The 115343-nt window shown below is 61.8% G+C and carries 103 protein-coding genes and 4 pseudogenes (2 of these 107 only partly in view); 50 read left to right on the forward strand and 57 right to left on the reverse strand.

Going from position 1 to position 115343, the window contains the following annotated elements; translation table 11 throughout:
- Positions 1-199: the end of a M24 family metallopeptidase gene (locus NMA58_RS31675; protein WP_434715179.1), read on the forward strand. 944 nt of this gene lie to the left of the window's left edge; only the last 199 of its 1143 coding nucleotides appear in the window; its start codon lies off the left edge, out of view; the stop codon is at positions 197-199.
- A gap of 34 nt (positions 200-233) precedes the next feature.
- Here NMA58_RS31675 and NMA58_RS31680 read toward each other — a convergent pair whose 3' ends face one another.
- Positions 234-1571: an alpha-L-fucosidase gene (locus NMA58_RS31680; RefSeq protein WP_434715180.1), complete on the reverse strand. Its 1338-nt coding sequence runs from the start codon at positions 1569-1571 to the stop codon at positions 234-236.
- An 86-nt stretch (positions 1572-1657) separates the two neighbouring features.
- Positions 1658-2665, reverse strand: a complete 1008-nt coding sequence (locus NMA58_RS31685) for a LacI family DNA-binding transcriptional regulator (RefSeq protein ID WP_434715181.1) — start codon at positions 2663-2665, stop codon at positions 1658-1660.
- A 186-nt stretch (positions 2666-2851) separates the two neighbouring features.
- On the opposite strand from NMA58_RS31685, the gene NMA58_RS31690 reads away from it, so the two are divergent.
- The 12 genes from NMA58_RS31690 (at position 2852) to NMA58_RS31745 (ending at position 17729) form a co-directional block, all read left to right on the forward strand.
- Complete coding sequence (locus tag NMA58_RS31690; RefSeq protein ID WP_434715182.1) at positions 2852-4777, forward strand: ABC transporter substrate-binding protein; 1926 nt, start codon at positions 2852-2854, stop codon at positions 4775-4777.
- A 103-nt stretch (positions 4778-4880) separates the two neighbouring features.
- Entirely contained in the window at positions 4881-5867 is a 987-nt protein-coding gene (locus NMA58_RS31695; protein ID WP_183699805.1) for an ABC transporter permease, read from the forward strand.
- 13 nt (positions 5868-5880) lie between these two features.
- On the forward strand, positions 5881-7014 hold the full coding sequence (locus NMA58_RS31700; protein ID WP_434715183.1) for an ABC transporter permease: 1134 nt from the start codon (positions 5881-5883) through the stop codon (positions 7012-7014).
- Positions 7004-8053, forward strand: a complete 1050-nt coding sequence (locus tag NMA58_RS31705; RefSeq protein WP_434715184.1) for an ABC transporter ATP-binding protein — start codon at positions 7004-7006, stop codon at positions 8051-8053. Before NMA58_RS31700 ends, NMA58_RS31705 begins: the two co-directional genes overlap by 11 nt.
- Positions 8053-9111, forward strand: coding sequence for an ABC transporter ATP-binding protein (locus tag NMA58_RS31710; protein WP_434715185.1), 1059 nt, complete (start codon positions 8053-8055; stop codon positions 9109-9111). The genes NMA58_RS31705 and NMA58_RS31710 overlap by 1 nt, the downstream gene beginning before the upstream one ends.
- Complete coding sequence (locus NMA58_RS31715) at positions 9111-9944, forward strand: 5-deoxy-glucuronate isomerase (protein WP_434715186.1); 834 nt, start codon at positions 9111-9113, stop codon at positions 9942-9944. Before NMA58_RS31710 ends, NMA58_RS31715 begins: the two co-directional genes overlap by 1 nt.
- Positions 9945-9987: 43 nt before the next feature.
- On the forward strand, positions 9988-11847 hold the full coding sequence (locus NMA58_RS31720; protein WP_434715187.1) for a GH39 family glycosyl hydrolase: 1860 nt from the start codon (positions 9988-9990) through the stop codon (positions 11845-11847).
- A 7-nt stretch (positions 11848-11854) separates the two neighbouring features.
- Entirely contained in the window at positions 11855-12685 is an 831-nt protein-coding gene (locus NMA58_RS31725; RefSeq protein WP_434715188.1) for a sugar phosphate isomerase/epimerase family protein, read from the forward strand.
- On the forward strand, positions 12678-13694 hold the full coding sequence (locus NMA58_RS31730; RefSeq protein WP_434715189.1) for a hydroxyacid dehydrogenase: 1017 nt from the start codon (positions 12678-12680) through the stop codon (positions 13692-13694). Before NMA58_RS31725 ends, NMA58_RS31730 begins: the two co-directional genes overlap by 8 nt.
- Position 13695: 1 nt before the next feature.
- Positions 13696-15111 carry a mandelate racemase gene (locus tag NMA58_RS31735; protein ID WP_434715190.1) on the forward strand — a complete coding sequence of 472 codons (1416 nt, stop codon included), beginning with the start codon at positions 13696-13698 and terminating at the stop codon, positions 15109-15111.
- 145 nt (positions 15112-15256) lie between these two features.
- Positions 15257-16999 (forward strand): L-arabinonate dehydratase, encoded by a 1743-nt coding sequence (gene araD / locus NMA58_RS31740; RefSeq protein ID WP_434715191.1) that lies wholly within the window; start codon positions 15257-15259, stop codon positions 16997-16999.
- Positions 17000-17009: 10 nt separating this feature from the next.
- Positions 17010-17729 carry a ribonuclease activity regulator RraA gene (locus tag NMA58_RS31745; RefSeq protein ID WP_434715192.1) on the forward strand — a complete coding sequence of 240 codons (720 nt, stop codon included), beginning with the start codon at positions 17010-17012 and terminating at the stop codon, positions 17727-17729.
- An 18-nt stretch (positions 17730-17747) separates the two neighbouring features.
- Here the strand turns inward: NMA58_RS31745 and NMA58_RS31750 are convergent, their stop codons facing one another.
- A complete protein-coding gene (locus NMA58_RS31750; protein WP_434715193.1) occupies positions 17748-18278 on the reverse strand; it encodes a c-type cytochrome in 531 nt (176 codons plus the stop codon).
- A gap of 154 nt (positions 18279-18432) precedes the next feature.
- Here NMA58_RS31750 and NMA58_RS31755 point away from each other — a divergent pair, with 154 nt between their 5' ends.
- A complete protein-coding gene (locus tag NMA58_RS31755) occupies positions 18433-18597 on the forward strand; it encodes a hypothetical protein (protein WP_434715194.1) in 165 nt (54 codons plus the stop codon).
- 137 nt (positions 18598-18734) lie between these two features.
- Here NMA58_RS31755 and NMA58_RS31760 read toward each other — a convergent pair whose 3' ends face one another.
- Positions 18735-21887, reverse strand: a complete 3153-nt coding sequence (locus tag NMA58_RS31760; protein ID WP_434715195.1) for an efflux RND transporter permease subunit — start codon at positions 21885-21887, stop codon at positions 18735-18737.
- Positions 21887-22960 carry an efflux RND transporter periplasmic adaptor subunit gene (locus NMA58_RS31765; protein WP_434715196.1) on the reverse strand — a complete coding sequence of 358 codons (1074 nt, stop codon included), beginning with the start codon at positions 22958-22960 and terminating at the stop codon, positions 21887-21889. Before NMA58_RS31765 ends, NMA58_RS31760 begins: the two co-directional genes overlap by 1 nt.
- Positions 22961-23190: 230 nt before the next feature.
- Here NMA58_RS31765 and NMA58_RS31770 point away from each other — a divergent pair, with 230 nt between their 5' ends.
- The 3 genes from NMA58_RS31770 (at position 23191) to NMA58_RS31780 (ending at position 26692) form a co-directional block, all read left to right on the forward strand.
- Positions 23191-23877: a response regulator gene (locus tag NMA58_RS31770; RefSeq protein WP_434715197.1), complete on the forward strand. Its 687-nt coding sequence runs from the start codon at positions 23191-23193 to the stop codon at positions 23875-23877.
- 2 nt (positions 23878-23879) lie between these two features.
- Positions 23880-25139, forward strand: a complete 1260-nt coding sequence (locus NMA58_RS31775; protein ID WP_434715198.1) for a HAMP domain-containing sensor histidine kinase — start codon at positions 23880-23882, stop codon at positions 25137-25139.
- Between the two features lie 101 nt (positions 25140-25240).
- On the forward strand, positions 25241-26692 hold the full coding sequence (locus NMA58_RS31780; RefSeq protein WP_430960122.1) for an efflux transporter outer membrane subunit: 1452 nt from the start codon (positions 25241-25243) through the stop codon (positions 26690-26692).
- A 17-nt stretch (positions 26693-26709) separates the two neighbouring features.
- Here the strand turns inward: NMA58_RS31780 and NMA58_RS31785 are convergent, their stop codons facing one another.
- The 6 genes from NMA58_RS31785 to NMA58_RS31810 form a co-directional block, all read right to left on the reverse strand.
- Positions 26710-27546, reverse strand: coding sequence for an HpcH/HpaI aldolase/citrate lyase family protein (locus tag NMA58_RS31785; protein ID WP_434715199.1), 837 nt, complete (start codon positions 27544-27546; stop codon positions 26710-26712).
- Positions 27543-27995 (reverse strand): MaoC family dehydratase, encoded by a 453-nt coding sequence (locus NMA58_RS31790; protein ID WP_434715200.1) that lies wholly within the window; start codon positions 27993-27995, stop codon positions 27543-27545. Before NMA58_RS31790 ends, NMA58_RS31785 begins: the two co-directional genes overlap by 4 nt.
- Positions 27995-29860 carry an acetyl/propionyl/methylcrotonyl-CoA carboxylase subunit alpha gene (locus NMA58_RS31795; RefSeq protein ID WP_434715201.1) on the reverse strand — a complete coding sequence of 622 codons (1866 nt, stop codon included), beginning with the start codon at positions 29858-29860 and terminating at the stop codon, positions 27995-27997. Before NMA58_RS31795 ends, NMA58_RS31790 begins: the two co-directional genes overlap by 1 nt.
- 8 nt (positions 29861-29868) lie before the next feature.
- Complete coding sequence (locus NMA58_RS31800) at positions 29869-31479, reverse strand: carboxyl transferase domain-containing protein (protein WP_434715202.1); 1611 nt, start codon at positions 31477-31479, stop codon at positions 29869-29871.
- Entirely contained in the window at positions 31476-32621 is a 1146-nt protein-coding gene (locus tag NMA58_RS31805; RefSeq protein WP_434715203.1) for an isovaleryl-CoA dehydrogenase, read from the reverse strand. The genes NMA58_RS31800 and NMA58_RS31805 overlap by 4 nt, the downstream gene beginning before the upstream one ends.
- 143 nt (positions 32622-32764) lie before the next feature.
- On the reverse strand, positions 32765-33841 hold the full coding sequence (locus tag NMA58_RS31810; RefSeq protein ID WP_434715204.1) for an AraC family transcriptional regulator: 1077 nt from the start codon (positions 33839-33841) through the stop codon (positions 32765-32767).
- A gap of 83 nt (positions 33842-33924) precedes the next feature.
- Between NMA58_RS31810 and NMA58_RS31815 the strand changes: the two genes are divergently transcribed.
- From NMA58_RS31815 to NMA58_RS31860, 10 genes and pseudogenes are all read left to right on the forward strand, one after another.
- A complete protein-coding gene (locus NMA58_RS31815; RefSeq protein ID WP_434715205.1) occupies positions 33925-34692 on the forward strand; it encodes an SDR family NAD(P)-dependent oxidoreductase in 768 nt (255 codons plus the stop codon).
- Between the two features lie 23 nt (positions 34693-34715).
- Entirely contained in the window at positions 34716-35903 is a 1188-nt protein-coding gene (locus NMA58_RS31820) for an acetyl-CoA C-acyltransferase (RefSeq protein WP_434715206.1), read from the forward strand.
- 19 nt (positions 35904-35922) lie between these two features.
- Positions 35923-37050, forward strand: a complete 1128-nt coding sequence (locus tag NMA58_RS31825; RefSeq protein ID WP_434715207.1) for an acyl-CoA dehydrogenase family protein — start codon at positions 35923-35925, stop codon at positions 37048-37050.
- 60 nt (positions 37051-37110) lie between these two features.
- Positions 37111-38343: a 3-methyl-2-oxobutanoate dehydrogenase (2-methylpropanoyl-transferring) subunit alpha gene (locus tag NMA58_RS31830; protein ID WP_434715208.1), complete on the forward strand. Its 1233-nt coding sequence runs from the start codon at positions 37111-37113 to the stop codon at positions 38341-38343.
- Position 38344: 1 nt separating this feature from the next.
- Positions 38345-39358 (forward strand): alpha-ketoacid dehydrogenase subunit beta, encoded by a 1014-nt coding sequence (locus NMA58_RS31835; RefSeq protein WP_097599001.1) that lies wholly within the window; start codon positions 38345-38347, stop codon positions 39356-39358.
- A 3-nt stretch (positions 39359-39361) separates the two neighbouring features.
- A complete protein-coding gene (locus NMA58_RS31840; protein WP_434715209.1) occupies positions 39362-40606 on the forward strand; it encodes a dihydrolipoamide acetyltransferase family protein in 1245 nt (414 codons plus the stop codon).
- A 3-nt stretch (positions 40607-40609) separates the two neighbouring features.
- Entirely contained in the window at positions 40610-42007 is a 1398-nt protein-coding gene (lpdA, locus tag NMA58_RS31845) for a dihydrolipoyl dehydrogenase (RefSeq protein ID WP_434715210.1), read from the forward strand.
- Positions 42008-42298: 291 nt separating this feature from the next.
- Positions 42299-42553 carry a type II toxin-antitoxin system ParD family antitoxin gene (locus NMA58_RS31850; protein WP_097598998.1) on the forward strand — a complete coding sequence of 85 codons (255 nt, stop codon included), beginning with the start codon at positions 42299-42301 and terminating at the stop codon, positions 42551-42553.
- Positions 42553-42846: a type II toxin-antitoxin system RelE/ParE family toxin gene (locus tag NMA58_RS31855; protein ID WP_434715211.1), complete on the forward strand. Its 294-nt coding sequence runs from the start codon at positions 42553-42555 to the stop codon at positions 42844-42846. The genes NMA58_RS31850 and NMA58_RS31855 overlap by 1 nt, the downstream gene beginning before the upstream one ends.
- Positions 42847-43119: 273 nt before the next feature.
- Positions 43120-43290 (forward strand): annotated as a pseudogene (locus NMA58_RS31860) (helix-turn-helix domain-containing protein); the annotation flags it as partial.
- Between the two features lie 187 nt (positions 43291-43477).
- Here NMA58_RS31860 and NMA58_RS31865 read toward each other — a convergent pair.
- A complete protein-coding gene (locus NMA58_RS31865; RefSeq protein WP_221127297.1) occupies positions 43478-44239 on the reverse strand; it encodes a slipin family protein in 762 nt (253 codons plus the stop codon).
- Between the two features lie 29 nt (positions 44240-44268).
- Positions 44269-45672: an NfeD family protein gene (locus NMA58_RS31870; RefSeq protein WP_434715212.1), complete on the reverse strand. Its 1404-nt coding sequence runs from the start codon at positions 45670-45672 to the stop codon at positions 44269-44271.
- A 503-nt stretch (positions 45673-46175) separates the two neighbouring features.
- Between NMA58_RS31870 and NMA58_RS31875 the strand changes: the two genes are divergently transcribed.
- A complete protein-coding gene (locus NMA58_RS31875) occupies positions 46176-48449 on the forward strand; it encodes a sensor domain-containing phosphodiesterase (RefSeq protein ID WP_434715213.1) in 2274 nt (757 codons plus the stop codon).
- Positions 48450-48507: 58 nt separating this feature from the next.
- Here NMA58_RS31875 and NMA58_RS31880 read toward each other — a convergent pair.
- Positions 48508-48666 (reverse strand): annotated as a pseudogene (locus NMA58_RS31880) (dipeptide/oligopeptide/nickel ABC transporter ATP-binding protein); the annotation flags it as partial.
- The gene (locus NMA58_RS31885) at positions 48665-49957 is read right to left on the reverse strand and encodes a mechanosensitive ion channel family protein (protein ID WP_434715214.1); all 1293 of its coding nucleotides are present in this window, start codon (positions 49955-49957) and stop codon (positions 48665-48667) included. The gene NMA58_RS31885 and the pseudogene NMA58_RS31880, both read right to left, overlap by 2 nt.
- Positions 49958-50141: 184 nt before the next feature.
- On the opposite strand from NMA58_RS31885, the gene NMA58_RS31890 reads away from it, so the two are divergent.
- Positions 50142-50672 (forward strand): NUDIX hydrolase, encoded by a 531-nt coding sequence (locus NMA58_RS31890; RefSeq protein ID WP_434715215.1) that lies wholly within the window; start codon positions 50142-50144, stop codon positions 50670-50672.
- A 94-nt stretch (positions 50673-50766) separates the two neighbouring features.
- Here the strand turns inward: NMA58_RS31890 and NMA58_RS31895 are convergent, their stop codons facing one another.
- The 10 genes and pseudogenes from NMA58_RS31895 to NMA58_RS31940 all read right to left on the reverse strand — a co-directional run bounded on the left by NMA58_RS31895 (position 50767) and on the right by NMA58_RS31940 (position 60247).
- Positions 50767-51678 (reverse strand): ABC transporter permease, encoded by a 912-nt coding sequence (locus tag NMA58_RS31895; protein ID WP_434715216.1) that lies wholly within the window; start codon positions 51676-51678, stop codon positions 50767-50769.
- Positions 51675-52775, reverse strand: a complete 1101-nt coding sequence (locus NMA58_RS31900; protein ID WP_434715217.1) for an ABC transporter permease — start codon at positions 52773-52775, stop codon at positions 51675-51677. Before NMA58_RS31900 ends, NMA58_RS31895 begins: the two co-directional genes overlap by 4 nt.
- Positions 52772-54292 (reverse strand): ABC transporter ATP-binding protein, encoded by a 1521-nt coding sequence (locus NMA58_RS31905; protein WP_434715218.1) that lies wholly within the window; start codon positions 54290-54292, stop codon positions 52772-52774. Before NMA58_RS31905 ends, NMA58_RS31900 begins: the two co-directional genes overlap by 4 nt.
- A 3-nt stretch (positions 54293-54295) precedes the next feature.
- Complete coding sequence (locus NMA58_RS31910) at positions 54296-55396, reverse strand: BMP family ABC transporter substrate-binding protein (protein WP_434715219.1); 1101 nt, start codon at positions 55394-55396, stop codon at positions 54296-54298.
- Between the two features lie 21 nt (positions 55397-55417).
- Entirely contained in the window at positions 55418-56797 is a 1380-nt protein-coding gene (locus NMA58_RS31915) for an amidohydrolase (protein ID WP_434715220.1), read from the reverse strand.
- Position 56798: 1 nt separating this feature from the next.
- Positions 56799-57458, reverse strand: coding sequence for a glutathione S-transferase family protein (locus tag NMA58_RS31920; protein ID WP_434715221.1), 660 nt, complete (start codon positions 57456-57458; stop codon positions 56799-56801).
- A complete protein-coding gene (locus NMA58_RS31925; RefSeq protein ID WP_434715222.1) occupies positions 57455-58303 on the reverse strand; it encodes an aromatic ring-hydroxylating dioxygenase subunit alpha in 849 nt (282 codons plus the stop codon). Before NMA58_RS31925 ends, NMA58_RS31920 begins: the two co-directional genes overlap by 4 nt.
- Positions 58300-58941: a Rieske 2Fe-2S domain-containing protein gene (locus NMA58_RS31930; RefSeq protein WP_434715223.1), complete on the reverse strand. Its 642-nt coding sequence runs from the start codon at positions 58939-58941 to the stop codon at positions 58300-58302. Before NMA58_RS31930 ends, NMA58_RS31925 begins: the two co-directional genes overlap by 4 nt.
- Positions 58942-59072: 131 nt before the next feature.
- On the reverse strand, positions 59073-59504 hold the full coding sequence (locus NMA58_RS31935) for an acylphosphatase (protein ID WP_434715224.1): 432 nt from the start codon (positions 59502-59504) through the stop codon (positions 59073-59075).
- 178 nt (positions 59505-59682) lie between these two features.
- Positions 59683-60247: pseudogene (locus NMA58_RS31940) on the reverse strand (threonine transporter RhtB).
- A gap of 129 nt (positions 60248-60376) precedes the next feature.
- On the opposite strand from NMA58_RS31940, the gene NMA58_RS31945 reads away from it, so the two are divergent.
- A complete protein-coding gene (locus NMA58_RS31945; RefSeq protein ID WP_434715225.1) occupies positions 60377-60580 on the forward strand; it encodes a hypothetical protein in 204 nt (67 codons plus the stop codon).
- A gap of 47 nt (positions 60581-60627) precedes the next feature.
- Here the strand turns inward: NMA58_RS31945 and NMA58_RS31950 are convergent, their stop codons facing one another.
- From NMA58_RS31950 to ccoN, 16 genes and pseudogenes are all read right to left on the reverse strand, one after another.
- Positions 60628-62490 (reverse strand): ABC transporter transmembrane domain-containing protein, encoded by a 1863-nt coding sequence (locus NMA58_RS31950; protein ID WP_434715226.1) that lies wholly within the window; start codon positions 62488-62490, stop codon positions 60628-60630.
- Positions 62491-62570: 80 nt separating this feature from the next.
- Positions 62571-63785 carry a 5-aminolevulinate synthase gene (gene hemA / locus NMA58_RS31955; RefSeq protein ID WP_434715227.1) on the reverse strand — a complete coding sequence of 405 codons (1215 nt, stop codon included), beginning with the start codon at positions 63783-63785 and terminating at the stop codon, positions 62571-62573.
- Positions 63786-63936: 151 nt separating this feature from the next.
- Positions 63937-64885, reverse strand: a protein-coding gene (locus NMA58_RS31960; protein ID WP_434710177.1) for an IS630-like element ISRel6 family transposase whose coding sequence is annotated in 2 segments (ribosomal slippage) — positions 63937-64548 and positions 64550-64885 — 948 coding nt in all. Because the reading frame shifts where the segments join, the coding sequence is not laid out codon by codon here.
- 223 nt (positions 64886-65108) lie between these two features.
- Positions 65109-65786 carry a CBS domain-containing protein gene (locus NMA58_RS31965; RefSeq protein WP_434715228.1) on the reverse strand — a complete coding sequence of 226 codons (678 nt, stop codon included), beginning with the start codon at positions 65784-65786 and terminating at the stop codon, positions 65109-65111.
- A gap of 186 nt (positions 65787-65972) precedes the next feature.
- A pseudogene (locus NMA58_RS31970) lies at positions 65973-66127 on the reverse strand (heme lyase CcmF/NrfE family subunit); the annotation flags it as partial.
- A complete protein-coding gene (gene ccmE / locus NMA58_RS31975; protein WP_434715229.1) occupies positions 66117-66623 on the reverse strand; it encodes a cytochrome c maturation protein CcmE in 507 nt (168 codons plus the stop codon). The pseudogene NMA58_RS31970 and the gene ccmE, both read right to left, overlap by 11 nt.
- Positions 66624-66701: 78 nt before the next feature.
- Positions 66702-67367 carry a Crp/Fnr family transcriptional regulator gene (locus NMA58_RS31980; protein ID WP_434715230.1) on the reverse strand — a complete coding sequence of 222 codons (666 nt, stop codon included), beginning with the start codon at positions 67365-67367 and terminating at the stop codon, positions 66702-66704.
- Between the two features lie 32 nt (positions 67368-67399).
- Positions 67400-67558 carry a cbb3-type cytochrome oxidase assembly protein CcoS gene (gene ccoS / locus NMA58_RS31985; protein ID WP_434715231.1) on the reverse strand — a complete coding sequence of 53 codons (159 nt, stop codon included), beginning with the start codon at positions 67556-67558 and terminating at the stop codon, positions 67400-67402.
- Positions 67555-69837 carry a cation-translocating P-type ATPase gene (locus NMA58_RS31990; protein ID WP_434715232.1) on the reverse strand — a complete coding sequence of 761 codons (2283 nt, stop codon included), beginning with the start codon at positions 69835-69837 and terminating at the stop codon, positions 67555-67557. Before NMA58_RS31990 ends, ccoS begins: the two co-directional genes overlap by 4 nt.
- Positions 69834-70319, reverse strand: a complete 486-nt coding sequence (locus NMA58_RS31995) for a FixH family protein (protein WP_434715233.1) — start codon at positions 70317-70319, stop codon at positions 69834-69836. Before NMA58_RS31995 ends, NMA58_RS31990 begins: the two co-directional genes overlap by 4 nt.
- Positions 70316-71878 carry a cytochrome c oxidase accessory protein CcoG gene (ccoG, locus tag NMA58_RS32000; RefSeq protein WP_434715234.1) on the reverse strand — a complete coding sequence of 521 codons (1563 nt, stop codon included), beginning with the start codon at positions 71876-71878 and terminating at the stop codon, positions 70316-70318. The genes NMA58_RS31995 and ccoG overlap by 4 nt, the downstream gene beginning before the upstream one ends.
- Before the next feature lie 171 nt (positions 71879-72049).
- Positions 72050-72235, reverse strand: a complete 186-nt coding sequence (locus NMA58_RS32005) for a hypothetical protein (RefSeq protein ID WP_434715235.1) — start codon at positions 72233-72235, stop codon at positions 72050-72052.
- 10 nt (positions 72236-72245) lie between these two features.
- On the reverse strand, positions 72246-73109 hold the full coding sequence (gene ccoP / locus NMA58_RS32010; protein ID WP_434715236.1) for a cytochrome-c oxidase, cbb3-type subunit III: 864 nt from the start codon (positions 73107-73109) through the stop codon (positions 72246-72248).
- Between the two features lies 1 nt (position 73110).
- A complete protein-coding gene (locus NMA58_RS32015; protein WP_430960973.1) occupies positions 73111-73263 on the reverse strand; it encodes a cbb3-type cytochrome c oxidase subunit 3 in 153 nt (50 codons plus the stop codon).
- A gap of 8 nt (positions 73264-73271) precedes the next feature.
- The gene (gene ccoO, locus NMA58_RS32020; protein ID WP_434715237.1) at positions 73272-74006 is read right to left on the reverse strand and encodes a cytochrome-c oxidase, cbb3-type subunit II; all 735 of its coding nucleotides are present in this window, start codon (positions 74004-74006) and stop codon (positions 73272-73274) included.
- 8 nt (positions 74007-74014) lie between these two features.
- On the reverse strand, positions 74015-75637 hold the full coding sequence (ccoN, locus tag NMA58_RS32025) for a cytochrome-c oxidase, cbb3-type subunit I (protein ID WP_434715238.1): 1623 nt from the start codon (positions 75635-75637) through the stop codon (positions 74015-74017).
- 237 nt (positions 75638-75874) lie between these two features.
- On the opposite strand from ccoN, the gene NMA58_RS32030 reads away from it, so the two are divergent.
- The 3 genes from NMA58_RS32030 to NMA58_RS32040 all read left to right on the forward strand — a co-directional run bounded on the left by NMA58_RS32030 (position 75875) and on the right by NMA58_RS32040 (position 79152).
- Positions 75875-76606, forward strand: coding sequence for a Crp/Fnr family transcriptional regulator (locus NMA58_RS32030; protein WP_434715239.1), 732 nt, complete (start codon positions 75875-75877; stop codon positions 76604-76606).
- A gap of 26 nt (positions 76607-76632) precedes the next feature.
- Positions 76633-78558, forward strand: a complete 1926-nt coding sequence (locus NMA58_RS32035) for a PAS domain S-box protein (RefSeq protein WP_434715240.1) — start codon at positions 76633-76635, stop codon at positions 78556-78558.
- Positions 78559-78708: 150 nt separating this feature from the next.
- The gene (locus NMA58_RS32040) at positions 78709-79152 is read left to right on the forward strand and encodes a pseudoazurin (protein WP_434715241.1); all 444 of its coding nucleotides are present in this window, start codon (positions 78709-78711) and stop codon (positions 79150-79152) included.
- 135 nt (positions 79153-79287) lie between these two features.
- Here NMA58_RS32040 and hemN read toward each other — a convergent pair whose 3' ends face one another.
- Positions 79288-80640: an oxygen-independent coproporphyrinogen III oxidase gene (hemN, locus tag NMA58_RS32045; RefSeq protein ID WP_434715242.1), complete on the reverse strand. Its 1353-nt coding sequence runs from the start codon at positions 80638-80640 to the stop codon at positions 79288-79290.
- 732 nt (positions 80641-81372) lie between these two features.
- Here hemN and NMA58_RS32050 point away from each other — a divergent pair.
- On the forward strand, positions 81373-82098 hold the full coding sequence (locus tag NMA58_RS32050) for a response regulator (protein ID WP_430960569.1): 726 nt from the start codon (positions 81373-81375) through the stop codon (positions 82096-82098).
- A 58-nt stretch (positions 82099-82156) separates the two neighbouring features.
- Here NMA58_RS32050 and NMA58_RS32055 read toward each other — a convergent pair whose 3' ends face one another.
- The 6 genes from NMA58_RS32055 to NMA58_RS32080 all read right to left on the reverse strand — a co-directional run bounded on the left by NMA58_RS32055 (position 82157) and on the right by NMA58_RS32080 (position 88476).
- Positions 82157-83083, reverse strand: a complete 927-nt coding sequence (locus NMA58_RS32055) for a ribokinase (RefSeq protein WP_434715032.1) — start codon at positions 83081-83083, stop codon at positions 82157-82159.
- A complete protein-coding gene (locus tag NMA58_RS32060) occupies positions 83080-83541 on the reverse strand; it encodes an RbsD/FucU family protein (RefSeq protein WP_011427726.1) in 462 nt (153 codons plus the stop codon). The genes NMA58_RS32055 and NMA58_RS32060 overlap by 4 nt, the downstream gene beginning before the upstream one ends.
- Before the next feature lie 124 nt (positions 83542-83665).
- On the reverse strand, positions 83666-84715 hold the full coding sequence (locus NMA58_RS32065) for a LacI family DNA-binding transcriptional regulator (protein ID WP_430960571.1): 1050 nt from the start codon (positions 84713-84715) through the stop codon (positions 83666-83668).
- A gap of 17 nt (positions 84716-84732) precedes the next feature.
- Complete coding sequence (locus NMA58_RS32070; protein ID WP_183700060.1) at positions 84733-85644, reverse strand: carbohydrate ABC transporter permease; 912 nt, start codon at positions 85642-85644, stop codon at positions 84733-84735.
- Positions 85644-86762 carry a carbohydrate ABC transporter permease gene (locus NMA58_RS32075; protein WP_434715034.1) on the reverse strand — a complete coding sequence of 373 codons (1119 nt, stop codon included), beginning with the start codon at positions 86760-86762 and terminating at the stop codon, positions 85644-85646. The genes NMA58_RS32070 and NMA58_RS32075 overlap by 1 nt, the downstream gene beginning before the upstream one ends.
- 73 nt (positions 86763-86835) lie before the next feature.
- Entirely contained in the window at positions 86836-88476 is a 1641-nt protein-coding gene (locus tag NMA58_RS32080; protein WP_434715036.1) for an extracellular solute-binding protein, read from the reverse strand.
- Positions 88477-88815: 339 nt separating this feature from the next.
- Here NMA58_RS32080 and NMA58_RS32085 point away from each other — a divergent pair, with 339 nt between their 5' ends.
- Positions 88816-89883 (forward strand): ABC transporter ATP-binding protein, encoded by a 1068-nt coding sequence (locus NMA58_RS32085; protein WP_434715038.1) that lies wholly within the window; start codon positions 88816-88818, stop codon positions 89881-89883.
- A 102-nt stretch (positions 89884-89985) separates the two neighbouring features.
- Here NMA58_RS32085 and NMA58_RS32090 read toward each other — a convergent pair whose 3' ends face one another.
- Positions 89986-90810 carry a universal stress protein gene (locus NMA58_RS32090; protein ID WP_434715039.1) on the reverse strand — a complete coding sequence of 275 codons (825 nt, stop codon included), beginning with the start codon at positions 90808-90810 and terminating at the stop codon, positions 89986-89988.
- Between the two features lie 233 nt (positions 90811-91043).
- Between NMA58_RS32090 and NMA58_RS32095 the strand changes: the two genes are divergently transcribed.
- Entirely contained in the window at positions 91044-91382 is a 339-nt protein-coding gene (locus tag NMA58_RS32095; RefSeq protein ID WP_434715041.1) for a TraR/DksA family transcriptional regulator, read from the forward strand.
- Positions 91383-91587: 205 nt separating this feature from the next.
- Complete coding sequence (locus NMA58_RS32100) at positions 91588-92043, forward strand: pyridoxamine 5'-phosphate oxidase family protein (protein ID WP_430960576.1); 456 nt, start codon at positions 91588-91590, stop codon at positions 92041-92043.
- An 83-nt stretch (positions 92044-92126) separates the two neighbouring features.
- Here the strand turns inward: NMA58_RS32100 and NMA58_RS32105 are convergent, their stop codons facing one another.
- Positions 92127-92960 (reverse strand): universal stress protein, encoded by an 834-nt coding sequence (locus tag NMA58_RS32105; RefSeq protein WP_430960577.1) that lies wholly within the window; start codon positions 92958-92960, stop codon positions 92127-92129.
- Positions 92961-93149: 189 nt separating this feature from the next.
- Between NMA58_RS32105 and NMA58_RS32110 the strand changes: the two genes are divergently transcribed.
- Entirely contained in the window at positions 93150-93449 is a 300-nt protein-coding gene (locus NMA58_RS32110) for a hypothetical protein (protein WP_430960578.1), read from the forward strand.
- 11 nt (positions 93450-93460) lie between these two features.
- On the opposite strand, the gene NMA58_RS32115 is transcribed toward NMA58_RS32110, so the two are convergent.
- Positions 93461-93832, reverse strand: a complete 372-nt coding sequence (locus NMA58_RS32115) for a hypothetical protein (RefSeq protein WP_430960579.1) — start codon at positions 93830-93832, stop codon at positions 93461-93463.
- 234 nt (positions 93833-94066) lie between these two features.
- Here NMA58_RS32115 and NMA58_RS32120 point away from each other — a divergent pair, with 234 nt between their 5' ends.
- Positions 94067-95323 (forward strand): MgtC/SapB family protein, encoded by a 1257-nt coding sequence (locus tag NMA58_RS32120; protein WP_434715043.1) that lies wholly within the window; start codon positions 94067-94069, stop codon positions 95321-95323.
- Between the two features lie 110 nt (positions 95324-95433).
- Here NMA58_RS32120 and NMA58_RS32125 read toward each other — a convergent pair whose 3' ends face one another.
- The 3 genes from NMA58_RS32125 to NMA58_RS32135 all read right to left on the reverse strand — a co-directional run bounded on the left by NMA58_RS32125 (position 95434) and on the right by NMA58_RS32135 (position 98856).
- Positions 95434-95688 (reverse strand): hypothetical protein, encoded by a 255-nt coding sequence (locus tag NMA58_RS32125; protein ID WP_430960581.1) that lies wholly within the window; start codon positions 95686-95688, stop codon positions 95434-95436.
- 138 nt (positions 95689-95826) lie between these two features.
- Complete coding sequence (locus NMA58_RS32130; RefSeq protein WP_430960582.1) at positions 95827-96411, reverse strand: cysteine hydrolase family protein; 585 nt, start codon at positions 96409-96411, stop codon at positions 95827-95829.
- Between the two features lie 75 nt (positions 96412-96486).
- Positions 96487-98856: a putative bifunctional diguanylate cyclase/phosphodiesterase gene (locus NMA58_RS32135; RefSeq protein WP_434715046.1), complete on the reverse strand. Its 2370-nt coding sequence runs from the start codon at positions 98854-98856 to the stop codon at positions 96487-96489.
- 118 nt (positions 98857-98974) lie between these two features.
- Between NMA58_RS32135 and NMA58_RS32140 the strand changes: the two genes are divergently transcribed.
- A complete protein-coding gene (locus NMA58_RS32140) occupies positions 98975-99781 on the forward strand; it encodes a transporter substrate-binding domain-containing protein (RefSeq protein ID WP_434715048.1) in 807 nt (268 codons plus the stop codon).
- Between the two features lie 80 nt (positions 99782-99861).
- On the opposite strand, the gene fdhA is transcribed toward NMA58_RS32140, so the two are convergent.
- Entirely contained in the window at positions 99862-101052 is a 1191-nt protein-coding gene (gene fdhA, locus NMA58_RS32145) for a formaldehyde dehydrogenase, glutathione-independent (protein ID WP_020922845.1), read from the reverse strand.
- 719 nt (positions 101053-101771) lie between these two features.
- Here fdhA and NMA58_RS32150 point away from each other — a divergent pair.
- On the forward strand, positions 101772-102206 hold the full coding sequence (locus NMA58_RS32150; RefSeq protein WP_434715050.1) for a hypothetical protein: 435 nt from the start codon (positions 101772-101774) through the stop codon (positions 102204-102206).
- A 154-nt stretch (positions 102207-102360) separates the two neighbouring features.
- Here NMA58_RS32150 and NMA58_RS32155 read toward each other — a convergent pair whose 3' ends face one another.
- Complete coding sequence (locus NMA58_RS32155) at positions 102361-103257, reverse strand: DMT family transporter (RefSeq protein ID WP_434715052.1); 897 nt, start codon at positions 103255-103257, stop codon at positions 102361-102363.
- Positions 103258-103367: 110 nt separating this feature from the next.
- Between NMA58_RS32155 and NMA58_RS32160 the strand changes: the two genes are divergently transcribed.
- Complete coding sequence (locus tag NMA58_RS32160; RefSeq protein ID WP_434715054.1) at positions 103368-104243, forward strand: LysR substrate-binding domain-containing protein; 876 nt, start codon at positions 103368-103370, stop codon at positions 104241-104243.
- Here NMA58_RS32160 and NMA58_RS32165 read toward each other — a convergent pair.
- On the reverse strand, positions 104218-105216 hold the full coding sequence (locus tag NMA58_RS32165; RefSeq protein ID WP_434715055.1) for a GlxA family transcriptional regulator: 999 nt from the start codon (positions 105214-105216) through the stop codon (positions 104218-104220). The two genes, NMA58_RS32160 and NMA58_RS32165, sit on opposite strands and share 26 nt — an antisense overlap.
- Positions 105217-105313: 97 nt before the next feature.
- Between NMA58_RS32165 and NMA58_RS32170 the strand changes: the two genes are divergently transcribed.
- The 8 genes from NMA58_RS32170 to NMA58_RS32205 all read left to right on the forward strand — a co-directional run.
- The gene (locus NMA58_RS32170) at positions 105314-106216 is read left to right on the forward strand and encodes a 3-keto-5-aminohexanoate cleavage protein (RefSeq protein ID WP_085780692.1); all 903 of its coding nucleotides are present in this window, start codon (positions 105314-105316) and stop codon (positions 106214-106216) included.
- Positions 106217-106223: 7 nt separating this feature from the next.
- Positions 106224-107714 carry a carnitine 3-dehydrogenase gene (locus tag NMA58_RS32175; protein WP_434715057.1) on the forward strand — a complete coding sequence of 497 codons (1491 nt, stop codon included), beginning with the start codon at positions 106224-106226 and terminating at the stop codon, positions 107712-107714.
- 10 nt (positions 107715-107724) lie between these two features.
- A complete protein-coding gene (locus NMA58_RS32180) occupies positions 107725-108885 on the forward strand; it encodes an acyl-CoA dehydrogenase family protein (protein WP_434715058.1) in 1161 nt (386 codons plus the stop codon).
- Positions 108886-108889: 4 nt separating this feature from the next.
- Positions 108890-110944, forward strand: coding sequence for an acetate--CoA ligase family protein (locus NMA58_RS32185; protein ID WP_434715060.1), 2055 nt, complete (start codon positions 108890-108892; stop codon positions 110942-110944).
- A gap of 7 nt (positions 110945-110951) precedes the next feature.
- A complete protein-coding gene (locus NMA58_RS32190; protein ID WP_097599134.1) occupies positions 110952-111734 on the forward strand; it encodes a carnitinyl-CoA dehydratase in 783 nt (260 codons plus the stop codon).
- Positions 111735-111849: 115 nt separating this feature from the next.
- Positions 111850-113439, forward strand: coding sequence for an ABC transporter substrate-binding protein (locus tag NMA58_RS32195; protein WP_085780697.1), 1590 nt, complete (start codon positions 111850-111852; stop codon positions 113437-113439).
- A gap of 95 nt (positions 113440-113534) precedes the next feature.
- Positions 113535-114542 (forward strand): ABC transporter permease, encoded by a 1008-nt coding sequence (locus NMA58_RS32200; protein ID WP_184460015.1) that lies wholly within the window; start codon positions 113535-113537, stop codon positions 114540-114542.
- Positions 114539-115343 carry the 5' portion of an ABC transporter permease gene (locus NMA58_RS32205; RefSeq protein WP_085780699.1) on the forward strand. Its footprint extends 23 nt past the window's final position, so the window shows 805 of its 828 coding nt (coding positions 1-805); the start codon lies at positions 114539-114541; the stop codon falls past the right edge of the window. Before NMA58_RS32200 ends, NMA58_RS32205 begins: the two co-directional genes overlap by 4 nt.

The raw sequence follows: 115343 nt of genomic DNA on the forward strand, positions 1-115343 counted from the left end.
GCTCGAGATCCACGAGGAGCCTTATATCGTTCGCGGCAACGACACCCCGCTTGCGGCCGGCATGTGTTTTTCCAACGAACCGATGATCGTCTTTCCTGGACAATTCGGGATCCGGCTGGAAGACCATATCTATATGACAGCCGAGGGACCGCGCTGGTTCACCGCGCCGGCGAGGGGACCGACCGAACCGTTCTCCTGAGCGGGCGCATCCCGCCCGCTCAGGCAGATGCATCTTAGTCCTGAAGGCCGGCGGCACTCCCCGCCTTGAGCTTGACCTCGATGACCGGGACGGTGACCTTGGGGCGGCGTACCGGCAGGACGAAGGTCAGTTCATCCTCGGCGACGGGAAACTGGGTGTTTGCCCATAGCGTATTGGCCGACGGGCGCAGCCAGGTCACCTCGCTGGCATCATGCAGGAATTGCGCATATTCGACCTTGCCGGCCAGCGCATCGAAATGCAGATGCCTATAGGGCCAGTTGAACAGGTGGATATAGAGGCGATCGCCGTTCTGAGTCAGGCGGCAATCGGGCGGTGCGGTGAAATCGGACTGGGTGCAGCCGACGATGCTGCGCTCGTGCAGCGCCATCCACTCCTCATAGGCAGCAAGGGCGGCAAGCGCGCGGTGGTCGAGCGTGCCGCGAGCCGTCGGCCCGACATTCATCAGCAGATTGCCGCCGATGGCGACGGTGCCGACCAGCATCTGCACCAGCTGCTCCGTGCTTTTCCAGGTGTCCTCGTCACGGTGATAGCCCCAGGAGCCGCTGAGCGTCTGGCAGGCTTCCCAGACGACGCGCCGGCCGTCGCGTTTCGGCCAGGCGCGCGGCATATATTGCTCCGGCGTGACGATGTCGGGCTGCAGGCCGGCGAGATCGAGCCGGTTGTTGATGATGATATCGGGGGCAAGCTCGCGCACCAGCCGCACGAGTTTTTCGCTTTCCCAGTCCCGATGACCCTTGCCGACCAGCTCTCCGAGCTTCCACTGCGGATAGCTGAAATCGAACCACATGATGTCGATCCGTCCGAACTCGGTCAGCAACTCGCGCACCTGCTCTCGCATGAAAGCGGCATAACGCAGCATATCCCGGCCTTCATTAATCTTCGTCGCATCGGGATGATTGCGCTGCGGGTGACGCGGATCGACCGTAAAGTCGGGATGGTGCCAGTCAATCAGCGAATAATAGAAGCCGATTCTTAAACCCTCCGCGCGGAAGGCGTCGACGAAGGGGCGCAGCAGATCCTTTCCATAAGGGGTGTTAGTCACCTTGAAGTCGGTGGCCTTGGTGTCCCAGAGGCAGAAGCCTTCATGGTGCTTGGTGGTCAGCACGACGTATTTCATGCCCGCGGCCTTGGCGCGTCTTGCCCATTCGCGCGGGTCGTAGAGGTCGGGATCGAAGTGATCAAAATATTTCTGATAGTCGGCGTCGTTCAGTTCTTCACGGCTTTTGACCCACTCATGGCGTGCCGGCAAGGCATAGAGCCCCCAATGCACGAACATGCCGAACCGGTCGTGAACGAACCAGGCCTTCTTCTCCTCGGGCAGGGCCAGTGATTGCAGGCTGTCGGCATCCATGGATATTCCTCCTGTTCAGACTTTAAGAGCTGGAAACATGGTGTCCTCCGAAACCCCTAATCGTTTGGCATTATGTCGGGCGGCGTTCAGGTCGTTTCGCGGATGATGAGTTCGGGCACGATGACGATGCCGTGCTGCCGGTTCTTGGTGGCAATGCGGCTGAGCAGCAGCCGCACGGCTTCTTCTCCCATTTCCCGTTTCTGCACCCTGAGCGTGGTGAGCGCCGGTGACAGCAATTCGGCCGTTGGTATATCGTCGAAACCGATCAGGGCGATCTGCTCGGGGATCGAAATGCCGGCCGCCCGGCAGGCCTTCATGGCGCCGATCGCATTGAGATCGTTGTAGCAGACGAGGGCATCGATGCCGGGCGCTTCCGCCAGCAATTGCGCGGCCGCGGTTTGCCCGCTCGCGGCTGTCGGATCGCAATAGACGATGCCGTGCGCTTTCAGCCCGTGGACGGCTAGCGTCTTGCGGATGCCGACGAGGCGGCTCTTGCCGCCGAAGGAGCTGCGCGGCCCTGCGATGATCGCAATCCTACGGCGACCGCGCTCGACCAGATGATCGATGGCGCGCGACGCTCCGGTTTCGTAGTCCGTGACGATCGTTCCCGCCACTTCGGGCGGTGCTTCGCGGTTGATGAGCACCGCCGCGCGATGGTGCGCGAGCGCCTTGTGCAGGGCGGCATCCGGCAGGCGCGCGCTGCAGACGATGATGCCGTCGACCCGATGGCGCAGCAGCGCCTCGATGAGTTCGCCTTCGCGTTTGCTGTTCTCGACGACGTTGGACAGAAGCAGGTTATAGCCGGCGGCACTCGCCGCGTCCTCGGCTCCTCTGATGACCTCGGGAAAGAACGGATTGGTGATGTCGGGGACGAGAAGGCCGATGGTTTTCGAGCGGTCGGATCGCAACCCGCGTGCGAAGGGATTGGGTCGATAGTTGAGTTCATTCGCCGCCAGAAGAATGCGCTGGGTCGTTTCGGCGCTGGCGCCGCCCTGATCGTTGAGCACGCGCGACACCGTCATCGGCGATACGCCTGCAGCGCGCGCGACATCGGCGATGGTTATCTTGGATTTCGGCTCTTTGGTGCGGCTCAACGGGGTAGTCTCTTGGGGACGGAATTTGCGATAACGATAACTAACATAATTTCCCGGAAAACCAAGGCTATCCCAGTTAAGTATGCGTATTCAGAATCTCTTTGACAAGCTGGAACGGTAACGTTAACGTCCGAGCTGGAGGAAATACGTTAACGATAACCTAGAGACGATCATTGGGAGGAGACTATGCAACACGTCAGAATTCTACGACGGCAGGTCGTCTCGACCGTTGCCGCTGCGATCCTCATTGGTTCCGGTTGGGCGGGTGCTGCCTTCGGTTTTCAGGAAGCGCCGGAACTCAAGGCGCTCGTCGATGCCGGCAAGCTGCCGCCGCTCGAACAGCGGCTGCCCAAGGAGCCGCTGGTGCTCACCCCACTTGAATCGGTCGGGACCTATGGCGGCACCTGGCGCACGGCCACTTTCGGCGGCGGCGACAGCGAGATCGAGCGTTCGATCGGCTATACAAGACTGGTTCGCTGGAACCCGGAATGGACCGAGGTGATCCCCGACATCGCCAAGAGCGTCGAAGTCAATGCTGACGCGACCGAGTATACGTTCACCCTGCGGCAAGGCACGCGTTGGTCGGACGGCGAGCCCTTTACCGCCGACGATCTGGTCTGGTGGAACGAGAATGTGCTGCGCAACACCAAGATCACGCCCGCCGCGCCCGACTGGCTGACCGCCGGCGGTGAGCCAGTCAAGGTCGAGAAGATCGGCGACGACAAGGTCGTCTTCAAATTCGCCGCGCCGAACGGCCTGTTCCTGATGAACATGGCGACAGTGCGCGGTTCCGATATCCTGGCTGCCGCACCGGCGCACTACCTCAAGCAGTTCCACAAGGATTTCAATCCGGACGGCGTCGATGCCCTGGTGAAGGCGGCGGGTGCAACCGACTGGGTCCAGCTCTTCAACAACAAAATCGGCTTTCCCGGCCGCTGGCGCGATCTCGGCCGGCCGACGCTCGACGCCTGGGTGTTGACTGCGCCCTATAACGGCACGACGCAGGTCGTCGCCGAACGCAATCCCTACTATGCCAAAGTGGATACCGCGGGAAACCAGCTGCCTTACTTCGATCGCGTCACCATCGACGTGATGCAGGATACCCAGGCGATCATCCTGAAGGCGATCAGCGGTGAAATCGACATGCAGAACCGCTTCATCGAGACGACAGACGCCCGCACGGTGATCGTGCAGAACCAGCAGAAGGGCGGCTACGGACTGTTCATCGCTCGGCCTGCCTGGTCGAACGCGCTGCTGATCACGCTCAACCAGACCCATAAGAATCCGGCCTTGCGCGCTGTCTTCTCCAACAAGGATTTCCGCATCGGCCTCAGCCACGCCATCAACCGCGAGGAGCTCAACCAGCTGATCTATGCGGGGCAGGCCAAGCCCTATCAGGCCGCACCCCGCGAAGGCACTGCGCTCTATGACGAGAAGATGGCGACACAATATCTCGAATATAATGTCGACCTCGCCAATCAATATCTCGACAAGGCCGGCCTCACCAAAAAAGATGCCGAAGGCTTTCGCCTCGGCCAGGACGGCAAGCGGATCACCTTCGCCATCGACGCCTTGACCGGAAGCCCGATCCAGGTCGATGCCCTCGAGATGATCCAGCGCTACTGGCGGGCCGTCGGCATCGACATGCAGCCGCGCCCGGCCGAGCGGTCACTGATCTTCTCGCGCCTGCAGAACAACGACAATGACGGCCTGGGATGGGTTGGCGGCGGCGGTTACGACTTCCTCGGCCTGCTCGATCCGAAATGGTATTTCCCGCACGAATATGAATCGAGCTTCGCGACGGCCTGGGGCCTCTATTATCAAAACCCCAAGGATCCGAACGCTGAGGAACCGAGCGCTGCCGCCAAGAAGCAGATGGATCTCTACCGGCAGGTGCAGGAAGCCCCGACGCTCGAAAAGCAGCTCGCCGCCATGAAAGAACTGCTGGCGATCACCCGTGACGAGTTCTACGTCATCGGCACGAACCTGGAGCCGGACCGTGTCGGCATCGTCAAGACCAACATGCACAACGTTCCGAAGGTCATCCCCAGCACCTCGTTCTACATGACGCCGGGACCGGCCAAGCCGGAGACCTTCTACTACCAGCAATAAGACACATGATCGGCCGGAATGGCGTCTGCGGGCGCCATTCCGCCACCAGCCCAGTCCCAATCATCCAGTCCGATCGGCTATCGCCGGTCGAGGGAGCTTGAACATGGCCGGCTTCATCATCAGACGTCTGCTTTACATGATTCCGATGATGTTCGCGATCTCGGTCGTGACCTTCATCATCATTCAGCTGCCGCCGGGCGACTTCCTGACGGCGATGACCGCGCGTCTGGCCTCGCAGAACGAAACCATCGATCCCAGCGTCATCGCTGGCCTGCGCGAACGCTATGGCCTCGATCAGCCGTGGGCGGTTCAATACTGGAAATGGATCAGCGGCATCCTGCTGCGCGGGGATTTCGGCCAGTCCCTCGATTGGAACAAGCCGGTCAGCGAACTGATCTGGGCGCGGATGGGCTTAACGATGGTCGTCTCGGTCACCACGCTGCTCTTCGTCTGGGCGGTGGCCTTTCCGATCGGCATATATTCAGCCGTGCGGCAATATTCGCTCGGCGACTATTTCGCCACCTTCTTCGGCTTCCTTGGGCTTGCCATTCCGAACTTCCTGCTGGCGCTCGTGCTGATGTTCGTCTCGGCGCAGTATTTCGGCCAAAGTGTCGGCGGATTGTTTTCGCCCGCCCATATCAACGCGGCCTGGAGCTGGGCCAAGCTCGGCGATCTCGTTTCGCATATGTGGATCCCGGTCGTCGTCCTCGGCACGGGCGCCACGGCCGCCTTGATCCGCATCATGCGCGCCAATCTCCTGGACGAGCTCAACAAGCCCTATGTCGACATGGCCCGCGCCCGGGGGCTGAGCGAAATCCGATTGTTGTTGAAATATCCGGTGCGGGTGGCGCTCAACCCGTTCGTCTCCACAGTCGGCTGGGTGCTGCCGCACCTCGTCTCGGGTTCGGTGGTGGTCTCCATCGTGCTCAGCCTGCCGATAACCGGGCCGCTCCTGCTCAACGCGCTTTTCGCCCAGGACATGTATCTGGCGGGCACTTTTATCCTCTTGATGAGCATGCTGACGCTGATCGGAACGCTGATCTCCGACCTGCTGCTTGCCTGGCTCGATCCGCGTATCCGCAACGGCTGAGGGGAGATAAACAATGACCGATCAAGCCATCGCGCTATCACCCGAACCAATTCGCAATTCCGATGCGGTCGCCGGCCAATGGAAACTCATCTGGCGGCGCTTCTGCCGCCATCGGCTGGCGCTCGTGGCGGGCGTCGTGATCTTGCTGATTTACCTGGTCGCGCTGTTTGCCGAGGTTCTGGCGCCGGTTTCCTCGCAGACTTACGATTCCCGCTACACCTATGCGCCGCCTCAGCAGCTGAGATTCGCCGGCTACGACACGGCGGGGAGATTTCACCCGCTCTATGTCAACGGCTACTCGATGAAGGTCGACCCGATCGCGCTCAGCCGCACCTATGTGCCCGATCCGGCTGTCGTCATTCCCGTGGGCTTCTTCGTCAAAGGCGAACCTTACCGGCTCTGGGGCTTATTCGATCTCGACCGGCACCTGATCGGCCCGGTCGAGGCAGGCAAGCCATTCTACCTGTTCGGCGCCGACCGGCTCGGCCGCGACGTCTTCAGCCGCACGGTGCACGGCACTCGGATTTCGATGTCCGTCGGTCTGATCGGGGTGGCGATCAGCCTCATCCTCGGCATCATTCTCGGCGGTATCTCGGGACTCTATGGCGGTTGGGTCGATGATGTGATCCAGCGCTCTATCGAACTCATCAACTCCATTCCGACCATCCCGCTATGGATGGGGCTTGCGGCTGCCGTTCCGATCAGCGCCGATCCGATCCTGGTCTATCTCTGGATCACGGTCATCCTGTCGCTGATCGGCTGGACCGACCTGGCCCGTGTGGTGCGCGGGCGCTTCCTGTCGCTGAAGACGGAAGACTTCGTCATCGCCGCGCATCTCGACGGCTGTTCGCGGATGCGCATCATCTGGCGGCACATGGTTCCTTCCTTCATGAGCCACATCATCGCCTCGGTCACGCTCGCCATTCCGACGATGATCCTCGCAGAAACCGCGCTCTCCTTCCTCGGCATCGGGCTGCGCCCTCCGGTGGTGAGCTGGGGCGTGCTGCTGCAGGAGGCGCAGAATATTCTCGCCGTCTCGAGCGCACCCTGGCTGTTTCTTCCCGGCACCGCGGTGATCGTCACCGTGCTCGCCCTCAATTTTCTTGGTGACGGATTACGCGATGCTGCAGATCCCTATGAATACTGATCCCAATTTTGCCGCCGTCGGCGGCCGGCATGGGCACCGCGACCCGCTGATCGAGGTCGACGATCTCAGGACTCATTTCTTCGGCGGAGCGGGTACGGTGAGGGCGGTCGACGGCGTGTCCTTCAGCATTCCGCGCGGCAAGACGGTCTGCGTCGTCGGCGAATCCGGCTCGGGCAAGAGCATTACCGGCCGCTCGATCCTCAACCAAGTTCCGCGCGGCGGGCGGATCGTCTCGGGCGCGATCCGCTATCGGCCCGAACCGGCGGCACCCGCCATCGATCTGGCGGCGCTCGATCCGCGCGGCGCCGACATGCGGGCGATCCGCGGCGCCCAGATCGGCCTGATCAGCCAGGAGCCGATGGCAGCACTTTCGCCCGTCCATACGATCGGCAACCAGATGGTCGAAGTGATCCGCCTGCATCTGAAGATGGGCCGCAAGGAGGCGCGTGAACATGCGATCGAAACATTGGCCCTGGTGGGCATCCCCCGTCCAGCCGAACGGATGGAAAGCTATGCCTTTCAGTTCTCCGGCGGCATGCGCCAGCGGGTCTGCATCGCGCTTGCGCTCGCCTGCCGCCCGAAACTGCTGATAGCCGACGAGCCGACCACGGCGCTCGATGTGACCACCCAGGCGAATATCCTCGATCTGCTCGCCTCGCTGCAGGCCGAATTCGGGCTGTCGGTGCTGTTCGTCACCCATGATCTCGGCGTGGTGGCCGAGATCGCAGACGAGGTCGTCGTCATGTATCTCGGCCGGGTCGTCGAGGCGGGCGATGTCGACACGATCTTCCACGCGCCTGCTCATCCCTACACCAACGCCCTGCTGCAATCGGTGCCGCGCATGCACGGGCAACCGAGCGAACGGCTGGCGACCATCGAAGGCATGGTGCCCTCGCGTTTCCACAGGCCCGAAGGCTGCAGCTTTCATCCCCGATGCAAGCAGGCGAGGGCGGGCCTCTGCGACCGGGAGGATCCCCAATCCGTCGTCATCGGCGAAGGGCACGTCGCGAGCTGTCTGCTTCATGAGGGAGGACGATGATGGCCGATCCCATGACGCAACCACGTCCGCTGCTCGAACTCAACGATCTCAGAATGCATTTCCCCATCCGCAAGGGTGCGTTCCGGCGGGTGGTCAGGCATGTCAAGGCGGTCGACGGCGTCTCGCTTCGCGTCGAAGACGGCGAGACGCTCGGCATCGTCGGCGAATCCGGCTGCGGCAAGTCGACGCTTGCCCGCACCGTCCTGCGCATCTATCGGCCCACAAGCGGAGAAATCCGCTATCGCGACCGCAGCGGCGGCACGGTGGATCTCGCCACCTTGTCCGGTCCCGCCCTCGACGAAGTCCATCGCGACCTTCGCATCGTCTTTCAGGATCCGCAATCCTCGCTCAATCCGCGCCTTCCCGTCATCGACATCATCGGCGAGGTGCTTAGCGTGAACGGCATCGCCAAGGGCCGGGAACTCGAACACCGGGTTGCCGATCTGATGCAGAGCGTCGGCCTGCGGCCCGAATATATGCGCCGCTATCCCCATGCTTTCTCCGGCGGCGAACGCCAGCGCATCGGCATTGCCCGGGCGCTGGCATCCAATCCGCGTCTGGTGATCGCCGACGAGGCCGTCTCGGCGCTCGACGTCAGCGTGCAGGCGCAAACCATCAATCTCCTGCAGGACCTGCAGGAACAGTTCGGTCTCACCTATCTCTTCGTCGCCCACGACCTCTCGGTCGTCCGGCATATCTCCGACAATATCGCCGTCATGTATGTCGGCCGGGTCGTCGAAAAGGCGCCGACCGAGCAGATCTTTTCGCGTCCGCTCCATCCCTATACCGAAGCGCTGCTCTCGGCCGTGCCCATTGCCGATCCGAGGATGCGCCGTCACGGCCGGCGCATCCGGCTGGCGGGCGAGGTCGCCGACCCTGCGCATCCGCCGCCCGGCTGCGCATTTCATCCGCGCTGCCGCTACGCCACCGAACTTTGCAGGCAGGAGGTGCCGGGCTTACGGACCGTCACTGCCGATGGACATGCGGTGGCCTGCCATCATGCCGAATCCCTGACCCTCAATCCTTTCGCCGACCGTACCGTTCCGGAGTTCAATTGATGCCCGAATTCATTCCACGCTCCGAGCAGCGTCCCATTGTGGATACCTCCTCCAGGACGCTCGATCTCATTTACTTCGACCTCGTCACGCTTCCGGCCGACGGCCGGGACACGCGGCGGCTGCTCTTGCACGAAAGCCTCTACGTCGTGCTGTCGGGGCAGGTGGATATCGAAGTGGATGACATCCGCTTCGAAGCTGTGGGCCGGCGAGCCGATATCTGGGGAGGCGATGCGGATTCGGTCTACGCGCCCGTCGACGCCAATGTCCGGATATCGGCCCGTGGCGGCCCGGCGGAAATCGCCATTGCCGGCGGTCTATGCGACACGCGCTACGCCCCGTTCCGGGTCACTCCCGAGGAGGTCGACGCGGTCAATGTCGGTTCGCCCGACACGCATAGCCAGCGGCGGATCGTCCATCTGCTCGGCCAACGCCAGAACGGCCGCTGCGGCAATCTGCTGGTGAGCGAACTCTATGCCGGCGAGGGCTGCTGGTCGGGCTATCCCCCTCACAAGCACGATACGGAAGACGGCGACGCCGAGACCCTACATGAGGAGCTCTATCACTATCGTTTCCAGCCCGAGACGGGCTTCGGCAGCCAGATCACCTATGACGATGATGGTCCGGTCAAGATCCTCATGACCCGCCACGGCGACACCTTCCTGCTCGATCGCGGCTACCACCCGACCGTCACCTCGCCCGGTCATCGCGGCTATATCTTCACCATCCTTGTCGGCAAGCACCGCCGCGGGCTGATCCAGCGCTTCGACCCCGCCCATCAGCATCTGACCAAGACCATCCCTGGCATCGATGCGATGCGCGACAAGTTCAAATAACCCGCCTTGGGCTGCCAGCCTTTCCCTCCAAGGAGAACGATCCATGCGTGAACGTACGCGAATAAGCGTTGATGCCGGCGAAGCGGTGCGCCCCTTCAACCGGTTCTGGCGCGGCACCGGCTTTTCGCCGGCCGAACTGCTGCTTGAACCCGAGATGCGCCAGATGCTCGCCTATATCGGTGGACTGCCGAACGAGGGCATCCGGTACCTGCGTGTGCACTATCTATACAATCTGCTGCGCTCGACCGCCGCCGGTTATGACTGGTCCCTGCTCGACCGCGCGCTCGACGTGATGATCGAACACCGCCTGAAACCGTTCTTCGAGCTGATGGGCAATCCGTCGGGCCTCTTCACCGATTATGAGGACATGGATCAGGTCAAGCGCTGGCGCGATCTCGTGACGGCGACGGCCGACCGCTATGCCACGCGTTACGGCATGGACGAACTGCGCAGCTGGTATTTCGAAACGACGAACGAGGCCGACTCCGGCTGGTGGACCTACGGGATCAAGGGCTACACCAATTACTACGATGCTTGTGTCGCCGGGCTCGATGCCGTCGATCCCGGCCTTCCCATGGGCGGGCCGGGCACTGCCCGCACGCTCTCGCCGATTTTTCGCGCCTTGATGGCCCATTGCGACAGCGGCACGAGCTGCCTGACCGGCGAGGGGCCGCCGCGCCTCGACTACATCTCGATCCACGAAAAGGGCGTCAACGGCAGCAAGGACGACCTGACCCCGAAAACCAACGCCATTGTCGACCGCACGCTTCTCGTCGTCGATTATCTCAAGGAGCATCATCCGCGGCTTGCCGGCCTGCCGATCGTCAACGACGAATGCGATCCGCAACTCGGCTGGAGCGATCATCACAGCTGGCACGGCAAGGCTTATTACGCCGGCATCATCGCCCGCATCATCGAGCAGCATGACCGGCGTATCATCGCCCCGAAGGCAGCGAATTTCACCTTCCTCAGCAATGACCATGCCTTTATCGGCGGGTGGAGCCAGCGCACGATCTTTGCCTATTTCGGCCCGCGCAATTTCACCAAGGCGCAATGGGAGCATAAGACCGATCTCGAGACGCTGGTCACGGACGTCGAGCGCGCGCCGCCCTTCGACCTCGTCAAGAAGCCCGGTCTCACATCGATGGAATTGCTGGCTACGCTCGGCGATACCCTCTGCAAGGTGACCGCCGAACCGCCGCTGACCCCCGATGCGGACGGCCTGGCAATCCTGCCGACACGGCTGCCGGGCGGCGGTGTTTCCGTCAGCCTCATCCACAGCGTCGACGCCATCAACCGTTCGGGGCGAACCGCCGTCCGCCTGGAGGTCAGCGGGCTGGTTCCCGGCCGTCATGCGCTGTGTCTGCTGCGCATCGACGAGGAGTTCACCAATCCAATGGAGGTCTGGGAGGCCCAGCGTGATGAAAGCAACCCACGCGGGCCTTTCGAGCCGGTCGGCGCGCCGCCTCAGCCTGATGAAACGCAGTTTGCCGCACTGCGCCACGCCCAGGAGCCGGCCTTGCTGCACCCGATCAGCATCGTCGATTGCGACGAGGGCGGCGTCAGCGTCGATCTCGACGTGCCCTTACCGTCGCTCACGCAGGTGCTTGTCGTTCCCGACAGCAGTAAGCCCCCCGTGGCCCCCAGCGGTCTCGTCGTCGAACGTTATCTTGGTCTCGGTGGCCGGGAACGGCGCATGCTGTTCTGGGCCGCCGGCGATACGAGCCCTGCCATCTTCTATGATGTCCTGGTCAGCAGGGATGGCGAGACATTCGAAAAAGCCAGTTCCGTACCGCTGATCTCGACGGCATTCCTGCACATGTCGCCGCCAGGCGGTGCGCGTTACGCGGTCTGCGCCCGCGATGCATTCGGCCGCCGTAGCGAACTTTGTGTTTCCCGCTGATTTGACCATGGATATCGCCTATTTCACCAAAACCCTGGAGGGGCTGCCGCTCGAAGAGGCGGCGGAGATCACCGCCGGTCTCGGCTTCGACTGTGCCGACCTCCTCATCCGCGACGGCCATGCCGTTTCCCCCGACCAGCCGGAGCAGGTCGTCGGGGCTGTGAAACTCTTTGCCGCGGCCGGCCTGCGCACGCCGATGGCGACGATCGATTCCACGCGGCCCGACGATGCTACGTCCCGGCTTCTCGGGCATTGCGGCGAGGCCGGAATCGGGCAGATCAGGCTGGGTTTCTGGCGCTATGACCCCTCTCGACGCTGGAGAGTGCAGATCGACGAGGCGCGGCGCGATCTCGACGGTTTTGAGCACCTGGGCGCACGCTTCGGCATCAAGCTGACCATCCAGCTTCACGGCGGAACGCTGCACAGCTCAGGCGCGCTGGCATTGCAGTTGCTCACCGGGCGCGATCCCGGGAGGATCGGTGTCTACCCCGACCCAGCCAATCAGATCGTTCGAGAGGGAAGCGAAGACTGGCGTCTGACCCTCGACATACTCGCCCTGTGGTTCTGCTGCATGGGTGTGAAGAATGGCGGCTGGTTTCCCGGTGTCCATGGCGCCGACGGTCAGCGTGCATGGCATTCGGATTGGCAGGGGCTCGACGAGGGCATGGTGCGCTGGAACGAGATCATCCCCCATCTGGTCGCCACCGGATTTGCCGGCGTGCTCTCGGTGCATTCCCAATACCGAGTCCCCCGGCAACAGGCGCTGGATAAGGTTCGCGCCGATCTTGCCTATCTCAGGCGCCTGGTCGCCGCAGCGAAAGAGCAGAGCCATGCATGAACAGAGTTCCGTCATTGCCGTCCTTTTGACCGAAAAGACCCGCCGCATGATGCTGGACGATGCGGCGGCGGCCCAGTTGAATGCCCTCGGCGAGGTTCGCTGGCCGACCGGCGCTACGATTGACGCTGCCGATGCCGATCGGCTGCTGCAAGGCGTCACGGCCTGCCTGACCGGATGGGGCACGCCACCCTTCGATGCCGCCACGCGCCAGCGCCATCCGCAACTTGCCCTCGTCGCACATTCGGCCGGCAGCGTGCGTACGCTCGTTCCGTCCCGCCTGTTCGACGAGGGTCTTCGCGTCAGCCATGCCGCCTCGAAAATTGCCACCTCGGTTGCCGAGTTCGTCGTCGCCGAGGCGTTGCTCGCCATGCGCGGCATTCACCGGCTGCATGATCAATTGCGCGGCGGCGGCGAATGGCTCGACGTCCGCGCCGCCGTGCCGCAAAGATTACTTGGCGCCCGAACGGTCGGCATCGTCGGCGCCGGATATGTCGGCCGGGCGGTCATGCGCCTGCTCGTGCCATTCGGCTGCCGCGTGCTGGTCGTCGATCCCTATTTGGATGAGAGGGAGGCCGCAGCACTCGGCGTCGTCAGCGTCGGATTGGACGATGCGCTCACGGAGAGCGACGTAATTTCCCTGCATGCCCCCGTCCTGCCCGAAACCCGCCGCATGATCGGCGCCCGCGAACTGGCTTTGCTGCGCCCCGGCACATTGTTCATCAACACCGCGCGCGCAGAACTGGTCGATGATACCGCACTGCTCGCCGAAATCCGCTCCGGTCGCATCGAGGCGGCTCTCGATGTCTTCGACAACGAACCGCTGCCGCCGGACAGCCCCTTCCGCGACCCTGTGCTTTCCAATGTCACCATTTCGCCGCATGCCGCCGGCCACACCGAGGAGGCACATTTCGCTCAAGGACAGGCGATGGTGGACGAGATCGGCCGGCTGCTGCGCGGCGAACCGCTCCATCACGAAGTGTCGCGGGCCATGCTCGACAGGATGGCATGACATGGACAGAAGCATCGGAGCTTCCCTAACGGCGCCGCGCATCAGAATTGTCGAGATCGACGCCTTCGAGCGCGACATCAGCCTGCGTCTGCCGTTCCGTTTCGGTGCGGCGACCCTTAAAAAGGCGCCGCAGGCCTTTCTCAGGGTGCGCGTGGAGGATGAGAGGGGAAAGACGGCCGTCGGCGCTGCCGCCGAAATGATGGTGCCGAAATGGTTCGACAAAAACCCGGCGCTGACGCCGGCGCAGAATGTCGATCAGTTGCGCGGTTCGATCCGTGTTGCGGCCGCTGCCTCGCTCGAAGCGTCCGCGCCGGAGACATTGTTTGCCGCCGCCCGTCTGAACGATATGGAGACGGTGCGGCGCCTGCCCGTAAACCCGTTGGCGGCCGGCTTCGGTCCTTCGCTGATCGCCCGCGCCGCGCTGGATGCCTATTGCCGCCTTGCCGGCATTTCCTTCTTCGATGCGGTGCGCGGCAATCTTGTCGGCATCGGCGGCCCGATGCTGCCAGGCGATATCGGCGCGGATGCCGCCTCCGCCGCGCTCGCCGGTCTTCGTGCTGGCCGCTCGATCTCGGCGCGGCATACGATCGGGCTTGTCGACCCGATCACCGATGGCGATATCGTCGATCCGGTTGGCGACGGCCTGCCGCAAAGCCTCGAGGCCGTGATAGCGCGCTATGGCAACCGCTGGTTCAAGATCAAGCTGTCGGGCGCGGTCGACGCCGATATCGACCGCCTGGCGCGCATTGCCGCCGTCTTGGACCGCCTGCCCGATTATCGGGTGACGGTCGACGGCAACGAACAGTTCGGTGCGGCCGAGCAGTTCGCCGCCTTGCTGGCGCGGACGGATTCAATACCGGAACTGGCGAGGCTGCGTGCGGCCATCGCCTTTGTCGAACAGCCGTTCTCGCGGGAGATCACGATGGATACCCCTCTGGGGGATCTGGCGGCGCGATTGCCCTTCCTGATCGATGAGAGCGACGATGGCGACGATGCCTTCGCCCGCGCCCGGGCGCTCGGCTATACCGGCGTCTCCTCGAAAACCTGCAAGGGCATTTACCGCTCGCTCATGAAGGAGATCCGCATCAAGGCGGGTAGCGTGCCGGGGCTGTTCCTTTCGGGCGAGGATCTGACCTGCCAGGCCGGGCTTGCCGTGCAGCAGGATCTGGCACTGGCCTCGCTGCTCGGCCTCTCCCATGTCGAGCGCAACGGCCATCACTACGTTGCCGGCATGCAGGGCGCGACACCGGTGGAGAAGGCGCTCTTCGCCGCGGCCCACCCGGATCTCTACGAGCACGGCGCCGACGGCCCGCTTCTGTCGATCCGCGACGGCCGGATCGACATCGGTTCGCTGGATGCGGTCGGCTATGCCAGCGGCGCCTTGCCGGATTTCGAGGCGATGAGGCCGCTGTCATGACATCCGCCGAGGTTCAGCAGCCGGCGTACCTCGGCCGGCCGCCGGGCAGGCTTGAGGAATTGACGGGTGCCTGTATCTTTCTGGCCTCGAAGGCTTCGAGGCACATCAATGGTCACGGACTTTACGCAGACGGAGGCATGTCGGCATGTCGTTGAAAATCAGTAAGGCGCCGGGGGAATTGCGGTCAGCCCGCTGGTTCGCATCCGAGGACCTGCGCGGCTTCGGCCATCGTTCGCGTCTGATGCAGATGGGTTATGATGCCGGCGACTGGGCCGGCAAGCCGCTGATCGGCATCCTGTCCACCTGGTCGGACCTCAATCCCTGCCACGCCCATTTCAAGCATCGCGTCGAAGACGTGAAACGTGGCGTGCTGCAGGCGGGCGGCTTTCCGGTGGAGATGCCGGCGCTGGCGCTGTCGGAAAACTTCATGAAGCCCACGACCATGCTTTACCGCAACCTCCTGGCGATGGAGACCGAAGAGCAGATCCGCGCCCATCCTGTCGATGGCGTGGTGCTGATGGGAGGATGCGACAAGACCACGCCTGGGCTCATCATGGGGGCGCTTAGCGCGGGCGTGCCGATGATCTACCTGCCGGCGGGTCCGATGCTGCGGGGCCATTATGCAGGCCAGCAGCTCGGTTCCGGTTCGGACGCCTGGAAATACTGGGATGAGCGGCGCGCGGGAACGATATCGGACAAGCAATGGGCCGGCATCGAAGCCGGAATCGCGCGTTCCTACGGCCATTGCATGACAATGGGCACCGCTTCGACGATGACCGCGATTGCCGATGCGATGGGGCTGACGCTGACGGGGGTCTCTTCCATTCCCGCGCCCGATGCCAATCATATCCGCATGTCGGCCCAGACCGGCCGGCGGATCGTCGAGATGGTCTGGGAAGATCTGACGCCTGACCGGGTCGTCACCCCGGCGGCCATTCGCAATGCCGCGACGGTCGCCATGGCGACGGGCTGTTCGACCAATGCCGTCATCCACCTCCTGGCCATGGCGCGCAGGGGCGGGGTCGCGCTGACACTCGACGATCTCGACGCACTTGGCCGCGTCACCCCGGTCGTCGCCAATGTCCGTCCGTCCGGCAAGACCTATCTGATGGAGGATTTCTACTATGCCGGCGGTCTTCTGGCGCTGATGTCGCAGATCCGCGAGCGGCTCGATCTCGACGCATTGACGGTTTCGGGGGAAACGCTGGGGGCGGCGCTGGCCGATGCGAAGATCTATAATGACGACGTGATCCGGCCGCTTTCCAACCCGATCTATCCGGAGGGCTCGCTTGCCGTGCTCAAGGGAAATCTGGCGCCCGATGGCGCGGTGATCAAGCCGGTGGCCTGCGACCCGCGCTTCCACGTCCATCAGGGCCCGGCCCTGGTCTTCGACAGTTACCCCGACATGAAGGCGGCGGTCGAGGACGAGACGCTCGATGTGACGCCTGATCATGTGATGGTGTTGCGCAATGCCGGGCCGCTCGGCGGCCCCGGGATGCCGGAATGGGGCATGCTGCCGATGCCCAAGGCGCTGCTGAAGCAAGGACATCGCGACATGCTGCGGCTGTCGGATGCGCGCATGAGCGGCACCAGCTATGGCGCCTGCGTGCTGCATGTGGCGCCCGAAGCCCATGTCGGCGGCCCGCTTGCCCTGCTGCGCAACGGCGACATCGTCAGGATCGATATTCCGAACCGCCGGCTGGATATGCTCGTCGATGAGGCAGAGCTGATCCGGCGCCGCGCCGCCTGGATGAAGCCGGCGGATCGTTTCGGCCGCGGCTACGGCTGGATGTACGCCTCCCATGTCAGCCAGGCCGATAAGGGCTGCGATTTCGATTATCTGCTGCCCGAATTCGGAGCGGCAGCAGGAGAACCGGACATTTTCTAGGAGGACATGCATGACGACACTTTCGGACAGCACGCGCGACAAACTCATGCGGGTCAGCGTCGCCACCATCAGCACGGCGCTCTTCAAGCGCGGCCTGCGTAACCAGACCATCCAGGATGTGCAGCCGGTCGCCCGCAAAGGCCGCAATATGGTCGGCCCTGCCTACACGCTGCGCTATATTCCGGCGCGCGAAGACCTGAACAAGCTCGAGGTTTTCCGCAATCCGGAACACCCGCAGCGCGCCTGCGTCGAAAGCTGCCCGCCGGGCGCCGTGCTGGTGATGGACAGCCGCAAGAATCCCCGCGCTGCGTCCGCCGGCTCAATTCTCGTCACGCGGCTGATGGTGCGCGGCGTGGCCGGTGTCGTCACCGATGGCGGCTTCCGCGACAGCCCAGAGATCGGCGGCCTGGCGATCCCCGCCTATCATAACCGCCCGTCGGCGCCGACAAACCTGACACTGCACCAGGCGCTCGACATCAATGTGCCGATCGGTTGCGGCGACGTGGCGGTCTGGCCCGGCGATATCATGGTCGGCGACGACGAAGCGGTGATCGTCATTCCGGCCGAACTCGCCGACGAGGTCGCCGAGGAAGCCGTGGAAATGACCGCCTATGAAGACTTCGTCACCGAGCGCGTGCTGGCCGGCCAGTCAATCATCGGTCTCTATCCGCCGACGCAGCCGCGCAATCTCGAGGAATTCGCCGCCTGGCGCGCCAAGCACGGTCGGTGAGTCCGGCATCCGTCACCTCTAGTTTGGCGCGCTGGCTGCGGTTTCACCCGGCGGCAAGATCCGGAACAAAAAGGTTGAAACCTTCTCCCCCGGCTTGAAAGGTCCGGGGACCTGATTAGTTACTGGTTTCAAGCTTTGAAGGTACGCTGCGATTGACGTCACGTCCTCGTCGGTGAGCTGCGCGAATGCATGCCATGGCATGATTGGCGCCAGGATGCGACCGTCCGGCCGCTGCCCGGACTGAAGGGCAGTCACAATCTGTTCCCTGGTCCAGCTCCCGATGCCGGTCTCCTTGTCAGGCGTAATGTTGCGGCCGACAAAAACGCCCTCGCCCGGGATCTCAAAGCCAACATCCGATCCACCGAGAAAACGCGCAGTGTCCGGCTTTCCGAAGAAATATCCCGGTGTGTGGCAGTCGTTGCACCCGCCGACCGTGACGAGATATTCGCCGCGCGCAATCTGCGGATCATCGGCCGCTGCTGCCATGCTCAACGGTAGCTCCAACGCACAAGCGGCTATAAATGCGAGCCGAACGCTCAATCGAAACATTTTACCCTCCGTGTTTACAGCCGCTCGCAGCCGAAAAGGAGTGAATATCATGATGAAGTTGTTCGATATATTAGCCACTTCGAATTAATAGAATGGTACGCGGCGCAGGCCGCCAGGCCAGCAGTAAAAAAGGGCCGCGACGAAGCAGGCCTCCATGAATTTTCGCGAGCACGGGGCGGCGCGGCAGCTGCTATTCAATCCGCGACAGCCGGATTGTTGTCGCTTCGCTCGGGGGCGGTCGGCCACCAGCGGCACCTTGCCCGATTTCGAAGCGATGGAGCCGTTGTCGAACGCATGGCAGGACGCGCAGGCGGCATGATGCCGCCTGCGGGGGAACACGTCCCGCGGTCTTGTTCCGGGGGAGGGAACTCGACCGAAGAGGTTGCCATCAAGATTCACCGAGCCTCGCCCACAGCGGGCGTGGGACGATCCGGCCGATCGCTCGCCGGAAGGCGATCATCGCTGACCTTGTCCTCGCCGCGATTGCTCGGTTTTGAAGGTGATTGCCGCGTAATCGTTGGAGGCCTGCGGTTCGCGGTCGGTGGTTTCCGGTTTGGCTTGACGGAAAAGACGCTTGAGCGCCTCGTCCAGGTCGTCGACGAAGGTGAAGATGACTGGGATGACGACGAGGCTGAGCAGCGTCGACATCATCACGCCGCCGATTACCACGATCGCCATCGGCTGCCGGAAGCTCGAATCGCCGCCGGTCAGGCTGAGAGCGACCGGAAGCATACCGCAAGCCATGGCGATGGTGGTCATGACGATCGGCCGGGCGCGCTTGTGGCAGGCATCCACGAGGGCATCGAACCTGGACATGCCCTGGCGGCGCGACATGATCGCATATTCGATCAGCAGGATCGAGTTCTTCGTCACCACGCCCATCAGCATGAGCAGCCCGATGACGGCGGCCAGCGAGAAGCTGGTCCCGGTCATCACCAGCGGCACGAGCGCGCCGCCGAGCGAGAGCGGCAGAGCCATCAGCAGGGTGAGCGGCTGCAGGAAATCATGGAAGAGCAGGACGAGGACCGCGTAGATGCAGAACACGCCGATCGCCATGGCCAGCGCGAAGCTCTGGAACAGCTCCGAGCTGCGCTGAAGTTCGCCCTGCTCGACAAGTGTGACGCCCGAGGGCAGATGCTGGAGCGCCGGAAGCGCCTGTGCCTCGCGGTTGACGTCGCCGAGGATGCGGCCATTGAGTTCGACCGATACGGTGACATTGCGCATCCGGTCGATCCGGTCGATTTCGGAGGGGCTGCCGCCGATGCGGATATCGGCGATCGATCCGAGATCGACACTGCCATTCGTGCCCGCCACTCGCATGTTCTTGATATCGTCAAGGCTGGTGCGCGACTCCGGGCTGAAGCGGACGACGATCGGCACCTGGCGCTGCGGCAGGTTGAGCTTTGGGAGGCTGGCGGAATATTCGCCGTTCGTCGCCACGCGCGCGGCCTCGGCAATGGCGCTCGACGTCACCCCGAGCGCGGCCGCGCGCGCGAAGTCGGGGGTGATCTGGATCTCCGGCGCCTGCCTTGCCGCGGTCGATGTCACAGCTCCGATGCCTTTGAGCGTGCGGAGTTGCTCCTCGAGCGGCGTGCTTGCGCTGTCGAGGGCATTGGGATCGTCACTGGCAAGGGTGATCTCCAGCTTCGTGCCGTTGGCACCGCCGCCGACGGCGACGCGGACGCCAGGGAGCACTGACAGAGCCTGCCGGATGTCGTTTTCGATTTCCGACTGCTTGCGGTCGCGCTCGCCGATCGGCGTCAGCACGGCGACGATCGTGGCGGAATTGACGCTGCTCGTGGTGCTGGCATCGGGGCCGCCGCCGCCCGAAGATGTGGAGCCGACCGAGGAGAAGACACGGGTGATGTCCGTGAGCTTGCCGACAATATCGGCGGCTTTCCTGGTCGTGGCGTCGGTCTGCTCGATGGTGGCGCCTGGCTGCATGGTGAGCGTGATTTGGGTCCGCGCGTCGTCGGAGGCCGGCAGGAAGCCGGATTTCAGCAGCGGAATGGTGGAGAGAGAAACCGCGACGACAATGGCGGTTACGGCCACGGTGGTCTTCCGGCGATTCATGGCAGCTTTCACGATTGCCAGATAGGCGCGCATGATGTGCCCATCCTTTTCCTCCGTCGGAGGGGCGGCCTTCATGAAATAGGCCGCCATCATCGGCGTAAGCAGGCGGGCAACGACGAGCGAGGCGAGAACGGCGACGGCGGCCGTGACCCCGAACTGGCGGAACAGAAGTCCCGGAATACCGCTCATGAAGGCGGTCGGCAGGAAGACGGCGACCAGAGTGAAGGTGGTTGCGATGACGGCAAGCCCGATCTCGTTGGCGGCTTCGAGGGCGGCATCGATCGGTCGCTTGCCCATCTGCAGGTGGCGGGCGATATTCTCGATCTCGACGATGGCGTCGTCGACGAGGATGCCGACCACCAGCGAAAGCGCCAGCAGCGTGATGACATTCAGGCTGAAGTCGGCAAAGTACATGATGAGGAAGGTGGGAATGACAGACAAGGGCAGTGCCACGGCCGACAGGATCGTCGCGCGCCAGTCGCGAAGGAAGAGCCAGACGACGATGATCGCCAGGATCGCCCCCTCGTACAGCATGTGCATCGAACCATCGTAGTTGTCGATAATCGGCCCGATCGTGCTGTAGGCTTCGTCGATCTGGACATTGGAATGTTTGGCGGCGAACTGCTTGATCGCCTTGTCGACATCGCCGGCGACGCCGCTGTCCGAAAAGCCGTTCGAGCGCTTGATCTCGACCGCGATCACCGGTTTGCCGTCGAGATAAGCCATCGAGGACCGCTCCGCGAAACTGTCCGTCACCGATGCGACGTCGTCGAGGCGGACCTGCTGGCCGTTGGCCAGCGGAATTCTCAGCGCTTTCAGTGCCTCGACCGATGGAAGAGCGCCGAGCGTGCGCAGGGTTTGACGGGTGCCGCCGATTTCGCCAAGGCCGCCCGACGTATCCGCCTGCACCGCTTTCAGCTGCGACGACACGGTCGCCGCGGTGACACCGAGCGACGCCATCGTCGCGGGATCGAGATCGACATGAACTTCGCGGTCGATCCCGCCGATGCGGTTGACCTGTCCGACGCCGGGCACCGACAGCAGCGCCTTGGTCAGATCATTATCGACAAACCAGGAAAGCTCGGTTTCGTTGAGAGCAGTAGAGCGGACGGCATAGGTGACCAGCGCGGAGCTCTGGACTGTGACCTTGGTGACGCTTGGCGTCTCCATCTGCGCGGGAAGATCACCCTTGACGCTGTCGACGGCGTTGCGGACTTCGTTGAGCGCCGCTTCGCTGTTTTTCTCCAGCTCGAAGGAAACCTTGATCGAGACGGTGCCGTCGGTGATCGTCGTGGTGATATGGTCGAGATAGCTGAGCGAAGCTAAACTATCCTCGATGGTGCGGGCGACCTCGGTTTCGAGCTGTGTCGGCGCTGCGCCGTCGAGCGTCGCCGTGACGCTGATCGTCGGAAGGTCCATATCGGGGAAGTTCTGGACCGCCAGGGTCTTGAAGGCCAAGAGCCCACCGACCGTCAGCATCGCAAACAGCAAGATTGCCGGAACGGGGTTGCGGATCGACCATGCCGAGAAGTTCATCAGTTTTTCTCCGCAATCTTCACGAGGTCATTGTCCGAGAGGAATGCGCCGCCCGAGGTCACCACCTTCGACGTCCGGTCTATGCCGGAGACGATTTCCACCTCGCCATTGTTGCGGCGGCCGGTTTCCACCCGAACCCTTTGTACCCGCTGATCCTCGCTTGCTGTGAAGACGTAACTGATCCCGTCGCGGAACACGATTGCGGTCTCGGGAACGGTCAGCGCGGGAGAGGTCTGGAGCTCGATGTCGCCCGTGACGTAAAGGCCAGTGCGCGGACGGCCGTCGGCCGGCAGCGTGACATAGACGATTGCTCGACTGGTATCGGTGCTGACAGAGGGCCCGACAAGTCTCACCTTGCCTTCAATGGCGTTGCCTTCAGGCCCGTTGACCTTGACGCTCAAGCCTTCCGAAATGCGCGGGAGGTAACGCGAGGAAACCTCGGCCTGCCACTCGATCCGCTGCTGGCGAACCATGCGAAACAATTCGGTGCCGGCGGAGACGACGGCGCCGAGGTCGGCGGAACGCGAGGTGATGAGGCCGTCATCGACGGCCGCAATGGTCGTCTGCGCAAGCTTGATCTTTTCGCTGTCGAGCGCGGCCTCTTCTGACGCAAGACTTGCCGTCGCCGTCTGCTCGTCGGCGAGATATTCGACGATCTTCTCGTCGGAGAGTGCCCCTGAGGGCTGGAGCTGCCGCGCCCGCTCGGCATTGGCTTTGGCCTTTGAAAGGCTTGCCTTGGCGGTCGCGACGGCGGCCTCTTGCTTGCGGAGATCGGCGAGCACACTCTCCTGGGAAAGCCGGACGAGCGTCTGGCCCTTCGTGACCACGGATCCGACATCGACCAGCACATCGGTTATGCGCAGGCCGCTCGTCTCGGAGGCGATGACGGCTTCCTGCCATGGTTTCAGCCAGCCGCTCGCCGGAACGGTCTCGGGCCAGTTCCGTTGCGCTGGCGTGGTCAGAGAGACGGTGAGGGCGGTTGCCGCAGCCTGTTGCGCCATGGGACTGCGAAGGGGGGAGACGAGTACGGCCGCAACGACGGCGGCCGCGAATAGTCTGGACGGTTTTCTCAACGATGCACTCCTTGTGGTCAAGGCATCGGTGCCTTTCCCGATCGGCGCAATCGACTGAAGGATTGCCGCTCATGCAAGGCAACCGGGCTTTCAGCGCGCGACGATGTCATGGCAGGTATGTAACGGGGCGAACGTTAAGTGCGGTCAAGTTAGTGTTAAGTTGAGTAAAACTTACCCGCATGAGCGCGATTGTGCTGTATGGCTTGCCGGACTGATAACGGATAACGCGCATGAACAAGGTTCTCCTGATCGACGACGATGCGGAGTTGACGACACTTCTGCAGGAGTATCTGGTCGAGGAAGGATATGATGTCGTAACGGACACGGATGGCCGCGCCGCCATTGCTGCGGCGGCCGGCAATACGGTCGACATCATCGTGCTCGACATCATGATGCCCCGAATGAACGGGATCGAAGTTCTCCAAAGAATCCGGAAGCTCAGCCAGGTCCCCGTTCTGATGCTGACGGCCAGAGGCGACGATGTGGACAGGATATCCGGTCTCAATCTCGGCGCCGACGATTATGTGCCGAAGCCATGTTCGCCGGGTGAACTCGCCGCGAGGCTGCGCGCCATCCTACGACGCGCGGGCCAGCCGCCCGCCGGCCTGTCGACTGATACGGTGAGGGCAGGAGGGCTCGTGATCCATTCCGGCAGCAGAAGCGCCGAATGGCACGGCGAAGCTTTGGAGCTGACCGGCACGGAGTTCAGCCTGCTCGAAGTTCTCGCCCGCAGCGCCGGCCAGCTGGTGTCGAAGCAGGATATTTCCAAGCGCGCCTTCGGCAAGCCGCTTACCCCGTTCGATCGCCGGATCGACGTCCATATCAGCAGCGTTCGCCAGAAGCTCGGACTGAGGGAGGACGGACAATCCTGGATCCAGTCCGTTCGCGGTCAGGGCTATCAACTTCTCGTGGATTGACCATGCCCCGGCTTTTCTGGAAGTTCTTCGCGATCATCTGGCTGACGCTGACCACGACCGTCGGCGTGATCATCCTGCTCGTAAACCTTCTCCAAGGCGTTCCTTTTGCGCGGGAACTGGAACAGGAGCGACGGTCGATCGCGTTGAACCTAACCGCAAATGTGCTTGCGAGGGACGGCGAGGAAGCGGCAGCATATTTCGTGCGTTCAAGTGAAGAGACGCTGCCGCACGGTCTGACCATCTCCAAAACCGCAAAACCCGATGCCTGTTCGGATCCGAAGGCGGCTGATACGCGATCCGTTGTGAAGGAGGGGATCTGCTATCGGATATTCCTGCCAGCCCTTCCCACTTTCACCTTCGAAAATTTTGGCCCGTTCATGCCGTGGCTCACGATCCTGATCTCCAGCACGATATCCGCCTGTGCACTGGCACGATACCTCATCCGCCCCGTGGTGCATTTGCGCGATGGCTTGAGCGCGCTTGCGCATGGCCGCTTCGACTTCCGCATCGGCGAAAAGATGGCCGGCCGGAAGGACGAGGTGACAGCGCTTGCCCATGACTTCGATTCGAGCGCCGCACGGCTTCAGGAACTTCAGGACGCGCAGCAGAGATTGTTTCACGACGTTTCTCATGAACTGCGTTCGCCTTTGTCCCGGCTGCAGGCCGCCGTCGGCGTGCTCCGGCAAAGCCCGGCCAAACTCGGCGCCATGCTGGACCGGATGGACCGGGAGGTCGAACGGCTCGATGCACTGGTGGGCGAAGTTCTGACGCTTGCCAGGCTGACGGCGGGATCCGGCCTGCCGCTGAAGACGCAGATCGTAGATGTCATCGAGCTGCTGAACGAAATTCTCGGCGATGCGGCCTTCGAAGCCCAGGCACGGGAGGTCTCGATCACGACGAGCGTCGAGGGCGTCTTCCGGGCCGAGGTCGAAGGTGAGCTGATCTACCGGGCGCTGGAAAACGTCGTTCGTAACGCGGTCAAATACACGGCCGAGCATTCGTTCATCTCCGTGTCCTGCGAGACAGCAGACGACCGCCTCAAAATCTGCGTCACGGATCGGGGGCCGGGCGTCAAACGGGATGAGCTCGAGCGGATCTTCCAGCCGTTCTCTCGCGGGAAAGAGGCGGTGCCGAGAGGCGGATACGGTCTTGGTCTCGCCATCACTAGACAGGCCATCGAACGCCACGGCGGGCGTGTGCATGCGTCATTGCCGGAGGCGGGGGGGCTGGCGATCACACTGGAGCTTCCCCGAAAGCGCTGATCCCCTCTGCCGGGTTTTACCTAACTTTACAGTTTCTTAACCGCCATTAACGCTGGCCTCGCTAAGCCTGAACCCACAATCCCGGTTCAGAAGGCTCGCCAGTGAGTACGTCGCTTCGCAGAAGGCTATCATCCCTCCGCTACGCCGCATCCACATTCCCACTGCTGCTGATAGGCTGCGTCAGCGGCCCGGATCACGTTCCCCCTGAGATGCCGCTTCCCGCCAAATTCGAAGCGGGGAGTAATAAGAGCAACGGCGATGTCGTGACTGCCGAGTGGTGGACGGCCTATCGCGACAAGAAGCTCGATGGGTTGGTCACTCACGGCCTCAGCGAGAACCTCGATGTGCTGCAGGCGCTCGAAAGCATCAACTCCGCTTCCGCCAACGTCACGGTCGCCGGTGCAGGCGCCCTGCCGAGCCTGACGGTCGACGGGTCGCATACCCTGTCCGGCGAGAAGGGGCGGCTGCGCACCACGGTCGGCACTACTAACACGTCAGGCGGCGATGCCAGCTTTTCCTGGCTGCTCGACGTCTTCGGCCAGTACCGTCGTTCGAAAGAGAGCGCCATCGCCTCGCTGGGGGCCGCTTATGCGACGGCCGACAATGCAAAGCTCACCTTCCTGAAAGACCTGGTCGAGAGCTATATCGACGCCCGCTATTATCAGGAGCGGATCGCGCTTTCAGAGGCGAGTTTGAAATCCCGCCAGCAGACTTATGAACTCACACAGCTACAGCTGAAAGCCGGTGCGGCCTCCCGGCTCGACGTCGTCCAGGCCGAGGGCCTGGTACAATCGACAAAGTCCGACATACCCGACCTCGAACAGAACTTCACCGAATCGGCCCATCACATTGCCACTCTGCTCGGAATGCCGGCGGCTTCGCTGACGGACGAACTGCGCAAGAATACAGGCCAGCCGGTGTTCCGCGGCGACATTCGTGCCGGCATTCCGGCCGATCTCATTCGCAACCGTCCCGATATAAGAAAGGCCGAACGCGAGCTTGCGGCGGCTGTGGGCGATATCGGTGCAGCCGAAGCCCAGCTCTACCCGTCGATCTCGCTCTCCGGCTCGATTTCGCCGACCTGGGTGAAATCCTCGGGCGCCAGCGGCGCAAGCCTGACCAGCTGGTCGTTCGGACCGACGCTCAACCTGCCGATTTTCGATGGCGGCAAGTTGCGGGCCAATGTCGACATAGAGAAATCAGATGCCAGAACCCAATATCTGGCGTGGAAGGCGGCGGTGCTGAACGGGGTCGAAGAGGTCGAGAATGCGCTTGCAGCCGTCCGCCACGATACGCAGACGCTGGGACCGTTGCGCAGGCAGGTGCAGACCGCGCAGGAATCGCTGGCGCTTTCGACCACGAGCTACAAGGATGGCGCCTCGTCGCTGCTCGACGTTCTGGACGCGCAGCGGTCGGTCTCAGATGCTCAGGAAAGCCTCGCTGCCACCGTGCAGCAGGTCGCGAAGGATTATGTGGACCTCTATGTCGCCATCGGCGCCGGTTACCTCGAGCCGGAGCAGGCCGCCTCCAGGCAAACGGCAAAGTCGGGTTGATTATCTGGAAGGTTGGCCTATCGTCCGGCGCTTTCCAGAATGCGCAGCGCAAGTTTGAGATGCGGCAGGTCAAGCATGCGTCCGTCAAGCTGGATGACGCCGGCATCCGGTCTGGCGGCAAAGGCGGCGGCGACCTTCTCGGCCCAGGTGATCTCGGAGGCGTCAGGTGTGAAGGCGTGATTGATCGCTTCGACCTGGCTTGGATGAATGGCCATCATAGCGGAAAAGCCGTCGCGCCGGGCGCGCCCGAGGTACGCCCTGAGGCCGCTGAGATCGTGAAAATCGGGATAGACGGTTTCGATTGCAGGAACGGCGGCGGCATGGGCTGCGAACAGCGTGAGCGAGCGGGCAAGCTCGTAAGGCGGCGTATAACGTCCGTCCGTCCGTCGCGCGGTCGAAGCCCCGATCGCGGCCGGCAGGTCCTCGGCGCCCCAGGTCAGGCCGCAAAGGTTCGCCGAGACGTCGCGGTAGCTACCGATCTCGAAGATCGCCGACGGCGTTTCTGTCGCGATCGGCAGAATGGGAATGGTGGAGGCGAGAGCGCCTGCGAGCGTCAGCACGGAAGCGGCACCCTCGGCCTTCGGCAGCATGACGGCGAAAGGATGAAGGCCGTTCAGAGAGGCAAGATCGGCTTCGAATTCGGGGGAGGTCAGCGGATTGACGCGGATCAGCAGAGCGGCCTCGCCGGCATGGCGCAGGGTGAAATTGTGCACGGCTTCCCGGGCTCGCGGCTTGTTTGGGGGCGCAACCGAATCTTCCAGATCGAGAATGACAGCATCGGCGCCGGAGGCGAGCGCTTTCTCGAAGCGCTCCGGCCGGTCGCCGGGCACGAAGAGCAGCGAGCGCAGCCTCATGACGGTTTGACCTTCAGCATTGCCGTGCGCAGGCACTGGCAGACGATCTCGTCACGCTGGTTCAACGTGACATGCCGGAAAGTGACGATGCCAGCATCGGGGCGGGAGTTTGAGCGGCGCAGTTCCGTCACCTCGGTTTCAACCCGCAGCGTATCGCCGATGAAGACCGGCTTCGGCATCGTCACCTTGTCATAGCCGAGATTGGCGACGAGCGTGCCGAGCGTAGTGTCGCCGACCGAAAGGCCGACGGTCAGCGCAAAGGTGAAGGTGCCGTTGACGACGATCCGGCCGAACTCGGTGGCGGCGGCATAATCCGCGTCGAGATGCAGCGGCTGCGGATTGTGGGAAAGCGTGGTGAACAGCAGATTATCGGTCTCGGTGACCGTGCGGCGGATATCATGGGCGATGTGCTCGCCGACCGTCCATTCGTCGAAATAGCGCCCGGCCATCACGCCTCTCCCTTCATGACGGTGACAACAAGCTGGTTTTCCGATACCCGGGAGCCCGTGGAAACCTGCAATTTGCCAACGATGCCATCGAAGGGCGCGCGCAGCGCGTGTTCCATCTTCATCGCCTCGACCGTCAGCAGGCGATCCCCCTTGGCAACAGTGTCGCCTTCGGCGACATCGACCGATATGACGAGACCGGGCATGGGCGAAAGGATGGCGCCGTCGCCCGAACCCTGGCTCGCCTCGACTTCGCCCGCATGGGGCAGGCCGATCGTCCAGGCATTGCCGGCGTCGAAAAGCACGGTCTTCGCGTCGACCTCGACGGCATTCGCCTCAAGGCCGGGGCGCACGCGCCCCCAGTGGAGGCGGCCGTCGATGCGCACCCGCACGCGGCCGTCGCCTGGCCCGGCGATGCGAAAACCGGTCAGCATCGACCAGGGATCCTCGTTCGCGGCCTTCGAAAGTGCCGTTGCCGCTTTGTCGATTGCCATCTCATCCGGCTCCGTCGCCACAAGGCTTTTATCGTGGCGGTCGAGGAAGCCGGTATCGATCCGGGCGGCGCGAAAATCCGGGTCGGCGGCGACGCGGGCGATAAGGCCGGCATTGGATCTGACCGGCCAGATCTCGATGCCGGCACAGGCCGCGGCGAGCTTCGACAGCGCGGCCTCGCGGTTCGGCCCATGCGCGATGATCTTAGCGATCATCGGATCGTAGAAGGAGGTGATCTCATCGCCCTGCTCGACGCCGCTGTCGACGCGGACCGCCTCCGGAAGTTTCAGATGTTCGAGCCTTCCGGTCGAGGGCAGGTAGCCGGCGGCTGGATTTTCGGCATAGAGCCGTGCCTCGAATGCCCAGCCCTTCATGGCGATCTCGTCCTGGCTCTTCGGCAGCGGCTCGCCGGTTGCGACCTTCAGCTGCCAGAGCACCAGATCCTCACCTGTTATGGCTTCAGTGACGGGATGTTCCACCTGCAAGCGCGTGTTCATCTCCATGAACCAGATACGATCCGGACGCAGGCCTTGCGAAGCATCGGCGATGAATTCGATCGTGCCGGCGCCGACATAGTTCACCGCTCTTGCGGCCTTCACTGCCGCATCGCAGATCGCCGTGCGCGCGGCGGCATCGAGCCCGGGAGCAGGGGCCTCCTCGATGACCTTCTGATGGCGGCGCTGCAGCGAGCAGTCGCGCTCGAAGAGGTGGACGCAGTTGCCATGCTGGTCAGCGAAGATCTGCACCTCGATATGACGCGGGTTGGCGATAAAGCGTTCGATGAGAACGCGATCATCGCCGAAGGCAGCGGCGGCTTCGCGGCGGCAGGAGGCGAGAAGATCGGCGAAATCCTGCGGGCGGTCGACGCGGCGCATGCCCTTGCCGCCGCCGCCGGCAACCGCCTTGATGAGGACGGGGTAGCCGATGGCATCGGCCTCGGCCGCAAGCCTTGCTTCGCTCTGGTCCGGACCGAGATAACCGGGCGTGACCGGCACGCCGGCTGCCTGCATCAATTGCTTGGCGGCGTCCTTCAGTCCCATCGCCCGGATTGCGGCCGCCGGCGCGCCGACCCAGACCATGCCGGCCTTCTCGACCGCTTCGGCAAATTCGGCATTTTCCGATAGGAAACCGTAGCCCGGATGGATCGCGGCCGCGCCGGTTTTGCGGGCGGCTTCGAGGATGCGTGCCTCTGACAGATAGCTTTCGCGGGCCGACGGCGGCCCGATGGCGATCGCCTCGTCGGCTTCTCTGACGAAGGGCAGGCCGGCATCGGCCTCGGAATAGACGGCGATCGTACGGATGCCGGCAGTCTTTGCCGTGCGGATGATGCGGCGGGCGATTTCACCCCGGTTGGCGATGAGAAGGCTCTCCATCATGGCGCGCCTCACATCCGGAACAGGCCGAAGCGCGGCCCTTTCGGAATCGGCGCATTCAGGCAGGCGGAGAAAGCAAGGCCCAGCACGTCCCGCGTCTGGCTGGGATCGATGATGCCGTCGTCCCAGAGGCGGGCGGTGGCATAATAGGGATTGCCTTCCGCCTCATAGCCGGCGCGGATCGGCGCCTTGAAGGCCTCCTCTTCATCGACAGACCAATTCTCTCCGCGCGCCTCCAGCGCGTCGCGGCGAATGGTGGCGAGCACCGAAGCCGCCTGTTCGCCGCCCATGACGCTGATGCGGCTATTCTGCCAGGTGAAGAGGAAACGCGGGCGATAGGCGCGGCCGCACATGCCGTAATTGCCGGCGCCGAAACTGCCGCCGATGATGACGGTGACCTTCGGCACGGTCGCTGTCGCAACCGCCGTCACCAGCTTTGCCCCGTCCTTGGCGATGCCGCCGGCTTCATAGCGGCCGCCGACCATGAAACCGGAAATATTCTGCAGGAACAGCAGCGGCACGCGGCGTTGGCAGGCGAGCTCGATGAAATGCGCACCCTTCAGCGCGCTTTCGGAAAAGAGCACGCCATTGTTGGCGATGACGGCGACCGGCATGCCCCAGATGCGGGCGAAGCCGCAGACCAGCGTGGCGCCATAGAGCGGCTTGAACTCGTGCAGTTCCGAGCCGTCGACGATCCGGCCGATCACCTCGCGCACGTCATAAGGCGAGCGCACGTCCTCGGGTATGAGGCCAAGGAGGTCGTCCACATCGAGTTTCGGCGACCGCGGAGGCTGGATGTCGATATCGACCGATTTGACGCTGTTGAGGCTGGCGACGATGTCTCGCACCAGAAGCAGCGCATGTTCGTCGTTCTCGGCGACATGATCGACGACGCCGGAGCGGCGGCCATGCGTCTCGGCGCCGCCGAGCTCCTCGGCCGAGATGATCTCGCCGGTGGCGGCTTTGACCAGCGGCGGGCCGGCGAGAAAGATCGTGCCCTGATTGCGCACGATCACCGTTTCATCAGACATGGCGGGCACGTAGGCGCCGCCGGCCGTGCAGCTTCCCATGACGCAGGCGATCTGCGGAATGCCTTCGGCCGACATCTGCGCCTGATTGTAGAAGATCGCGCCGAAATGGTCGCGGTCGGGGAAGACCTCGGCCTGATGCGGAAGATTGGCGCCGCCGCTATCGACCAGATAGAGGCAGGGCAGCCGGTTCTGCAGCGCGATCTCCTGCGCCCTGAGATGTTTCTTGACCGTCATCGGGAAATAGGCCCCGCCCTTCACCGTCGCGTCATTGGCAACGATCATCACCTCGCGGCCGGAAACCCGGCCGATGCCCGATATGATGCCGGCACCCGGCGCCTCGTCACCATACATGCCGTTCGCCGCCAGCGTGCCGATCTCCAGGAAAGGGCTGCCGGCATCGAGCAGGAGCTGAATGCGGTCGCGCGGCAGGAGCTTGCCCTTGCCGGTGTGGCGCTCGCGCGCCGCCTGCGATCCGCCCTCGCGCGCTTTCGCCGAGCGTTCGTAGAGCTCATCGATGAGGGCCTTGTTCTTGGCGGTATTGGCTTTGAAGCTTTCGCTGTCGCGATCGATCGCAGTCGAAATCACCGTCATGATGCGATGAGCTCCCGCCCGATCAGGTAGCGACGGATCTCATTGGTGCCGGCGCCGATATCGTAGAGCTTGGCGTCGCGCAGGAAGCGCTCGACCGGCCATTCCTTGGTATAGCCGGCGCCGCCAAGCGCCTGAATCGCTTCCAGCGACACCTTCACGGCGTTCTCGCTGGCAAAAAGGATCGCGGCGGCCGCGTCGGTGCGCGTCGCGCGGCCGGCATCGCAGGCCCGTGCCACGGAATAGACATAGGCGCGCGCCGAATTCAGCGCGACATACATGTCGGCGATCTTGCCCTGCATTAGCTGGAAATCGCCGATTGCCTTGCCGAACTGCTTGCGCTCCCGCACATAGGGCAGCACGACATCGAGGCAGGCCTGCATGATGCCGAGCGGGCCGCCGGCAAGCACGGCGCGTTCGTAATCGAGGCCGGACATCAGGATTTTCACGCCTTCTCCCTCCCGGCCCATCAGCGCCTCGGCCGGCACTTCGCAATCCTCAAAGACCAGTTCGGCCGTATCGCTGCCGCGCATGCCGAGCTTCGAGAGCTTCTTGGAGACGCTGAAGCCGGTCAGGCCTTTTTCGATGATGAAGGCGGAAATGCCTTTTTGGCCGGCCGCCGGATCGGTCTTGGCATAGACGACAAGCACGTCGGCATGCGGCGCGTTGGTGATCCAGAATTTGGTGCCGTTCAGAATATAGCGGTCGCCCTTTTTCTCGGCGCGCAACCGCATGGAGACGACATCGGAACCGGAGCCCACTTCCGACATGGCAAGTGAGCCGACATGCTCGCCCGAGATCAGCTTCGGCAGATGACGGCGCTTCTGCTCCGGCGACGCCCAGCGGCGGATCTGGTTGACGCAGAGATTGGAATGGGCGCCGTAGCTCAGGCCCACCGAGGCCGAGGCGCGCGAGACCTCCTCCATGGCGACGACATGCTCGAGATAACCGAGACCGGCGCCGCCGAACTCTTCTTCGACGGTGATGCCATGCAGGCCGATTGCGCCCATCCGAGGCCAGAGTTGACGTGGAAAGGTGTTGCTTTCGTCAATCTCCGCAGCGAGCGGAGCAATATGATCGGCGGCAAATCGCGCCGTCGTTTCGCGGATCGCATCCGCGGTTTCGCCGAGCGAAAAATCAAACATGGCACTCCTCCCGCTGAGATATGTAGCGCGGGTTGCGGCAGGTTCAAAGTGTCGTTGAATGATGCCACCGAATGCACTCTCATCGCCGAACCCACAGCAGTTGGCACGTGGCGAAGGCTGTGACGATGAGCCATGAGGTTTGGTCAAGCGGTTCGACTGACCCAAGTTGAGTGCTCTGATTCCTCCCTTCGCAAAGACTCGGGGCTTTTGCCCATCCATTTCCGGAAAGCGCGAAAGAAGGCGCTGGGTTCGGAATAGCCGAGTTGCACGGCGATTTCGCCGATCGTTTTCGACGTGTTCAGCAGCAGTTCGACCGCGAGGTCCCGGCGGATCTCGTCCTTGATGGCGGCATAGCTTTGTCCCTCGTCGTGCAGGCGGTGGCGCAGCGTCGAAGGCGGCATGCGCATGTCGGCGGCAAGTGCGGCGAAGCTCGACCAGAGAGCCGGCGTTGCCTGGCCCAAGCGCCGGCGAACGGCTGCGGCGATGCCGGCGTCATAGCGATAGCGAACGAGAATATTGGCAGGTGCGCCACGCAGGAACTGTTTCAGCGCCTGTTCGGTGCGTGAAATCGGCAGGTCAAGCATGGCGCTGTCGAAGCCAACGCGGCTGATTGGTTGGGAGAAGCGAACGGGCGCGCCGAAGAAAAGCCGGTAATCGGCACCTTGTCTCGGCTCCGCGCAACGAAAATCGACGAGGCGGATCGGGATGCGCCGGCCGACCAGCCAGCAGGTGATGCCGTGCACGATGATCCAATAGGTGCGGTAGGCGAAGGCCGAGCGCGGACTGCCCGAATCCCTGAGCTCGATCTCGGCGAGTCCATCTCGAATGACGAGCCGCCCCTTGGGATCGTCGAGCACGACATCGAGGAAGCGCAGCGCCCGGCGCAGCGCCTGAGCCAGCGTCGGCGCGTGCAGCACGCAGTGGCAGAGCAGCGTGAAGCTGCCGCTGCGCATCGGCCGGCCGCCCATGCCGAAGAACTCGTCGTCGAGTTCGGCGGCGATTGCCAGCCAGAGCGCCCCATAGGTCTCGGCAGAAACCGGCTGATCGACGACCGGCGGCAGGCCGACCCGCGCAAGAATTGGCGCCGTCGGCTTGCCGAGCCGCCGCAGGCTGTCGAGCGCCTCCTCGACGAAGCCCGGTGCGATCATGCGTCGCTCAATCTCGGCCATCTCAACCCCGCTATGGCAAAACTGGCCGAAATAATGGAGCAATTCTGTCATCGCTTGCAATAGGTAGAGCGAATAGAATTCTGCCTGCCGGCGCTATTTGGAGGAGATGGACCGGCGGCGAGGAGAAGAGATTCATGCTTATCCGTGGAGCAAGTTTCATCGTGACCGGAGGCGGTTCCGGGCTCGGTGCCGCGACAGCGCGCATGCTCGTCGAGGCCGGCGGGCGCGTGATGATTGCCGATCTCAATGTCGAGGCGGGAGAGGGGATGGCTCGGGAATTCGGCAGAGACGCCCGCTTCGTCGAGGCTGACGTGACCGACGGCGAGGCGGGAGCTGCGGTGGTCGCCGCGGCGCTCGAAGCCTTCGGTAGCCTGCGCGGGCTGGTCAATTGCGCTGGCGTGGCGCCGGCCGAAAAGGTGGTCGGCCGCGACGGGCCGCACCGCCTGGAGAGTTTCGTACGCACCATCAGCATCAATCTGATCGGCACGTTCAACATGATCCGGCTTGCCGCCGCGGCGATCCAGAATGCGGAGCCGGACGCTGAAGGCGAACGCGGCGTGATCGTCAATACGGCTTCGGTCGCCGCCTTCGACGGTCAGATCGGCCAGGCCGCCTATGCCGCCTCCAAGGGCGGAGTGGCGGCGATGACCTTGCCGATCGCCCGCGAGCTCGCCCGTCACGGCATCCGCGTCGTGTCGATTGCGCCCGGCATCTTCGAGACGCCGATGATCGCAGGCATGCCGGACGAGGTTCAGGGAGCTCTCGGCCAGAGCGTGCCTTTTCCGCCGCGGCTCGGCCGGCCACCGGAATTTGCCGGACTGGTGTGCCATATCTTTGAAAACAACATGCTGAACGGCGAGGTCATCCGCCTCGACGGCGCATTGCGGATGGGCGCGCGCTGAGCGCGTCGCCCGAAGGAGGAAAGATGGTTTTGCAGGATCCCATCGTCATCGTCGGTGCGGCGCGCACGCCGATCGGCAGCTTTCAAGGCGAACTGAAGGACGCGACCGCACCCGAGCTTGGAGCGGCGGCGATCGGGGCGGCACTCCAGCGCAGCGGCGTTGAGGCCGAGGCGATCGAGGAGGTCGTCTTCGGCTGCGTGTTGCCGGCGGGGCAAGGGCAGGCGCCGGCGCGCCAGGCGGCGATCCACGCCGGGCTGCCCTTTGCGACCGGCGCCAGCACCGTCAACAAGATGTGCGGCTCGGGCATGAAGGCTGTGATGATGGTCCATGACCAGATCGCCGCCGGCAGTGCTTCTGTGGCAGTTGCCGGCGGCATGGAAAGCATGACGAATGCGCCCTATCTGCTTGACAGGGCCCGTGGCGGCTACAGGCTCGGCCATGGGCGTGTCGTGGATCACATGTTCCTCGACGGGCTGGAGGATGCTTATGACAAGGGGCGCTTGATGGGCAGCTTCGCGGAAGATTGCGCCGAGGCCTATCAGTTCACGCGCGAGGCGCAGGATAATTACGCCATCGCCTCGCTGACGCGGGCGCAGAAGGCGATCGCCGAGGGTAGCTTCGAAAGCGAGATAGTGCCGGTGACGGTCAAGTCGGGCAAGGCCGAGCAGGTTGCCCGCCGCGACGAACAGCCGGGCCGTGCCAAGTTCGATAAGATTCCGACGCTGAAGCCCGCCTTCCGAGAGGACGGCACGGTAACGGCCGCCAATTCCAGCTCGATCTCAGACGGCGCGGCAGCGCTCGTGCTGATGCGCCGCTCCGAGGCGGAGCGCCGCGGTCTTGCCCCGCTCGCCACCATCCTCGGCCATGCCACCCATTCGCAGGCACCCAATCTCTTCGCCACCGCACCGATCGGCGCACTGCAGAAGCTGTCCGAGCGGACCGGCCTGGCGCTTGCGGATGTCGACCTCTTCGAAATCAACGAGGCTTTCGCGGTCGTCGCGATGGCGGCGATGCGCGATCTCGACGTTCCGCATGAAAAGGTCAATGTGCATGGCGGTGCCTGCGCGCTCGGCCATCCGATCGGTGCGTCGGGAGCCCGGATTCTGGTGACGCTGCTGTCGGCATTGCAGCGCTATGATCTGAAGCGCGGCATGGCGGCACTTTGCATCGGTGGCGGCGAGGCGACGGCCGTCGCCATCGAGCGGCATTAGCGGGGAGGGGAGGAGCAACATGATCCTTTCCGAACTCCAGCAGCAGATCACAGATCTCGCCCGCGACTTTGCCCGCGACCGGCTGGCGCCGGGAGCGGCCAAACGCGACCGGGAGCATCTCTTCCCGCGCGAGGAGCTGAAGGAGATGGGCGAACTCGGGCTGCTCGGCATGCTTGTTCCGGAAGCCTATGGCGGCTCGGATACGGGCGTCGTCGCCTATGCCGCGACACTCGAGGAGATTGCCGCCGGCGACGGACCCTGTTCGACGATCATGAGCGTGCACAGCTCCGTCGGTTGTGTGCCGATCCTGAAATTCGGCACCGAGGAGCAGCGGCAGCGCTTCCTGCCGAAGCTTGCGACCGGCGAATGGATCGGCGGCTTCGCGCTGACCGAGCCGCAGGCCGGTTCCGATGCCTCGAACCTGAAGACCCGGGCCCGGCGCGACGGCGACGACTATGTGATCGACGGCGCCAAGCAGTTCATCACTTCTGGAAAGAACGGTAATGTCATCATCGTCTTTGCCGTCACTGATCCCGACGCCGGCAAGAAGGGCATCACCGCCTTCATCGTGCCGACGGATACACCTGGCTATGAGGTGATCCGGGTCGAGGAAAAGCTCGGACTGCATTCCACCGATACCTGCCAGATCGCCTTCAACGCCATGCGGATTCCTGCGGATTTCAGGCTCGGTGCGGAAGGCGAAGGCTATCGCATCGCGCTCGCCAATCTCGAGGGCGGACGGATCGGCATTGCCGCTCAAGCCGTTGGCATGGCACGGGCCGCTTTCGAGGCGGCGCGTGACTATGCCAGGGAGCGCACGGCTTTCGGCAAGCCGATTTTTGAGCATCAGGCCGTCGCCTTCCGCCTTGCTGACATGGCGGTGCGGATCGAGGCGGCACGTCAGCTCGTCTTTCACGCCGCTTCGCTCCGGGAGGTGGAGCTTCCCTGCCTGTCGGAAGCGTCGATGGCGAAACTTTTTGCCTCGGAGATGGCCGAGCGCGTCTGCTCCGATGCGATCCAGATCCACGGCGGCTACGGCTACATGGCCGATTATCCGGTCGAGCGCATCTACCGCGATGTGCGCATCTGCCAGATCTACGAGGGAACGAGCGACGTGCAGCGCATGGTGATCGCCCGCAATCTATAGGAATGGCATCCGGTCCTGCTTCCGGGGAGGGGCGGGTCGGCAGAGGAGGAAAGAAGAGACATGGTGGATTCCGCTCGTTTGAGCCTGCACGTCCCCGAACCCGCCGTTCGTCCGGGCGGCCAACCTGATTTTTCCAACGTCAAGATCGCCAAGGCCGGTTCCGTGCCGCGGCCCGAAGTCGATGTCGCGTCCGAGGATATCCGCGATCTCGCCTATTCGATCATCCGCGTCTTGAACCGTGACGGCGAAGCGGTTGGTCCCTGGGCCGGATCGCTCACCGATGAGGAGCTGCTGACCGGGCTTCGCAACATGATGAAGCTGCGCGCCTTCGATGCCCGCATGCTGATGGCGCAGCGACAGGGCAAGACCTCCTTCTACATGCAGCATCTCGGCGAAGAGGCCGTCAGCTGCGCCTTTCGCAAGGCGCTCAACAAGGGCGACATGAATTTTCCGACCTATCGTCAGGCAGGCCTGTTGATTGCCGACGACTATCCGATGGTCGAGATGATGAACCAGATCTATTCGAACGAGAGCGATCCCTTGCACGGCCGGCAGTTGCCGATCATGTATTCCTCCAAGGAACACGGATTCTTCACCATCTCGGGCAATCTCGCCACCCAATATGTGCAGGCCGTCGGCTGGGCGATGGCTTCGGCGATCAAAAACGACACCCGCATTGCAGCGGCCTGGATCGGCGACGGATCGACGGCGGAGTCCGATTTCCATTCGGCGCTCGTCTTCGCTTCGACCTACAAGGCGCCTGTGATCCTCAACATCGTCAACAATCAATGGGCGATCTCCACCTTCCAGGGAATTGCCCGCGGCGGTTCCGGCACTTTTGCCGCCCGCGGCCTCGGCTTCGGCATTCCGGCGCTGCGGGTTGATGGCAACGATTATCTCGCCGTCCATGCCGTCTCCCGCTGGGCGGCCGAACGCGCCCGGCGCAATCTCGGCCCGACGCTGATCGAACATGTGACCTACCGCGTCGGCGCGCATTCGACCTCTGACGATCCGAGCGCCTATCGGCCGAAGACGGAATCGGAAGCCTGGCCGCTCGGCGATCCGGTGCTGCGGCTGAAGAAACATCTGATCGTCAAGGGTGTTTGGTCGGAGGAGCGGCATGTGCAGGCGGAAGCCGAAATCATGGACGAGGTGATCGAGGCGCAGCGCCAGGCCGAGGCGCATGGCACGCTGCATGCCGGCGGCAAGCCTTCGGTGCGTGACATTTTCGAAGGGGTCTATGCCGAGATGCCGGCGCATATTCGTCGCCAGCGGCAGAAGGCAGGATACTGACATGGCCAGGATGACGATGATCGAGGCCGTGCGCAGCGCCATGGACGTGTCGATGGCGAAGGACGACAATGTCGTCGTTTTCGGCGAAGATGTCGGTTATTTCGGCGGCGTCTTCCGCTGTACGCAGGGCCTGCAGGCAAAATATGGCAGGACGCGCTGCTTCGATACGCCGATCAGCGAATCCGGCATCGTCGGTACGGCAATCGGCATGGCCGCCTATGGGCTGAAGCCCTGCGTCGAGATCCAGTTCGCCGACTACATGTATCCGGCCTATGACCAGCTGACGCAGGAGGCGGCCCGCATCCGCTATCGCTCCAACGGCGATTTCACCTGCCCGATCGTCGTGCGCATGCCGACAGGCGGCGGCATCTTCGGCGGCCAGACCCACAGCCAGAGCCCGGAAGCGCTCTTCACCCATGTCTGCGGGCTGAAAGTGATCGTGCCGTCCAATCCCTATGACGCCAAGGGCCTGCTGATCGCGGCGATCGAGGACCCCGATCCGGTCATGTTCCTCGAACCGAAGCGGCTCTATAACGGCCCCTTTGACGGCCATCACGAGCGGCCGGTGACGCCCTGGTCGAAACACGATCTAGGCGAGGTGCCCGATGGCCATTACACGATCCCGATCGGCAAGGCCGAGGTGCGGCGGGCGGGATCGGCGGTGACCGTCATCGCCTATGGCACGATGGTGCATGTGGCGCTCGCCGCGGCCGAGGATGTCGGCATTGATGCCGAAGTGATCGATTTGAGAAGCCTGCTGCCGCTCGATCTCGATACGGTCGTCAAATCGGTGACCAAGACCGGACGCTGCGTCGTCGTCCATGAGGCGACCTTGACGTCGGGCTTCGGCGCCGAGGTCGTGTCACTGGTGCAGGAACATTGCTTCTATCATCTCGAAGCGCCTGTTGTGCGTGTCGCCGGCTGGGACACGCCCTATCCGCATGCGCAGGAATGGGACTATTTCCCCGGTCCCGGCCGTGTCGGGCGGGCGCTTGCCGAAGTCATGGAGGCCTGAGCCATGGGCGAATTCGTCATCAAGATGCCCGATGTCGGGGAAGGGGTCGCCGAGGCCGAGTTGGTGGAATGGCACGTGAAGACGGGAGATCCCGTCCGCGAGGACATGGTGATCGCCGCCGTGATGACGGACAAGGCGACGGTCGAAATTCCCTCTCCCGTCGATGGCACTGTCATCTGGCTCGCCGGCGATATCGGAGACCGCATCGCGGTCAAGGCGCCGCTGGTGCGGATCGAAACGGCGGAAGGTGCCGGTGAGGCCCAACCGATGCCGATCTCGCAGGCGCCGAGCGCCGAAGTGGTCAAAGCGGAGATCGCCAGGCCTGCCCCAGCGATGCCGGTCACCGCAGCGCCTGCTGCTGCGGCTGCGCCCGCCGAAAAGCCGCTTGCCGCGCCGTCCGTGCGGCTCTTCGCCAGGGAAAGCGGTGTCGATCTGAGGCAAGTGCAGGGGACCGGGCCGGCAGGGCGCATCCTGCGCGAAGATGTCGAGCAATTCCTCGTGCAAGGCGCCGCTCCGGCCCTCCTAAGGGGCGGATCCGCCAAGAAGACGGCGACCGAGGAGATCAAGCTCACCGGACTGCGCCGGCGCATCGCCGAAAAGATGGTGCTTTCCACCTCGCGCATTCCCCACATCACCTATGTGGAAGAAGTGGACATGACGGCGCTGGAGGAACTGCGCGCCACCATGAACGGCGACCGCAGGGAGGGCCATCCCAAGCTCACGGTCCTGCCCTTCCTGATGCGGGCCCTGGTCAAAGCCATTGCCGGGCAGCCCGAGGTAAACGCCACTTTCGACGACGATGCCGGTATCATCACGCGCCATAGCGCCGTCCATATCGGCATCGCCACGCAGACGCCCGCAGGCTTGACCGTGCCTGTCGTGCGGCATGCGGAAGCGCGTGGCATCTGGGATTGCGCCGCCGAAATGGTCCGGCTGGCGGATGCGGCGCGCTCGGGCACGGCGACGCGCGACGAGCTTTCCGGCTCCACCATAACCATTAGTTCACTCGGCGCACTCGGCGGCATCGTTTCCACCCCTGTCATCAATCATCCCGAGGTGGCGATCATCGGCGTCAACAAGATCGCCACACGCCCGGTCTGGGACGGCACGCAATTCGTGCCGCGCAAGATGATGAACCTTTCGTCGAGTTTCGATCATCGCATCATCGACGGCTGGGATGCGGCGACTTTTGTCCAGCGCATCCGCACGCTGCTCGAAACGCCGGCGCTCATTTTCATCGAAGGCTGAGCCATGAAAGAAATTGTCTGCAAGCTACTCGTCATCGGCGCCGGCCCGGGCGGTTATGTCTGCGCCATCCGCGCAGGACAGCTCGGCATCGATACTGTCATCGTCGAAGCCGGCAAGCCGGGCGGCACCTGTCTCACGGTCGGATGCATTCCCTCCAAGGCACTGATCCATGCTGCCGAGGAATTCAACGCCACACAAAAAATGCTCGCCGGCAAAAATCCGATGGGCATCCGCATCGAAGGCGCCTCGATCGATCTCGGCAGAACGATCGCCTGGAAGGACGGCATTGTCGGGCGGCTGACGGGCGGCGTTTCGGGTCTGCTGCAGAAGGCGCGGGTGAAGATCGTCCATGGCCGCGCCCGTTTCCGTGACGGCAAGACGGTGGAGGTAGAGACTGAAACCGGCCAGCAGGTCATCCGCGCCGAGACCGTGGTGATCGCCACCGGATCCGATCCGGTGGCGCTTGCCAATCTGCCTTTCGGTGCCCGCGTCATTTCCTCGACTGAGGCGCTGTCGCTGACGGAACTGCCGAAAAAGCTCGTCGTGGTCGGCGGCGGTTATATCGGCTTGGAACTCGGCATGGCCTTTTCGAAGATGGGCTCCGAGGTGAGCGTCGTCGAGGCGACGCCGCAGGTGCTGCCGCTCTATGATGCGGAACTTGTGCGTCCCGTTATGCGCAAGCTCACCGAGAGCGGTATCCGGGTGCTGACGGGTGCAAAGGCGATGGGTCTTGCCGATAATGCCGAGGCATTGATCGTTGAAACGTCGGACAGCCGGCGTGAGACACTGCCGGCGGATCGCATCCTTGTCACTGTCGGCCGCCGCCCGCGAACGGCGGGCTCCGGCCTCGAAGAACTCGATCTCGACCGCGCCGGTCCGTATCTGAGGATCGACGATCAATGCCGTACCTCGATGCGCGGCATCTATGCGATCGGCGACGTGACCGGCGAGCCGATGCTGGCGCATCGGGCGATGGCGCAAGGGGAGATGGTGGCAGAAATCGTTGCGGGCAAGAAGCGGGGTTGGGACAAAAGATGCATTCCCGCCATCTGCTTTACCGATCCTGAGATCGTCAGCGTCGGCCTGTCGCCGGCGGAGGCGCGCGCGCAAGGATATGAGATCCGCACCGCCCAATTTCCGTTCAGCGCCAATGGGCGGGCGATGACGATGCTCTCCGAAGAGGGCTTTGTGCGCGTCGTCGCGCGCGCCGACACGAACCTCGTTCTCGGCTTGCAGGCTGTGGGAGCCGGGGTCTCCGAGCTTTCCGCAGCTTTCGCGCTGGCAATCGAAATGGGTGCGCGCCTGGAGGACATCGCCGGCACCATCCACGCCCATCCAACCCGCAGCGAAGCGCTCATGGAAGCGGCACTGAAAGCTTTGGGAAACGCTTTGCACATCTGAGCCGACTGGACCCGGATCACGCATGACGTCTGCCGGTTCGGATCCCATCGACTGGGACCGGAATATGGCCGTGCCGATGCCGAAAAGCTTTGCCCACAAGGGCAAGAGCCCGACCTGTCGCAATAGGATCAGCATCACACGGACATTGATCGACAGGCCGACTACCCCCTGAAGCGCTGACTTCGTCATCGCGTAGGCGGCAATCCCCGAATATGACATAGATCGCCGTTGTGGAGCCGATTGACAAACTTTGCCAAGTCCAGCTAACCTACTCGCACCATGGAGGCTCGAATGGCTACGATGAACGTATCTCTTCCGGACCCGATGAAAGATTGGGTTGAGGCACAAGCAAAGAGCGGGCGATATTCCAATGCCAGCGACTATGTGCGCGACCTGATCCGGAGGGACCAAATTCGCGGTGACAAGGTTGCCGCCATGCAACGTTTCGTTGATGACGGTTTAAAAAGCGGTATTGGCAGCCGCTCGAAGGACGAACTCTTTGCCGCGGCAGTGGCACGTGCAGAAACAACGCGCGGCAGTAGATAATGCGCTTTGACCTTTCAGTCGAAGCGGAAGAGGACATCATTGCGATCGCCGAACAAGGAGTGCGCATGTTCGGAGCCGCGCAGGCTAGGCAGTATCATGACGAGTTGTTTACCGCGCTTGATCTGATTGCGGCCAATCCGCGAATGGCGCGTGAGCGAGAAGAGATTTCGCCGCCAGTTAGAGTTCATCCGTTCAAAGCCCATCTCATTGTCTACCGCATCGAGGAGCACGGAACTATATTCGTGATCCGAATACGCCATGGACACGAAGACTGGGCCAGCGATGCCCCTTAGGCCTGGCTGAGTGAATGAACAAGCACAGTTGCATGGGGCAATAGGCCCCGGGAATATCGTCAGCAAAGCCTGTTAATAGAACCCCGACCGATCGCTGGAGAAACCGCGTCGGCTCCTCGGATAGCAGGGGCCGAGGTGTTCGCCGCGATCAGCCCCTACGAGAGGCAAACACGTAATCGCCTCACATGCGCTAGAGCAGATCCTGTGATCGACGAATATGTGAGGTGACGAGGCGAGTCGAAGCGGATTCAAAATCCATATCGGAAGAGCTGGATGACGGGACGAGCACTGAGCGATGATCTTAGATTACGGGTCTTGAAAGCATCTGCGGCGGGCGTGTCTGCACGCCAGGCGGCAGCCCGGTTCGGGATTGGGATTTCGACAATTCGCTGGATCGCAGGAGCGAAAGATGGCGAGCCTACATTCTGGCCGCAAGGTTGGCGGTGCCGCGCAAAGTCGCACCCGAAGGACGGCTGAAATCCAGGCGACAATCGCCGCGGGTGCAAGTGATCCCTGGCTACGCCCTCCGGAGTCTCACTCACGCAACCACGGCCGACTGTTTCTCTGGGGCGTGGCCTCATTTTGGCCCGACACAGAAGCTGGATCAATCACCAACGCCAGTGCCGTTCGATCACTTCGGCTTAATGGCCATTAGATTGCCCAACTCCATAGGGAAGGGGAATAAAATCGTCGAAGTCTTCTCGCTGGCGATGACGTTCAAAGTGCTCAAGTAACGAAGTTGCATCGCCTCCGGCTGTTTGGCCAGAATTTCCGCCGCTTCAAGTAGCTTCGCTGCAGCTTGCTGTTCGCCCTCGGCATTGATGACCTTTGCGCGGCGTTCGCGTTCGGCTTCGGCTTGGCGAGCGATCGCACGTATCATCGACTCGTTGATATCGACATGTTTGATCTCGACAGTGGCTACTTTAATTCCCCAGGCGTCCGTCTGAGAGTCGAGGATTTCCTGAATATCGGAGTTGAGCCTGTCGCGTTCTGCCAGCATTTCATCGAGGTCGTGCTTGCCGAGCACGGAGCGCAACGTCGTTTGAGCAAGCTGGCTTGTTGCCATCATGAAATCCTCGACCTGGATTGTCGACTTCTCGGGGTCCATGACCCTGAAGTAGATCACCGCGCTGACTCGAACCGAGACATTGTCATGTGAGATGACGTCCTGGCTAGGGACATCGAGTACGCGCGTGCGCAAGTCGACGCGGATCATCTGCTGGACATAGGGAATAAGCAGAATCAAGCCGGGTCCCTTGACCCCGGTAAAGCGGCCAAGGGTGAACACGACGCCGCGTTCATACTCCCTCAGGATCTTAACCGCGGATGCGAGGATGGCGACCGCAATGACAATGGCCACCAAATAGAAGGCAAGATCTGCAAACATATCCATGGCTTCTCCTCCTGCGTCCTTGCGTGCCGCTAGGTGTTCTTAGGACGGCTGGCGACCTCGAGCGCCAGCCCGTTGCGACCCGTCACCCTGACAGGGTCACCAGCAACAAGGGGTTCGGCGGAAACGGCCTTCCAGCGTTCGCCATGCGCGATGACGTACCCCGAGAGTCCCGTCCAACTCTCAACTTTACCGGAAATGCCAATCATCTCCTCTGCACCGGTTGCGACCTCGCGCAATCGCGAGGTGAATGCCAGGCGAGCAACGACGAGGCTAAAGGCGAGAATCGCAAGCGCAATTGCGCCCAGCAGAGGACGCGACACTTGCAAGCCGGGTATACCCGTATCAAACAAGATGGTCGCTCCCAGGATCACGGCTACCCCGCCGCCGATGCCCAAAGCGCCGAAGCTTGGCGAATGCGCCTCAGCCACTGTCAATCCCACGCCGAGCAAAATAAGCCCAAGGGCGGCAAAACTTACCGGCAGCAACGCCAGGGCATAAAGACCAAGGAGGAGGCAGATGCCGCCGATCGTGCCAGGAAGCATTGTCCCAGGTGCGAGAAATTCGAAGATCAGGCCATAGATACCGACCATCATCAGGATGATTGCGATGTTCGGATCGGTAATGACGGAAAGCAGGCGCGTGCGCCAGTCAGGCTCGAATTCCTGTACGGCCAAACCGGCGGTATCGAGCCGGACCTCCGTTTGACCGACCCGCACCACGTGCCCCTGTGCCTTTGCAAGGAGATCGATGACATCGACTGCAATGAAATCGATGGCATGTTCGCGCACTGCCGCTGTGGATGAAAGGCTTGCAGCTTCCCGGACGGCACGCTCTGCCCAGTCCGCGTTGCGATTGCGCAATTCCGCAAGCCCACGAATGTAGGCGACTGCGTCGTTGACGGCTTTTGCTTCATGGGCATTGCCTGGAGCTTCCGGCTGCTTGCCACCAGGTTCGCTCGGCTTCTTTTCGGGTTCCTCATCGCCGCCGAAAGGCTTTACGCCGAGCGCGATTGGTGTTGCCGCACCCAAATTGGTCCCAGGGGCCATTACCGCAATGTGGCTTGCGTAGAGAATATAGGTGCCAGCGCTGGCAGCTCGTGCTCCGCTTGGCGCGACGAAACTTGCGACAGGCACCGGCGAGGCAAGGATCGCGCGAATGATTTCCCGCATGGAGGTGTCGAGGCCGCCCGGTGTATCCATTTGCAGGACGATCAAGACCGCTTCTCGGTCGCCAGCACGCTGAATGCCTCGTACCACGTAGTCAGCAATAGCAGGCCCAATGGCGCCATTCACCTTGAGGACGACAGACGCGCGGTCAGACGCCGACGGTGCGCCGAAGCCCCAAGCTAAAAGCAGCAAAAACAACAAAGTGAAGATTGGCGGTTGCCATCGCCAACACCTCAATCCCCGCGTGCCAATCGGCGGAACGTACATAGTATTTAATGTATGTCGGATATTACAAAGAAAAAGACGCAGGCCTCAAAGGCTCATGTTCAAGCCGTCTTATGCGCTCGTAAAGGCGAAGTTGGCTAAGCGCGTTGCACGGATGCGAGCCGCGTGGCCTGTTTTTGAAGGTCGCTGGCAGCCAGCGACGCGCATTCCGATGCAGCGAGACGGTTGTCGAGATGGGTGCACACTTGGAAGACATCGCCGGCACCGTCCACACTCATCCGACCCGCAGCGAAGCGCTCATGGAAGCGGTGCTGAAGGCTTTCGGAAGCGCCCTGCATATTTGATCGAAACCGAAATCGGAATGCCGTCGACCCATCCCAGATGCCTTATTAATCAGATACTTCAGGATCTTATCGCCGGGCGAGAATATCCTGTTCGACGAGATGTCTTACGACCGAGCTATATGTCGACAGCTTCAATATTTGGCAACCAGATCATGCAATTCTATAGAACGTCAGCGGTTAGTTCTTCCGCTTCTATGACCCATGAAGGGTTTCACTCCGCGTCATCAAGCGCTGCGAGGAGCCCAGGGTCGCATGTCACTTTCAGAAAATGAGAGATTGAATCTCCTCCACCAGGCCAGCATTCTCGATACGCCACCAACGGAAGAGTTCGATGCTATCGTGCGGCTGGCTCGCAGCATGTTCGACATGCCGATGGCCTTGGTTTCGTTCGTCGACGGGCATCGGCAGTGGTTCAAGGCCGAGCAAGGTCTCTTTTTGAAGGAGACGCCACGCGAGCAATCCTTCTGCAGCCATATCGTAGAGACGAAGTCACCGCTCATCGTCAAAAACGCCGACAAGGATTCTCGCTTTTCCGGAAATATCTTCGTCAGAGAGCGTTCGGTCCGGTTCTATGCGGGAGTGCCGCTCTCGGAAGGGGACACCTGCTACGGCAGCTTCTGTGTCCTCGACACGAAGAGCCGCCGCTTCGGCGATCGGGATCTCGAACAGCTCCGCAGTTTGGCAAGCGTCGTCGTCGGCCTTATCCGCGAACATCGTCAGCAAAGCCTGCTGAGAGCGCAGCAACGCGAGTTGGAACTGAAGCAGGCCCGCTTCGAGCAGACCGAACGCTCTGCCAAGGTCGGCGGCTTCGAGATGGATCTCGCGACCGGCACCATCATTTGGTCCGACCAGATTTACCGCACCGTCGGACTGCCGGTCGGCAAACGCATGACCTCGGAGGAGGTGATCGGCTGCTATGCTCCTGAAGAGCGCGAAAGCGTCAGACGCAGGATACGCGATGTCCTTGATGGTTCAGCGGCCGGCATCGACAGGGAATATCGCATCATGACGCCAGAAGGGGAGGAACGCTGGGTCCGCGTGGTCAGCGATATCGAGCGCTTGAGCGGCAAGCCCAGTCGTCTGTTCGGCATCGTTCAGGATGTTTCCGAAAAAGTGCGTTACGAGCAACGTCTGCTCCAGGCCGCCAACGCCGATCCTTTGACCGGACTTGCCAATCGGGCAGCCTTCAATGCTCATATGGAGCGGCTCACAGCGGCCGACGCTCCTTCCATCGGCTTATTGCTGATCGACGTCGATCGCCTGAAGCAAGTGAACGATATCCTCGGCCATGCGACAGGTGACCTGCTGCTGAAAGGCGTGGCGTCACGTCTGGACGAACGCTTGGGAAAGCGAGGAAAGGTCTTTCGTCTCGGCGGGGATGAGTTCTCCGTCATTCTGGACGCGCCCGCAAGCGTACGCCGCATGGGTTCGCTCGCGCGCCACCTGATCGAATATATCGGGCGCCCTCTGCAGGTTGGGGGATCGACGATAAATCCGGCGATAACCGTGGGTGGGGCGATTTCGGAGGGCGAGATGGATGCCGTAACGCTTTCGCAGAACGCGGACTTCGCTCTCTATCATGCCAAAGAAACGCGGCGCGGCAGCTATATACACTACGAGCCCAGCCTGCGTTCGAGGATAGCGCGTCGCATTCAAATCGTCCGGGAGGTGGAGTCGGCTCTTACCGAACATCGGATGGTGCCGCACTATCAGCCGATCGTTGCCTGTGCCGACGGTCAGGTAGGGGCGTTCGAAGCGCTTGTGCGAATGCGGCGTTCGGATGGTTCAATCGTGTCGGCGGCGCAATTTCACGAGGCGTTCACAGACCCGAGCGTTGCCTATCACATTACGACCCGCATGCTCGAGCAGGTCGCGGCCGACATTCGAGGCTGGATCGACCGCGGGCTGGAATTCGGGCGGGTCAGCCTCAATATAAGTGCCTCCGATTTCATGAGGGGCGACTTGGAAACCCGGATCGTTGCCGCCTTTGCGTCAAGAGGAATTCCGCTGGATAAGCTTATGCTGGAGGTGACGGAAACGGTTTTCCTGCAGGGCCTGGAAGATGCCGTTGCAACAACCCTGCAACGTTTGCGCAAGAAAGGCCTGACAGTGGCGCTCGATGACTTCGGGACAGGTTATGCGTCGCTGACGCATCTGCGAAGTCTGCCGGTCGACATCATCAAGATCGATAAGAGCTTTATCGACACCATGCTCGTCGATGAATCGAGCCTCGCTATCGTTGAACTGGTGCTCAATCTGGCGCGGAAGCTCGATATGAAGGTCACGGCCGAAGGTGTAGAGAGCCATCGGCAGGCGATGCGTTTGCTGGAAATGGGCTGCACCACGCTGCAGGGCTATATGTTCGGCAAACCCATGAGCCGTGAACGTGTTGGTGAATATCTGTGTGCACGCAAAACCGGCGTGACGGAGAATGCCGACCGACCGCAGGAGGAACCGCGTCGTTTCCTCGGATAGCAGGGGGCGAGCTGTTCGCCGCTATCAGCCGCTTCCGACAAGGCTCAGGCGGCGGCCTGGAAAGACCCGGATCGGCGTGATGGCAGTCAGTCAGCAGTCGGGGCGCAGCCGTCCTGTTCTTCAAGGCCGGATCCTGTTCGGCGCAGATCGATGTCGCATTGCAGCAGCGCGTTCGAAAACGGCATCCGCTCGGCGGATCGACGGGGCTTGGCAAATCAGTCCGGTTGTTTGATCTCTATAGGGCTTTTCATGATGATTTCATGATGCGGAAACGGGATAGAGATGCCGGCTTTCTTGAAGGCATCCCAAAGCGCCATCAGAACTTGCCCACGAACATTTGTCAGCCCGTTCGCTGGATCCGAGATCCAGAAGCGAAGCCGAAAGTCGAGCGACGAAGCGCCAAAGGCGGTCAGCCAGCAGACGGGTGGCTTATATTGGTTTGCCACCCGGGGCACGGTCGATGCTGTCGCAATGGCGATCTTAACGACTTGATGCGGGTCGCTGTTATAGGACGTCCCGAAGTCAACGTCGATCCGCACATAATCACTGGAGAACGACCAGTTGACGACCTGCTGCGATATGAAGTCTTCATTCGGAATGAGGTACTCCTTGCCATCGCGGGTGATGACGGAAACAAACCGCGAGCGCAGGTCACGGATCGACCCGAACGTGTCGCCAAGGGTGATCGTGTCACCCGGCTTGATCGACTTGTCGATCAAGATGATTATGCCGGATATGAAGTTTGAGACCACCTTTTGAAGGCCGAAGCCGATTCCGACGCCGACTGCGCCTGAGAAAATGGTCAGCGCGGTAAGGTCGACCCCGGTCGCCGACAAAGCGATGGCTCCAGCGATTATGATCAGGCTGATCTTGATGCATTTGCTGATCAACACCTTGATGGAAGGCGATAAGTCGGCCGAGCGCTGAATCCAGTGGGAAAGCATGTTGCCGATGAGGACGGCCAACCAGATCAGGGCGATCGCCAGCACGAGGGCTTTGAGCACAAGCAGAAGCGAGAGTCTCACCGCACCCAAATTAACCGCGAGTCCGTCGAGTGCAGATAGAACCGGGCCGTCAAGACCAACTGCATAAAGAGCGATGTAGCTCCAGCTGCCGATCGCGACGGCGCGCGACAGGGTCGGGTTGCGGATGATCTTGGTCAGGACGGAGATGAGGAACCATGCCGCTGCCAGCGTCAGAGCCGTGGACACAAGCCAACGTTGTGAGGGCCACGCGCTGTTGCTCAGCACAATGTTGGCGAGCCATAACCAACCGACAAGGAAAAGCCACATCATCCGGCGCATAGGAGCAATGATGACCCGAAGCAGGTCTGGATTGCCCTTGATCAGGCGCGCCTTTGCCTCCATCGCAGGTTCTGTGCGCGACGCAAGTAAGGACGCAAAGCCCAAGCCCGCCACGATGATCGCAAGCTGAAAGAACGTCCATTCGTTCAGAATGAATGTCGTTAGCCACTGCTCGGCGACCTCGGTCATCTGCCTGATATTCATGATGATAATCCGATGAATGTCAGCTAGATAAAGCTAGCGCATGAGTTTAGTTCATTTGGAAGAAACAAGCATCAGCATTCCATTTCGTCGTGCTAAAACAAGTCGATGAAACGTGCTCGCGGGTATCGATCAGCTTGCGCGCCTGCGCAGCCATGTGCGCAAGATGAGCTGAAGACGGAGCGTCATGAAGCCTACGAAAAAACGCGGCAAGTCACGACTAGACAAGTCTCAGCCATTGCTGCGGCAGCTCGCTGCCGTTCCTGCGAAGCTGTTCGGCGCGTTCCGCCAACAGTACGGCGCCATCTGCTTCCGCTATTGCGATGGCGGGCCGAAGATCGAAATTCTCGTGATCACATCGCGCGAGAGCGCGCGCTGGGTCGTACCGAAGGGCTGGCCGATGAAAGGGAAGAAGCCTTTCGAAGCGGCGGCGATCGAAGCCTGGGAGGAAGCAGGCGTGCGCGGGGCGGTGAGAAGGAAACCTGTCGGCCGCTATACCTATCTGAAGGAGTTCGACGACGGCGATGTGGCGCCATGTATCGTCGACCTGTTTCAGATCGAAGTCACCGAGATCGGAAACGACTTCAAGGAGCAAGGCCAGCGTATTCTCGAATGGGTCAGCCCTGATGAGGCGGCGCGACGTGTTCGAGAAGTCGAACTCAAGTCGCTGCTCGTCGAATTTGAACCGCGGGGCCAAAAGAAGTCTGACCACGGCTGATAGGGTTGTGGGGCTCCTCGTTCTGGTTACCGTTCGTGGCGGGCTCGGAAGGCAAGTTGACTCTCAATTGCCTTCGCGTCGACGGGCGTGATCATTATCGCTCGAACGGCTCGCCGAGCGAGGCGACGCCATTGAGCTTGAGCAGGCGGCGATCCGCCGAAATGATACCGAGCACGATGATCGTCACCAGATAGGGCAGGCATGCGAGCAACTGCGAGGGAACGTCGAGCCCGGTCGCCTGGGCGGCAAGCCCCATCAGCGATACTGCGCCGAACAGGCACGCCCCGAGAAAGATGCGGCCGGTCAGCCAGGTTCCGAAGACGACGAGCGCAATTGCGATCCAGCCGCGGCCGGCAATCATGCCATCCGCCCAGAGCGGCGTGTAGATCGTCGCCGCATAGGCGCCGGCAAAGCCAGCCATGACGCCGCCGACAGCGGCTGCGGCGAAGCGGATTGCGACGACCGGGTAGCCGATCGCATGGGCCGCCTTTGGGTTTTCGCCGACGGCGCGGATAATCAAACCGACCTTGCTGTAGGCAAACATCGCCCAGATAACGACGGTCACGGCCAGCGATAGCCAGACGACGATATCCTGGGTAAACAGGCCGCCGATGACCGGAATATCGGAAAGACCGGGAATGGCGAGCTTCGGCAGCGCCCTGACGGTCAGGCTCTCGTAGGTCTTGCCGAACAGCGCCGACAGGCCCTGTCCGAGAATCCCGATCGCAAGCCCGGTCGCGACCTGGTTTGCATTGAAGCCGAGGACGATTGCCGCAAAGATCAGGGACAAAAGCGCGCCGCCGAGGCCGGCGGCGAGAAATGCCAGAAAATGGCCGCCGCCATGATAGACGATGATGAAGGCAATGACGGCGCCGAAAGCCATCAGCCCCTCGACGCCGAGATTGAGCACGCCGGCACGCTCGACGATAAGTTCTCCGAGCGCTGCGAGCAGGAAAGGTGTCGCAGCAGCCAGCATTCCGGCCAGAACGAACTCGACGGCGTTCATGCCGGGCTCCTGCTCGCTGCGGGCCGCCAGACAAGTCGGTAGCGCACGAAGGCGATGGCGACGAGATAGGCAAGGAGCAGGCTGCCCTGGAAAACCCGGACGGCCGCGACCGGCAGATTGGCGGAGACCATGGCGTTGTCGCCGCCGATGTAGAGCGCCGCCATGACGATTGCAGAAACGACGATGCCGATCGGGTGCAGGCCGCCGAGATAGGCGACGATAATTGCCGCATATCCGTATCCGGTGGAGATCGAGCGCTGCAGCTGACCGAGCGGGCCGGCGACTTCGGCAGCACCAGCAAGACCGGCTGCGGCTCCACCGATCAGCAGGGAAAGCCAGATTGCCCAGCTTTCCCGGAATCCGGCATAGCTCGCCGCGCGCGGCGCCAGTCCGCCGACCTGCAATTTATAGCCGATGAAGCTCTTCTGCATGAAGACCCATGCGGCGATCGACAGGAGAACGGCGAGGACGAGCGCGACATTGACGCGCGTTCCCTCGATCAGGATCGGCACCATCGCGTCATATTGGAACATGACGGACTGCGGGAAATTGAAGCCGTTCGGATCCTTCCAGGGACCGAGCAGCAGATAATTGAGGAGCTGCACGGCAACGAAACTCAACATCAGCGAAACCAGAATTTCGTTGGCATTGAGCCGGACGCGCCAAAAGGCGGTGAAGGAGGCCCAGAATGCCCCGCCCATCATGCCGAGCAGCAGCATCGCCGGCCAGATCCATTGGCCGGTTGCGTCGGGCCACCAGATCGGAATGGCGGAGGCGAAGATCGCACCGAGCACGAATTGTCCTTCGGCACCGATGTTGAACACCTTGGCGCGAAAGCCGAGCGCAAGCCCCTGCGCGATGAGGAGCAGGGGAGCGGTCTTCAGCAGCACTTCGGAGAACGACGCCCATGAATAGAAGGGCTCGATCAGCATAGCATAGACCACCGCAGCCGGATCGCGCCCCATGGCGACGTAAAGTCCGAGATTGAGTACGATGGTGACGAGGAGGGCGATGGGCGGCGCCAGAAGGGTGGCGGTAAGCGATGCCCGCTCCCGACGGACCAGAATGGGCAGGGCGGCAAGGAAAGGTCTGCTCATGCGGTCGCTTTCTCGCGCTGCGGCTGGGCTCCGATCATATATCGGCCAATCTCTTCCGGGTTGGTCTCACGCGTGACCAGCGGCGCACTCAGCGTCCCGTGATGCAGGACCTGGATAAAATCGCTCAATTCGAACAGTTCCTCGAGTTCCTCGGAAATGACTAGGATCGCCACGCCCTCGTTGCGAAGGCGCATCAGCCGCTTGCGGATCGCCGCGGCCGCACCGATATCGACGCCCCAGGTCGGCTGGACGAGGAAAAGAAGCTTCGGCGCCAGCATGATTTCGCGTCCGACGATGAACTTCTGCAGGTTGCCCCCGGAAAGCGACCCGGCCTCTGCCCCTGGCCCGCGCGTTCGCACGTCGAAGTCCCGGATGCAATCACTGGTGAAGGCCTTCGCCTTGACCTTGTCGAGGAGGCCATGCTTCACAAGGTTCAGCGGGTGCGCGGTCAGCAGGCTATTGAGGGTGAGCGACATCTCGGGAACCGCACCACGGCCGAGCCGGTCCTCCGGGACGAACGCGAAACCCAGCCGCCGCCGGGCGGCAGAGTCGAGCGTGCCGACGTCCTCGCCCATCATGAAGATCTGGTCGCGCTGATCCCGCGGCAACAGGGTTTCACCCGAAATCAGAGCCGCGAGTTCGCTTTGACCATTTCCCGAAATGCCGGCAATGCCGAGGATTTCGCCGGCGCGCACGGCCAGGCTGACATTGGAAAGCGGCACGGCGAAGGGGTCCGCCCGGTAATCGAGCCCGACGAGTTCCAGACGCTTTTCACCTTCGACCGAAGGCAGCGCTGGCATCGGTTCCGGCATGTCGCGGCCGATCATCATCCGGGCAAGCTCGTGCGCATCGTGCTCGCGGGGGTCGACGTGACCGGTCACCTGTCCGCCGCGCAGGATCGTAGCGCGATCGCAGAGCGACTGGATTTCTTCAAGCTTGTGAGAGATGAACAGGATGGACACGCCACCGTCCCGCAGCCGGCGCAATGTTTCGAACAGCTTTTCCACCGCCTGCGGCGGCAGCACCGAGGTCGGCTCGTCAAGAATGAGCAGTTTCGGATCGGTCATCAGGCATCGGATGATTTCCACCCGCTGCCTCTGGCCGACGGAAAGCGAATGGACATGAGCGTGTGGATCGACTTCGAGGCTGAACTCATGCCCGAGCTTGCGAACGCGTTCCGCAAGATCGCTCTTCTTGCCCGAGACGATCAGGCGGATATTCTCGACGACCGTCAGGCTCTCGAACAGCGAGAAATGCTGGAACACCATGCCTATGCCGGCGCGCCTTGCCTCTGCGGGAGAGGCAAGGCTGAGGGCTTTCCCGTTCCACGCGACGGTGCCGCTGTCCGGCTGCTCGACGCCGTAGATCAGCTTCATCAGGGTCGATTTGCCAGCCCCGTTTTCTCCGAGGATGGCATGGATGGATCGTGGAGCGACGTCGAGATCGATCTGCTGATTGGCATCGACCGGGCCATAGCTCTTGGTAATGCCGCGCAGCGACAGGAGCGGGCTTACCATGGTTTACTTCGGCAGCGGCGTCGTGACACCCTTGACGTGCCAGTCCATCGCGACGATCTGGGCGTCTGTCGCCGTGGTCCCCGAAGCGACACCTTCACTGCCATCAGCCTTGGTGATCGGACCGGTAAACGGCGAGAAGCTGCCATCGGCAATCTTGGCCTCGATTTCCTTGATCTTGGTCATCGTATCGGCTGGGATTGCCGGGTTCCAATCGACGACCTGGACAACCTTGTCGGCAACACCGAGGAAGGCGTTGGCGCCCTTGAAGGTGCCGGCAAGATGGGCGTCGACCGACGCCTTGAAGAAGGGTGACCAGTCGGTAGCGATGCAGCCGAGATAGGTCTTCTCGGCATATTTCTTCATCGAGGAGTTGAGGTTGAATGCATAAACGCCGGCTTCCTCGCAGGCCGAGATGACCGAGGGCGTATCCTGCGCATTCGAGAAGATCACGTCGCAGCCCTGCGAGATCAGCGCCTTGGCGGCTTCCTGCTCCTTGGCTGGATCGAACCAGGAGTTGACCCAGACGACAGACACTTCGATATCCGGCTTGACGGCCTGCGCGCCCAGGGTGAAGGCGTTGATAGAGGTGATCAGCTCGGGAATGGCAAAGGCCGACACCGAGCCGAGTTTGCCGGTCTTGGAAACGGCCGCCGCCGCCATGCCGAGCAAGTAGGTTCCCTGGAAATATTTCGCTGCGAAGGGCGAGAAGTTCGGTGCGACCTGGAAGCCCGAAGCATGCAGGACGGTCACCTTCGGATTGCGGCGGGCGATCTGCAGCGCGCCATTTTGATAGCTGAAGGAGCCGGCAATCAGGAAATGATTTCCGTCGGCGACGGTCTTGTTCATGATGCGGTCGGCGTCCGGACCTTCGGCGATGTTCTCAATGACCGTGACCTTCACCTTGTCGCCATAGGCGGCCTTGATCGGGTCGATGCCGGCGGCAAGCGCATGACCCCAGCCGACGTCGCCGATAGGCGAGGGAACGACGAGGGCGATGCCGAGCGGTTCGTCGGCGGCAAGCGCCGAGCGGCCGGCAAAAGCCGTCGCAAGACCGGCAGCCGCCGCGCTCTTCATCAGTGTTCTGCGGGTGAAATTACTGGACATGTCAGTTCCCTCTTTTGGTTTTTAGAATTCGACTGCCTCGAGAGCCGCTTCCGCGGCGGCGAAGAGCTGTGCCTCGTCGAGCCCGACAAACTCACCGGCTTGCCAGACGATGCGTCCGTTGATCATGGTCAGGTCGGTCGGCATGCCGATCCCCACCTTGGCAATCAGGCTCAATGGGTCGTGGCGGGTTCCGACATAGTCCATCCGCCGCGTATCGATCGCGAAGAGGTCGGCTGCCATGCCGGGAGCGAGCCGGCCGATATCGCTGCGGCCAAGCAGGCTTGCGCCACCCGTGGTCGCGTAGCTCAGGAAATCGATGGGCGCTGGAACCGGATGGGCGCGCGTCGAGGCCGTCAGGCATTGCAGCATATAGGCAGAGTGGATGCAGTGCATCAGGTTGGAATTGTCGTTCGAAGCCGCGCCATCGCAGCCGAGCCCGACACGCAGGCCGAACGCCGCCATCGCCGGTATGTCCGTCACTTCGGCGCCCACCAGATACACCGGTTCCGGGCAATGCGAGACACCCGTGCCGCTTGCCGCCATCTTGCGCAGTTCCTCGTGTGTCAACTCCCAGCAGTGGGCATAAAAGCTGTCAGGCCCGGCAAAGCCGAGTTCGGCGCAATAGTCGACCGTACGCATTCCATGCCGTGCTTGGATGACGGGACTTTCACCTTCGCCCACATGCGTGTGCAGCCGGACGCCGCGATCACGGGCAAGCGCGACCGATTCGACGAAGGTTTCGCGGTAACAATTGACGGGCTGACAAGGGGCAACGACCACCTGCCGCATGCTGAAGGCGCCGGAATCGTGGTAGCTGTCGATCAACCGGGCGCAATCGGCGATGAACTCGTCCGTCGTTTCCAGCATGGCGTCCGGGATCGTCGAGCCCTCGGACTTCGGCAGTGTGTTGCCACCTCGTCCCGCGTGGAAGCGCATACCGAGAAGTTCCGCCGCCTCGAACTGGCGATCGATCAGACGCTTTCCGGCGTGCCGGGGGAAGCAATATTGGTGGTCGAAGGCCGTCGTGCAGCCATGCTTGATCATCTCCGCCATGGCCGTGACCGACGAATGATAGAAGCAATCCTCGTTCAGCCGCGAGAAGATCGGATAGATCCGGTCGAGCCATTCGATCACGGAGAGCTTCGTCCAGTCGAGATCGGCGCGATTGCGCACGAAGCATTGGAAGAAGTGGTGATGGGTGTTGACGAGACCCGGATAGACAAACCAGCCGGATGCATCCTGAATGACCGTGTCGGCAGGCAAGGCCTCCTGCGACAGGTTCGTCCCGATCGCCTGGATCGCCGGACCGCAGGTCAGCAGATCGGCGTTCCGGCGCACCGCCGGCCGATTGCCGTCGTCGACGATAATCGCTGCGCAGTTCTTCAGCAGGTACCCCGCCATCTCACGTCTCCTCGTTGACGGGATGAGGGTCGGGTTTCAATTCGTGCAGCCGGTGGATGCCGGGCATTTCGATAAAACCTTCAAGGCTGCGGATGGCGCGCAGCCAAAGCCGAATGTTCGGATAGGGATCGAGCGAGATTCCGCCATCGGGCGCCAGTGCGACATAGGGGAAACAGGCGATGTCGGCGATCGTTGCGCGTTCCGACGCCAGGAACCGCATGTCGCGGAGCCGCTGCTCAAAAAGCCCGGCTTCGAGTTCGCGCAGCGCCGCGACCCCCTGTGCCTGCAGGGCCTCGATATTGCCGGGGCGCAGCAGCATCTGCTGCAGCCGTGCCCCACCGAGATTTGTCGTCAGCCGATGCGAAAAAGAGAGCCATTGTTGCATGCGCGCCGTCTCCTCGGGGGCGCTCAGACCCAGCCAGTCGGGGCCGCATCGAGCGGCGAGATAGGCGAGCATGGCGGAAGATTCGGTCAGCACCAGCTCGCCATCCACGAGGATCGGGATCGAGCCTGCCGGATTGAGGGCCAGAAGCTCAGGACCACGATGTTCCATGCCGGGATGGAAATCGACCGGCCGGATATCCAGCTTGACGCCGAGGATCGCTGCCATCAGGCGGATCTTGTAACAGCTCGGCGATAGGATGTAGTCGTAGAGCTTCATTGTGCGACCAGCTGTGCGCCATAGAGATAGTTGCGGCGCTTCAGCCAGCGCCGGTAAGCGATCGATGTCAGGTCGGCCCTTGTCGGAATTTCCATGCCGGGATCGAGCGGCAGAAGCGCCGGGATCTGGTTTTCGAGGATCGACCGATCCTGCAGGAAAATCATCTGCTGAAAATGAATGAGATCCGTCATTGGCGTCACGTCGTCGAAGAGGGCCATCCACGGCCAAACGTCGCAAAGGTCTTCCGCAAGCGGCTGGACGAACAGGGTAATGACATCCCATTCGCCCGGGCGGGGAGGGCAGGTCTTGTAAAGCACCGAGCAGGTCGGAGCCGGCACGCGATACATATACTCGGTGGTTATCCCGCTGGTCGCCGACTTTGCAGCCTGCGGCTGGTAGAACTTCACCTGCGTCGCCCAGACTTCATCCTCTTTCTCGCGGATCTCGACTTTATAATTTTCGACCTCCGTATGCGGCTCGGCGCCGAGGATATCGGTGTGAACGAAGGGAAAATGCGCAATGTCGAGGAAGTTCTCGACTGCTCTTAAGGGGGAGCAGCGTACCCGCACGACACCGACGTCCACGAAGCGGCGGCCGGGCTGATCGGCTTCGGGAATAGCAAAGATCTCCTTGGCGGGGGTACCGAGAGAAGACCAGACATGACCATAGCGGAGGCGAACGGGCAGGGCACGTCCGTCCCCCGATGTAACCCGCGCCGCGCCGTCAGCGGTGCGCACCACCTCTATGGGCTCGCCCATCAAGGCAGTCTTGCTTCCTGCCTCGGTGAGCTGGCTGATCAGGCCGACTGGGTACCATTCATCGAGCATCGCGCCGGCTTCGTTCATGCGGCATCCTTCTGGCGTTTCTCCGCCCGGCGGCGCACGGCTTCGGCAATACGCGATGCCGTAATCCGATCTGCGACGCTGCGATCCTGTTCGACCAGGACGTGTATGAGCGTGCATGCGATCTGCGCCGCCGGCAACAGCCGGACCCACGGACATTCGGCGACATGGATCAACCCGTCCGTATCCACTTTGCCTTCGGCTGCCGCTTCGATTGCCGCTATGTCGGCGTCCAGCGTCAGCGAGCGTATTGGCGCGAAACGATCCAGGCGTGGCGGCGGTATTACCGGCTCGCCGACTGACACCCAGACGATGCCATCTGATTCTTCGACCCGCTGGACCGCCACGCGAATCGTTTCCGGCGGCACCAGGTCGGGATGAGCCGGAATGCGAACACATCCTCCCGCCGGAGAATAGCTCCAGCCGTGATAGATGCATGAGAGGGCCTCGCCCCGCACGAAGCCGTGAGACAATCGCATGCCGCGATGCGGGCAGCGGTCGGACGAGGCCGATACGCGCCCGGACTGGCTGCGCCAGAGAGCGATTGATCCTGCCGATGTCCAGGCCGGTATGACGGTTGCCGGCGGCAGATCGGCAGAAAGCGCGACAGGCATCCAGGAGCCGGCCGTATCGGAAGGCATGACGGTTATTTCCTCAATCTTACCAGCGGCTTGACACTGCAGACGTAGCGCGGCTTTCCAAGCTTTGCAATCTCAGCTTCAGAGGTTTGCATAAAAGATTCGCATTGGCAACAATGGTTAAATAACGGGCATCAGCTCGGGTGCTGTTCCGGCTGCGGTGTGTCTGTGGCATATACAATCCTGCGCTGAATCGCGTCGACCCAGACATCGATCGGCCCAAGTGAACATCCCACTTCCAGCATGTCGATCAGTTCGACAGGTCCCGCGACTTCGAGTTCGATCCGGTCGGCGCCGGCATGCAAAAAATTTTGGGAAAGGCCGAGCTTGTCGGCATGACGGCGAATCCACGGGACGAACGAGGCAGACTTGACGTCGCCAAGGATCGTGATCCGTTCGCGTAATTCGCTCTGTTGTGATCGTGTCATGGAATTCTCCCGTCGACGACAACATAACGCTTCGCCGTTTTTGCGGAAGGGGTGAGCGAGAGTTCCTGGATCATTCAACCGATCGATACCTGCCACGCCGGCGGCGCAACGCTGGATCCGAGGGACGTCGACCTGCAAGCCGGCGCCTGCTCGGGACAAGGCATCGTTATCTGTCGCAAGTCGCACTTCATCCTTGAACCCACCCCGGCTACAGGCGAATCTGGCGTAATCAACATTATGGAACAATAGCCTTTGCTGGCCGCACGAGGGCTTGCGGAGGTGTTCGCTCGGCGGCGCGCAGCGGATAGCCGGAAGTTCATCCGCCAAGGGCGCTGAGCGTCAGCACGGCTGAGAATGCAACGAGGGTTGCAGATCCGCACCGCCGGGCAAACGAGGGAATCTGTTTTTCACGTCCGAGGATGAGCCTGCCGATCGACAGCCAGATCGAGGAAACGGCCAGGACCACGGATGCGAGAATGGCGATGGAGGCTGTCACAGGCACATCCTGCGCGGCAGGCACCATTGTCAAACCGATGATCAGCCCTTTGGGATTTAACAGCGTCGTTACGGCCAGCTGCCCGACACGCACAGACTCGACGGCACTCGATCCGATGCCCCAGAGCCGCAGCGCCAAGTACAAAACCCAGGTCGCCGAGACAAGTTTGACGCCTTGCGAAACCAGAGGGTGGTCACGGAGAAAAGAAGCGGCCAGACCGGACGCCGGAAGGACGATCGCAAGATAGGGCGGACAGGACGGTGGCTAGCAGCGCGATGGCGCGTCCGGAGGTCAGCCCCTGAGATGCCATCGCCAAAATGGCGTTGGTCGGTCCGGGCAGGATGAGAAGCGTGAAAACGCCCGCTGCGAAAGGCAGAAGTTGCACTGTTACAGTCTCCGGTTTCTTTCGCTTCTTGCATGGCCGCGCCTGCCGGTCGTTGACAGAGATCATTTGCGGGCCGGAACATTCCGGGCACTCCGGACGTTTATTGCGGTTATGTCAGAGGTAAGCGCCATGCCCGGCATGATCAGGTTCATGCTCACTCGATTGGCCACGGGCTTTGCAATCGGATGCGCCGTGGGATTCTTCGTCTGGAAGAACGGTTTTGCTGCGGCGGGCGCGCCTCAGAATTATCTCGCTCAGGGCCTGTTCATCTACCTCTTTGCGAGCACGATCGGCATGGGCTATCTCGCGACGGCTCTCCTGCTGGAAGAATAGCACCGGAAGATCAAAGTCCTGCTGCGCGGACGCCAGACAATCGCCAATCATGCAGCGTCCTGTTCCGGTTCAAGACCGGCCGGAATCTTGAACTGCAGTTCCGCCAAGCGCGTATAAAGGCCGCCTTGGCGCATGAGCGAGGCGTGCGTCCCCTCTTCCACGATCCTGCCTTTGTCCATCACCAGAATCCTGTCCGCCTTGAGCACGGTGGCGAGCCTGTGCGCGATCACGATCGTGGTCCGCGCCTCCATCAATTCCTCAAGGCCGCGCTGGACGAGCGCCTCGTTTTCCGCGTCCAGCGATGCCGTCGCCTCGTCCAGAAGCAGGATCGGAGCGTTCTTGAGCATGGCACGTGCGATGGCCAGCCTCTGCCTCTGTCCGCCCGACAGCGTCAGCCCACGCTCGCCGAGAACCGAGTCGTAGCCGTTCGGCAGCTTCGTGACGAAACCATGGGCCTGCGCCTTGATCGACGCGGCGATCACGTCTTCGCGCAGCGCGTCCGGCCTTCCCAGCGCGATGTTGTCGTAAACGGAGGCGGCAAACATCGTCACCTCCTGCGGAACAATGGCGATTTCCTTGCGCAGGGTCTGCGGTGGGATGAGACTAAGCTCCCTACCATCGATGGAAATGCTGCCCGTCTGATTTTCGTAGAAGCCGAGGAGCAGGGAGAAAACAGTGCTCTTTCCGGATCCGGAAGGGCCGACCAGGGCGACGGTTTCGCCTGGCGAAACGCGAAAGGAAAGGCCGCTCAGAACCTCCTTTTCCGGTGCGCCCGGATAGGAAAAGCGCACGTCATGCACCTCCATGCCTCCCTGGATGGGGGCGCGGAGCGACATGCAGGTTTGCGGTTCGCGCTCGCCAGTCTGTTCGTTCATCAGTTCGAACAGCCGTCCGGCGGCGCCGGCTGCCTGAGAAAGTTCTCCCCAGACTTCCGACAGCGAGCCGAGCGAACCGGCTGCGATGACCGCGTAGATGAGAAATTGGCTCAGGCTGCCGGGCGAGAGCGCTCCCGCCAGCACCTTATGGGCGCCCAGCCACAGCACGCCGACGACGCTGACGAAGACCAGCGTGATCGCAATAGCAGTCAGCAGGGCTCTTGCCCCAGAGGCCGCGACCGTCCGCTCGAAGGAAAGTTCGACATCGCGCCCGTATTTCTGCCCTGCAGCATCTTCGCCGTTGAAGGCCTGCACGGTGCGGCTTGCCGCGATGATCTCGCTCGCATAGGCCGAAGCCTCGGCAAGTGCATCCTGTGCGATCCGGGACTTCTTTCGGACCGAGCGACCGAACAGGACCAGAGGGGCCACCACCAGGGGAATGGCCGCGAGAGCGATTGCCGATAGGCCCGGACTGGTCACGAACATCATGGCCACGGCGCCGAGGCAGAGGATTGAATTTCTCAAAGCCACCGAAGCTGTGAGACTGATGGCGGACTTGATCTGGGTCGCATCCGCCACGAGGCGCGAGGCAATTTCGCCCGAACGGTTTCTGTCGAAGAATGCCGCCGGAAGCCGGATGATATGGTGGAAGACCTCGAGGCGAAGGTCGGTGACCAGCCGCTCTCCCAATGTGGTGACGAAGTAATAGCGCGCCGCACTTGCTATCGCCAGCGCGACGGCGAGGGCGATCAGCATGAGAAAATAGCGATTGATGAAGGCTCCGTCCGCCTGGTTGAAGCCGTGATCGACCATGCGCCGCACAGCCATCGGCAGGGCGAGCGAGATGAGCGCTGCCGATGTGAGCGCCAGAAGAGCGCAAACCGAGAGCGACCTATGGCGGCGAAGACGCGGAAGCAGGCTGAAGAGCGGAGTGAATGTGCGGTTCCGTGGAGGGGATTCTTTCTCGCCCTCCTCGCCAACTGCGGAGGCTGTTTCTGGTGAAATGGCGGCTTGCCGGTCATGCGGGGCTATCATCAAAGCCGTTGTCTCCTTGGTGCTTGCTTCACGCCTTGTCCCGCGAGCGGCGAGCTAAATCCTTGATCGCAGTCGGTGTATCACGCTACCATCCGCGCCAGCGCGCAACGCGACCAGAGCGAATGCAGGGCCTCGACGAGATGGGCGATATCGGCGTCGGAATGCAGCGGCGTGGGGGTGATGCGCAGTCGCTCGGTCTTCTTCGGCACGGTGGGATAGTTGATCGGCTGGACATAGACGCGGCAATTGTCGAGCAGCAGGTCGGAGATCCACTTGCACTTGGCGGCATCGCCGACCATCACCGGTACGATATGGCTCGGATTGTACATATGCGGAATGCCGCGCTGGTCGAGCAGCGAGCGCAATTTGCGCACCCGGTCCTGATGGCGGGCGCGCTCGAACTGGCTGACCTTCAGATGCTGGATCGAGGCCACCGCACCGGCGGCCAATGCCGGCGGCAGCGCCGTGGTGAAGATGAAGCCGGAGGCAAACGAGCGGATGAAATCGCACAGCGCCGCGGAGGCGGCGATATAGCCGCCCATCACCCCGAAAGCCTTGCCGAGCGTGCCCTCGATGACCGTCAGCCGGTCCATCAGCCCCTCGCGCTCGGCGATGCCGCCGCCGCGCGGGCCGTACATGCCGACCGCATGCACCTCGTCGAGATAGGTCATCGCGCCGTATTTGTCGGCGAGATCGCAGATCTCCTTGATCGGAGCGATATCGCCATCCATCGAATAGACGCTCTCGAAGGCGATCAGCTTCGGCGCCCTCGGATCGGCGGCTTTGAGCTTGGCCTCGAGATCGGCGACGTCATTGTGTTTCCAGATCACCTTGTCGCATTTGGAATGACGGATGCCCTCGATCATCGAGGCGTGATTGAGCGCATCGGAGAAGATGATCAGGCCGGGGATCTTGGCGCCGAGCGTGCCGAGGGCTGCCCAGTTGGAGACATAGCCTGAGGTGAAGATCAGTGCTGCTTCCTTGCCGTGCAGATCGGCAAGCTCACGCTCGAGCAGAACGTGATAGTGGTTGGTGCCAGAAATATTCCGGGTGCCTCCCGCACCCGCGCCACAGTGGTCGATGGCGGCTTTCATCGCCTCGATCACCTTCGAGTTCTGGCCCATGCCGAGATAGTCGTTGGAGCACCAGACCGTGACTTCCTTCTCGCCATCGGCCGTATGGCGCGTCGCGCGCGGAAAATTGCCGCGGTGACGTTCGAGATCGGCAAAAACGCGGTAGCGGCCCTCGGCATGAAGCCCGTCCAGCTCGTTTTTGAAAAATGCTTCGAAATCCATCATATGCTCCCTTTTGCACGGTCAAGCGATACATCGGGGCAGCCGGTCGGTATTTGATCTCCGTCAAGTTCGGCGCAAGTCGTTTGCTTCGCCGAGCTCGGCGCGATTGACTTCCATCAAAGAGGAAGCCCGGCGGCCGGGCTAGAGCCTTTCATGTTTTGACGGAAGCATAGCCCGCATTTGAGAAGTAGTTGGCGCATTCCTCTGGCTTGATGGTGTCGGCGAGTAAGCCCAGATGGCGCCAGGTTTCCTCGATGGTTCGCTTTTGGGCCTGGCGCATCCAGTGCTTGATCTTGGCGAAGGCTTGTTCGATCGGATTAAGGTCGGGGGAATATTTTGGCAGGAACCAGAGCCTGGCGCCGACGGCCCTGATGGCGTCGCGGATGGCTTTGGCTTTGTGAGAGCCGAGATTATCGAGGATGACGATGTCGCCAGGTTTGAGGGTCGGGATCAACTGCTGGCGGACATAGGCGTGAAAGCATTCGCCATTGATGGGACCGTCAAAGACGCAGGGCGCAGTGAGCTTGTCGCAGCGTAGGGCGCCGAGGAAGGTCAGGGTGCGCCAGCGGCCATGCGGGGCAAAGCCGCGCAATCTTTTGCCCCTCGGCCCCCACCCGCGTAACGGCGCCATGTTGGTGCGGATCCAGGTCTCGTCGATAAAGACGAGCCGCTTCGGATCGAAGCGGTCTTGCCAGGCTTTCCAGCGGGCTCTGCGCCGGGCAATGTCGGCGCGGCCCTGCTCAAGGGCGAACAGCGTTTTTTTTAAAGCTCAAGCCCTCGCGGCGCATGAACTGCCAGATGGCATTGTGGGAGACGCTCACGCCACGGGCGGCCAACTCATCCTTCAGCCGATGTAGCGTCAGATGCGATGTCTGCTCGATCTGCTCGACGATGAAGGCGCGGTGCGGCTCCAGCACACGTCGGCGATGGCCGCCCATCTTGCCCGGTGACACACTGCCGGTGGCCCGATAACGCTGTGACCACTTCACCACGGATGAGACAGCTATGTCGAACCGCTCCGCCACCACCCGGCAGCTCTGACCGTCCACAACCGCTGCAACGACTCGCTCGCGAAGATCATTCGAATAGGGTCGCGTCATGGATGCTGGCCTCCATTCCAGCATCCATCATGAATCACAAATCTGCTGATTTGGGAATCCAGAACCGATTCCGATAAGCAATGAGCCGCTCTAACATCGCGGGGCGAGTCGGGAGTTTCCGTGTCAAGCAGGGAAGTTGACAGATGGCTTGCTCGATTTTGACAGATCGAGCAACCCTCCTCGTCATTTGGCGCGATGACGGCGCGCCAAAGCAACCGAGCTTTCAATCCTGGGTTTGAACAGGTGATACGAGCAGGCAATCCTTATAGCCGGCAATGCCGCCAAGGCCCTCGATGAGAACCTTGATCGCCCTGCGCTTGAGCTCGGATTCCACCTGACCATCGACAGTCACCTGCCCGTTGCGGACGGACACCTGGACTTTTTGCGGCGTGAGACCGAGATCTGATCTCAGCCGGGTTCGCACCGCCAGCCTGATAGCCTCGTCTCCCCGCGGCAATACGGTCGTCGGCGCCTCGGCAATGACACGCAAGATATCCCGTCGGCTCACGATCCCGACCAGACGTTCGTCTTCGACGATCGGCAGCCGTTTGATGCGGTGCACCTGCAAGCTTTCGGCGATATCGGAGACTTCGCTGTCCGGCCGGGCGACGATGACGTCCTGGGACATGACGTCCGCCACACACCATCCGTTGCTGCCGATGTAACGTTCGAGATCGATCTCGGAAATCAGCTCCGGCGCCCGCGCCGGGCGGGGAGAAAAGCGGACCTCCCGGCGTAAAAGCAGATCGCCTTCCGTGATCATGCCGCAGACGCGGCCGTGGTCGTCAACGACGGGAAGGCCGCTGACGTGAGTTTGCAGCATCGTCGCGACCGCATGGCGCACGCTGACCACCGGGCTGATCGAAACCACATTCGTGGTCATTATATCCCTTGCTTGCATGGTCGCTGCCTCACTGATCATGATTGTACTTGGAGACATGCTAAAGACAGGGTGTTCATACCGCTTTGATCTTCATCAAACTGTTCATGACCGCCGTCACATTTGCTCCGGGCGAGCGCCCCCAGCGCCGGATGACCAGCACCTTGTCCGGATTGACGGCGAAGGCGGCGCATGGCGCCGACGCGCAGGCACTAGCGAATGCGAATGCTCCCAGACGTTCTCGACCGAGAAGTCGGAGACGACATGGGCATAAGTCAGGAGGCGAAGGCAAAGGCGACGAGCAGAAACATCACCAGCGAGCCGACGCTCGCCACATCCATCATCGCCGGATCATGGCGTCGCTTTCGCCTCCTGCCCCTGCCCCGGATTTTGTTGGCTCTGTCCTTGGCCCTGGCCCTGGCCTTCCTGCCACAGCCCCTGCTGCTTCAGCTTGTCGGCCACCTCCTTCGGCATATAGGTCTCGTCATGCTTGGCCAGCACGGTGTCGGCGACAAAGACGTTGCTGCTGGCGGCAAACACGCCCTCGGTGACCACGCCCTGACCCTCGCGGAACAGATCGGGCAGGATGCCGGTATATCTGACCTTCACTGCATTGGCGCTGCCGTCGGTGACGGAAAACTCCACCGTAGAGCCGGCGCCGCGCACGACGCTACCCGCCCCGACCAGGCCGCCGAGCCGGATGCGGGTCTCCGGTGCCACCGGCGTCCTGGCCAGATCGGCCGGCATGTAGAAATAGGCCACCGACTGGCTGAAGGCGAACATCACCAACAACACCGCCGCCAGAATGAAACTCATCCCGCCAGCAATCACCGCAAGGCGCTTCTGCTTGCGCGTCATCTCTTATCTCCTGTGGCTCCCGCCGCCACGTTGACGCCGGTCAAATTACGCCCGCTCTTTTCCGGCTTGTTGCCGATATCAGCACGCCTTCCGCAACAGGTCGACACTGTCGACCAGCACGATCTTGCCCCTGACTTCGACACCTGCGGGAACGAGCGCGGCGAATGCCCGCGACAGGGCTTCGGGTGCAAGCCCCAGCTTGCCAGCCAGAATTCTCTTCCGGTAAGGCAGGCGAAACGTCGCCTGCCCGGCCGAGGCCGGGCATCGGCTGACGAGGTAGTTCGCGACACGCTGCGCGGCCGTGTGCAGCCGGTCTCCTGCTATGCAATCCATCGCGCCGAGCAGATGCCGGGTCATGATGCGCATGACGTTGCGATGAATGATGGGGTATCGATCGGAGAGAGCCCGCAAGTCCGAAAGTTCGAACAAGGCCACCTCCGCTCCGTCGGCGGACCACGCGCTGTAGGCGTAGGAGCCGCCGCCCGACAGCAAATATTCGCCGAAGGTGTCGCCGGGCTCGCAGACGCAGATATCAGCCTCGCGCCCAGCAGATTCGGATTTGGAAAGCCGAACGAACCCGCTCATCACGCAATAGACGAACGATGCCGGCTGGCCTTCGGCGATGATCCGCTCGTCCGGTGTGAAGGTTTGAAACTGAGCCGTGGCAGCGAGTTCCTCTATCGTCGCCTCGTCGAGGCCGTCGAACAGGTCAGACCGCAAAAGTATGGGATTTTTCGCAAGCATCGATCTTCCTCTCGTTTTGGCCTGTGTGCGGCTCAAGATTTTTTGCGATCGGTTTCGTCGTCGACGAGAATTCGCCAGGCGGCTCCCTCAAGGTCGTCATACTGACCGCTCTTCAGCGACCAGAGGAATGCCAGGAGGCCAATTCCCCCCATCAGCAGCGCGATCGGGATCAGATAAATCAGCATGTTCATGCGGTTTTCACCTCCCTGCCGGCTCGCGCTTCGGTGCGCATGGGGGAATGCTTGGCGAAGGCATTCAACCGCAGCGCGTTCGTCACAACGATGATCGATGATGTCGACATGGCCACCGCTGCGATCAGCGGCGTCGCCAGTCCGGCGATCGCGATCGGGACCGCCAACACATTGTAACTGATGGCTAGAACAAAGTTCTGCCGGATCAGGCTGGCGGATCTTCGCGCAACGGCGACCGCTTGCGGAACGGCATCGAGCCGATCGTTGAAAAAGACGAGATCGGCGGCCTGCCTGCCGATGTCGGATGCGGTGGCGGGCGCCATCGAGACATGCGCTGTGGCAAGCGCCGGGGCGTCGTTGATCCCGTCGCCGACCATAAGCACGCGGCGACCCTCGCCGCTCAGCCTTTGGCATTCCTCGACTTTCTGCTTCGGCGCCAAGGCGCCCAGAGCCCTTTGAATGCCGAGAGCCTGCGCCGTGTTGTCGACGACATTTTGCCTGTCGCCGGATACCATCAGCGTTTCAAGGCCGGCGGCAGTGAGAGCGCCAACAGCTTCGGCAGCACCCGGGCGAAGCGTGTCGTCAAAGAGGAAACGTGCCAGATCGGCGCCGTTCTTCGACAGGATCACTTCCGAAAACGGCCCATCGTGCGTGCCGGGCGTAGGACCGGTTCCGCAGGCAAAGGCGCGGTTGCCCAGCCGATAGACATCCGTTCCATTGCAGGCCTCGAGCCCCCCGCCGGGGATTTCCGTGACCCCGTCGAAGGAGAATGAAGAAGCCTTCTCAATGTCCCGCAGCAGCGCCTGAGAGAGAGGGTGCCGTGAATGCGCGGCTAATGCGCAGGCTATGGTGGTACTGTCCGCGTCGGTGGCTTCCACCCCGACGAGGCGGGGCTGCCCCATCGTCAGCGTACCGGTCTTGTCGAAGGCCACGATATCCGCTTCGGCGAGTCTTTCGAGCGCCGAACCGTCCTTGACCATGATGCCCTTGCGGAAAAGCTCGCCCGCAGCGACCACCTGCACCACGGGAACGGCAAGGCCGAGCGCGCACGGGCAGGTAATGATCAGCACCGCGACTGCGACAAGCATCGCCTGTTTCCAGTCGCCACCGAAAAATCCCCAAGCCAGGAAGGATACGAGCGCCAACAGGTGCACGGCCGGCGAATAGAGCGCTGCGGCCCGATCTGCGATCCGGCGATAGCCGGCCCTGCCGCCTTCGGCGGCTTCCATGAGGCCGATGATTTCCGATAGAAGTGAGTCCCTCGCCACTTTCGTCGCCCTAAGGATGAGCGAGCCGGTGAGATTCATGGCTCCCGAATTCACCGCGCTGCCTTTGGCGACGGCGATCGGACTGCTCTCACCGGTGACGATGGAGAGGTCGACGTCACTCTCGCCGCTGACGATCGTTCCGTCGACCGGGATACGCTCGCCTGCCGCGATCGCGATATCGTCACCCACGGCGATCTCTTCGACGGGAACGTAGCGGCGCGATCCGTCCGGCATCATCAGCAGCGCTCCGCGCGGGGCAAGCCTTGCGAGCCCATTGATCGCCGCGCGTGCTTTTTCCCGCATCACGTGATCGAGGGTTCTGCCGATCAGCAGGAAGAACAGCAGCGAAACCGAGGCGTCGAACCATGCGTGTTCGCCGTGATGCACGGTCTCCCACAGGGAGGCGGCGTAGGAGAGCGTCACGGCAAGCGAGATCGGAACGTCCATGTTGGTGCGCCCGCGTTTCAGGGCGTTCCACGCCGATTTGAAGAAGAAGCGTCCCGCATAGACCAGCGCGGGGGCCGCGATCATTGCCGAGATCCAGTGAAACATGTCACGCGTCGCCGCGTCGGCGCCCGACCAGACCGACACGGAGAGCAGCATGATGTTGGCAGCTGCAAAACCCGAAACGCCGATCGCCAGCAGCAGCTGGTTCCTGGTCCTGTCGTTTTCAGGTGCCGTGGGCGTAAAGAGATGCGCGCGGTATCCGGCCGCGTTGACCGCTACAAGGATTTCGGAGGGGTCGGTCGGCCGCTTCTCGATTTCCTCCTGGTAGATGCAGCTAACCCGGCGGGCAGTGAGATTGACCCGGGCCTTCCTGATGAAGGGAAGCGCCGACAGCGCCTTTTCGATGGTGACGATGCAGCCGCCGCAGTGGATGTCGGGTACGCTGAGGTCGAGCTGGTGCAATCCGGCCCCGAGCGGATGGCTTGCAAGCCGGACTTCCTCGGCGCTGGCGGATGTCGCGCTCAGGGCGAGCACGCTTTCCGTATCCATGGAGCAGCAGGTCATTGGCCAAACTCCGCAGTATCGATGCGCTTGGCCTCATGCATGACGACCACGCCGTTCCTCTTCGATATGGCTTCGACGATCCAGTCGCCGCCGGCGACCTCGTGATCGGCTTCGAACCGGCCCTCGCCCGTCTTCCGGAGCATTAGGTGGAAATCCTCGTGATCGCCGACCGGCCGTTTGAAGTTCAGCGTAACATCGTCGATGATCGCAGGCGCGCCGTTGCCATCGTGGATGTCGTAGCGGATCTCGAGGCCCTTGATGGAGAGCGCGCCCTCGACGCCGGAGGCTGCCATCGCCTTCATCGCTGCCGCCTTGCCGTTGAATTCCTGACTGGCCACATAGGTGTTTTCGACGACCAGGCCGCTCCAGCTGGATGAGGCGTAGACGGCCATGGTGACGTTGACGGCGATCACGACGGCGAAGAATGCCGAGGTGGCAAGCAGCATGTGCAAGCCGGTAAAACCGCGCGTGGAAGCCTTCATTTCACCTCTCCCGGTGCGTTGAACGCCGCGCGATAGGTCGTCCGGTCGGAATGACCCGTATCTTCGATGACGAAGAGGAATTCATTGATCTCGGCCCCGTTGGGCTTTCGCGTCACGAAGACCTTAAGCGTCGTGGCCGCGTCGGGCTCGGCATGGACCGTGAAGCTGCGGCCATCCTGCCTGCCGAACTCGGGTATGCGCATCGTACCGCCCTCAAGTCCGACGAGGGCGATGGTCACATCCCGCGGCGTCGGCACCATGTTGAGCACGCGAAGCGTGTAGCCGTTGCGGATGGAGCCGTCGCTTTCCAGAACATATTGGGGGTTGCGATCATGGACGACGTTGAGTTCGAGCCGCTCGCGGAAGGCGAGATGGATGACCATGGCGATGCCGATCGATGCCCAGACGACGGCGTAGAAAACGATTCTCGGACGAAATATGATCCGCCAGTCGAAATGCCGGACCGCCGCAATGAAGCTTCCATCGGCGTTTCGGACATTCGAGGGCTGGATGGCTGTCCGTCCTCCGTCCGTCGCAAGCGACATGTTGCTCGAATATTCGCTGAGCGTCGCATAGGCGATCAGGCCGCGAGGTTTTCCGAGCTTGTCCATAACGCCGGCACAGGCATCGATGCAGAGCGCGCATGTGATGCATTCCATCTGCTGTCCGTCGCGAATGTCGATTCCCATCGGACAGACCGCAACGCAGGCATTGCAATCCACGCAATCGCCGACCGGCAGGCCCTTGGCTTGGGCTTTCTTGGCGTGGCGCGACCGCCGCTCGCCCCGCCAGTCATTGTAGGTGACGACAAGCGAATTTTCGTCGAGCATCGCGCCCTGAATGCGCGGCCACGGGCACATATAGGTGCACACCTGCTCGCGCATGAGGCCGCCAAGCACATAGGTCGTGGCGGTCAGGATGGCGATGGTCGCATAGGCGGCGGCAGGGGCGCTGCCGGCAAACAGCGAGGCCGCCAGGCTCGGCGCGTCGGCAAAATAGAAGATCCACGCGCCGCCGGTGGCGGCTCCGATTAGCAGCCAGATCGTATGCTTGATTACCCGCTTGCTGAGCTTGTCGAAGGTGAAAGGGCCGGCGTCGAGCTTCATTCGCGCGTTTCGGTCGCCTTCGATGGCGCGTTCGACGACGAGAAAGAGATCGACCCAGACGGTCTGCGGACAGGCATAGCCGCACCAGGCGCGGCCGACCGCGGCGGTGACGAGAAAGAGGCCAAATCCCGCCATGACCAGCAGGCCCGCGACATAATAGAATTCCTGGGGCCAGATCTCGATGAAGAAAAAGAAGAAACGCCGCGAGGAGAGGTCGACGAGGATTGCCTGATCGGGCGCGTACGGACCGCGATCCCAACGGATCCACGGCGCCAGGTAATAAATTCCGAGCGTGATCAGCATCACCATCCATTTGAACCGGCGGAATCGGCCCTCGGCGCGCTTTGGGAAAATCTTTTTGCGCGCCGCATAGAGAGGCTGTCGATTGCGCCGGGCGTTGACCGGCTCGACGCTGACGCGCTCATTCGGATCTGGGGCGGTATAGAGATTCATGGGACCTGTCCGGTGTTTGCCTGCTCTTGTCCCACCGGCGGCGCATCCGTTCCTTGATGCAGATCAAGAAATGGCCTTCCGGAAACGAAAGGCCACGCCCTGGGGTAAGGGCGTGGCCGGAGGGCCAGCGGGGGAGAAACACCGATGGAACGTCCTCGACAGGAACTGAAACTATCGGCTCGTCTGCCTGTGGTCCTTGAGGCAGGTCAAGCTTACGATCGAATTGCCGATCTTTGCCGGATCGTCCTGTTCGGCTGACTGAGGCATCGCCTTGGCGCGTTCCGAAACGCGAGACCGGATGGTGGCGCGCGGCGTGCCATAGAGACCGAGGATGGGATTGTGATCGTGGATTGTCATCGGTTTCTCCTTACGTTCCGCCGCCAAGCGAATGGACAAAAATGGTGAGCTCCTTGACGGTCGTGTCACCCAAGCGTGCTGCCCAGGCAGGCATAACGCCATGTTTGGGAGAGGCGACCTGGCGGACGATGGCGTCTTCGCCGCGCGCCTTCAGCCAGATCGCGTCGGCAAGATCCGGCGCACCCATTTCCACCTTTCCTTTGGCATCCTCGCCGTGGCACGCGGCGCAACTGTCGAGAAAAACCTGTTTTCCGGCTTCCGCGAGAGCGGGGTCCGAGGGCGTATTGGTCAGCCCCCAGACATAGGCAGCGACCTGCCGCATCTGGACAGGCTCGAGCACATCGGTAAAGGCCGGCATCTCGGAAGCGTGCGTTTCGGCATCCGAATCGAACCGGATCCCGTGGGCGATCGTCGCCTGGATGGCGTCGAGGTCGCCGCCCCACAGCCAGTCGTCATCGTTGAGATTTGGAAAGCCCAGGCCGCCGCTCGCCCCCGAGCCATGACAGGGCGCGCAATTGACTTTGAATGAGGACGCACCGCCGGCGATTGCGAATTCACGAAGGGCGGGATCGGCGTCGATCTCCTGCACCGTCTTTGCGGCGATCAGATCGTGAAACTGCGTCTGGGACGCTTTGGCCTGGTCCAGATCCTGCTGCAGCTCCGCACGAGTTGAGTAGCCAAGATAGCCCTTTGTGGCGGAAGTGATCATCGGAATCGCGGGATAGGCGATCGCATAGCCAACCGCCCAGAGAATGGTGACGTAGAAGGTCCACACCCACCAGCGGGGCATGGGATTGTTGAGCTCGCGGATGCCGTCCCATTCATGCCCGGTCGTTTCGACGCCGCTCAATTCATCGATATGTTTTTCCGACATCTCAATCGTCCTTCAAGGGAATATCGGCGGCTTCTTTCGCCGTCTGCTTGCTGCCTGGGCGAAGGGTGAACACGACCACGCCGGCGAAGAATGCCGCCATTGCCAGGAGGCCCCAGCTGTCGGCGAAGTGTCTCATTGCAGTGTAGGTTTCCATGCATCACCTCAACGGTAGCCGGTCGCGTCGTCATAGGTCGAGAAATCGACCAGCGTTCCGAGCATCTGCAGGTAGGACACCAGGGCGTCCATTTCGGTCAGCCTGGCCGGGTCGCCGTCGAAATCGCCGACCTTCGCCTTCGGATAGCGTTCGAGGAGGGCCGTCGTATCCGCATTCGGATCGGCCTGAGCCTTCATGTCGGCCTCCGCATTCGCCAGCATGTCGTCGTTGTAAGGCACGCCGACGTCCTCGTTGGCCTTGAGATCCATTCCGACGGCCTTGACCGTCACGTCCCGCTCCTTGAGGAAGGCGTAGCTCGGCATGATCGATTCCGGCACCACGGCCCGCGGATTTGCGAGATGCTGGACATGCCATTCGTTCGAGTAACGTCCGCCGACACGGGCCAGATCCGGCCCGGTGCGTTTGGATCCCCACTGGAACGGATGGTCGTACATCGATTCCGCGGCCAGCGAATAATGGCCGTAACGTTCGACTTCATCACGGAACGGCCTGATCATCTGGCTATGGCAGAGATAGCAGCCTTCACGGATGTAGACGTTGCGTCCCGCGAGCTCCAGCGGCGTGTAAGGCCGCATACCTTCCACTTTCTCGATCGTGTTCTGGAGGTAGAACAGCGGTGCGATTTCAACGATGCCGCCGACGCTCACGACGAGCAGCGATCCGACCAAAAGAAGCGTCGCGTTCTTCTCGAGGATCTTATGTTTATCCAATATCGATGCCATGTCTCACCTCATTCGGCAGGCTGTGCCTGGGGCACGAAAGTGGTCGGGATTGCGGCTTCGTTGCGCAGGTGGCCGCGGATCGTCATGAACACGTTCCAGGCCATGACGAGGCCGCCCGCCAGGTAAAGCGCTCCGCCGACCGCGCGCAGCACGTAGTAGGGGATCATCGCCGCCACCGTCTCCGCGAAGGAATAGACGAGGAAGCCCTGGGAATTGTATTCGCGCCACATCAGCCCCTGCTGGATACCGGCAACCCAGAGCACGGCGGCGTAGATCACGATCCCGAGGGTCGCGAGCCAGAAGTGCCAGTTGACCATGCGCAGGCTGTAGAGACGCTCGCGCCCCCACAGTTTCGGCGTCAGGTAATAGATCGCCCCGAAGGTGATCATCCCGACCCAGCCGAGCGCGCCGGAATGCACGTGACCGATCGTCCATTCGGTATAATGGCTGAGCGAATTGACTGTCTTGACCGACATCATCGGGCCCTCGAAGGTCGACATGCCGTAAAAGGCGATGGCGACGATCATCATCCGGATGATCGGATCCGTGCGGATCTTGTCCCAGGCGCCGGAAAGGGTCATCAGCCCGTTGATCATGCCGCCCCAGGAGGGCATCCAGAGCATGACCGAGAAGACCATGCCGAGCGTCTGGGCCCAGTCGGGCAGCGCCGTGTAATGCAGATGGTGCGGGCCGGCCCAGATATACATGAAGATCAGGGCCCAGAAGTGGATGATCGACAGCCGGTACGAATAGACCGGCCGGTTGGCCTGCTTCGGCACGAAGTAGTACATCATGCCGAGGAAGCCGGCGGTAAGGAAAAAGCCGACGGCGTTGTGGCCGTACCACCACTGCGTCAGTGCATCCTGAACGCCCGAGAAAAGAGAATAGCTCTTGGAACCGAGGAAAGAAGTGGGAACCGCAAGATTGTTGACCACGTGCAGCATCGCGATGGTGACGATGAAGCCGAGATAGAACCAGTTCGCCACATAGATATGCGGTTCTCTACGCTTCAGGATCGTTCCGAGATAGACGGCGAGATAGGCGACCCAGACGATGGTCAGCCAGAGGTCGACATACCATTCGGGCTCGGCATATTCACGAGCCTGGTTGATGCCGAGCACGTAACCGGTCGCCGCCATGACGATGAACAGCTGATAGCCCCAGAAGACGAACCAGGCGAGGCTGCCGCCGAAGAGACGCGCGCGACAGGTCCGTTGCACCACGTAAAAGGACGTCATGATCAGCGCGTTGCCGCCGAAAGCGAAGATGACCGCCGACGTATGAACCGGCCGCAGCCTGCCGAAATTGAGATAGGGGGCGATATTGAGGTCGGGAAAGGCAAGCTGCAGCGCAATAATAACGCCGACGAGGAAGCCGACCACGCCCCAGAATACGGTGGCGATCAGGCCGTAGCGGATCACATCGTCGAAATAGCCGGACAGGTCGACTTTCCGCCGTTGGTCCACCGGTGCGAAGTCGACCTTCCTGACAAGGAGCAGCGTTCCCGCAACGAGGCAGACGCTCAGTATGCCCATATGGACCGCAAAGAGATGATCATGCGCGAATGCGGCTCCAAGCAGCGCTAGAAATGCCGCGACCGCGAGCATCATTGTTTCCATCGTGTAATTCATGATGTCGTCCCCAGTGCAAAGACGACCGTCCCGCGGCCGGCTTTCTCGTAGTTCGGGGCAGGACTGTCACGAAGCCGGCGATGGCTCCTTGATCTACATCAACAAGGGGACTCCAAGCCGCGGATGGACCGCCGCTGTTACACATTGTTACACTCTTTCACCCTTTGGCACCGTCCGCTCATCCCCCTGTGACGCGACAGCTTTCTACTGCACCCACTGCCACGAGGGGACACGACGATGCTGATGCAGACCAACCACGCATTCGAAAATGCCGAGAAGACTGTCGAAGCCATTGATGCCGGCCAATCGCTTTCGTCGCTCTTCCTGAACTCGACGGCAGAACCCGTCGCGGCCGGCAAGGCGATTTGTTGGGAGGGCGACCAGGCGAAACATCTCTTCCAGGTAGAAGAAGGCGTCGTTCGCCTGCATCGCATCATCGGCGAAGGCCGTCGCGTCATCACCGCCTTTCATTTTGCCGGCGATCTCATCGGCGCCTCCTTGCAGAACGATTTCATTTTCACAGCGGAGGCCGTCACCGAATGCAAGATTCGCCGCGTGTCGCGCAAGAGCTTCCACGAAGAAGTCGCCCGTTCCGACGCCCTCGGCCCGGCCTATATCTCCCTGCTCTGCCAGGAGGCGGCCGCCGCGCATGAACAGATGGTGCTGTTGTCGAAAAAGAATGCCGAGGAACGCCTCTGCAGCTTCATCGTCAAGCTTGCATCGCGCCGCAACCCGCGGCCGCGCCAGGGTTTGGTGCGCGTTCCGATGAACCGCCAGGACATTGCGGATCATCTCGGCCTGACCATCGAGACCGTGTCCCGCACGATCACGAAACTGGCATCGCGCAACATCGTTATTCCCGAGGGCAGGCACGACCTGAGGATCGTCAATCTCGCCCGGCTGAAACAGTTGTCCGGCGACGCGGATGATTTTTCTGACGATTCCTGTCATAGGGTCAACCTGCACTGATGCAACAAGCCGCAGGATCGACATTCATGCCTCACCGCCTCGTCTCCCCGAGAACAGCATCGCCGCAGGAGCTGGACGCCATGGTGCATGTGCTCGACGGAGCGGATATCATGGTTCATCGTTTCGACGGAACGATCACGCACTGGTCGATCGGCTGCGAGAACATGTATGGCTGGGCAAGAGAGGAGGCGGTCGGCGAGAAGATCCACGAACTTCTGGCGACGAGGTTTCCCGAATCGGCGGAAAGCATCCGCGACCAGCTGAAATCGCGCGGCTTCTGGCAGGGCGAAATCATTCATCGCCATAAGAGCGGGCACGACATTCATGTCGCTTCCCGCTGCGTGCTGGTCAATCTGCCGGACGGAGAGCTTACGGTCATCCAGACGAACAGCGATGTCAGCGCTCTGAGACAGGCTCAGGAGGCGGTCAAGTCGCGTGAGGCGCATCTCAGCTCAATCCTCGATACCGTCCCCGATGCGATGGTGGTGATCGACCATAAGGGAACGGTGCTGTCGTTCAGCAAGGCTGCCGAAAAGCTGTTCGGAATGCCCGCGGATCAGATTTGCGGCCGCAACGTCAGCAACCTGATGCCGACCCCTTACCGTGAGGCTCATGACAGCTATATCGACCACTATATTGAAACCGGCGAGAAGCGCATCATCGGCTACGGGCGTGTGGTAACCGGCCAGCGGGCCGACGGCTCACAATTCCCCATGGAACTGCATGTCGGCGAGGCGACGGCCAATGGCGCGCGGATTTTCACCGGTTTCGTCCGGGACCTGACAAGCCGCTTCAAGATCGAGGAGGATCTTCGCCAGGCGCAGAAGATGGAGGCGATCGGACAGCTCACCGGCGGCCTCGCGCATGACTTCAACAATCTCCTGACCGTCATCAGCGGCAATCTCGAAATGATCGAGGACAAGCTGCCGCCCGGAAGTCTTCGCGATATTCTCAAGGAGGCGCAGGCCGCCGCGCAGGACGGAGCGATCCTGACCGGCCAGCTGCTGGCCTTCGGCCGCCGGCAGCCGTTAAACCCCAAACATGCCGATCTTGGTCAGCTCCTGAGCGGCTTTTCGGATCTGCTGCGGCGGACGCTCGGCGAAGATATCAAGCTCTCGACTGTCATTGACGGGTCGGGTTTCGACGTCCTCGTCGACAGCTCACAGCTTCAGAACGCCATTCTGAACATCGCGCTGAACGCAAGGGACGCGATGCCGAAGGGCGGCAGTCTGACGACGACGATCTCGCGCGTCCACCTCGACGCCGATTATGCCAAGATGTATCCGGAGGTGCGCAGCGGCAACTTCGTCCTCATTACCATGACGGATACCGGCACGGGCATGAGCGAGGAGGTCAAGAAGCGCGCGATCGAACCGTTTTTCACAACGAAGGAAGTCGGCTCGGGCACGGGTCTCGGGCTCAGCATGGTCTATGGTTTCGTCAAGCAGTCGGGCGGGCACCTCCAGCTTTACAGCGAGGTGGGGCGCGGTACGACAGTCAGGATATATCTGCCTGCGGTCAACGGGGCGACGCCTCGGGAGCCCACGCCGGATCATGGCAGCGGCGAGAGCCAGCTGCCGCGCGGAGATGAAACGGTGCTGGTCGTCGAGGATGACGCCCGCGTCCGTCGCGTGGCCGTCGCCAGGCTCGCGTCAATGGGTTACACAGTGCGTGAAGCCGAGAACGGCCACCGCGCACTCGAAGTTTTGCAGGAAGACGACGACATCGCGCTCCTGTTCACCGACATCGTCATGCCGGGCGGGATCACTGGTGACGAACTCGCCCGAGAAGTGCGCGTTCTGCGCCCCGACATCGCGGTTCTGTTCACGTCAGGATATTCCGAGCCGGGTCTTGCGGAAAAAGGCACCGTTCCCGGCGCACAGTGGCTGCGTAAGCCCTATACCGCCAAAGAACTGGCCTTGAAGATCCGCGAGCTTCTCGACGCGAAGTGACTTCGGGCCTGTTGCCATTGTCGGCAGACAGACAAAAACCTGATCCCCAGCTCTTTTCGCGAATTTGACGGGGGTCAAAGAACCGGATTCCGGCATCTCCTAAGACCGGTTCACGCGGCGGATGGAGGTTCGCAGAACAGGAGATTGCACATGCGTTTGAAATTCGGTCTGATCGCTGCAGCGGCAGCCTTGATTGCCTCGGCAGCGCCCTTGATGGCCGCCGACCACCAGGTTCAGATGCTTAACAAGGGCGCGGACGGCGCAATGGTGTTCGAGCCCGGCTTCTTGAAGATCGCCCCCGGCGACACTGTCACCTTCATCCCTACCGACAAGAGCCACAACGTCGAGACCTTCAAGGGCCTCATTCCGGATGGCGTCGCCGAATTCAAATCCAAGCCGAACGAAGAGTATCAGGCGAAATTCGATGTTCCCGGCGCCTATGTATTGAAATGCACGCCGCATGTCGGCATGGGCATGGTTGCCTTGATCCAGGTCGGCGACAGCCCGGCCAATCTCGAAGCCATCAAAAAGGCAAAGGTGCCGAACATGGTACGCAAGCGGCTCGACGCCGATCTTGCCCATCTCACCCAGTAATCAATGACCGGCGCGGATGGCCGCACTCGCGCGCCATCCCGCACGATGGAGAACCCGCCTTGCCTTCGCCGGTGGCGGCCGTTCAAGACTGCGCTGCCGCTCAGGCTGCCGGCGATCGCCCGGCTCTGATGCAGTTCAGGCGGCCTTGCTGTGCTTGCGTCCGTGCGAGCCAAAATAGGCGTCGAACGCCGCCGCGACTGCACGGACCATGAAGCGTGCGTCTCGGGATACGACGATCCGCTCGCCGCTCATTGTCGCAACGCCGTCCGCCATCAGCTCACCGAGACGGTCGTTGCGCTCAACAAGGAAGCCGGTGTCGAAACCCGTTCCGCTGCTCACACTTCCGAGGTCGACTTCGAAATCGCACATCAGCCGTTCGATGATTCTCCCCCGAAGCTTGTCCTCTTGGCTGAGAAGATAGCCTTTGGCGGTGGGCAGGACGCCAGAGGCAATCCGCTCCGCATAGAGACCCAGAGGCACGTGGTTCTGCATATAGCCACTCGGTAGCCGACCGATCGCGGAAGCGCCGAGGCCGATGAGATTATCGCAGTCATCCGTGCTGTAGCCCTGGAAGTTTCGTCTCATCGTGCCGTTGCGTGCGGCGAACGCCAGCTGATCCTCCGGCAAGGCAAAGTGGTCAAGCCCGATACGCACATATCCGGCTTGTTGAAGCTCCTGGGCGATGGCTTCCGCCTGCTCGTTGCGCTGTTTTGCGTCTGGCAGCGATGCTTCGTCGATCAGACGTTGATGCTTCTTGAAGGAGGGTATGTGGGCGTAACCAAAAACAGCGAAACGTTCCGGACGCAGCTCCGCGGCAAGGCGGACGGTTTCCACACAGGATCGGACAGTCTGCTTCGGGAGGCCATAGATCAGGTCGAAATTGATGCCTGTCACGCCTGCGGAGCGCAACCCGGCGAGCGCCATCTCCGTCTGCTCGAAGGATTGCAGCCGATTGATTGCCGCCTGCACGACCGGGTCGAAGCTCTGGACCCCGAGGCTCGCGCGATCGACACCGTTTTCGAAGAGCGCATCGATCATGGGGGCGGCCAATGTGCGCGGGTCGATCTCGATTGCCACGCTGGCATCCGCTTCGAAGGCGAAGGCGCTCCGGAGCTTTGCCATCAGAGCGGAGAATTCCTGCGGCTTCATGATCGTCGGCGTGCCGCCGCCCAAGTGCACGTTTCTGACGGGCACGTCGTTGCCGGCGGCAAAGGAAACGAGCTCGATCTCCTGGCTCATCACATCAAGATATTCGACGACCGGAGCATCCTGCCGGGTGATGGTCGTGTGACAGCCGCAGTACCAGCACATCGAACGGCAGTATGGTAGGTGGAGATAGACCGAGACTGGTCCGGCCTCTCCGATTTCGGCAAGGCCGGCGGCATATTCATCCGGTCCGACGGCTGCTGAAAAAGCCGGCGCCGTTGGGTAACTCGTGTAACGCGGAAGCCGTGCATCGCCGTATTTTGCGACAAGATCGTCGGGCATCATCAGATTTCCTTTCAAAAAGCAGGATGCTTTATGCCCAGGGGCCGCACGGTCTTCCTTGTTCCAAATCAATGATGTTGCCGTCGCCGCGAAATCATCCAGATATTTGTACATTGCCTTAAAGCCGTCGCGGGTGGTCCCGGCGCGGATGTTCGGTGCCGTCCCCGCCCTTTCGAATTGATCGAGGTCAAAGCGTCTTTTGACCGGCGTCGTAACCTGGAAAACTGGAATAGGCCGCAGCGACGAACCAATGATCCGGAGCGATGGAATGCCATATGAAATCGTCACAGCAAGTCTCGATGCGAAAGACAAGTCAGGGCATATCGATGTGCGGTTCGGGCCCGACATGAAGACCGTCATCGTGTCCCGGCGGGCATTGCTGTCCGTTGCGTCGCCGCCGCGGGCAACCGAATTCCGCCTTCTTCAATACGTTGACACTTTCTGCCAAATAGCCGCGCGCCGCCTTGCCTTAACGAGCGGCAACACGATTCTGATTACGGCGAACGATGTCCGCGGATGGCTCTGCGCATGGCAGTCCTCGCCGGCCCCCGTCCCGATGCCGGCGAAACGCCATTGGCTGCACGACGCCAGACCTGCATAAATCCGACCTGAGTGGATTTGCGGCTTCCGATGAGGACAACGCCGGCCGGCTGGTGACACCAGCTTGAGGGGCATGTTAAAGACGATGCCATTGATACGATCTGTAACGAGCAACGGCTTGGCGGATGGACGATGACAGCACTTCAGCATGACGCGCATCTTCTCGTCGTCGACGACGATCCGCGCATTCGCCAGATGTTGACGCGCTATTTCGAGGATGAGGGTTACACGGTCTCTTCCGCCGCCGACGGGACCGAGATGCGTGTGCGCCTGCGCCAGCAGAATTTCGACGCCGTCCTGCTTGACCTCGTTCTTCCCGGCGGTACGGACGGCCTTGACCTTGCCCGCGAAATCCGCGCCCAATCCGACGTGCCGATCATGATGCTGACGGGCCGCGACGACGTCGTCGATCGAATCGTCGGTCTGGAGGTCGGCGCCGACGATTACGTCGCCAAGCCCTTCCATCTCCGGGAGGTCCATGCGCGCCTGAAATCGATCCTACGCCGCCGGCAAGCTCCGGCGCGTAGCAGCGAGGCGGCTGGCGAGGAGATTATCGGCTTCGAAGACTGGAAGCTCAATCTCAGCCGCAGGCAGCTTTTCGATCCGGAAGGCACGGAAATCGAATTGACGACCGGCGAGTTCGATATGCTGACGACCTTCGTCCGCCATGCCGGACGGGTTCTGACCCGCGACGTGCTGATGGACCTGACCCGGGGCCGAAGCCTCGAAGCTTTCGACCGGACGATCGATGCTCAGATCGTCCGGCTGCGGCGCAAGATCGAGACCGACCCGAAGAAGCCGCAATTCATCAAGGCCGTGCGAGGCGTCGGCTACGTCTTTACCGCAAGGTTGGATTGACGGTTGCTGGAGATGGCGAGGCTGACGCGCCTCGCCATCTCCCTGCGACGTCCAAGCATCAGGAGCCCAGCAAGGCGGTGATCTCGGCGCGAGAAGGCATGGCGGGAGCCGTGCCTGGCCGTGTTACCGCGATTGCGGCGGTCGCGCAGCCGAAGCGGACGGCCTCGATTGGCGCCCGGCCTTCCGAAATCGCCGTCGCGAACCCGCCGAGGAAGGCGTCGCCGGCCCCGGTTGTGTCAATGACATTTCCCGCCGAAAATGCGGGCACGAATTCGCTCTGCCCGGCGGTGTGATAGAACGCACCGCGGGCGCCGAGCGTGATGACCGCTGCTTTTGCGCCCCGATCGATCAGCGTGTGTGCCGCTGCACGTGCCTGCTCATCGGTTTCGATCGCATGGCCCACCAATTCCGCTGCTTCGACTTCGTTGGGAACGATGAAATCGCACAAGCCGTAGATGCTGTCCGGAATGGCGCCGGCCGGCGCGGGGTTGAAGATCGTAATGGCCCCTGCCCTCTTTGCGATCGACAGGCCGTGCAAGGCCGCTTCCAGCGGTTGTTCGAGCTGTGTCATGAAGATGGCGGCGCTTTCGATCGCCGCCCGGTTCACTTCGACATCTTCGATGCCGATCAGCCCCGCGGCGCCCGGCACCACGATGATGGCGTTGTCGCCGCTCACTTCGTCGACGAAGATGAAGGCAGCGCCCGTGGAAACGCCCTCCATCTTCATCACATTGGCTCTGACGCGCGCCTCCGCATAGGCAGCAAGGGCCATAGCGCCGAACGCGTCGTTGCCGACCCGTGAAATAAAAGTCACCTTGCCGCCTGCCTTTGCCGCGGCAATCGCCTGGTTGGAGCCTTTGCCTCCCGGCCCGAGCGTGAAACCCGATCCCATCAGCGTCTCGGCGATATGGGGCAGGCGCTTCGCCTTATAGGCGGTGTCGGCGGCAAAAATGCCTAAAATGACAATCCCGCTTTTCTCGCTCATCTCACGGCCTCTTCCGCTGGAATGACGCCCTTGGTCAAAAGGAAGCATCCATAGAACCGCAATTCCCCGGTTGCGATCACGCAATAAGCCTTTTTGGCGATGTCGTAGAACGCCATCCGTTCGACGGGATACATCGGCGACGGCTTGCCTTCGGCGCGGTCGACAATCGCCTGCACTTCCTGCTGAATCGGCGGAATTTCATCCGGCTTGCCGATCACTTCCATGCGGCCAACCGAAGGCTGGATCGGAGTGTCCAGAGGCAGGACCGAAAGGACCGCGTCGATCGCCTGCGGCGCGGGAATGTTTTCCATGGTCAGCAGTCTACCCAGACGCGTTTGGCGGGCTATCGAATCCGATGGAAAATTCATGTCGGAGATGACGAGATAGTCGCCATGTCCCATGTTGCAGAGTGCTTGAAGAATGTCGCCGTTGAGTTCGGCCCGAATTCCCTTGAGCATTTGATCTTCCATCCTTTCTCTAGCCGGAACACCGGCCGTGCTTCAATTTCTGTGCCCGGCGAGATCCGGCTTGGAGCGCCGCGCGCCCTTTCGGACGCACAAAGGGCGCTCCCACTCTTTGGATCTACGCATCGGGCTTTCCGAGCATCGCTTCCGATTTTCGGGCCGGTGCGCCAGGTTGCGGGCACGGGCCGCTCGAACCGCGCACGATCAGCGATCCGTCCACCATTTCGTCCCCCTTCCCCGGCGGTTCTTCGAGGAGAAGGCTGACCGCGCGCCGCGCCAGCATGTCGGCCGGCTGGCGGATGGTTGTCAGCCGCGGCACTACGAGATTGGCAAGCGAAATGTCGTCGAAACCTGTGACGGATAGTTTTCGCGGCACGTCGATCTTGAGGTCACGGGCGGCACGTAATGCGCCGATCGCCTGCTGGTCGCTGGCGGCCGCGATTGCCGTCGGCCGGCTTTGCGGCGGGCGGGAAAGCAGCTCACGGGCAATTCTTTCGCCGGATTCGTAGTCGAATCTGCCATGGGCGATTTCCAGCTCGACAGGCTCGCCGGTCTTGCCGAAGCCGTCCATGCGGCTGATGAAAGCCTCTTTGCGGATGCGCCCTGCTTCGGTGTCGGTCGGCCCGGCAATGTAGGCGATGCGCCGGTGCCCCAGCCCATAGAGATGATCGGCAATCAGCGTGGCCGCCTGCGCATGGTTGGTTGATACCAGGGGAAAGGCGCCGAAGCGCCGGTCCAGCGATATGACCGGCACCGAGGCTGGCAGATCGAGACCTGAACCGTCGCTCGAAGCCACCACGATGATGCCGCGCACTGATCGGTCGAGAAAAGCCGAAACATGGCTCTGCTCCGCCTCGCTGTCGTTATGCGAGCTTGCCAGCATCAGGCTGTGACCGCATTCGAGCGCCGCGCGCTCGACGCTTGCCGCAAGCTGCGCAAAAAAAGGGTTGGTGATGTCGGGAACGACGAGGCCGATGACGTCGGTTCTGCTGGTGCGCAAGGCTCGTGCAGTCACGTTCGGTCGGTAACCGAGCGCCGAAATGGCGTCGTTGACCCTTTCACGGAGCATGGGTTTGACCGCGGCTTCGCCCGACAGAACACGCGAAACAGTGCCCACGGAGACGCCCGCATATTCGGCGACATCCTTGACTGTGGGCATCTTCACCATGTTCAAACGTCCCGCGGCTATTTTACCGCTCCTGCGGTCATCCCGGCGATGATGTGTTTTTCCAGCACGACGCCGACGATGACCAGCGGAAGAATACCGGCGGTGGAAAGCGCGGCCATCGACCACCAGTTGATGCCCTGGCTGCCTGTCTGGCTGGCGATCATCACCGGCAGCGTGTTCGTATTGGTGGAAGTCAGCAATGCGGCGAAGAAATATTCATTCCAGCACAGGATCAGCGCCAAAAGGAAGGCGGCAACCATGCCCGGCAGGACGAGCGGCACGATGATGCGGGCAAACGCTCCCCAGATCGACAGGCCGTCGACCAGCGCGGCCTCCTCGAGCTCGACCGGTATGGTGGCGAACTGGTCGCGCATGATCCAGACGACGATCGGCAGAACCATCAGCGTATAGACGGCGATCATGCCGGCATAGGTGTCGAGCAGCGCCAGTTCCTTGTAGAGAACCAGGAATGGCAGGGCCAGGACGACGGGAGGCATAATGAGCTGCGACAGGAAGAAGAAGGAAATGTCGGAATTGCGCATATGGCCGAACTTGTAGGAGAAGCGGCTGAGGCCGTAGGCGGCGAGCGATCCGAGCACAACCGCAAGAGCGGATGCGGTGACGGAGATGATGACGCTGTTCCAGAGCCTGCGCATGAACTCGTCACGCACGGTCGAGATCTGGGGAATCGTATCGGGAGAGAGGCCGAGCGAGCGCCAGCCGAGCCAGTTGGGCGCGAAATTGAACCACGGGATCAGATTGCCGCGCATGACGTCTGCGGCTGTCTTGAACGAGGTTGAAACCGTCCAGAACAGCGGGAAGATGCAGACACAAGCCCAGATGACGAGCAGCCCGTAAACGGCCAAACGCATGGCCCACCAGCGAATGCGTTGGCCTCGTCCGTATTTTTCGAAATCGATGCGAACCATCAGAGCCTTCCTGTCATCCGCTTGACGATGCGGTCGGAGATCTTCATCAGCCCCGTCATGCCGACGACGATGATCACGAGATAGACGAGCGCGAGCAGGGTCCCATATCCGACATTCGAGCGGTCTCGGTATTCGCGGTAGATAAAACTGGTGACGGAATCGGTCGCCCCGCCAGGCCCCCCCGATGTCACCGTGATGATGATGTCGGCGAGCTTGAGCTTGAAGATGATGCGGATCATCACTGCCGTGACCGACACGGGCAGCATCAGCGGGAAAATCACCTGCCAGAAGCGCTGCCATTTGGTGGCGCCGTCGACTTCGGCCGCCTCCAGCACCTCCCTCGACAAGCCCTGCAATCCGGCGAGCAGCATGATCATCATGAAGGGAATGAAGGTCCAGGCGTCCATGATCATGATCGAGAGGCGCGCCGTCAGCGGATCGCCGAAAAAGGAGGGGTTTTCCCAGCCGAGCCAGCGGGCCATGCGCGCAATCGGGCCGAAACGGGTTTCCAGCATCGATTTTCCCACCATCCAGCTCACCGCGACCGGCGACAGCATCAAGGGCACGAGGAACGTGACGCGCCAGAACTTTCGGGCAATGATTTCCTGGTTAAGGAGCAGCGCCAAGCCGAAGGCGATCGCATATTCCACGGCAATCGCAAGGCAATAAAGGATCATGTTGAGCAAGGCATTGGCATAGAACGGATCGGCGACCATCCGGCGCACATTGTCGAGCCCGTTGAAGCGCCGCCCGGCAGAAGAGGCGAGGTTCCAGTCGGAGAAGCCGATCCAGAGCGCAAAGAGCAGCGGGAAGACCACCATCGATACGACGAAGAGTGCTGCCGGCAGAACAAAGAGCGCCTTCTTGCCGGCCTCGCCGTATATGACGACGCGGGTGACGCAAAGAACCGCGGCCCAGATGAAATAGGCGTAGAGAACCGGCCGCCAGTTGGCAAAGCCCCAATCGGTCCAGCCAAGTTCGTGGACAGCTTCCAATACAAAGGATGCGATGAACCATATGGCGCTCAGCCACAGAGCCGCGCGGCCCCAGAAACGGCGGCTCGCGGAAATGGAGCCGGCTTCGACCGTGTGGAGCAGGTCGCCTTCGACTGTCGACATTGATATTCCTCGCCCGGACAGGATGGGCGCCGGCGGAGCCTTTTCAGTCCGCCAGCGCGTTTATGCCAATCGATCAGAGCCCGAGGCTCGTCCGATAGAGCTTCAGCTGGCTATCACGGCCGATCTGGTCGGTGATCTTTTCCCAGGCGGCGGCAATTGCATCCGCGGTTTCCTGTGCCGACTTGTATTGTCCGGCAAAGCCCTTCGCCAATTCGTCCTCCGCAACGGAGTAGTATTGGAAGATGCCGGGGATGCGCGGCTCGATCGCAGCGTTCGGATGGTTGTAGCTGTCGGCGTTCGAACCCAGATAATCCTCGATGTAGGCGCGATCGTAACCTGCCTTTTCCCATTCGTCGTAGTTGAAGTGCGACTGACGATAGGGCTGGAAGCCGGACGGATAGGCCGACGTCCACAGGGAAAGATCCTTGCCGCCGAGATGGGCTGCAGCAGACCAGGCCGCCTTGCGCTTCTTCTCGTCGCTCGACACCCGCTTGGTGACATAGATGCCCCAGCCGAGATAGGCCATGTTGGGCGCTTCGTTATACTTGTCTTCCCATTGGCCGGACTTGCGGTTGTAGACGCGGTTGGAGCCGCGGTTGATGCCGAAGCCCACCACGTCGCCGACGACCGACGTATCCGAGGTGCGCGCGCTGGAGCCGACGTCGCCCCACCACATCAGCATGGCGCCGGTGCCTGCCAGGAACTGCGAGAAGGCTGTGGTGCCGGGGTCCGCATTGATCTGGTCGGCAGGATAGGCCTTGGCCGCGATCAGATCCAGCACATCCTGGATCGCCTGGACCCAGGCGGGGTTGTTGACCAGCGGCTTCATATTTTCGGGATCGAACAGCCAAGCCGGATCGCCCGGATATTTGGCATAGGCCGTCGCCCGGTTCTCGATGAAATAGAAGCCGAAGCCGCCCCAGCCCTTGAGCGGGTCGAGATAGCCGTAGGCCGGCTGGCTGGTCAAGGGATCGGTCTTGCCGATCAGCGCCTTGGACGCTGCGTTGACGTCCTGCCAGGTCTTCGGCGGCTCGGACATGCCGCTGATCGAGCCTTCGCCGAAGTAGTCCTTGCGATAGGCGAAGGTGTGGCAGTCGCCATCGATCGTGACGCGATAGGTTTTGCCGTCCCAGGTGCCGACCGGCGGCTTCAGGTAGCTCACCAGGTCGTCGGCTTCGACCTGCTTTGCAGCCCAATCAGGCATCTCGTCGAGAAGCCCGCGTCCGGCGGTATCGCCTTCGAAAGGCGCGCCCATTTCAAGGATGTCGAAATCGACCGTGCCGGTTGCGATCGACTGCTGAAGGCGGGCGTTGTAATCGGCCTGAGCAAGGTCGATCCAGTTGATCTTGGCCCCGGTATAGGCTTCCCAAGGCTTCAGGAAGCCGCGGAACAGGAAGTTGTGCAGATTCTGGTTGTTGAGCCCCATGAAGGTCAGCTCGACGCCGGCGAATTCACCCTGCTTGACATTGGCCTTGGTCGGGCCGAGGCAGAGTTCGCCGACCTTCTGCCAGTCCGCGTCCGTCGGCGAACCCTTGCCGACGCCCGGGATCTGCAGGATCTGCGCGCGTAGGTCATCGGCGGCGAATGCGGCGCCGGGAATTCCGCCCATCGCGCCGGACAGGCCGAGCAGAGCCGCCGCACTTGCCGTTCCCCGCAAAACGTCGCGGCGGCTTGCCTGACGGCGCATCAATGCATCGTAAATTTCGACTTTCATGTCTTCCTCCTCCACGTTTGGTGCGCTGCCGCCAGCCAGTGTTCCGGATAGGCTCCGGCCCGAATTTGGGACTGGTCTCGTGCAGAACTATCTGGTAAACAAGAAAATGAAACGTTTCATAATTCTTGTTTGAAACCGCTCCTCTCGGTCTCATCATTGAGCATTAGACGGGAAGCGGAAAAAGTCAATAAAAAATGAAACGTTTCATGGAGGAGGTTTTGGAGGTATTTCGGGTCGTGGCAGAGCGCGTTTTCGTTGTGCCTCATACGCTGGATACTGTCGAGAGATTCATCCCCTGGAATGTGTGCCTGGGGTGACCGGAAAGCGAGTGGGAGGCATATGGCTGAGGTCAATATTTCAGAGGCGCGGAAGGCATACGGCGCCTTAAATATCCTGCATGGGGTCAATATAGACATTCGCGACGGCGAGTTCGTGGTGCTCGTCGGCCCGTCCGGCTGCGGCAAGTCGACCTTGCTGCGCATGGTCGCAGGGCTCGAGAGCATTACCGGCGGCACCATCTCGATCGGCGGAAAGATCGTCAACAATCTGCCGCCGAAGGACCGCGATATTGCGATGGTCTTCCAGAGCTATGCCCTCTATCCGCACAAGACCGTTGCCGAGAACATGGTCTTCGCGCTGCGCCTCCAGAAGCAGCCGGCCGATCTCATCAAGCAGCGCCTGCAGGCGGCGGCCGAAACGCTCGACCTCGTGCCCTATCTTGACCGCTATCCGCGCCAGCTTTCGGGCGGCCAGCGGCAGCGCGTGGCGATGGGACGAGCCATTGTCCGATCGCCGCAGGTCTTCCTCTTCGACGAGCCCCTGTCGAATCTCGACGCCAAGCTGCGCGTACAGATGCGCAAGGAGATCAAGGAACTCCACCAAAGACTGAGAACCACGACGATCTACGTCACCCATGACCAGGTCGAAGCGATGACCATGGCGGACAAGATCGTGGTCATGCAGGGCGGCAAGATCGAACAGACGGGAACGCCGCTGGAACTCTACGATCGTCCGCGCAATACCTTCGTGGCCACCTTCATCGGCTCGCCGTCGATGAACCTGCTGAAAGGTCACTACAAGGCCGATGGAGCCGTCTTCGTCACGGAGACAGGCGATGAGATCGCGCTCGGTTTCACGCCGGAGGCCTCCGATGGCCAGGCTGTGCGTCTGGGCGTGCGGCCCGAACATCTGTCGCTCGCTCCGAGCGGCCTGAAGACGACTGTCAACGTCACAGAACCCACCGGCCACGAGACGATGGTATTTCTGCGCTACGGATCCGGCGAGCTTGTCGCCGTGCTGTCCGAACGTCACGATTTCGAGCCGGGGCAGGCCGTAACGATCGCTGCCAGGCCGGGCAAGCTTCATCTGTTCGATGCGGAGACCGGCAAGACGCTGCGACGGGATTGACGAGCCACTGTTGCTCGCCAACATGCCGCGGCTGATGAGGCGCGCGGCCTTCGTGGCGTTGACAATGAGTTCGAGAGCCGGTGCTTGATCGCATGCCGTCTCTCAATGCGATAGCAGGACAGGCAGGGTGATGTTGGTCAGCACCGCCTGCGTCGCGCCGCCGAGCACGAATTCGCGCAAACGCGAATGACCGAAGCCGCCCATGACGAGAAGGTCGGCCCGCAATTCGAAGGCCTTGCTCTGCAGTACCTCGCCGACTGGATCGCCGTGCGTGCGCAGGTGCATCGCCTCCGCCGTCACGCCGCTCTTCAACAGGTTTTCGATGAGATAATCGCCCGTCTCGTATGTCACCGGCTTCTCGTTGATCACGGAAAGCAGGCAGACCTTGGAGGCCTGCTCCAGGAAGACGGAGGCATCATGTGCCGCCCGCGCAGCCGTGCGGCTGCCATCCCAGGCGATGGCTACACGATCGATCCGGCCGCCGAAAGGCGCCGGCGGGTAGAGGATCAGCGGCCGCCCCGACCCGAACAGTACCGCCTCGACGATCGGACGGGAGAGGCCGGCCAGTTCCAGAAGCACGAGATCGTAGGCGCGCGAGGCTTCCGCCAGCGCGTCGACGACGAATGGCTCCTCGACCTTGATCTCGCGGGTGCGAAGATCGACCGAAGCCGCCCTTGCCTCCTCGAGCGCTTTCTGCGCCAGCGTCGAAGCGCGCTTGTGGCTCAGCGCCGCCGCTTCCCGCGCCATTTGTGCCGCATCGATGATCAGTGAGGACAGGGCGTTGGAGACGTCGGGTACGGTAATCTCCACGGCACAGACGGTGAGCGTCGCCTGCATATGGCGCGCCAGCATCACCGCATTGGCGATCATGATTTCCGAAGTCGCGTCAGGATAGGTGAGAAGCGGAAGGAAGATATGCCGTTTCATGGTGTACACCCCAAGAAGAGAATGGCGGTCTGTGTCGCCACTCTCGCACTTGAGCGGGATTTGCGCGTTGACATGTCTCAATCTGCCCATCCCCTCCCCCATTGACGCCGATCAATGCAGCCTTCCTAGACGGTTGTACGGTGATGAACATTGCATTCGGCCAGCCGCCGGCCGGCCGAATGGGCGAACAGAGCGCGGCATGTGCCGCCGTTTCACGCAGCGGGAAAGCTTCGATGAAGAACGAAGAGATAGAAAACAAACTGAAGACCATGAAAGCGGACCTGCAGCGCCGGCGGTCGGCGATCGATGCCGACCTCGGTGTCGCGCTGGATCCGGACAGCGAAGATCGCATCACTCAGGTCGAGAATGATCAGGTGCTGACCGAAATGCGAAGGGAAGCCGCTGCGCAAATCACATCGATCGAGGCGGCCCTCGAACGGCTGAAGCGCGGAAGCTTCGGTCGCTGCGTCAGATGCCTCGCCCCGATCGAACCCAACCGGTTGGAGGCCATCCCCTACACGCCATACTGCGTGACCTGTGCCCGCCTGGCGGACGAGAGGCATTCCTCGTAGGATTGAAGCATTCTGCCCGAGCAGATTCCATCACGAATCGATAAGCGTGAGTGGCGGCGAGTATGGTCATCCCGGCATGAGCGGCACTCTTGCTGCCCGAGCCCTAAATCGGCCCTGCGGACCCAATACCACATTGCTCTTTATCAATGCGCGAAGCCGCGCGGTCGGCCTAGAATGACTCCTCGAACATCCGAAGGAGCGTCTCATGTCATTGGGTTTACGGGAACTTACGCTGGCTGAATGCCACGCCGTTCTGGGAGAGACAAGATTTGGGCACCTAGCCTGCTGCAAGGACAGTCGGCCCTATGTCGTGCCTATCTATTTCGCCTTCGAAGATGGCGTCGCATACTGTTTTTCGATGCCCGGCCGCAAAGTCGAATGGATGCGGGAAAACGACAGAGTGTGCCTGCAGGTGGACCGGCGGGTCGGCAAAGGCTGGACGAGCGTTATCGCCGAAGGAAAGTTCGAGGAGTTTCCCGACACTGAGCTCCGGCGGAGCGAGCGTGTGCACGCCTGGGAAATATTGCAGAAGCACCCGGACTGGTGGGAAGTCGGTTCGCTCAGCCCGAAGGAGGTTCCGATTCTTGCCGAATCTCCGCACATTTTCTTTGGCATCCTTGTCCAGACATTGTCAGGCCGCGCGGCCTTCGCCATCGATTAATAGCTATCGCCCGGACACGTGCAGCAACCGGGCGACATGCATAGCAAGGTGTGAGGCGACGGGCCGGCTGAACGCCGGCCGGTTCAATGTGCCATGAAGATGGGCATCGTGCTTTCCTCGATCATGCCCCGTGTCACCCCGCCAAAGATCGTCTGCTGCCAGCGCGGATGGTTATAGGCACCCATGACGATCAGGTCGGCGGACACGTCGACTGCATGCTGCCGCAGGACCTGGTCTGCCGGCCGGCCACCGCTGGCGACGCGATCCACCTGCACCTTCACGCCGTGCCGGGCAAGATAGGCGGCAATGTCGGCGCCCGGCTCCTCGCCGTTCGCCCGCATCCGTGCCATGGGGTCCACCATGGTGACGTAAACGGTGTCGGCTTGCTTGAGCAGATCAAGCGATTGCCGGGTGGCGCGTGACGCTTCGTCGCTGGAGTCCCATGCCAGCAAAACCGATCTCGACGAGGCATTCATTGCTCGTGTTCCGCGGTTGATGAGGATCGGCGTCGGCGTCTGGAAGAGTGCACCATCGATGATGCGTTTGCGGAGATCGTCGTCTCGGGCCGCCTGCCGCCCGACCAGGACGACGTCGGCATAGAGTGCCCTTTCGGCAATATCTTCGTCAGCCCATGCGAGTTCCGTGTAGACGTCCTGGACCTCACAGGAGATCTCGCTTCGGTCGAGAGTAGTCTTGATCTCCTCAGTCTTCCGGGACAGAACGTCGATTTCGCGTTGGCGTTCGTCAAGCCAGACAGAAGAGATGGTGTTATAATTGCCGATCGTTGGTGCAGTTCCCAACGAGATCACCAGCGCGTTCAGATGCGCGCCATGGGCGCTGCAGAAGTCGATTGCGGTTTTGAGATCTTCCTCGAACTGATGAACGCTGAGGATGCTGAGTACGGTCCTGATGGTCATGTCGATATACCTCTCTCTGGTTGGAATGGAAAAAGATAGTCGCGATGGCCCCGGCTTCCTTGACCTTCGTCAAAGCGCTGTCGATTTCTGCCCTGTAGGCTGCTTCCCGATTGACAGGGAGTGGCTGTAGACGTCCCTATCGCGGAATCCGGAGAGGTGCGGGACCGGTCATCGGAAAGGAGGCAGCAAATGCTGTCGACGGAGCGAGATTTCAAACGGGGCGGCGAGCGGTTGCCCATTCCTTCGCAAGGTGAAGTCGAAGGCAAGCTTCTCATGTTCGAAGCGGTTGCCGTCACCTGTTTGCAGGAGCTTCTCGCCAAAACGGAATCGCCCCTGGTCCCCAGGCTTCGCCGGAGACTTATCCGTAATCTGAAGGAGCGGTGCGCCCCATTGAAGCTTTGCGCGGATGACGAAAAGGCGGCAGAGGAGTTCGCGCTCCAACTGTTGAACGCAGCCCTGGAAGAAGCAGAAGACGAGGGAGCGGGCTGAGTGCCGACGCCTCAAGCGCAGGTTCGAGCGCCCAGGTCTTTGACCGTCTCATCCGCCAGCTTGCGCACCACCTTTGCGGAGACCACCCCCATTTTCGAGGAGATCCCGGCCAGTCGCGCGGTCTCTCGAGGCGCCTCGGCCAAGGCATTCTGCGCAAAGTCGGCCACGACCTCGAACGTATCGTTCAGTTCGGCACTTTCGGTGAGGTCATCCAGGAAGATCTGGTAGAGTTGAAGCCGGCGCCGGAATGACGCCAGTAGCTCGATCTGACAACGCAGCATCGTCCGCGACGCCTCGATATTCAGTCTGTAGGCTGCGAGGAAAAGATTCCTTGCAGAGGCAGGCAGCGCCTGCTCCGGTATCAAAAGCGCGTCATCGACCATGGCGGAATCCTCTCGTCTCCTTCAAGATTATCGTCGCGGCGAAAGATCTCGTTGATCTGCATCAAGCGGACTCTGCTCATTGCAACGGCACGATGGGGTGATTCAGCAATCGCAATGACCGGGCCGCATAGGGTGGATGGCTTTCAGGAGCAGCGGAATGGAAATGCATGCTTGCCATGGCATATCGGGCAGAAGACCTCCGGGAGGCGGCGCCGACAAAAACTGGACCTTCGGATGATGACTTCATTGGTGATGGCTGATGCATTCCAGCGCCTCAGTCTTGCGCTTGCGATCGGCATACTCGTCGGCATCGAACGTGGATGGCAAGAACGCGAGGCCCCGCCGGGCAAGAGAGTGGCCGGTATCCGCACCTATGGCCTCTCGAGCTTCCTCGGCGGCTTCTGCGGCTTCCTGCAACCTATTGCGGGGCCGATCCTATCGACGGCCATCTTCGTATTCTTTTGCATCACGATCCTTGTCTTCAGCCGCATGCAGGCGCTGCGGGAGGGTGACTACAGCGCAACCGGCGCCATTGCTGCGATCACAGTGTTTGCGCTCGGTTTCGGAGCCGTCGTTGCAGATATGACGACGATCGCGGCGAGCGCGGTCGCCATGACGGCACTTCTGGCGGCGCGGGAGCCACTGCACGGATTTCTGCGGAAACTGACCTGGCTCGAGTTGAGAGCCGCCCTGATCTTGTTGACGATGACCGTCGTCATTCTTCCAATTCTTCCCAACGAGGCGGTCGATCCCTGGCAAATGATCAACCCCTTCGAGCTGTGGATGCTGACCATATTCGTGGGAGCGGTTTCATTTGTTGGCTATGTGATGATCCGGCTCACCGACGCCAGAGCCGGACTGCTCCTGACGGGCGCATGTGGGGGTATCGTTTCCTCGACGGCCCTGACCCTTTCCTTTGCCCGACAGTCCAGGCAGATGCCCGCGCTCTCGCCGCTGCTTTCAGCCGGAGCGATGATGGCGGGGGCGGTATCCCTGAGCCGGGTGCTTTTGATTTGCGGTGTCATCGCACCGGCGGTGCTGGAGGAGCTTGCGGCATTGCTTGGCCCGGGTGCGGCGGCGCTTGCCATCGGCGGTGGCTTGGCCGGCTTGTCGCCGCGCGCCGGTGACAGTCCCGACTTTTCACCGAAAAATCCGCTGGAGGTGATCGTCGTCCTACGCTTTGCTCTTCTTCTTGCCGCTGTCACCATCGTGACGCGGGCGGCCTTGGAATTCTTCGGAACGCAGTCGCTGGCGGTGGTCGCCTTCATCACCGGGCTCGGCGATCTCGATGCGATAACGCTTTCGATCGCGAAGCTCCCGAACCTGCCGGCGGACGCGGCTGCACAAGCCATAGCGGTCGCTGCTTTCGCCAATCTTCTTGCGAAAACAGGGCTTGCAGCAAGCGCGGGAAGCCTTGGCTATGCGGTTCGGCTCGCCATCGTGAGCGGTATCGCGGTGCTCGCCGGCCTCGCCGGCTCGTTCATGACGTAAGCGACTGATCTCGTTGTTGGCGCCGGTGCCTGCCGCTCGATCGCGCCGGATCTGACGCGCCACTTCATATGAGTGCCGAGACTCACCACCGTCGGGGAGGTGAGCGGCACTCAAAGGTCGGCTGCATGAATTCTGATGCGCCCGTCGCGCTCAATATCGCCGCGATTGAATTTCGCGCAGGCAATCCGGCTGAAAAGGCCGATATTTTCCTGCAGCCGGCTTTCGTCGCAACGCGGCGGCTGGGCAACCTCAAGGAGGGCTTCCCTGTCGATAACGACCATCTGGTTCGTGCCGCCGGCATCCATGACCAGCAGGGCTTCCTCGCCGGACGACCTCATCATTCCGCTGATCAGCTTCAAAGACATTGCTTATCTCCGGACCGGTTGATTTCGCTGCCGCAAGATGCGCTGCCGGGCTCCTCTGGCAGGCTGCCCGGAGAGCTTATGCCGGCGCGGGCAGCCCAGCCTTGATACATATCAATTAAAGATCGCCGGAACGACTTCTCAGCCAAGGCCGCTCAAGAATTCATCGGTCTCCATGAGCTCCAGTTGCACGGAAAAGCGGTCGTGCAGAAGTTCCAGCGATGCGTCATAGGTGTCGTCGGCGCTGCTGCAGACGGCGTCCTTCAGCATGATGACACGATAGCCTAGATCGATGGCGCCGAGCGTCGCGGCAAGCACGCAGACGTCTGTTTCCCCACCGGTAATCACAAGGGTGTTGACCCGTTCCGATTGAAGAATCGTGTGAAGGCGGCCGTCGATCCAGGGGGAATAGGTGCGTTTGTCGAAATATCTTGCCGGCGGAACATGCGAGGCGAGCGAGGAAGTCAGCTCGACGAGGCCATGTGGAAGATGCTCACCCGTCATCATCCACCATTTCCGGTAATAATCGCGCCATTTTCCCGGCATCGCATCCGCATGCTGAGGCGGCACGAAACGGGTGAAGATCGTTCGGGACGGGTAGCGGCCGGCGAGTTCCTCGATTTGAGGGGAGATCCGGGCCATCCATGGAACGTGCCACGGCGTGTCTTCGGCAAACATCCGCTGCATGTCGACGCAAAGGTGCCGCCACTCGCCGATCTCGCCCATCACATCCTCCATTCGTCTTGGGGCGTCAACCGCTGCCCGGGGCGAAAGTTCCTGATGCCGAAAGATCAAAGGGCGCTAAGCAATGGCTCCCGGAGCGATCGTCCGTGATGCGGGGCTGCTTTCGGATTTGCCGAAGCAGTCGAGTTCGCGAAGCGGAACCGGTTTGGAGAAGAAGTAGCCCTGGAGGTCGGTGCAGCCGAGGGCGGCCAGAAAGTCCCTTTGATATTCGGTTTCGACCCCTTCGGCCGTTGTCGAAATGCCGAGGTTGCGGCTGAGGGTAACGATGGCGCCGATGATGGCGGCGCCATTGGCTTTTGCGCCCAGCTGTGAGACGAAGGAGCGATCGATCTTGATGCGGTCTATGTCGAAGCGGACCAGGTGGCTGAGGCACGAAAAGCCGGTTCCAAAATCATCCAGCGAAATCTGAACTCCACCGCCACGCAGCGATTTCAGTACCGAATAGACATCCGAGCTATCCTCGATCAGCGAGGACTCGGTGAGTTCGAGCTCCAGTCGAGACGGCGGCAAGCCGGTCTCTTCAAGCACGGCGAAGACCTCCTCGGCGAAGTTGGGCCTTCTCAGCTGGGAGGGAGACACATTCACGGCCACAAAGGTGTTTTTCGGCCAGCTGCCGGCAGCCCTGCAGGCTTCGCGCAGCACCCAGAAACCGAGAGCGTCGATGAGGCCGCCTTCCTCGGCCGCCGGGATGAAGCTGGCAGGCGTCAACAGTCCGCGCTGGCTATGACGCCAGCGCACGAGAGCCTCCGCGCCCGACGCCGAGTATCCGCCCCCGGCGCGATGCACTGTCTGATAGTAGACCTCAAGCGACCCGAAGTCCGGTCTGTGGCCGATCGGACCGGGTTGTGGAACGCCGGCCGACAAGGCCGTGCTCTTTGCCAGAACATCCCGCAATTCGTTCTTGAGGACGTCACGCGCATTCCTGCCACCGTCCATGGACGGCGAATAGACGCGCCACTGGCCTCTTCCGCCCATCTTAGCCTCGTAGAGCGCGACGTCGGCATAACGCATGAGATCGTCGGCATTGCGTCCGGCGTCCGGCACCACGGTCACCCCGATCGAGCCGCCGACCCGGGCGACCGCTTCGCCCCTCAAAAGCGGGAAGGGTCTGCCAAGTTCGGCAACGATCGCTTCGTAGATGGAGGGCAAGATTTGATCATCTTTGACATTCCGGAGAAGCAGGGCAAATTCGTCCCCGCCGAGCCGGGCAAGCGTGTCGCCCGAACGAAGCAACGCGTGGACCCTCTCCGCAGCCAGCCTGATGAGCTCGTCGCCGGCGGCATGCCCGAACGTGTCGTTCACCGCCTTGAAGCGGTCGAGGTCAAGGAGCGCCACTGCCGACCGCTCGGCGGAATTGCGCGTGTCGGCCAGACACTCCTCCAAGCGCATCGCGAACAGGGCGCGGTTGGGAAGGCCGGTCAGCACGTCATGCAGGGCGAGCTGCCTGGCGTGCAGCTCGCTTTTCTTCAGTTCGCCGAGACTGCTTCGCAGGCGGACCAGCAGAACCGAAAACAGGACCGCGATCACCAGGGCGGCAATCGAAAGCGCCGGCATCAAGCGGCCGATCACCCTCGAACCAGGAAGATCAGGTCGCCATACGATAAAGCCGATTGGTTCGCCGTTTGCCGTTGCGTCGATCTGGAACGCCACCTCGTTTTCGTCAGCGTCGGCCGTGCGCGCGAAGCGCGCGCCGTTGAGGCCTTGTTGCCGGCTCAACTCGTCGAGCGCCGCGCCGTCGAGAAACCGCACGACGATCAGGAATTGCCGCATCGGCTGCGGCTGCGGCTCGGCGGCTTCGTTGACGGCAACGACGCCAACGATCGTCGGCCGGCCTTCGAGCCGCATCAGATTGGCCAGTGCATGGTTCGAGCGGGCGGTATTGGCCGCTCGGCTTTCCAATGATGATGGGATCCGTTCGCTGGAAGCGGTGCCGTGGTTCGCCGTCAGGCGCGCGTCTTTCAGGAGAGGCAGAAAGAGCGGTCTCATCCAGCGATAGCGCTTTTCGGTTTCGGCGTCGGTCAGCATGATCAGCTGCGCCTTGTCATCGACGACGAAGGCCTGGTCATAGCCGAAGGCCGACATCGCAGTGTGGCTGATCGCACTCCCGGCCGCCGCCGTGAGAACAGTATCGAGGCTGGAGGAAACTCCGGCTGCCCGGGAGGCCGGATAAACGCCGGAGAGGTAGCCATTGCCGAATTGACCAATGACATGCGCAACTTGATCGACCTGTTCCCTGAGGCGCGCATTGACAAGCTGACGCTGTCGATCGAGGGCTGCCGCGTCGCTCTCGGTTCCCGCCCAGAGCGCGGAAAGCACGACCAGTCCGATCGCTCCGAGCCCGCTGACAGCGATCAGGAATAGAATTCTCCCCGAAGCGATCCAGGATTGCTGAAACGTATTGGAGCTGGAAGGGACAACGATGTGCAAGCCTAAACCCCTGAACCCACCACGGGCGCATTCGTGGACGTTAACAAAGAAGCGTTCACGTAGAATTAAAGGCTGGGGCGCACTATGGCGGAGACTACGCCACAAGGAGTTTCCGACGATGTTGCGCCTATCCATTCAGACTATACTGCGCGGAGCGCTGATGGCGGGCGGATTGGGCCTCCTTCTCGCCGCCGCCTCGCCGCTGCAGCTGGTTGCGCAAGATCGCACGCCTCTGAGAGTTGCCGTCGAAGGAGCATTTCCGCCCTTCAACTATCTCGATGCAAATAACCAGCTGCAAGGCTTCGACATCGATATCGCCAACGCGCTTTGCGACGCCGGCAAGTTCGAATGTCAGTTCATCATCGAAAAGTGGGACGACATGATCCCCGATCTCGTCGCCGGCAAATACGACGCGATCATCTCGTCCATGTCGATGAGCCTGGAGCGCCGCCAGAAAGTCGCTTTTACCGAGAAATATTACACCAGCCCGTCGGTGTTCATCGCCCGGAAAGATTCGCCGATCAGCGACGTCAGCCCCGCCGCCCTCAGTGGCAAGAAACTCGGAGTGACATCGTCCACAGCGCAGGAATCTTATGCTAACCACCTCTATCCTGACCTGAAGAAGACGGTTTTCCGGTCTTCGCCGGAATTATACAAAGGCCTGTCGGACGGGCGAGTCGACATTATCCTTGAGGATAAACTCGCCATTTATGACTGGATCGCCAACACGAAGGCGGGAACCTGCTGCGAGTTCAAGGGGCCGGATCTGGTTGACGTCACCTATTTCGGCGAGGGTGCCGGCATCGCGTTGCGCCTGGACGACAAGGAGCGTCTTGAGCGTTTGAACGAAGCCTTGAAGGCGATCAAGGCGGACGGGACTTACGACATGATCAACGCTAAGTATTTCCCGTTCAGCATCCAGTAGTTTTGCCAAGTTAAAACTAAATAGCGCCGCGCTTCGAAAAGAAGCGCGGCGCTGTCGGTTTGGTCTCGGGTCCTTCGCTTTTATGCGGCTTTCGCGACCTCTCCGTGCGGATCGAGGACATATTTCGTTGCCGCGCCATGGTCGAAACTTTCATATCCAGCGGCGGCATCGTCGAGCGGGATGACCTTGGCGTTGACGATATCGGCGATTGGCAACCGGTCGTGGAGGATCGCCTGCATGAGCTGGCGATTATATTTGAGCACCGGAGTCTGGCCGGTGTGGAAGGACTGCGCCTTTGCCCAGCCGAGACCGAAGCGAAGCGAGAGATTGCCGTGCTTGGCGGCATTGTCGACGGCGCCCGGATCCTCGGTCACGTAGAGGCCGGGAATGCCGATCGAGCCGGCGGCGCGGGTGATCTCCATCATCTGGTTGAGCACGATTGCCGGCTGTTCGCCGCCCGAATGGCCGCGTGCCTCGAAGCCGACCGCGTCGATGGCGCTGTCCACTTCGTTGCTGCCGACGACTTCAGCGATCATGTCGCCGAGACGGTCGCTCTTGGAGAGGTCGATGGGCTCAAAACCGACTTTCGCCGCGTGTGCGAGGCGGTCCTTGTTGAAATCGCCGATCATGACGACCGCAGCACCGAGGATGCGAGCCGAAGCCGCAGCCGCTAAGCCGACAGGACCGGCACCGGCGACATAGACGGTCGAGCCGACGCCGACGCCTGCGCGCACAGCACCGTGAAAGCCGGTGGGGAGAATGTCGGAAAGCATGGTGAGATCGCGGATCTTCGCCATCGCCTTGTCCCGGTCCGGAATTTTCAGCAGGTTGAAATCGGCATAGGGTATGGTGACGTAGCGAGCCTGTCCGCCGATCCATCCGCCCATGTCGACATAGCCGTAAGCGCCGCCGGCGCGAGCCGGGTTTACGGTGAGGCAGACGCCGGTATCCTGAGATTTGCAGCAACGGCAACGGCCGCAGGCGACATTGAAGGGCACCGAGACGATATCGCCAATCTCGAGCATCTCGACATCGACGCCTTTCTCGATGATTTCGCCGGTGATTTCATGGCCGAGGATCAGGCCTGGCATTGCCGTCGTGCGGCCGCGGACCATGTGCTGGTCGGAGCCGCAGATATTGGTGGAGATCACCTTCAGGATCACGCCGTGTTCGATGCGGCGGCCGTCCGGCGCTTCCAGCTTCGGATCGTCGATATCGCGGACTTCGACCTTTCCCGGCCGGAGATAGACGACGCCTCTGTTCTTGCTCATGGATTCCTCCCATGTGTTGAATGTCTCGAACTGCAACCGATGCAGTCGACGGCAAGCTTTCCTCCGGCCTGCCTCCTCTGCAGTCCGGTATTTACATCGCCGCATCGGGCGATATTCGAATTTCGCAGCTAGGCCGGGACAGGCTGGATCGAGGAGAGAGTGGCACGATAGGTCTGGCCTGTCGTTCCGCTCGTCATCGCCCGCCGCAATCCGGAGATCTGCTGCGCAAAGAGCTGGTTCGGGCTCTAGAACCTCCTTTCGATCCGTCTCGATCTCTGGATATCAAGCCAGCGACCGCCTTGAGGACTTCAGTTCTACCACCGCCGCGCGTGCAGCGCGCCGGCCGCTGGCCAGCCTCGCATGTTCATGTCGCCAGCTTGCAAGGCAGCGCCGTGAACATGACCAGAAAACCATGCCTGGTCGAAAACGGCGCCCGAAAAAGCGACATGGGCGCACCTCCAGGCGACAGGCGGCAAAGCCGCAATCACTTTCCGTGGGGAACGACAGATTGATCTCGCGAATGCGGCAGTTTTCCGGATCGCTCCGGATGATGTGATCGCAGCTGTCGGGCTTCGCACCGCTGAACATGTGGCACTTGTAATCACATCTTTCGGCCAGCAGCAGATGTCGTTTTCAATCGTGATTGGACTTCGGCTGTGACCTGAGCGAGGCTGTTTCTGGGAGCGGACCATCTATTTTTCCGGGGATAGGAGGCCGAAATGGAACAGCATGCACTCGAGCAATTGAAAACGATCGCTAAGGTCAGCCCGACCTATGATCACCTTGAAATGACGAGGCGCGAACGCCTCGAACGGTGGGCGGACATTCTGGAACGCAGCCCTAAGCCGTTTCTCAGAACGCTTCACGAGACAGAGTATCAGCCGATTGCCGATCGGCTCGCCTTGCGTGACGACGACACTCCGATCTCTGTTGCGTTCGCTGATCCCATTCTGCGGGCGGCAGGAATGGAAAACGACAGCTATGGCGAAGCCAGGCGGTTCTTCGAACTCAGTGATGAGCAATTGCACGACCTGGTCTGCTTTTGCCATTTCGGGGAACGCGTCAGCGCTGCGACACTAGCTCGCCGCGTACGAAAGATGGCGGCTCATAAACCAGGCGGGTTTTTCGCTCAGCTTCGTGCGTTTTTTGGCTAGTTGAGGCTGAGGCCGCCACCTGGAACTATCAAAGGGGGTGGCCCCACCGCCGGCTGAAACGGCCGCCACGGCAATCGCATGGTCGCTCATCGGCGCATGAGCGAACACGGCAAGATTCGTCAGCGGACCGGAGGACAGGCGGCAGCCAGCCGCCCTATGGCCGGCGGCCCCGATTGAAATCGACCGCCGTATGCCAGAACACGGCGCCGAGGATGATAGCGCCGCCAAAATAGGTGGCGACGGGCGGCTCTTCGGAAAATAGCAGCCAGACCCAGAAGGGCGTCAGCACGATTTCCATCGTGCCGATCAGCGCGGCTTCGGCCGGCGGCATTCGCTTTGCCCCGGCGAGGAAGAGCACCAGCGCCAGCGAGAAATTCGTCGCCCCGAAGGCGGCTAGCACGATCCAATTGTGCAGATCGAGCGAGCCGACCGAGCCGAAGGGCGCGAAGATGACAAGCGTCAGGAAAGCGCTGACCACGGTCGGCGGCAGGCTCGGCACGCCGGGATCGATGCGCGGAATAATGATGACGAGCGCGAAGGAGGCGGTCATGCCGAGCGCTAAAAGATCGCCCCAACCGGTGCCGCCGCCGATCGACGAGGCGACGATGATGCCGACGCCGAAGAGGGAGACGGCGCCGGCAATCATCGTTCGCCTGGCCACTCTCTCCTTGAGGATGAGCCAGCCGAACAGCGCGGCGATGAAGGGGGTCGTCGCGTAAATCATCGTCACATTGGCGACGGTGGTCATATAGAGCGCCCCGATGAAGCATCCCTGACTGAAGGTCTGGCATGCGATCATTGCAAGTCCGGACGGTTGGAAAACGGAGTGCCATTGCCGCCGCGAGATGCCCCCTTCGAGGAAAAGGCAGGGGATCAGCAGAAACAGGCCTCCAAACAACGACCGCCAGGCGATCGCCGTCCATACGTCGGTCGTGAGCAGCCGCGAATAGACGCCGCTCGCACTCCAGGCGAGCGTCGCGGCAACAATGAGAAGCACACCCTTCTCGTGCTCGCTGCCTGCGAGGCGCGTGGTCGGATTGTCAATGGTCACCACAGATTCTCAAAGAAGGAAGTCGAACGCCGCCCATTTCTGCGCCAGGATTTGACATTAGACAAACGAATAGTAGAGATGACTATCATCGATTTTATCTATGGCTGACCATGCACGAGCCAATCGAAAGCGACCTGTTGAGAACCTTCCTGGTCGTCGCCGAGACATCGAATTTCTCCGCGGCTGCCCAGCGGATCGGCCGGACGCAGTCCGCCGTCAGCACCCAGATCAAGAGGCTTGAGCAGACGATCGGCGAATGCCTCTTTGAGCGCGGCGCCCGCGGCGTGCTGCTGACGCGCCAGGGCATACAGCTGGTGCCTTACGCCCGCAGGGTCATTGATCTCCTGAACGAGGCGGCCGCGACGATCCGCAGCAAGCCGCTGGACGGGCCGGTGCGCATCGGAATTCCCGAGGAATACAGCCAGACAGTTTTGCCGGCAGCGCTTGCGGCTTTCGCTGTGCGTCACCCGGCTGTCGAGGTCACCGTGTCCTGTGATTATACATCACGCAACCTCGCCGCCCTGGAGCGGGACGAACTCGATCTCGCCGTCGTTTTCGACTGGAGCGACCAGACGAAAGGTGAGGTCATCTGCATCGATCCCACAGTCTGGGTCACCTCGATGGTCCACCGGCTGCACGATCTCGACCCCCTCCCCATTGCGACCTATCGCAACTCCACCTGGTCACGTGATTTTGCGCTCCGGTCGCTGGAGCAGATCGGCCGCAACTATCGCATTGCTTTCATCGCCGATACGGGTTCGGGACTGAAGAATGCGCTGACCGCAGGCCTTGCCGTGACAACGCTTTCCCGCAGCAGCATCCCGCCCGGCTGCCGGGAGCTGACCGCCGAAGACGGTTTCCCGCCGGTCGATTCCTCGAAGGTGGTGCTCCGCCGCAGCACCTACCGTTCCACCGAAGCCATCCGCGAGCTTGCCGAGATGATCCGGGAGGCGTTCCAGCCTACGTCGCCGCCGCCGATGACGTGATGCGGCGGCGCAAGCGGCGCCTTGTCTCGGACGGGCTTTCGGAAAAACTCGCCCGGTAGCTTCTGGCAAAGGCCGAGGCCGAATTGAAACCGGTTGCCGCCGCGATATCGGCGAAGGAGGCCGTCGTCTCGATCACCTTGCGGCGCGCCGCATTCAGGCGCAGTGCGAGATAATGCACATGCGGCGGTGCGCCGATGCTCTGCTGGAAGAGGTCCTGCAGATGCCTGGCGCTGATGCCGACCCTGCGGGCGATCCGAGCGAGGATCAGGGGCTGCTCGATATGTTCCTCCATCAGCCGCACCGCCTGCGCCACGCGGGGATCGTGCATGCTGAGCCCCGCCGAGGCTGCGGAAAGCGGTTCGTCGCCATGAAAGGAGGGCTGCTCGTAGCGGAACAGCCGGCTGACTTCGAGCGCCAGCGAATAACCTTGTCGCTGCCTGATGATCTCCAGCATCAGGTCGACGGTCGGCAGCGAACCCGATGTCGTCAGTCGCTTGCCTTCGATGACAAAACGGTCCTTGACAGCCCGCACCTCAGGATAAGCAAGCGCAAAATCCTCGTAATCTTCCCAGTGAACGGTCGCTGGCTGCCCGTCGAGCAAGCTCGCCTCCGCGAGCAGCCAGGTGCCTGACTCGATGCCGGCGATCACCGTGCGGTGGCGGGCGGCCTGGGATAGCTGCATCTTCAGCGCCGGCGTGGCGCTGCCGCGCCAGTTGTAGCTCGCAAGCACGAAGAGCGGTCTATCCTCGGCCGTCGCCCGGAAGATCCCGTCCGCCGGAATGGCGATGTGGCTGGTGGTCGGAACCGGCGCTCCGTCCGGTGTCAGGAGCCGCCAGCGGTAGAGCTCGCTGCCGGAAATGCGATTGGCGCCGCGCAGCGGCTCGATGACCGACGCGATCAGGATCAGGTTCGTATCCGGAAGGACGAGAAGGTCGATATCGAGCCGCTCGGTCGATCGCTGTAGCAATGTCACCTCCACCGATTCCGATAATGTATCAAGAGCTTCTGAAAGCGTAAAGCATCTCTGTTCATGTTGTCGCGTAATGACCATAAGACGGGAGAACAAAAACATGCCTCTTGCGATGAACCGCGATGTCTTTATCACCTGCGCCGTGACCGGCGCCGGCGATACGGTTTCCAGATCCAGCCACGTTCCCATCACTCCCAAGCAGATCGCGGATTCAGCGATCGACGCCGCCAAGGCTGGGGCGGCCGTTGTTCACTGCCATGTCCGCGATCCGGAAACCGGGGCCGCCAGCCGCCGCAATGATCTCTACAGGGAGGTCACCGACCGCATCCGCTCGGCGGATATCGACGTCGTTCTCAACCTCACCGCCGGAATGGGCGGGGACCTGATCTTCGGGGATGTCGAAAGCCCCCTGCCCCTCAATGCGAAAGGCACCGACATGGCGGGCGCCAGCGAGCGTGTCAGCCATGTCGCCGAGTGCCTGCCGGAGATCTGCACGCTCGACTGCGGCACGATGAACTTCAACCTCGGCGACTATGTCATGACCAACACGCCGGCCATGCTGCGGGCGATGGCAAGCAAGATGACGGCTCTCGGCGTGCGGCCCGAAATCGAGGCCTTCGACACCGGCCATCTCTGGTTCGCCAAGCAGCTGGCCGAAGAGGGGCTGATCGAAGACCCCGTGTTGATCCAGCTCTGCATGGGCATTCCGTGGGGTGCTCCTGACGACCTCAACACGTTCATGGCGATGGTCAACAATGTGCCTGCGAGCTGGACCTTTTCGGCCTTCTCGATCGGCCGCAATGCCATGGCCTATCCGGCCGCGGCGGTTCTGGCGGGTGGCAATGTGCGTGTCGGCCTGGAAGACAACCTCTTCGTCGGCAAGGGCCAGCTCGCCACCAATGCGCAGCTCGTCGAAAAGGCCGTGCAGGTGGTGGAAGGCATGGGCGCGCGGATCATCGGTCCGGAAGACGTCCGCAAGAAACTCAAACTGACGAAGCGCTGAGGGCGGCATGACAGGGATCAGCAAGGCAGCTTGTATCGGCGGCGGCGTCATCGGCGGCGGATGGATCGCTCGTTTCCTGCTTGCCGGCATCGACGTCGATGTCTTCGACCCGCATCCGGAGGCCGAACGCATCGTCGGCGAAGTGATCGCCAATGCCGAAAAGGCCTATGCCATGCTGACCGGCGCACCGTTGCCGCCGCGCGGCCGGCTCACCTTCTGCAAGACATTGGATGAAGCTGTCGCCGGCGCGGACTGGATCCAGGAAAGCGTGCCGGAACGGCTCGACCTCAAGCGCGGTGTCTTGACGCAGATCGATGCCGCGGCACGGCCGGATGCCCTGATCGGCTCATCCACGTCAGGACTGCTGCCGACCGACCTGCAGCGGGACATGAAACATCCCGAACGGCTGTTTGTCGCCCATCCCTATAATCCGGTCTATCTGCTGCCGCTGGTCGAAATCGTCGGTGGCGAGAAGACATCGGCGGTGACCATCAAGGCGGCGATGGACAAACTGCCGCCGATCGGCATGAAGGGCGTCCACATCGCCAAGGAGATCGAGGCCTTCGTCGGCGACCGGCTGCTCGAGGCGCTCTGGCGCGAGGCCCTGTGGCTTATCCACGACGACATCTGCACCGTCGAGACGCTCGACGACGTCATCCGTTATTCCTTCGGCCTGCGCTGGGCGCAGATGGGCCTGTTCCAGACCTACCGCATCGCCGGGGGCGAGGCCGGGATGCGCCATTTCCTCGCCCAGTTCGGGCCGTGCCTCGCCTGGCCTTGGACCAAGCTCACCGATGTGGTGGATCTCGACGATGCGCTGATCGAAAAAATCGGCCGACAGTCCGACGAGCAGGCGGCGGGGCTTTCGATCCGCGAGCTCGAGCGCATCCGCGACGAAAACCTTGTCGGCATCCTCCAGTCCCTTAAGGGCGGCCACGGCGGCAAAGGCTGGGGTGCCGGCAAGCTGCTTAAGGATTTTGAGCAGTCGCTTTGGGCGAAAGGAGGCGGCGCGGCAGCGCCTTTCGATCCGTCGAAGCCGCTGAGGCTCGTCGAAACCAAGGTCAGCCCCGCCTGGGTCGATTATAACGGCCACATGACCGAGCACCGCTACCTGCAGGTTTTCGGTGATACCTCGGATGCGCTCTTGCGTCTTGTCGGTGTCGATCTCGCCTATGTCGAGGCGGGCCATAGCTACTATACGGTCGAAAGCCACATCCGCCATCTCGGCGAGGCGAAGCTCGGGCAGGCGATCCATTCGACCTGTCAGGTGCTCGCCGCCGATGACAAACGGCTGCATGTCTTCCACACTCTGTACGATACGGCGACGGGCGAGGCTCTCGCCACCGCCGAGCACATGCTGCTGCATGTCGACAGCAAGATGGGTAAGGCGGCACCGGCGCCGGCCGCCGTGCTCGACAAGGTCAGGATGATCGCTGCGGCTCATTCGGAATTGGCGCTGCCCGAAGGCGCCGGCCGTCACGTCGGCCAGAGGCGATAGGAGGATCGGCATGGATTTCGGCCTCAGCGAAGAACAGCAAATGATCGTCGACACGGTTCGCGCCTTTGTCGAGACCGAAATCTATCCGCATGAGAGCGAGGTCGAGCGGACCGGCATCGTTCCACCGGAACTGGGGCGCGAGATCCAGCGCAAATGCATCGATCTCGGCTTCTACGCCTGCAACTTTCCGGAGGAGGTCGGCGGTGCGGGCCTCGATCATCTCACCTTCACGCTGGTCGAGCGGGAGCTCGGGCGCGGCTCGCTGGGTCTGACGGTTTTCTTCGGCCGGCCCTCCGGCATTCTGATGGCCTGTGAGGGCGAGCAGCGTGAGCGTTATCTCCTGCCCGCGGTGCGCGGCGAGAAGATCGACGCGCTTGCGATTACCGAGCCGGATGCCGGCTCCGATATGCGCGGCATGAAATGCGCTGCACGCCGCGATGGCGGCGACTTTATCCTGAACGGCACGAAACATTTCATCTCGCATGCCGATGTCGCCGATTTCGTCATCGTCTTCGCCGCGACCGGGGAGGAGGAAACGCCGAAAGGCATCAAGAAGAAGATCACCGCCTTCCTGGTGGATCGCGGCACGCCCGGGTTCGAAATCCTCAAAGGCTACGAGTCCGTTTCGCATCGCGGCTACCATAATTGTACACTCAGCTTTGAAGACTGCCGCATTCCTGAAGCCCAGGTGCTGGGCGAGGTGCATGGCGGCTTCGATATCGCCAATCAATGGCTCTACGGCACGCGGCTGACGGTTGCCGCCACCTGCGTCGGCCGGGCGCGGCGCGTCTTCGACCTGGCGCTCCCCTATGCCGCCGAGCGGAAGCAGTTCGGCAAGCCGATCGGCGCCAATCAGGGTGTGTCGTTCAAGCTTGCCGACATGATCACCGAGATCGATGCGGCCGACTGGCTAACGCTTGCCGCCGCCTGGCAGATCGACGCCGGTCGTCCCGCCGACCGGCAGATCGCCTCCGCCAAGCTCTACGCCTCCGAGATGCTGGCTCGCGTCACCGACGAGGCGATCCAGATTTTCGGCGGCATGGGCCTGATGGACGACCTGCCGCTCGCCCGTTTCTGGCGCGACGCCCGCGTGGAGCGCATCTGGGACGGCACCTCCGAGATCCAGCGGCACATTATCAGCCGCGATCTGCTTCGGCCGCTGGGAGCATGAGCCGATGACCTCAAGACCGCTCGACCGCCTGCTCAGACCGCAAACGATCGCCGTCTTCGGCGGCCGTGAGGCACGCAGGGTGATCGAGCAGTGCGACCGCATGGGCTTTTCGGGCGAGATCTGGCCGGTTCATCCGAAATTCGACGAGGTGCTTGGGCGGCGCTGCTATCGCTCCCTCTCCGATCTGCCCGCGGCACCGGATGCCGCTTTCATCGGCGTCAACCGAACGCTCACCATCGACATCGTGCGCGGCCTTTCGCTGGCCGGCGCCGGCGGCGCCGTCTGTTATGCATCGGGCTTCAGCGAGGCGACGGCGGAACTTGCCGATGGCGCCGAACTGCAGCAGGCCCTTGTGGAAGCGACCGGTGGCATGCCGATCCTCGGGCCGAACTGTTACGGGCTGATCAACGGCCTCGACGGCGCTTTGTTATGGCCTGATCAGCATGGCATGCAGCGCGTCGAACGCGGTGTCGCGATCCTTACGCAGTCCTCCAATATCGCCCTCAACCTGACCATGCAGACGCGCGGACTGCCGATCGCCTATGTGGTCACATCGGGCAACCAGGCGCAGACATCGCTTGCCGATGTCGCCTGCGCGCTCATTGAGGATCAACGCGTCACGGCGGTTGGCCTTCACGTCGAAGGGTTCGGCGACCTTGCCGGCCTGGAACGCCTTGCCGCTATGGCCCGTCGATCGAAGAAGCCTGTCGTCGTGTTGAAGGTCGGCAGGTCCGAGCAGGCGAAACACGCGGCCGTGTCGCATACAGCTTCGCTTGCCGGCAGCGATGCGGTGGCCGATGTCGTGCTCGCCCGCCTCGGTCTCGGCCGCGTCCAGAGCCTGCCGGCGCTGCTCGAAACTCTGAAACTGCTGCATATTGCCGGCCCTCTCCCAAGCTACTCGATTTCGTCCATGAGCTGCTCGGGCGGCGAGGCTTCGCTGATGGCGGATGCCGCCGTCGGCCGGAAAGTGGAATTCCCCGCCCTGCAGCCGCAGCAATTGCCGCGGCTGCGCGAGGTGCTCGGCGAGATGGTAGCGCTTGCAAACCCGCTCGACTACCACACCTTCGTCTGGGGCGATCTCGCGCGTCAGACGGAGGCATTCAGCGCCATGTTCAAAGGTGGCTGCGCACTCAATCTCGTGGTTCTAGATTTTCCCCGCGACGACCGGTGTGATTCATCCGAGTGGACGACGACGACAGACGCAGTCATCGCCGCAGCCTCCGCGACCGGTGCGCTGGCCGGCGTGCTCGCGACCCTTCCCGAGAACATGCCGGAGCCGGTTGCCGCTCGTCTGATGTCAAAGGGCATCGTCGCCTTCTCGGGTATCGACGAAGCCATCACAGCGGCGGAAGTTGCCGCTGGGATCGGCGAGGCCTGGGATCGTCCCCCTCCCCTGCCGCTCCTCAACGTCGTCCCCGTTGATGGCGAGCTCGATACGCTGTCGGAAGCCGATGCGAAGACCGAGCTTGCTGCCTGCGGCCTCCCTGTTCCCCGGGGGCTGCAGGCTTTTTCTCCTCGCGGAGCCGCCGAGCAGGCCGAGCGGCTCGGTTTTCCCGTCGTACTGAAGGGGCTCGGCATTGCGCACAAGACCGAGGCCGGCGCCGTCGTGCTCAACCTCAAAGATCCAGAGGCGGTGTCGAATGCGGCGGCGGCGATGCCGCCGAATGGCGGTTATCTCGTCGAGAAAATGATCGATCCGCCAGTCGCCGAGCTCATTGTCGGCGCCAGCCGGGACCCGGTCTTCGGATTGTCGCTGACATTGGGAGCGGGCGGAATCTTCGTCGAACTGCTCGAAGATTCCGTCGTCCTGCCGCTTCCGGCGACGAAAGCCGATATTGGTGCGGCGATTTCATGGCTTAAAATCGCAAAGTTGATCCATGGCTATCGCGGGCGCCCGCGCGGCGATCTTGAAGCCACTATAGACGCCGTCGCAGCTACGGCAGAATATGTCGTAAAGAATGCGGTGCGCCTTGAGGAACTGGACATTAATCCCTTGATGGTTCTTCCCGAAGGGCGCGGTGTTGTTGCAGTTGATGCTCTCATACGGCGAAGGAGGTAGCGCAGGTTTGAGCGACTACATTCGTACACGACGTGACGGCGGAATATTGGAAGTCGTCATCGACCGGCCGAAGGCGAACGCCATCGACCTCGCGACCAGCCGCGCCATGGGATTGATCTTCCGAGATTTCCGCGACGACCCCGACTTGCGCGTTGCCATCGTCACGGGTGCGAGCGAAAAGTTTTTCTGCGCCGGCTGGGATCTGAAGGCGGCTGCGTCGGGCGATGCAGTCGACGGCGACTATGGTGTGGGTGGCTTTGGCGGGCTGCAGGAACTGCGTGACCTCAACAAGCCCATCATCTCGGCGATCAACGGCATCTGTTGCGGCGGCGGACTGGAGATCGCGCTCTCGACCGACCTCATCATCGCCGCCGAGCATGCGACCTTTGCCCTGCCGGAAATCCGCTCGGGCACGGTCGCCGATGCGGCTTCGATCAAGCTGCCGAAGCGCATCCCCTATCATATCGCGATGGACATGCTTTTGACGGGTCGCTGGCTCGACGTCCACGAAGCGCATCGCTGGGGTTTCGTCAATGAAATCCTGCCCGCCGATCGCTTGATGGCGAGAGCCTGGGAGCTTGCCCGGCTGCTCGAAAGCGGGCCGCCGCTCGTCTATGCTGCAATCAAGGAAATCGTTCGCGAAGCGGAGGGTTCGACATTCCAGACTGCCATGAACAAGATCACCAAGCGGCAGTTTGCGACCGTCGATCGGCTCTATTCGAGCGAAGACCAATTGGAAGGCGCGCGGGCTTTCGCGGAGAAGCGAAGCCCCATTTGGAAAGGACGATAAGGAGGCGGCAGCAACCGCGCATTTTCCCGCATGATGCGGGCACCGAAGGCGGAGAGGAAACCGCCTGCGATTCCGCCCGGAAGTTCTGTCAACGCACCAAAGAAGGAACAGGGGAATGAACGACTACACCAAATATCTCACAAGCCGCGTCACCGCCGGCGGGCTCAGCCGCCGCGAATTCATGGGACGCGCCATGGCGGCCGGCATCACACTTGCCGTTGCCGACAAACTCTTCACCGAAAGCGCAGAAGCCGCCGAACCGAAGCACGGTGGCCACCTGAAGCTCGGGCTCGAAGGCGGTGCCGCCACCGATTCCAAGGATCCGGCGAAATTTCTGTCGCAGTTCATGTTCTGCGTCGGCCGCTGCTGGGGCGATATGCTGGTCGAATCCGATCCGCTGACTGGGGCTGCCGTGCCGGCGCTCGCCGAATCCTGGGAGCCTTCAAAGGATGCGGTCACCTGGACCTTCAAGATCCGCAAGGGCGTCAAGTTCCACAACGGCAAGGAACTGACGATCGACGACGTCGTTGCAACGCTGAAGCGCCACACCGACAAAAGCTCGGAATCAGGCGCGCTGGGCGTTCTCGGCTCGATCAAGGAGATCAAGGCCGATGGCGGCAATCTCGTCCTGACGCTCAGTGAAGGCAATGCCGATATGCCGCTGCTGCTGTCGGATTACCATCTGGTGATCCAGCCGAATGGCGGCGTCGACGATCCCTTGGCCTCGATCGGTACCGGACCTTACAAGCTGACGAGCTTCGAGCCCGGCGTCCGCGCTACCTTCGAGAAGAACAAGGACGACTGGCGCACCGACCGCGGCTACGTCGATTCGATCGAGATCATCGGCATGAACGACGCCACCGCCCGCATCGCGGCCCTGTCGTCGGGCCAGGTGCACTACATCAACCGTGTCGACCCGAAGACGGTCAGCCTGTTGAAGCGCGCACCCAACGTCGAGATTCTCTCGACAGCCGGCCGCGGCCATTATGTCTTCATCATGCATTGCGATAAGGCGCCGTTCGACAATAACGACCTGCGCCTGGCGCTCAAGTACGCCATGGACCGCGAAACCATGGTGCAGAAGATCCTCGGCGGTTACGGCAAGGTGGGCAACGATTTCCCGATCAACAGCACCTATGCGCTGTTCCCCGAGGGAATCGAGCAGCGCACCTACGATCCCGATAAGGCCGCCTTCCACTACAAGAAGTCAGGTCATAGCGGTTCGGTTCTCCTGCGCACCTCCGAAGTCGCCTTCCCCGGCGCCGTCGATGCGGCTGTCCTTTACCAGGAAAGCTGCAAGAAGGCGGGCATCGAGATCGAGGTCAAGCGCGAACCGGGTGACGGGTACTGGACCAATGTCTGGAACGTCCAGCCCTTCTCGACCTCCTACTGGGGCGGCCGTCCGACGCAGGATCAGATGTATTCCACCGCCTATCTCTCGACGGCGGACTGGAACGACACCAAGTTCAAGCGCCCTGACTTCGACAAGCTCCTGCTGCAGGCGCGTGCCGAGCTTGATGAAGCCAAACGCAAGGATATGTACCGCACCATGGCGATGATGGTGCGCGACGAGGGCGGCGTGATCCTGCCGATGTTCAACGACTTCGTGAACGCCTCCACCAAGCAGGTGAAGGGTTATGTCCATGACATCGGCAACGATATGTCGAACGGTTACGTCGCAACCCGTGTCTGGCTGGACGCCTAGCGGCGAAGGGCGCACGCCCTTCCGATCCCCAACGAAGCCGGGACCGTGGGACAAAACCCGCGGTCCTCCCGACGTTTCAGCGCTAGGTCTTCGCCATGACCAATCCTGCCCCAAGCAATGTCCTGCCCGGTCTCCGGTTCCGGCAGCGTTTTCCGCTGTTGGCCCTCATTCTCGAGCGCTTCGTGCTCAGCATTGTCCTGCTCTTTGCGGTGTCCATCCTGATCTTCGGCGGGCTGGAAGCCCTCCCCGGCGATTTTGCCACCACCTATCTTGGCCAGTCGGCGACGCCGCAGGCGGTCGCCAATATCCGTCGGGACCTTGGGCTCGATCGCCCGGTGACGACGCGTTATGTCGAATGGCTCGGCAGTGCCGTTCAGGGTGACTTCGGCACCTCCTGGGCCAGCAAGAACTCGGTGAGCGAGCAGATTGGCAAGCGACTCGGCAATTCGCTCTTCCTGGCGGGTTTCGCGGCTGTCATTTCAGTGCCGCTCGCCGTCGGCCTCGGCATGCTGTCGGTGCATTTTCGCAATCGAATGCCCGACAAGATCATCAACGTCATCTCGCTGGCGGCGATCTCGCTGCCGGAATTCTTCATCGGCTACCTGCTGATCCTGTTTTTCGCTGTGAAGTTCGGCATGGCGACCTTCCCGGCGACGGTCTATGATAGCATGGGCTTGGTCGAGCGCTTGAAGGCGATCGCCCTGCCGACGGCGACCCTGGTTCTCGTCGTGCTCGCGCACATGATGCGCATGACGCGGGCAGCGATCCTCTCCGTCATGTCCTCGGCCTATATGGAGACCGCCGAACTGAAGGGTCTGAGCGCCTTCCGCGCCATCGTCAAACATGCCGCCCCGAATGCGCTGGCGCCGATCATCAACGTCGTCGCGTTGAACCTTGCCTATCTCGTGGTCGGCGTTGTCGTCGTCGAGGTGGTCTTCGTCTATCCCGGTATGGGGCAATATATGGTCGATGCGGTCACCGTACGCGACATGCCAGTCGTGCAGGCCTGTGGCCTGATCTTCGCGGCCGTCTACATCTTCCTCAACATGACGGCCGATATTCTGGCGATCATCGCCAATCCCAGGCTGAGGCATCCGAGATGAGAGCAAGAGACATCCCCATCACCGCCTGGATCGGCATGGCCGGCATCGCACTCGCCTTCATCTTTGCGCTCTTTGCGCCCTGGATTGCTCCCTATGGCGAAACGCAGGTCGTCGGCGACGTCTGGCAACTGCCTGACGATAAGTATCTCTTCGGCCTCGACAATCTCGGTCGCGACATCCTCTCGCGGCTGATCTATGGCGCGCGCACGACGCTGCTGGTCGCCTCCGCCGCCACGATCATCTCCTTCTCGCTCGGCGTCATCCTGAGTTTTACGGCAGCGGTGTCGCGCGGGCTGATCGACACGGTCTTTTCGCGCTTCAACGACCTGATGATGTCGATCCCGACACTGATCTTCGCGCTCGTGGTGTTGGCGGTCCTGCCGCAGAACATCGTCGTCCTGATCCTCGTCATGGCCGTCCTGGATTCCACCCGCGTCTATCGTCTCGGCCGCGCCGTGGCGCTCGATGTCGCGGTGATGGAATTCGTCGAGGCGGCGAAGCTGCGTGGCGAAGGCAAGCTCTGGATCATCTTCCGCGAGATCCTGCCGAACACGCTGTCGCCGCTTTTGGCCGAGTTCGGGCTGCGCTTCGCCTTCTCGATCCTGTTCCTCTCGACGCTTTCCTTCCTCGGCCTCGGCATTCAGCCGCCCGCCGCCGATTGGGGTGGCATGGTCAAGGACAACAAAGATGGCATCATCTTCGGCATATCGGCCGCCCTCGTGCCGGGTACGGCGATCGCCGTGCTCGCCATCTGCGTCAATCTGGTCGTCGACTGGCTCCTGAAACGCACATCCAGCCTCA

The sequence above is a fragment of the Rhizobium sp. YTUHZ045 genome (assembly GCF_051124255.1).
GTDB lineage: Bacteria > Pseudomonadota > Alphaproteobacteria > Rhizobiales > Rhizobiaceae > Rhizobium.

Bases quoted from the DNA above. Each gene is read 5' to 3' on its own strand.
- NMA58_RS31680 (WP_434715180.1), bottom strand. From the start codon at position 1,571: ATGGATGCCGACAGCCTGCAATCACTGGCCCTGCCCGAGGAGAAGAAG.
- NMA58_RS31690 (WP_434715182.1), top strand. From the start codon at position 2,852: ATGCAACACGTCAGAATTCTACGACGGCAGGTCGTCTCGACCGTTGCC.
- NMA58_RS31695 (WP_183699805.1), top strand. From the start codon at position 4,881: ATGGCCGGCTTCATCATCAGACGTCTGCTTTACATGATTCCGATGATG.
- NMA58_RS31700 (WP_434715183.1), top strand. From the start codon at position 5,881: ATGACCGATCAAGCCATCGCGCTATCACCCGAACCAATTCGCAATTCC.
- NMA58_RS31705 (WP_434715184.1), top strand. From the start codon at position 7,004: ATGAATACTGATCCCAATTTTGCCGCCGTCGGCGGCCGGCATGGGCAC.
- NMA58_RS31710 (WP_434715185.1), top strand. From the start codon at position 8,053: ATGGCCGATCCCATGACGCAACCACGTCCGCTGCTCGAACTCAACGAT.
- NMA58_RS31715 (WP_434715186.1), top strand. From the start codon at position 9,111: ATGCCCGAATTCATTCCACGCTCCGAGCAGCGTCCCATTGTGGATACC.
- NMA58_RS31720 (WP_434715187.1), top strand. From the start codon at position 9,988: ATGCGTGAACGTACGCGAATAAGCGTTGATGCCGGCGAAGCGGTGCGC.
- NMA58_RS31725 (WP_434715188.1), top strand. From the start codon at position 11,855: ATGGATATCGCCTATTTCACCAAAACCCTGGAGGGGCTGCCGCTCGAA.
- NMA58_RS31730 (WP_434715189.1), top strand. From the start codon at position 12,678: ATGCATGAACAGAGTTCCGTCATTGCCGTCCTTTTGACCGAAAAGACC.
- NMA58_RS31735 (WP_434715190.1), top strand. From the start codon at position 13,696: ATGGACAGAAGCATCGGAGCTTCCCTAACGGCGCCGCGCATCAGAATT.
- araD (WP_434715191.1), top strand. From the start codon at position 15,257: ATGTCGTTGAAAATCAGTAAGGCGCCGGGGGAATTGCGGTCAGCCCGC.
- NMA58_RS31745 (WP_434715192.1), top strand. From the start codon at position 17,010: ATGACGACACTTTCGGACAGCACGCGCGACAAACTCATGCGGGTCAGC.
- NMA58_RS31750 (WP_434715193.1), bottom strand. From the start codon at position 18,278: ATGTTTCGATTGAGCGTTCGGCTCGCATTTATAGCCGCTTGTGCGTTG.
- NMA58_RS31755 (WP_434715194.1), top strand. From the start codon at position 18,433: ATGAATTTTCGCGAGCACGGGGCGGCGCGGCAGCTGCTATTCAATCCG.
- NMA58_RS31760 (WP_434715195.1), bottom strand. From the start codon at position 21,887: ATGAACTTCTCGGCATGGTCGATCCGCAACCCCGTTCCGGCAATCTTG.
- NMA58_RS31770 (WP_434715197.1), top strand. From the start codon at position 23,191: ATGAACAAGGTTCTCCTGATCGACGACGATGCGGAGTTGACGACACTT.
- NMA58_RS31775 (WP_434715198.1), top strand. From the start codon at position 23,880: ATGCCCCGGCTTTTCTGGAAGTTCTTCGCGATCATCTGGCTGACGCTG.
- NMA58_RS31785 (WP_434715199.1), bottom strand. From the start codon at position 27,546: ATGAGGCTGCGCTCGCTGCTCTTCGTGCCCGGCGACCGGCCGGAGCGC.
- NMA58_RS31790 (WP_434715200.1), bottom strand. From the start codon at position 27,995: ATGGCCGGGCGCTATTTCGACGAATGGACGGTCGGCGAGCACATCGCC.
- NMA58_RS31795 (WP_434715201.1), bottom strand. From the start codon at position 29,860: ATGATGGAGAGCCTTCTCATCGCCAACCGGGGTGAAATCGCCCGCCGC.
- NMA58_RS31800 (WP_434715202.1), bottom strand. From the start codon at position 31,479: ATGACGGTGATTTCGACTGCGATCGATCGCGACAGCGAAAGCTTCAAA.
- NMA58_RS31805 (WP_434715203.1), bottom strand. From the start codon at position 32,621: ATGTTTGATTTTTCGCTCGGCGAAACCGCGGATGCGATCCGCGAAACG.
- NMA58_RS31810 (WP_434715204.1), bottom strand. From the start codon at position 33,841: ATGACAGAATTGCTCCATTATTTCGGCCAGTTTTGCCATAGCGGGGTT.
- NMA58_RS31815 (WP_434715205.1), top strand. From the start codon at position 33,925: ATGCTTATCCGTGGAGCAAGTTTCATCGTGACCGGAGGCGGTTCCGGG.
- NMA58_RS31820 (WP_434715206.1), top strand. From the start codon at position 34,716: ATGGTTTTGCAGGATCCCATCGTCATCGTCGGTGCGGCGCGCACGCCG.
- NMA58_RS31825 (WP_434715207.1), top strand. From the start codon at position 35,923: ATGATCCTTTCCGAACTCCAGCAGCAGATCACAGATCTCGCCCGCGAC.
- NMA58_RS31830 (WP_434715208.1), top strand. From the start codon at position 37,111: ATGGTGGATTCCGCTCGTTTGAGCCTGCACGTCCCCGAACCCGCCGTT.
- NMA58_RS31835 (WP_097599001.1), top strand. From the start codon at position 38,345: ATGGCCAGGATGACGATGATCGAGGCCGTGCGCAGCGCCATGGACGTG.
- NMA58_RS31840 (WP_434715209.1), top strand. From the start codon at position 39,362: ATGGGCGAATTCGTCATCAAGATGCCCGATGTCGGGGAAGGGGTCGCC.
- lpdA (WP_434715210.1), top strand. From the start codon at position 40,610: ATGAAAGAAATTGTCTGCAAGCTACTCGTCATCGGCGCCGGCCCGGGC.
- NMA58_RS31850 (WP_097598998.1), top strand. From the start codon at position 42,299: ATGGCTACGATGAACGTATCTCTTCCGGACCCGATGAAAGATTGGGTT.
- NMA58_RS31855 (WP_434715211.1), top strand. From the start codon at position 42,553: ATGCGCTTTGACCTTTCAGTCGAAGCGGAAGAGGACATCATTGCGATC.
- NMA58_RS31865 (WP_221127297.1), bottom strand. From the start codon at position 44,239: ATGGATATGTTTGCAGATCTTGCCTTCTATTTGGTGGCCATTGTCATT.
- NMA58_RS31870 (WP_434715212.1), bottom strand. From the start codon at position 45,672: ATGTACGTTCCGCCGATTGGCACGCGGGGATTGAGGTGTTGGCGATGG.
- NMA58_RS31875 (WP_434715213.1), top strand. From the start codon at position 46,176: ATGAAGGGTTTCACTCCGCGTCATCAAGCGCTGCGAGGAGCCCAGGGT.
- NMA58_RS31885 (WP_434715214.1), bottom strand. From the start codon at position 49,957: ATGAATATCAGGCAGATGACCGAGGTCGCCGAGCAGTGGCTAACGACA.
- NMA58_RS31890 (WP_434715215.1), top strand. From the start codon at position 50,142: ATGAAGCCTACGAAAAAACGCGGCAAGTCACGACTAGACAAGTCTCAG.
- NMA58_RS31895 (WP_434715216.1), bottom strand. From the start codon at position 51,678: ATGAACGCCGTCGAGTTCGTTCTGGCCGGAATGCTGGCTGCTGCGACA.
- NMA58_RS31900 (WP_434715217.1), bottom strand. From the start codon at position 52,775: ATGAGCAGACCTTTCCTTGCCGCCCTGCCCATTCTGGTCCGTCGGGAG.
- NMA58_RS31905 (WP_434715218.1), bottom strand. From the start codon at position 54,292: ATGGTAAGCCCGCTCCTGTCGCTGCGCGGCATTACCAAGAGCTATGGC.
- NMA58_RS31910 (WP_434715219.1), bottom strand. From the start codon at position 55,396: ATGTCCAGTAATTTCACCCGCAGAACACTGATGAAGAGCGCGGCGGCT.
- NMA58_RS31915 (WP_434715220.1), bottom strand. From the start codon at position 56,797: ATGGCGGGGTACCTGCTGAAGAACTGCGCAGCGATTATCGTCGACGAC.
- NMA58_RS31920 (WP_434715221.1), bottom strand. From the start codon at position 57,458: ATGAAGCTCTACGACTACATCCTATCGCCGAGCTGTTACAAGATCCGC.
- NMA58_RS31925 (WP_434715222.1), bottom strand. From the start codon at position 58,303: ATGAACGAAGCCGGCGCGATGCTCGATGAATGGTACCCAGTCGGCCTG.
- NMA58_RS31930 (WP_434715223.1), bottom strand. From the start codon at position 58,941: ATGCCTTCCGATACGGCCGGCTCCTGGATGCCTGTCGCGCTTTCTGCC.
- NMA58_RS31945 (WP_434715225.1), top strand. From the start codon at position 60,377: ATGCCCGGCATGATCAGGTTCATGCTCACTCGATTGGCCACGGGCTTT.
- NMA58_RS31950 (WP_434715226.1), bottom strand. From the start codon at position 62,490: ATGATAGCCCCGCATGACCGGCAAGCCGCCATTTCACCAGAAACAGCC.
- hemA (WP_434715227.1), bottom strand. From the start codon at position 63,785: ATGGATTTCGAAGCATTTTTCAAAAACGAGCTGGACGGGCTTCATGCC.
- NMA58_RS31965 (WP_434715228.1), bottom strand. From the start codon at position 65,786: ATGCAAGCAAGGGATATAATGACCACGAATGTGGTTTCGATCAGCCCG.
- ccmE (WP_434715229.1), bottom strand. From the start codon at position 66,623: ATGACGCGCAAGCAGAAGCGCCTTGCGGTGATTGCTGGCGGGATGAGT.
- NMA58_RS31980 (WP_434715230.1), bottom strand. From the start codon at position 67,367: ATGCTTGCGAAAAATCCCATACTTTTGCGGTCTGACCTGTTCGACGGC.
- ccoS (WP_434715231.1), bottom strand. From the start codon at position 67,558: ATGAACATGCTGATTTATCTGATCCCGATCGCGCTGCTGATGGGGGGA.
- NMA58_RS31990 (WP_434715232.1), bottom strand. From the start codon at position 69,837: ATGACCTGCTGCTCCATGGATACGGAAAGCGTGCTCGCCCTGAGCGCG.
- NMA58_RS31995 (WP_434715233.1), bottom strand. From the start codon at position 70,319: ATGAAGGCTTCCACGCGCGGTTTTACCGGCTTGCACATGCTGCTTGCC.
- ccoG (WP_434715234.1), bottom strand. From the start codon at position 71,878: ATGAATCTCTATACCGCCCCAGATCCGAATGAGCGCGTCAGCGTCGAG.
- NMA58_RS32005 (WP_434715235.1), bottom strand. From the start codon at position 72,235: ATGACAATCCACGATCACAATCCCATCCTCGGTCTCTATGGCACGCCG.
- ccoP (WP_434715236.1), bottom strand. From the start codon at position 73,109: ATGTCGGAAAAACATATCGATGAATTGAGCGGCGTCGAAACGACCGGG.
- NMA58_RS32015 (WP_430960973.1), bottom strand. From the start codon at position 73,263: ATGGAAACCTACACTGCAATGAGACACTTCGCCGACAGCTGGGGCCTC.
- ccoO (WP_434715237.1), bottom strand. From the start codon at position 74,006: ATGGCATCGATATTGGATAAACATAAGATCCTCGAGAAGAACGCGACG.
- ccoN (WP_434715238.1), bottom strand. From the start codon at position 75,637: ATGAATTACACGATGGAAACAATGATGCTCGCGGTCGCGGCATTTCTA.
- NMA58_RS32030 (WP_434715239.1), top strand. From the start codon at position 75,875: ATGCTGATGCAGACCAACCACGCATTCGAAAATGCCGAGAAGACTGTC.
- NMA58_RS32035 (WP_434715240.1), top strand. From the start codon at position 76,633: ATGCCTCACCGCCTCGTCTCCCCGAGAACAGCATCGCCGCAGGAGCTG.
- NMA58_RS32040 (WP_434715241.1), top strand. From the start codon at position 78,709: ATGCGTTTGAAATTCGGTCTGATCGCTGCAGCGGCAGCCTTGATTGCC.
- hemN (WP_434715242.1), bottom strand. From the start codon at position 80,640: ATGCCCGACGATCTTGTCGCAAAATACGGCGATGCACGGCTTCCGCGT.
- NMA58_RS32050 (WP_430960569.1), top strand. From the start codon at position 81,373: ATGACAGCACTTCAGCATGACGCGCATCTTCTCGTCGTCGACGACGAT.
- NMA58_RS32055 (WP_434715032.1), bottom strand. From the start codon at position 83,083: ATGAGCGAGAAAAGCGGGATTGTCATTTTAGGCATTTTTGCCGCCGAC.
- NMA58_RS32060 (WP_011427726.1), bottom strand. From the start codon at position 83,541: ATGCTCAAGGGAATTCGGGCCGAACTCAACGGCGACATTCTTCAAGCA.
- NMA58_RS32065 (WP_430960571.1), bottom strand. From the start codon at position 84,715: ATGGTGAAGATGCCCACAGTCAAGGATGTCGCCGAATATGCGGGCGTC.
- NMA58_RS32070 (WP_183700060.1), bottom strand. From the start codon at position 85,644: ATGGTTCGCATCGATTTCGAAAAATACGGACGAGGCCAACGCATTCGC.
- NMA58_RS32075 (WP_434715034.1), bottom strand. From the start codon at position 86,762: ATGTCGACAGTCGAAGGCGACCTGCTCCACACGGTCGAAGCCGGCTCC.
- NMA58_RS32080 (WP_434715036.1), bottom strand. From the start codon at position 88,476: ATGAAAGTCGAAATTTACGATGCATTGATGCGCCGTCAGGCAAGCCGC.
- NMA58_RS32085 (WP_434715038.1), top strand. From the start codon at position 88,816: ATGGCTGAGGTCAATATTTCAGAGGCGCGGAAGGCATACGGCGCCTTA.
- NMA58_RS32090 (WP_434715039.1), bottom strand. From the start codon at position 90,810: ATGAAACGGCATATCTTCCTTCCGCTTCTCACCTATCCTGACGCGACT.
- NMA58_RS32095 (WP_434715041.1), top strand. From the start codon at position 91,044: ATGAAGAACGAAGAGATAGAAAACAAACTGAAGACCATGAAAGCGGAC.
- NMA58_RS32100 (WP_430960576.1), top strand. From the start codon at position 91,588: ATGTCATTGGGTTTACGGGAACTTACGCTGGCTGAATGCCACGCCGTT.
- NMA58_RS32105 (WP_430960577.1), bottom strand. From the start codon at position 92,960: ATGACCATCAGGACCGTACTCAGCATCCTCAGCGTTCATCAGTTCGAG.
- NMA58_RS32110 (WP_430960578.1), top strand. From the start codon at position 93,150: ATGCTGTCGACGGAGCGAGATTTCAAACGGGGCGGCGAGCGGTTGCCC.
- NMA58_RS32115 (WP_430960579.1), bottom strand. From the start codon at position 93,832: ATGGTCGATGACGCGCTTTTGATACCGGAGCAGGCGCTGCCTGCCTCT.
- NMA58_RS32120 (WP_434715043.1), top strand. From the start codon at position 94,067: ATGATGACTTCATTGGTGATGGCTGATGCATTCCAGCGCCTCAGTCTT.
- NMA58_RS32125 (WP_430960581.1), bottom strand. From the start codon at position 95,688: ATGTCTTTGAAGCTGATCAGCGGAATGATGAGGTCGTCCGGCGAGGAA.
- NMA58_RS32130 (WP_430960582.1), bottom strand. From the start codon at position 96,411: ATGGGCGAGATCGGCGAGTGGCGGCACCTTTGCGTCGACATGCAGCGG.
- NMA58_RS32140 (WP_434715048.1), top strand. From the start codon at position 98,975: ATGTTGCGCCTATCCATTCAGACTATACTGCGCGGAGCGCTGATGGCG.
- fdhA (WP_020922845.1), bottom strand. From the start codon at position 101,052: ATGAGCAAGAACAGAGGCGTCGTCTATCTCCGGCCGGGAAAGGTCGAA.
- NMA58_RS32150 (WP_434715050.1), top strand. From the start codon at position 101,772: ATGGAACAGCATGCACTCGAGCAATTGAAAACGATCGCTAAGGTCAGC.
- NMA58_RS32160 (WP_434715054.1), top strand. From the start codon at position 103,368: ATGCACGAGCCAATCGAAAGCGACCTGTTGAGAACCTTCCTGGTCGTC.
- NMA58_RS32170 (WP_085780692.1), top strand. From the start codon at position 105,314: ATGCCTCTTGCGATGAACCGCGATGTCTTTATCACCTGCGCCGTGACC.
- NMA58_RS32175 (WP_434715057.1), top strand. From the start codon at position 106,224: ATGACAGGGATCAGCAAGGCAGCTTGTATCGGCGGCGGCGTCATCGGC.
- NMA58_RS32180 (WP_434715058.1), top strand. From the start codon at position 107,725: ATGGATTTCGGCCTCAGCGAAGAACAGCAAATGATCGTCGACACGGTT.
- NMA58_RS32185 (WP_434715060.1), top strand. From the start codon at position 108,890: ATGACCTCAAGACCGCTCGACCGCCTGCTCAGACCGCAAACGATCGCC.
- NMA58_RS32195 (WP_085780697.1), top strand. From the start codon at position 111,850: ATGAACGACTACACCAAATATCTCACAAGCCGCGTCACCGCCGGCGGG.
- NMA58_RS32200 (WP_184460015.1), top strand. From the start codon at position 113,535: ATGACCAATCCTGCCCCAAGCAATGTCCTGCCCGGTCTCCGGTTCCGG.